General features: G+C 37.0%; 86 protein-coding genes (1 of these 86 running past the window's edge). 36 read left to right on the top strand and 50 right to left on the bottom strand.

The window, feature by feature from the left end:
- From RM573_RS15700 to RM573_RS15620, 17 genes are all read right to left on the bottom strand, one after another.
- Nucleotides 1-339: hypothetical protein (locus RM573_RS15700; protein ID WP_311584150.1), on the bottom strand; the 339-nt coding region annotated here is incomplete at its 3' end.
- Nucleotides 340-453: 114 nt separating this feature from the next.
- Nucleotides 454-870 (bottom strand): hypothetical protein, encoded by a 417-nt coding sequence (locus RM573_RS15695; RefSeq protein ID WP_311584148.1) that lies wholly within the window; start codon nt 868-870, stop codon nt 454-456.
- 130 nt (nt 871-1,000) lie between these two features.
- Nucleotides 1,001-1,468, bottom strand: coding sequence for a hypothetical protein (locus RM573_RS15690; RefSeq protein WP_311584146.1), 468 nt, complete (start codon nt 1,466-1,468; stop codon nt 1,001-1,003).
- 255 nt (nt 1,469-1,723) lie between these two features.
- Complete coding sequence (locus tag RM573_RS15685) at nt 1,724-2,317, bottom strand: hypothetical protein (protein WP_311584144.1); 594 nt, start codon at nt 2,315-2,317, stop codon at nt 1,724-1,726.
- 78 nt (nt 2,318-2,395) lie between these two features.
- Nucleotides 2,396-2,797 (bottom strand): hypothetical protein, encoded by a 402-nt coding sequence (locus RM573_RS15680; protein ID WP_311584143.1) that lies wholly within the window; start codon nt 2,795-2,797, stop codon nt 2,396-2,398.
- A gap of 111 nt (nt 2,798-2,908) precedes the next feature.
- Nucleotides 2,909-3,448 carry a hypothetical protein gene (locus RM573_RS15675; protein WP_311584141.1) on the bottom strand — a complete coding sequence of 180 codons (540 nt, stop codon included), beginning with the start codon at nt 3,446-3,448 and terminating at the stop codon, nt 2,909-2,911.
- Nucleotides 3,449-3,737: 289 nt separating this feature from the next.
- Nucleotides 3,738-5,654: a DUF4365 domain-containing protein gene (locus RM573_RS15670; protein ID WP_311584139.1), complete on the bottom strand. Its 1,917-nt coding sequence runs from the start codon at nt 5,652-5,654 to the stop codon at nt 3,738-3,740.
- A gap of 109 nt (nt 5,655-5,763) precedes the next feature.
- Nucleotides 5,764-7,500, bottom strand: coding sequence for a replication endonuclease (locus tag RM573_RS15665; RefSeq protein ID WP_311584137.1), 1,737 nt, complete (start codon nt 7,498-7,500; stop codon nt 5,764-5,766).
- Nucleotides 7,484-7,762, bottom strand: coding sequence for a hypothetical protein (locus RM573_RS15660; RefSeq protein WP_311584135.1), 279 nt, complete (start codon nt 7,760-7,762; stop codon nt 7,484-7,486). The genes RM573_RS15665 and RM573_RS15660 overlap by 17 nt, the downstream gene beginning before the upstream one ends.
- Nucleotides 7,762-7,962: a helix-turn-helix transcriptional regulator gene (locus RM573_RS15655; RefSeq protein ID WP_311584133.1), complete on the bottom strand. Its 201-nt coding sequence runs from the start codon at nt 7,960-7,962 to the stop codon at nt 7,762-7,764. Before RM573_RS15655 ends, RM573_RS15660 begins: the two co-directional genes overlap by 1 nt.
- A 133-nt stretch (nt 7,963-8,095) precedes the next feature.
- Entirely contained in the window at nt 8,096-8,956 is an 861-nt protein-coding gene (locus RM573_RS15650; protein ID WP_311584131.1) for a hypothetical protein, read from the bottom strand.
- A complete protein-coding gene (locus tag RM573_RS15645) occupies nt 8,943-10,166 on the bottom strand; it encodes a tyrosine-type recombinase/integrase (protein WP_311584129.1) in 1,224 nt (407 codons plus the stop codon). The genes RM573_RS15650 and RM573_RS15645 overlap by 14 nt, the downstream gene beginning before the upstream one ends.
- Nucleotides 10,167-10,547: 381 nt before the next feature.
- The gene (locus RM573_RS15640) at nt 10,548-12,293 is read right to left on the bottom strand and encodes a sugar phosphorylase (protein WP_311584155.1); all 1,746 of its coding nucleotides are present in this window, start codon (nt 12,291-12,293) and stop codon (nt 10,548-10,550) included.
- Nucleotides 12,294-12,331: 38 nt separating this feature from the next.
- Entirely contained in the window at nt 12,332-13,564 is a 1,233-nt protein-coding gene (locus RM573_RS15635; RefSeq protein WP_311584127.1) for a glycosyltransferase family protein, read from the bottom strand.
- Between the two features lie 3 nt (nt 13,565-13,567).
- The gene (locus RM573_RS15630) at nt 13,568-14,422 is read right to left on the bottom strand and encodes an HAD-IIB family hydrolase (protein WP_311584125.1); all 855 of its coding nucleotides are present in this window, start codon (nt 14,420-14,422) and stop codon (nt 13,568-13,570) included.
- Between the two features lie 2 nt (nt 14,423-14,424).
- The gene (locus RM573_RS15625; RefSeq protein WP_311584123.1) at nt 14,425-15,300 is read right to left on the bottom strand and encodes a kinase; all 876 of its coding nucleotides are present in this window, start codon (nt 15,298-15,300) and stop codon (nt 14,425-14,427) included.
- Between the two features lie 323 nt (nt 15,301-15,623).
- Complete coding sequence (locus RM573_RS15620) at nt 15,624-16,034, bottom strand: GFA family protein (RefSeq protein ID WP_311584121.1); 411 nt, start codon at nt 16,032-16,034, stop codon at nt 15,624-15,626.
- Nucleotides 16,035-16,201: 167 nt separating this feature from the next.
- Between RM573_RS15620 and RM573_RS15615 the strand changes: the two genes are divergently transcribed.
- Both RM573_RS15615 and RM573_RS15610 read left to right on the top strand, forming a co-directional pair.
- Entirely contained in the window at nt 16,202-17,464 is a 1,263-nt protein-coding gene (locus tag RM573_RS15615; RefSeq protein WP_311584119.1) for a sensor histidine kinase, read from the top strand.
- Nucleotides 17,465-17,487: 23 nt separating this feature from the next.
- Nucleotides 17,488-18,027 (top strand): response regulator transcription factor, encoded by a 540-nt coding sequence (locus tag RM573_RS15610; RefSeq protein WP_311584117.1) that lies wholly within the window; start codon nt 17,488-17,490, stop codon nt 18,025-18,027.
- A 1-nt stretch (nt 18,028) separates the two neighbouring features.
- Here RM573_RS15610 and RM573_RS15605 read toward each other — a convergent pair whose 3' ends face one another.
- The 3 genes from RM573_RS15605 to RM573_RS15595 are packed head-to-tail and all read right to left on the bottom strand — an operon-like array spanning nt 18,029 to nt 21,082.
- Complete coding sequence (locus RM573_RS15605) at nt 18,029-19,117, bottom strand: type 1 glutamine amidotransferase domain-containing protein (protein ID WP_311584115.1); 1,089 nt, start codon at nt 19,115-19,117, stop codon at nt 18,029-18,031.
- Between the two features lie 58 nt (nt 19,118-19,175).
- Entirely contained in the window at nt 19,176-20,414 is a 1,239-nt protein-coding gene (locus RM573_RS15600; RefSeq protein ID WP_311584113.1) for a sensor histidine kinase, read from the bottom strand.
- Nucleotides 20,411-21,082, bottom strand: a complete 672-nt coding sequence (locus RM573_RS15595) for a response regulator transcription factor (protein ID WP_311584110.1) — start codon at nt 21,080-21,082, stop codon at nt 20,411-20,413. Before RM573_RS15595 ends, RM573_RS15600 begins: the two co-directional genes overlap by 4 nt.
- Nucleotides 21,083-21,251: 169 nt before the next feature.
- Between RM573_RS15595 and prsT the strand changes: the two genes are divergently transcribed.
- On the top strand, nt 21,252-23,999 hold the full coding sequence (gene prsT / locus RM573_RS15590; protein ID WP_311584107.1) for an XrtA/PEP-CTERM system TPR-repeat protein PrsT: 2,748 nt from the start codon (nt 21,252-21,254) through the stop codon (nt 23,997-23,999).
- Nucleotides 24,000-24,095: 96 nt separating this feature from the next.
- On the opposite strand, the gene RM573_RS15585 is transcribed toward prsT, so the two are convergent.
- Nucleotides 24,096-25,061 carry an NAD(P)-dependent oxidoreductase gene (locus tag RM573_RS15585; protein WP_311584104.1) on the bottom strand — a complete coding sequence of 322 codons (966 nt, stop codon included), beginning with the start codon at nt 25,059-25,061 and terminating at the stop codon, nt 24,096-24,098.
- Between the two features lie 62 nt (nt 25,062-25,123).
- The gene (locus tag RM573_RS15580; protein ID WP_311584101.1) at nt 25,124-25,894 is read right to left on the bottom strand and encodes a substrate-binding periplasmic protein; all 771 of its coding nucleotides are present in this window, start codon (nt 25,892-25,894) and stop codon (nt 25,124-25,126) included.
- A gap of 125 nt (nt 25,895-26,019) precedes the next feature.
- On the opposite strand from RM573_RS15580, the gene prmA reads away from it, so the two are divergent.
- The 6 genes from prmA to purD all read left to right on the top strand — a co-directional run bounded on the left by prmA (nt 26,020) and on the right by purD (nt 32,685).
- A complete protein-coding gene (prmA, locus tag RM573_RS15575) occupies nt 26,020-26,901 on the top strand; it encodes a 50S ribosomal protein L11 methyltransferase (protein ID WP_311584099.1) in 882 nt (293 codons plus the stop codon).
- A 206-nt stretch (nt 26,902-27,107) separates the two neighbouring features.
- Nucleotides 27,108-28,073 carry a tRNA dihydrouridine synthase DusB gene (gene dusB, locus RM573_RS15570; protein WP_311584096.1) on the top strand — a complete coding sequence of 322 codons (966 nt, stop codon included), beginning with the start codon at nt 27,108-27,110 and terminating at the stop codon, nt 28,071-28,073.
- A 17-nt stretch (nt 28,074-28,090) separates the two neighbouring features.
- Nucleotides 28,091-28,378, top strand: a complete 288-nt coding sequence (gene fis / locus RM573_RS15565) for a DNA-binding transcriptional regulator Fis (RefSeq protein WP_303449805.1) — start codon at nt 28,091-28,093, stop codon at nt 28,376-28,378.
- Between the two features lie 202 nt (nt 28,379-28,580).
- On the top strand, nt 28,581-30,182 hold the full coding sequence (gene purH / locus RM573_RS15560) for a bifunctional phosphoribosylaminoimidazolecarboxamide formyltransferase/IMP cyclohydrolase (RefSeq protein ID WP_311584091.1): 1,602 nt from the start codon (nt 28,581-28,583) through the stop codon (nt 30,180-30,182).
- A 287-nt stretch (nt 30,183-30,469) separates the two neighbouring features.
- Nucleotides 30,470-31,282 carry a class I SAM-dependent methyltransferase gene (locus RM573_RS15555; RefSeq protein ID WP_311584088.1) on the top strand — a complete coding sequence of 271 codons (813 nt, stop codon included), beginning with the start codon at nt 30,470-30,472 and terminating at the stop codon, nt 31,280-31,282.
- 116 nt (nt 31,283-31,398) lie between these two features.
- Complete coding sequence (gene purD, locus RM573_RS15550; RefSeq protein WP_311584084.1) at nt 31,399-32,685, top strand: phosphoribosylamine--glycine ligase; 1,287 nt, start codon at nt 31,399-31,401, stop codon at nt 32,683-32,685.
- A gap of 77 nt (nt 32,686-32,762) precedes the next feature.
- Here purD and RM573_RS15545 read toward each other — a convergent pair whose 3' ends face one another.
- Entirely contained in the window at nt 32,763-33,668 is a 906-nt protein-coding gene (locus RM573_RS15545) for a TIGR03899 family protein (RefSeq protein WP_311584081.1), read from the bottom strand.
- Nucleotides 33,669-33,954: 286 nt separating this feature from the next.
- On the opposite strand from RM573_RS15545, the gene RM573_RS15540 reads away from it, so the two are divergent.
- A complete protein-coding gene (locus RM573_RS15540; protein ID WP_311584078.1) occupies nt 33,955-36,177 on the top strand; it encodes a bifunctional diguanylate cyclase/phosphodiesterase in 2,223 nt (740 codons plus the stop codon).
- 105 nt (nt 36,178-36,282) lie between these two features.
- Here RM573_RS15540 and RM573_RS15535 read toward each other — a convergent pair whose 3' ends face one another.
- Nucleotides 36,283-37,458: an MFS transporter gene (locus tag RM573_RS15535; protein WP_311584075.1), complete on the bottom strand. Its 1,176-nt coding sequence runs from the start codon at nt 37,456-37,458 to the stop codon at nt 36,283-36,285.
- Between the two features lie 313 nt (nt 37,459-37,771).
- Between RM573_RS15535 and fadB the strand changes: the two genes are divergently transcribed.
- Together fadB and fadA are read left to right on the top strand one after the other, a co-directional pair.
- Nucleotides 37,772-39,931: a fatty acid oxidation complex subunit alpha FadB gene (gene fadB, locus RM573_RS15530; protein ID WP_311584072.1), complete on the top strand. Its 2,160-nt coding sequence runs from the start codon at nt 37,772-37,774 to the stop codon at nt 39,929-39,931.
- 9 nt (nt 39,932-39,940) lie between these two features.
- Complete coding sequence (fadA, locus tag RM573_RS15525; RefSeq protein WP_311584068.1) at nt 39,941-41,104, top strand: acetyl-CoA C-acyltransferase FadA; 1,164 nt, start codon at nt 39,941-39,943, stop codon at nt 41,102-41,104.
- A 104-nt stretch (nt 41,105-41,208) separates the two neighbouring features.
- Here fadA and RM573_RS15520 read toward each other — a convergent pair whose 3' ends face one another.
- Nucleotides 41,209-43,128, bottom strand: coding sequence for a DNA topoisomerase III (locus RM573_RS15520; RefSeq protein WP_311584065.1), 1,920 nt, complete (start codon nt 43,126-43,128; stop codon nt 41,209-41,211).
- A 190-nt stretch (nt 43,129-43,318) separates the two neighbouring features.
- On the opposite strand from RM573_RS15520, the gene RM573_RS15515 reads away from it, so the two are divergent.
- Nucleotides 43,319-46,018, top strand: a complete 2,700-nt coding sequence (locus RM573_RS15515) for a M14 family metallopeptidase (protein WP_311584061.1) — start codon at nt 43,319-43,321, stop codon at nt 46,016-46,018.
- Nucleotides 46,019-46,580: 562 nt separating this feature from the next.
- The gene (locus tag RM573_RS15510; protein ID WP_311584058.1) at nt 46,581-47,525 is read left to right on the top strand and encodes a hypothetical protein; all 945 of its coding nucleotides are present in this window, start codon (nt 46,581-46,583) and stop codon (nt 47,523-47,525) included.
- Nucleotides 47,526-48,516: 991 nt separating this feature from the next.
- On the opposite strand, the gene RM573_RS15505 is transcribed toward RM573_RS15510, so the two are convergent.
- The 6 genes from RM573_RS15505 to RM573_RS15480 form a co-directional block, all read right to left on the bottom strand.
- Nucleotides 48,517-49,056, bottom strand: a complete 540-nt coding sequence (locus tag RM573_RS15505; RefSeq protein ID WP_311584055.1) for a GNAT family N-acetyltransferase — start codon at nt 49,054-49,056, stop codon at nt 48,517-48,519.
- A gap of 309 nt (nt 49,057-49,365) precedes the next feature.
- Complete coding sequence (locus RM573_RS15500; RefSeq protein ID WP_311584052.1) at nt 49,366-50,286, bottom strand: manganese-dependent inorganic pyrophosphatase; 921 nt, start codon at nt 50,284-50,286, stop codon at nt 49,366-49,368.
- Between the two features lie 155 nt (nt 50,287-50,441).
- On the bottom strand, nt 50,442-51,458 hold the full coding sequence (gene cydB / locus RM573_RS15495) for a cytochrome d ubiquinol oxidase subunit II (protein WP_311584050.1): 1,017 nt from the start codon (nt 51,456-51,458) through the stop codon (nt 50,442-50,444).
- Nucleotides 51,455-52,864, bottom strand: a complete 1,410-nt coding sequence (locus RM573_RS15490) for a cytochrome ubiquinol oxidase subunit I (RefSeq protein WP_311584047.1) — start codon at nt 52,862-52,864, stop codon at nt 51,455-51,457. The genes cydB and RM573_RS15490 overlap by 4 nt, the downstream gene beginning before the upstream one ends.
- A 15-nt stretch (nt 52,865-52,879) precedes the next feature.
- On the bottom strand, nt 52,880-53,422 hold the full coding sequence (locus RM573_RS15485) for a GbsR/MarR family transcriptional regulator (RefSeq protein ID WP_311584045.1): 543 nt from the start codon (nt 53,420-53,422) through the stop codon (nt 52,880-52,882).
- Nucleotides 53,423-53,660: 238 nt separating this feature from the next.
- Nucleotides 53,661-54,629: a class 1 fructose-bisphosphatase gene (locus tag RM573_RS15480; RefSeq protein WP_311584043.1), complete on the bottom strand. Its 969-nt coding sequence runs from the start codon at nt 54,627-54,629 to the stop codon at nt 53,661-53,663.
- Between the two features lie 276 nt (nt 54,630-54,905).
- Between RM573_RS15480 and RM573_RS15475 the strand changes: the two genes are divergently transcribed.
- Nucleotides 54,906-57,332 (top strand): zinc-dependent metalloprotease, encoded by a 2,427-nt coding sequence (locus RM573_RS15475; protein WP_311584040.1) that lies wholly within the window; start codon nt 54,906-54,908, stop codon nt 57,330-57,332.
- 182 nt (nt 57,333-57,514) lie between these two features.
- Here RM573_RS15475 and RM573_RS15470 read toward each other — a convergent pair whose 3' ends face one another.
- The gene (locus RM573_RS15470; protein ID WP_311584038.1) at nt 57,515-57,676 is read right to left on the bottom strand and encodes a hypothetical protein; all 162 of its coding nucleotides are present in this window, start codon (nt 57,674-57,676) and stop codon (nt 57,515-57,517) included.
- 154 nt (nt 57,677-57,830) lie between these two features.
- On the opposite strand from RM573_RS15470, the gene RM573_RS15465 reads away from it, so the two are divergent.
- Nucleotides 57,831-59,276 carry an aminotransferase-like domain-containing protein gene (locus RM573_RS15465; RefSeq protein ID WP_311584036.1) on the top strand — a complete coding sequence of 482 codons (1,446 nt, stop codon included), beginning with the start codon at nt 57,831-57,833 and terminating at the stop codon, nt 59,274-59,276.
- On the top strand, nt 59,273-60,472 hold the full coding sequence (locus RM573_RS15460; protein WP_311584034.1) for a multidrug effflux MFS transporter: 1,200 nt from the start codon (nt 59,273-59,275) through the stop codon (nt 60,470-60,472). Before RM573_RS15465 ends, RM573_RS15460 begins: the two co-directional genes overlap by 4 nt.
- 44 nt (nt 60,473-60,516) lie before the next feature.
- On the opposite strand, the gene RM573_RS15455 is transcribed toward RM573_RS15460, so the two are convergent.
- The 6 genes from RM573_RS15455 to aroQ all read right to left on the bottom strand — a co-directional run bounded on the left by RM573_RS15455 (nt 60,517) and on the right by aroQ (nt 63,957).
- Nucleotides 60,517-60,711, bottom strand: a complete 195-nt coding sequence (locus RM573_RS15455) for an oxidoreductase-like domain-containing protein (RefSeq protein WP_311584032.1) — start codon at nt 60,709-60,711, stop codon at nt 60,517-60,519.
- Between the two features lie 12 nt (nt 60,712-60,723).
- Nucleotides 60,724-60,888, bottom strand: a complete 165-nt coding sequence (locus tag RM573_RS15450; protein ID WP_311584030.1) for an oxidoreductase-like domain-containing protein — start codon at nt 60,886-60,888, stop codon at nt 60,724-60,726.
- A gap of 51 nt (nt 60,889-60,939) precedes the next feature.
- Nucleotides 60,940-61,530, bottom strand: a complete 591-nt coding sequence (locus tag RM573_RS15445; protein ID WP_311584028.1) for a hypothetical protein — start codon at nt 61,528-61,530, stop codon at nt 60,940-60,942.
- An 83-nt stretch (nt 61,531-61,613) separates the two neighbouring features.
- Nucleotides 61,614-62,960, bottom strand: coding sequence for an acetyl-CoA carboxylase biotin carboxylase subunit (gene accC / locus RM573_RS15440; protein ID WP_311584026.1), 1,347 nt, complete (start codon nt 62,958-62,960; stop codon nt 61,614-61,616).
- Between the two features lie 24 nt (nt 62,961-62,984).
- Nucleotides 62,985-63,440 (bottom strand): acetyl-CoA carboxylase biotin carboxyl carrier protein, encoded by a 456-nt coding sequence (gene accB, locus RM573_RS15435; protein ID WP_311584024.1) that lies wholly within the window; start codon nt 63,438-63,440, stop codon nt 62,985-62,987.
- A gap of 61 nt (nt 63,441-63,501) precedes the next feature.
- Nucleotides 63,502-63,957, bottom strand: coding sequence for a type II 3-dehydroquinate dehydratase (aroQ, locus tag RM573_RS15430; RefSeq protein ID WP_311584022.1), 456 nt, complete (start codon nt 63,955-63,957; stop codon nt 63,502-63,504).
- A gap of 404 nt (nt 63,958-64,361) precedes the next feature.
- On the opposite strand from aroQ, the gene RM573_RS15425 reads away from it, so the two are divergent.
- From RM573_RS15425 to RM573_RS15415, 3 genes are read left to right on the top strand one after another with little or no spacing between them, the layout of a single operon-like run.
- A complete protein-coding gene (locus RM573_RS15425) occupies nt 64,362-64,712 on the top strand; it encodes a hypothetical protein (protein ID WP_311584020.1) in 351 nt (116 codons plus the stop codon).
- Nucleotides 64,690-65,916 carry a hypothetical protein gene (locus tag RM573_RS15420; protein ID WP_311584018.1) on the top strand — a complete coding sequence of 409 codons (1,227 nt, stop codon included), beginning with the start codon at nt 64,690-64,692 and terminating at the stop codon, nt 65,914-65,916. The genes RM573_RS15425 and RM573_RS15420 overlap by 23 nt, the downstream gene beginning before the upstream one ends.
- A gap of 3 nt (nt 65,917-65,919) precedes the next feature.
- Nucleotides 65,920-68,364: a bifunctional diguanylate cyclase/phosphodiesterase gene (locus tag RM573_RS15415; protein WP_311584016.1), complete on the top strand. Its 2,445-nt coding sequence runs from the start codon at nt 65,920-65,922 to the stop codon at nt 68,362-68,364.
- A 55-nt stretch (nt 68,365-68,419) separates the two neighbouring features.
- Here the strand turns inward: RM573_RS15415 and RM573_RS15410 are convergent, their stop codons facing one another.
- Together RM573_RS15410 and cutA are read right to left on the bottom strand one after the other, a co-directional pair.
- On the bottom strand, nt 68,420-70,240 hold the full coding sequence (locus RM573_RS15410) for a protein-disulfide reductase DsbD (RefSeq protein ID WP_311584014.1): 1,821 nt from the start codon (nt 70,238-70,240) through the stop codon (nt 68,420-68,422).
- Between the two features lie 4 nt (nt 70,241-70,244).
- A complete protein-coding gene (gene cutA / locus RM573_RS15405) occupies nt 70,245-70,556 on the bottom strand; it encodes a divalent-cation tolerance protein CutA (RefSeq protein WP_311584012.1) in 312 nt (103 codons plus the stop codon).
- Between the two features lie 162 nt (nt 70,557-70,718).
- Between cutA and RM573_RS15400 the strand changes: the two genes are divergently transcribed.
- From RM573_RS15400 to groL, 3 genes are all read left to right on the top strand, one after another.
- Nucleotides 70,719-71,228 (top strand): FxsA family protein, encoded by a 510-nt coding sequence (locus tag RM573_RS15400; RefSeq protein WP_311584010.1) that lies wholly within the window; start codon nt 70,719-70,721, stop codon nt 71,226-71,228.
- A gap of 129 nt (nt 71,229-71,357) precedes the next feature.
- Nucleotides 71,358-71,648 (top strand): co-chaperone GroES, encoded by a 291-nt coding sequence (locus RM573_RS15395; RefSeq protein ID WP_311584008.1) that lies wholly within the window; start codon nt 71,358-71,360, stop codon nt 71,646-71,648.
- Nucleotides 71,649-71,798: 150 nt separating this feature from the next.
- Complete coding sequence (gene groL / locus RM573_RS15390; RefSeq protein ID WP_311584006.1) at nt 71,799-73,451, top strand: chaperonin GroEL; 1,653 nt, start codon at nt 71,799-71,801, stop codon at nt 73,449-73,451.
- 428 nt (nt 73,452-73,879) lie between these two features.
- Here the strand turns inward: groL and RM573_RS15385 are convergent, their stop codons facing one another.
- The 4 genes from RM573_RS15385 to RM573_RS15370 form a co-directional block, all read right to left on the bottom strand.
- On the bottom strand, nt 73,880-75,088 hold the full coding sequence (locus RM573_RS15385) for an acetyltransferase domain-containing protein (RefSeq protein WP_311584004.1): 1,209 nt from the start codon (nt 75,086-75,088) through the stop codon (nt 73,880-73,882).
- A gap of 678 nt (nt 75,089-75,766) precedes the next feature.
- On the bottom strand, nt 75,767-76,288 hold the full coding sequence (locus RM573_RS15380; protein WP_311584002.1) for a CC0125/CC1285 family lipoprotein: 522 nt from the start codon (nt 76,286-76,288) through the stop codon (nt 75,767-75,769).
- Nucleotides 76,288-77,085 carry an anti-sigma factor family protein gene (locus RM573_RS15375; RefSeq protein ID WP_311584000.1) on the bottom strand — a complete coding sequence of 266 codons (798 nt, stop codon included), beginning with the start codon at nt 77,083-77,085 and terminating at the stop codon, nt 76,288-76,290. Before RM573_RS15375 ends, RM573_RS15380 begins: the two co-directional genes overlap by 1 nt.
- A complete protein-coding gene (locus RM573_RS15370; protein ID WP_311583998.1) occupies nt 77,082-77,564 on the bottom strand; it encodes an RNA polymerase sigma factor in 483 nt (160 codons plus the stop codon). The genes RM573_RS15375 and RM573_RS15370 overlap by 4 nt, the downstream gene beginning before the upstream one ends.
- 130 nt (nt 77,565-77,694) lie before the next feature.
- Between RM573_RS15370 and RM573_RS15365 the strand changes: the two genes are divergently transcribed.
- On the top strand, nt 77,695-79,080 hold the full coding sequence (locus RM573_RS15365) for a S8 family serine peptidase (protein ID WP_311583995.1): 1,386 nt from the start codon (nt 77,695-77,697) through the stop codon (nt 79,078-79,080).
- 55 nt (nt 79,081-79,135) lie between these two features.
- Here RM573_RS15365 and RM573_RS15360 read toward each other — a convergent pair whose 3' ends face one another.
- Together RM573_RS15360 and RM573_RS15355 are read right to left on the bottom strand one after the other, a co-directional pair.
- Nucleotides 79,136-80,080, bottom strand: a complete 945-nt coding sequence (locus tag RM573_RS15360; protein ID WP_311583993.1) for a hypothetical protein — start codon at nt 80,078-80,080, stop codon at nt 79,136-79,138.
- Between the two features lie 73 nt (nt 80,081-80,153).
- Complete coding sequence (locus RM573_RS15355; protein ID WP_311583991.1) at nt 80,154-80,945, bottom strand: hypothetical protein; 792 nt, start codon at nt 80,943-80,945, stop codon at nt 80,154-80,156.
- A 362-nt stretch (nt 80,946-81,307) separates the two neighbouring features.
- On the opposite strand from RM573_RS15355, the gene RM573_RS15350 reads away from it, so the two are divergent.
- Nucleotides 81,308-82,159, top strand: a complete 852-nt coding sequence (locus tag RM573_RS15350) for a sensor histidine kinase (RefSeq protein WP_311583989.1) — start codon at nt 81,308-81,310, stop codon at nt 82,157-82,159.
- 202 nt (nt 82,160-82,361) lie between these two features.
- On the top strand, nt 82,362-82,844 hold the full coding sequence (locus RM573_RS15345; protein ID WP_311583987.1) for a DUF3016 domain-containing protein: 483 nt from the start codon (nt 82,362-82,364) through the stop codon (nt 82,842-82,844).
- Nucleotides 82,845-82,948: 104 nt separating this feature from the next.
- Here the strand turns inward: RM573_RS15345 and RM573_RS15340 are convergent, their stop codons facing one another.
- Nucleotides 82,949-83,254 (bottom strand): hypothetical protein, encoded by a 306-nt coding sequence (locus RM573_RS15340; protein WP_311583985.1) that lies wholly within the window; start codon nt 83,252-83,254, stop codon nt 82,949-82,951.
- Nucleotides 83,255-83,302: 48 nt separating this feature from the next.
- A complete protein-coding gene (epmB, locus tag RM573_RS15335) occupies nt 83,303-84,319 on the bottom strand; it encodes an EF-P beta-lysylation protein EpmB (RefSeq protein ID WP_311584152.1) in 1,017 nt (338 codons plus the stop codon).
- A gap of 50 nt (nt 84,320-84,369) precedes the next feature.
- Between epmB and efp the strand changes: the two genes are divergently transcribed.
- Nucleotides 84,370-84,939, top strand: a complete 570-nt coding sequence (gene efp, locus RM573_RS15330; RefSeq protein WP_311583983.1) for an elongation factor P — start codon at nt 84,370-84,372, stop codon at nt 84,937-84,939.
- A 170-nt stretch (nt 84,940-85,109) separates the two neighbouring features.
- Here the strand turns inward: efp and RM573_RS15325 are convergent, their stop codons facing one another.
- Together RM573_RS15325 and RM573_RS15320 are read right to left on the bottom strand one after the other, a co-directional pair.
- A complete protein-coding gene (locus RM573_RS15325; RefSeq protein ID WP_311583981.1) occupies nt 85,110-85,424 on the bottom strand; it encodes a DUF4389 domain-containing protein in 315 nt (104 codons plus the stop codon).
- 259 nt (nt 85,425-85,683) lie between these two features.
- Nucleotides 85,684-87,999: a S9 family peptidase gene (locus tag RM573_RS15320; protein ID WP_311583979.1), complete on the bottom strand. Its 2,316-nt coding sequence runs from the start codon at nt 87,997-87,999 to the stop codon at nt 85,684-85,686.
- 189 nt (nt 88,000-88,188) lie between these two features.
- Here RM573_RS15320 and RM573_RS15315 point away from each other — a divergent pair, with 189 nt between their 5' ends.
- From RM573_RS15315 to dnaB, 9 genes are all read left to right on the top strand, one after another.
- Entirely contained in the window at nt 88,189-89,133 is a 945-nt protein-coding gene (locus RM573_RS15315; protein ID WP_311583977.1) for an ABC transporter ATP-binding protein, read from the top strand.
- A gap of 1 nt (nt 89,134) precedes the next feature.
- On the top strand, nt 89,135-89,908 hold the full coding sequence (locus tag RM573_RS15310) for an ABC transporter permease (RefSeq protein WP_311583975.1): 774 nt from the start codon (nt 89,135-89,137) through the stop codon (nt 89,906-89,908).
- A gap of 25 nt (nt 89,909-89,933) precedes the next feature.
- On the top strand, nt 89,934-90,623 hold the full coding sequence (gene trmB / locus RM573_RS15305; protein WP_311583973.1) for a tRNA (guanine(46)-N(7))-methyltransferase TrmB: 690 nt from the start codon (nt 89,934-89,936) through the stop codon (nt 90,621-90,623).
- A gap of 489 nt (nt 90,624-91,112) precedes the next feature.
- Entirely contained in the window at nt 91,113-92,750 is a 1,638-nt protein-coding gene (gene panP / locus RM573_RS15300) for a pyridoxal-dependent aspartate 1-decarboxylase PanP (RefSeq protein WP_311583971.1), read from the top strand.
- Nucleotides 92,751-92,965: 215 nt separating this feature from the next.
- A complete protein-coding gene (locus RM573_RS15295; protein ID WP_311583969.1) occupies nt 92,966-93,115 on the top strand; it encodes a hypothetical protein in 150 nt (49 codons plus the stop codon).
- A gap of 197 nt (nt 93,116-93,312) precedes the next feature.
- On the top strand, nt 93,313-93,888 hold the full coding sequence (locus RM573_RS15290) for an RNA polymerase sigma factor (protein ID WP_311583967.1): 576 nt from the start codon (nt 93,313-93,315) through the stop codon (nt 93,886-93,888).
- Nucleotides 93,885-94,394 (top strand): hypothetical protein, encoded by a 510-nt coding sequence (locus tag RM573_RS15285; protein WP_311583965.1) that lies wholly within the window; start codon nt 93,885-93,887, stop codon nt 94,392-94,394. Before RM573_RS15290 ends, RM573_RS15285 begins: the two co-directional genes overlap by 4 nt.
- A gap of 11 nt (nt 94,395-94,405) precedes the next feature.
- Nucleotides 94,406-95,353, top strand: a complete 948-nt coding sequence (locus tag RM573_RS15280) for a DUF4097 family beta strand repeat-containing protein (RefSeq protein WP_311583963.1) — start codon at nt 94,406-94,408, stop codon at nt 95,351-95,353.
- A 188-nt stretch (nt 95,354-95,541) separates the two neighbouring features.
- Nucleotides 95,542-95,941, top strand: the 5' portion of a protein-coding gene (dnaB, locus tag RM573_RS15275) for a replicative DNA helicase (RefSeq protein ID WP_311583961.1). Its footprint extends 1,022 nt past the window's final position; the window shows 400 of its 1,422 coding nt (coding positions 1-400); the start codon lies at nt 95,542-95,544; the stop codon falls past the right edge of the window.

Below are 95,941 nucleotides of genomic sequence, written 5' to 3'. Positions count from 1 at the left end.
TATACAAGTTGCACGAAACTCTGGTTTATCTTTTTTAATATCTTCATAAAGGTAACCTTCTAGTACTTTATGAATATTGGATGTGGTTTCGCTTTTAACGGGCTGAAGTTGGTCCATAATAACAAGTCTCGTTTGAATAGAGTTACACAATAAGTCTCTTGCTCTACTTAATTCATTTTTGTCTATTAACGAAATAGCTGCTTGCATTTCTTTAGCTCCAGCCCATACCTGACCAATAACAGGAGATGCTGCATTTAAAATGCCACCCAAGAAACCGGCAGTAAGACCTGATAAAAAAATAAAAATAATAAACAATGAGAAAATAATTTTAGATTTCACACAAAGTTCCTTTTTGTATATAACGCCTCATTCAGAGGCAAATAATTGTTGGCTAAAATAGCGACGCAGGAGCAAAAGCCAACGTCCTTATTAATTAGCTTGTTATACGCCATTTCACCCATCCAAAGACTCTGAAACAGCTACCTCAGCCTCAATAATAGCTCGATGCGCCTTTAGACCCATTTTACTAGAGTAAAAGTCTGCTGCAATTTTTAACTCTTCTGCTGTTAATAATGAGAGGAGTTTAGTTTTAAATACAACCTTAGCTGCATTTATATTGATAGGGTCAGTCATCATTTTTGAAGGCATAGACTCGATGAAAATTCTTTTTTGGTTTTCAGGTAAACCACTTAGCGTGTCTGAAAATAGTTTTTCGGGACTGATATTTATTTCACCACCAAATGAGCTCAATATTTCTTCCATTCCAAGAGCAACATAAAGTCGTTCAAACTCAGCGTTTGCATTAAGTTTAGGTGTTGAAGAACATGCGAAAAGCGAAAGTGATATTAATATTAAAAGAGTTTTTTTCATTATCATCCTTAATTTCACACCAAACTATAGTGGCGTATAACGCCCCTATAAGGGGCTTTTTATTAGTTTGCTAAAATTGTGAAGCGAGCGGAACCGAGCAAACTGTAAAAAGTCCCGCTTTATTTTCTTGTTAGGTATTCTGGTTAACAGGCTCAGTATTAATGAACGGTGTTGAAGGGGTTAGCCTAAAAAAGATTACTCGAACACCGATGTCCGATGATTTAATTGTCATATTTATTAACGCTTCACCGTTTTCAAATGAACCTTTAAAAGAAAACTCACCTGTTGTTCCTGATGTATGAGCATTGTAATTGCCAATTTCGAAGTCAGAAATATTCTGAATCTTTCCCATAGTTTTGAATTGGGCCAATATCGTTTTACTTTCTTGAGTATTTATTTGTTCAATAAATTCATTACTCAAACGAGCATATATATCTTCTGTTTCCCAACGTTGGCTAAAGTCAGCCATAAACTGTTGAATAAATGGTTCCTGCTCTTCTTTGAAATCAGATGAACCTGCAGCCAAAAAAATAATTAACACTATGATGAGCATAAAAATACTACCAAGCCACATCATTAACTTTTTAATAAACTCCATACTACGATTTCTCCTTGAATACCTAACAGCTTATTATTATTTAAAACTTGAAATACCTATTAATATCAATGTATTTGCTGTATTTACCAATAACCATGTAGACGTCATGTAGTCTCATGAGATAGAGACTATCAGTTATATTCGTATTACCTATTTTTATATCAAAATTAATGTTACTACAACAAATGCCAAATAGCAGACGTTAGCTAGCATCAAATTAAACTCTCTATTATCAGCCCCGTCTAAATTGGCTTGTTATGCGTAAATACCAAGCAGCTTCCTAAATTCATCTTCCAATTCTGATTTCAGTTTTGATATTTCATTTTTATTAATATCTCTCGCACTCTCCCAAAATTGATGCCGTTCTTTCATTAACTCCCTGTCATATTGATACGTTGAATCATCAATACTGACTGGATGGGTTGTAATATCAAAGAACACACCTCTTGCAGTATCTAATACTGATTCGATTAAGGTGCACAATTTCTTTTCGAAAAATATACGTTTAGGAAGGTAATATTCACGCAATTCATTAAATTGTATTGAAAGTAATTTAACTTTTTCAGTTAATTCGATTTCATAAGAGGGTTGAAATGGCTTTAGAGTAGAATGTAATGCCTCTTCTAAACTTGAAAGTTTTTCATAAAACTCTTTAATTATATTTGCTCGTTCAGAGTGTAGGTTTTGGAACCTAATTGAATTTTCTGACGCTATTCTTTCAAGGTTCTTTTTATAAGACTCAACTCTACCATTGATAAAAGCCTCAATAGCTTTTTTCCCCAAGAAGGAAATTGTAAAGGTAATTGCAGTAGCACCACCTAAAAATTCAATCATTGCTTCCCACTGCACCCGAACTCTCCTTTACGTATAATGCCCTAATAAAGACAAAAAACAGTTGGCTGCTTTTTGTCCTTATTAATTAGCTTGTTATATTTCACGAATAAACTCAATCTCAAAATTATCACCATCCCAAACCTTTAATTTTCCGATCCAGTTTAACTTAGGGGCAAAGGTATTTTTAAGTTTGCTTGCATCTCCACCTTTATCGACAACTTCAGGGTTATTAGTTCTTGCAATGATTGTTCGAACAACAGTTTCTGTTTTAGTTGCTTTGTCGAGGTTAGAAATAAATTCCTTTTGCCCTGCGCCACTCCAACGCGATACTTTATCTATGTATGTCATAGAGGTTTTTCCGTTGAGAGAAGTTTTATGAAAATATTGCTCCCAAAGACTGACAACTAACTCACCATTATTATTAAATGATGATACTGACCAATTTACGTTTTTTTGTTTAGTTTTGAATTTTGAAAATGCTTCTGAAATTAACACCAAACTTTCCTTGAAATATAATATAACGAATTAAGGTTTTTTTATAAGTTGGCTAAAATAACGAACGAAGTGAGAAAAGCCAACTGTAAAAAGTCCCACTTGATTTTCTTGTTAGTTGATTAGTTCACCTAAATGATTTTGATAAATTATTGCGTAGTCCTCAAATGAGTCAATACCACCTTTACTCTCATTTTTAACACCGGAATCAGGGTTGTGAGTGCTATAGCGCCCAACAGTTACAATTAATTCATCATCAATTGTTTTCTGAGTTAAAGAGATATATGCGCCTTGATTTTCTGAGTTTTTAAAAGACATATAAACATCAATGTAAAATTCACCCGAGATCATACGACCTCCTGTTTTAACACCATTTTTTAATTTATTTGAAGTAAAATTAATTGATTGTGATTGTGATAGTGTTTGATGAAGTTTCTCAAGTATAGTGTTAGCAACTGATTCTTTGGCTCCAAAGATTCTTTTTGCAGCCCTCGGAAACCTTAATCTAGTGTTATTTTCAATAGCCTCAACTAAAATCTCTTTATCTTCTTCACTTAAATCTTTTTTATTATTTGCATTGTTATACAAGTTGATCAATTGTTTTTCGCTATATTTGTCTGATTCTATTTTTTGTACTAAATCTTGGATATTCATCTAATCTCCGAAAGTCAACTAACTTGTAGCGCATATGTAGCAACTTAACTTAAATGCTCATTGCTTTATAAAAATCACTTAATTACTAAAAACAGTACATTACTAACATTGAAATTGAAACAAATGAGCAAGAGCTTTTATCTAAGCTATATACTATCTAATGTTGTACGGCTGGAAAAGGCAGAAAAGTAAACCACCTAGAGCCGAGGAGATGATGCTAAAAATCAATTATATATCCTTATAAATGTTAATAGTATAGATTGGAGAATGCAGTATTATCTTACTATAACTAATTAGTAATTTTCATTATATCAACTACTTGATTATTATCTATCATCCGAAATTCTTTTTGATCTACAGGTTCATTAATATCACGAATCACTTCTGATATTAATTCATAAAAAACCTTACGCTCATTTATAGGGTAATCTTGAAATTTCTTGTACAACTCAGCTAAAAACTCTTCATTTTTGTAACTATAGGCAGCTTGAATCATCAAGGGTAAATAACAAATAGGTGTTTTTTTATTAAATCCTAAAGATATTGCATTTACCCACGCTTCTATATCCCAAGTTTGAAGTACTGCACATGACAAATAACATAATTGTGATGCTTCAATGTTATTGTCACAATAAAAGTGCCAACCTAAATTGTACCATGCAAGGCCATATAAATTATCAAGATCTAAGGCTGCTTCAAGGTTTGCTAATCTCTCTTTGCCGTTTAACTCAAAATTTATAATATCCTTCGCTTGTTTTGGTTGTCGTCGTTGCTCAGTTACATTTGAGTTCTCTATTAAAGAATCAAGAAATACATGTTTCAACTGCCATATCGAATCTGGTGAATCTGTATTATCTAAATAATCAATTAAGTGTGTATTTGCCTGTTTATATAGACCAGAATGCATGAGTGCGTCTGCATATAAGGCTTTATCGCTATTTTCATTACCAAGCTTGATAGCGTTTTCATATAACTTCGAAGATAAGAGAAATTTACCTAATTCAAATAAAACCCCTGCGCATTCTCTATGATAATAGTCTCGATTAAGATATGAGGGGTCACATCGTTTAGCTCTTATAAAGTGATGTAATGATTCATTAAATCGACTTCTAGACCTATAATGATTAGCAAGATTATAATGTGCTATACCTAATAAGTTTTCCCAATTTTTGTTTTTATACTTGACCAACGTTTTCTTTAATAGAGATTCGATACTGTCGAATTGTGAACGTCCTGAATTGTCTCTCATCATTCCAATTCCGTGCGTTATTATTTCAATCAAGTTTGTATCTTGATATTCCATATTTTCTAATACGGCATCTATTAATTCATCGAAGTATTGAGTGCATAATATGTGTGGAAGTAATTCCAGTATTAATTTTTCATAACTAAAAAAATATTCTTTGATATCTGAATGTAAAACAATCTTAGCTGCTAACTCTGATGCACCTACCCTTGTTAGAGCAATAGAAATACCTAATGAAGCAGAATTGATTAACTCATAAACAAAATCATTTTCTATTTTATCTAGCTTATGAATTACACAACCAGTTAAACCAGAAAAACTCACAAATAGATCTTTTGAAGAAATAATAATTTGAATTAAAGATTTTGATTTGCTTTTTTCGTATACAAAAAGTGAGGAATATTTCTTAAGCTCTTTTTTTAGTTGGCTTTCTAAAGACCACTTATCAATCTTATTTACCATCTCAGATTGAATTTCAAATGATATAGATATAGGGAAGTTAAATTTTCTTTGCTTAATGTTTTTTATTTTTTCTAAATACCCCTTTAATTGTAATGCATTTTCTTTTGATAATTCATCACTACAATTAATGGTCTTAGTCTTTTGCCCTTTTTTTCTAGGATAAAAATCAACTTCATGTGCCCATTTCACATAAAAAGAGTTCCCTTCAAGTGAGTATCTTGCAATCAAAACAGGTAAATCCAAACTTTTATAATAATCAACTGTTTCAATTTCTAAAGAAACTTTTTTTCTATCACTCTCTTTGGTACTTTCAGTTGCTTTAAGTTGAACCCAAAATACCAAGCCTGTTGAATATCCTCTATGGTCAAAAATTTCAACCTCTACATCAATTCCATAATCTTTATTTTTATCTCGCACAACCCATTCTCTCGGTAGCAACGAACTAAATGCATCTCTAGAAAGATCTTCTAATTGATGCTGTTGAGGTCTAATCGGCATTACAACTATCCATGGTTTTTAATTGAGTTTTAAAAAAATATTTCTACGCAACCTAAATTAACACAAATACAGTTTAACTTTTAACGATCATTTTTAATATTTAGTACAGTTATTTACAGAACTCCAAGTTATCACAAACTACGTTTGCTCTTTCTAAACGCCAACTGAAAAACCTTGTTAATATCATCTGCCCTTGATAGTAAATACCCTTGATAGTTTGAATGATATTTCCGTCATAATGTCCTAGCTTACATTCGCCAGTTTCACTGTTAAATGATGCATCATAAGCGAGCTTTAACGGTTGGTCTTTTCGTCTTGAAAACACTCCACCCATTGCATTAATAAAGTCATCCCATTTACTTTCATCAGCTGCTACTCTTGCTTTTTCTACCACAGAATTTAACGCTAACTTTTGCTTTAAACGTCTTAACTCACGCCAGACAGATACACTTGCCCCACCAATTTGTTGAAACTGACGAATACACCAACATGAAGACCAAGCATCTACTCGTTGTGCTGCTGTTATAGGGTCTTCACCGTAAACACCTTTATCTAATCCTTCACCGTCTATGTTCTTTGATACATACTTTGCGATATAACCTGTAGCACTACCTTTTTTCGGGTCTATTAACTTAAAGTCACAACGGTTCTCTTGAGCACCTTTTTCATCACCATCTTCTTCGAGTGCGTAATGACGAATGATGCTTTGTAAAAGCTCTATATGATGCTTTTCAACGAATAACAGCATATGCCAATGAGGTGTGCCGTCATGTTGTGGCTCAGCAACACGAAACCCATAAGGTTTAATACCTTTCCTATCTAGCTCTGCTCGAATACGTGACCAAACTTTACAAAGGTATTGATTCGCTTGATAAGGTGTAAAACCTTCATATTTGGGGTTACGTTGACCTGATTTCGCAAACGCAGCGTGGTACTTCGAAGGACACGTTATCGTTATAAAAACACCTTGGTGATTATGTGATTTTGAAAGCTCTTCAAAACCTCGCATTCTTACCATTAACTCCGCTTTTCTCACCGTTGGATTAGAAACGTTTAAGTCTGATAGCTCTTTGAGTGAATATTGCTGACCGATATCATTAATAACTGTCATTGAACTGAGCATTTGCTCGTTACGTGTCTTTTGTTGTTTTCTCTTTTTAACTGTTAAATCACTGGCGTAAATTTGTTTATACTTTTGAACTAGGTTTAATTCAATTGCGGCTTGTTCATAAGCTTGATTGAAAATTTTTCGTAATCGTCTATTCCACCAACCTAAATCACACATGCGCTTTATTGTGCCTAATTCCGTTACGCCTTTCCCCGAAGTAATAACCGCCTTAATGCGAAATGTTTCGGCATAATCCGTCAGTATTCGAAGTATTTCGCTTGCATTCGACTCACAAATATCCGTTAACGGGTCAAGGCGCTTCGTTACGTTACGGAATTCTTCGTTATAGGCGCTTTCTTCGTTACGGAAATTTCCGTTAACATTATGATGTAATGCCATTCTTCGACATCTATCCGCGCAATCTTGTGCAATGACTCGTATCTCTTCGTCATCAACCGTTAACGAATGACGAAGCTTTTCAGGTAATAAACCCACAATCATTTTTGTGGTGTTTAAAATATATAAATTACGCTCGCGCCTAGCTTTTAATTTGAATGCCTTATTAAGGATTATTCGCTTAATAACATCAGGCACTTTATTTAATTGTTCAAAGATAAAATTTACATCAGCTCTATCTGCTGCGCACTCATGTCTTTCCTCTGCCAGAAAGGGATAATCTTTAAATACAGAAGCGATTTTATTGAATTTAAGTTCAAGCACATTATTTTGAGCAGTCATTTTTGTACTCCTCAAATACTTTTTTACCTAAATCACTAATGGCATATCGTTTATACTCAAGACCTGTATGTTTAATGGTTTCTTCAGTAATAAATCCTTTAGCTTTTAAGTTTGTAATTGAGCCTAACTTTATAATGGCTCCTTCAAGTCTAGAGGGGAACAACAGACCAAAGCTATTACTCGGTTCAATACACAAATCAGTGGTTAACCCTTGATATAATAGTCTCAAATGAAAATAATTATTAGGAGTGACTGAAGACATTATGCGCATCCTTGACTGGTGGAGTAACAAAGGTTTTCTTCAATATAGTTTTCTATATCTTGCATTCGATAGCGAATAGCTCGTGCACCCACTTTAATAAAAGGAATACGAGCACCTGCCCACCTATCTCTTTCTAGGAATGCTTCACTTACGCATAGAATTTCTGCGGTTTCTTTGGTGTTTAGTAGTTTGATTCTCATCTTTACCTGCTTAGTTGTATGGCGCTTTAAGGCGCCGTATTAAAGTCAGGTATTAATTTATAGAGAGTTTTAATAGATATGAATGACTGTACTAAGCAGAATAATTCTTTTGCTTAGCACAATAACTTTTTGTTTAAATATTGAGCGGAAGTTTATATTTCCCTCTTTCAAATTCTCGAATCCATGTAGAGAACTGTAATGGCTTATCTTGGTTATATGAAAGTAGTAAATGAGGACTTTTTTCTAGGGATAACTCTTCAAATATCTTCTTACCTGCTTGTTTTGGATTAAGGTCACTATAACCTTTAGAATAACGACTAATGACAGCAATTTTTAATGGTTCAGTGATTTTAGCTTTTGCTTTACCTCCTGACTTTGCAATTTTCAGAGTTTTCGATTTGTTATCATAGAAACATTCTGCACGCGCAATGCTATCAATAATCTCTTCTTTGAGTTCATTAATACAATGTTTTTGCGACTGCTGTATCGCATCTAATTCTTTAATAAAGTGCTGTTGTGATATTTGCTGTCCTTTTCTTGAAAAATCATCTTGTTTATATGTTTTAGTCGACAAATACACTATTTCAGCAGATTGCATCAGCGTTAGTGTTCCAAATAGCTCACTCCACTGAATTTTTTTAATGTCCAATGTATCTAATTCAAAATAATCACATAACAAATATAACTCTCTTCCTTGGGTTAACACTACCGACGTTCTTGTCTTTGAATTTTTAAGTAACTTCATTGATAAGCTTTGCAACAAATTTTCGCCAATGTTGAGCATTGAATCTATTGCTTTAGAAAGCAAGATAACATCTTCATTTGAGCGCTTTGATAATATATCTCGTGCTATATGGGTCGCATCACAAACGCCTTCATCAGGAACAAAATCTAATGGTGCAAGTCCCGACTTAACAAAAATATTTTTGCACTTATATTGCTCTTTATGGCTCAATGCGATACTAGCCTCTTTCTTTATCTTATCTTGATACATAATCATCTATTTCTATTTTGCAATTTTCTTTAAAGAAGTCAGTAATACGTTGCATGGGTGCACGTAAACGGTCGTGATTAGCAATAATATAACCTTCGGTCACATCATTACCATTCTTATGATTTACTAGTCGTTTAATGGCATAAGCTGAGATATCTAATGATTCTGCTACCGTAATAAACGTTCTTCGCAAATCATGAAAAGTAAACTTGATACCTGATGATTCGATAAGGTGCTTTATCGCTTTTTCTGGATAAGCAAGATACTGAGCTTTTCGAGAAGAAAAAACATAGTCATTAATTTTGAAGCGTAAGCGATAATTGAGAATGCCAATCAGTACATCCGATAAAGGGAGTGTTAACGGCTCTTTGTTTTTGGTATCGGGAATATAAATAGTACCTTCATCTAAGTCGACATTCTCCCATGTTAAGGTAGCTGCTTCATTTTTTCTAAGTCCAGTAAGCAATAAAAACAATATATAGTCTGCTGCAACATGGTGTGACTCTGCACCTGTATTAAATTTCATTTCTTGAAGCGCTTCATACCAAGGTTCAAATTGTTTAGGTTTAATAACGGTTTGACGTCTTGGCTCTTTTGCCCATGCCTTTATTTGTCCTAAACGCTCAACAGGGTTATGAGGGAATAAGCTTAATCCGCTGTTATCTTCATATTGGTCTTTCGCAAATCGATAGATAGCGCTTATTATTCTCATTGCGGTATTAGCATAAGAAGGGCTATGACTTTTAAGGAGCTTACCGTGACGAGTCGAGATCATATCTTTAGTGATATCGACAAGGCGCTTATTCTTCCAATCCTTTAATTCCCCGTTCAAATACATTTCATATTGAACGTAGGTTTTATCTTTTAAGTAGGATTTAATTTTTCGATAATCTTGCCACACTTGCCAAAGTGTCATTTGCTCAGCCGTGGCTTGTTGCCTTTTGGCGATAGGGTCAATACCTGTGGCAATCTCACCTAAATATTTCAACGCCTCTTTACGCGCCATTTCAACGGTGATTTCAGGGTAACGTCCAAGCGTTATTCGCTTGAGTTTACGATTGATTCGCTTCTCTAAAACAAAGGCTTTACTACCACCTTGAGTGACACGTACGGCAAAGCCTTTTAGCTCAGAATCTCTATAGAAAACTTGTCCTTTTTCAGGAAGTACAAGTTTGTCTACAAAAGACTTGGTTATTTTACATGTAGACATAGTGTAGTCATGCTATATAAAAAACAGGTGAGCTATTTAAAACAAGAAAAGGCAATAAAGTCAATTAAAATAAGGGGTTTATGCGTTATTGTGATTTATTAAAACAGGCTAAAACAACTATAAATAAAACAGCTTATTATGTCGACGTCTCAGTCATATCCGTCTACTTACTTACACTTAAATTACCAGAAAAGTAATAAAATTCAATTTATTAAACGTGAAAATAAATACGAGCTATGTGTGGGCTTAGATATTACTGAGAATTCTCAGTAATATCCAAAGGGTGATAAGCTATTAGCATCAATAAAACAGTGAGCCGATAGTTTAATGACTTAACAGGGCTATTAAGAATTCATCGTAAGATGAAAATCAATGTTAGCTCTACTTATTTGAAATCCATACCGTTTGATAAGGCTCAAGAAGTAGCTCTTCGGTTAAGTCTGTAATTTCAGCTCCACTAATTAACTCTGTCCAAGATTCTGTGATCACTAAATTAAGTTCGCTGAGCGGTAATGCTAAAGGCTTATTTGATATGTTGCTGATGCAAAATATACTTTGTTTTCTGTTTTGACTTTGTCGCCAAAAACCAAATAATTGTAAACCCAAATGTAAAGTAAACTGCGTAGCGTTGGGGTGAAAAGCAGGTTGATTAATTCTGATCTCTAATAATGAACTGAGTGATGACAATACTTTTTTGTGATGTAAGTTATTATCTTCCAGTGCTTGGCTTAGTAACTCTTTATCCCACCTGCGACGATTGATCGAGCGATTATGGTGGGTATGCTCAAGTTTTTTATAATCGTTTTGCGTGCCTAGCATACTATGAATATAAACACCGGGAATGCCTTCAAGTGCGAACATAATGGCGTGTGCACAAACAAAACGTTCAAAATTCCACTGATCTTTACCGGCTGTTGTTCCTTGCATAGCATCATAAAGTGAAATATTCATTTCGTAGGCTTTTTGCTCGCCATTATCAGACGTTCGCCACGATATTTTTCCGCCGAAACCTTCGATAGTTTGAACCAGTGTGCCTAACTCTTCTTCGCTCAGTAAACCTTCTGCGGGCCTTAAACCTATGCCATCGTGAGAAGCAATAAAGTTAAAATACATAGTACCGTCTTGTGAGGGCGGCATGCTCATTAACCAACGTTTTAAATATAAACAACTCCCTGTGAGTAGAGTGTTTAATAATAACGGTGGCAGTGAAAAGTTATAAATGCCGTGTGCTTCGTTGGCATTACCAAAATAAGTTAAATTTTGAGTGTTAGGAATATTGGTTTCGGTAATAATAATGGCATTCGGTTCAGCAGATTCTATTAAACTGCGTAATAATCGAACTATTTCATGGGTTTGTGGCAAATTAATGCTCGGCGTGCCACTTATTTTCCATAAGAAAGCAATGGCATCAAAACGGAATATTTTCACACCCATATCTAAGTATTGTCGGATAATCGTGGTAAAAGCGATTAAAACCTCAGGGTTACGAAAATCAAAATCGACTTGATCGTGACTAAAAGTACACCAAACAAATTTCTTTCCTTTGCCAGTTTCAACTTCTTTCAGTAATGGCGAGGTGCGAGGACGAACTACCGCAGATAAATCTTCATCGGGCAAGGCGGTAAAGAAAAAATCGTGGCCAATCCCTTCACCTTTTATAAAGTTATCAAACCACACGCTGCGACTAGAACAGTGATTGATCACTAAATCAGACATCAAATGATAGTCTTTACTAATGGCTTGAATATCTTGCCATGAGCCAAGTGATTCGTTGACTGAAGAATAATCGATAACCGCAAAACCATCATCAGAACTATAAGGAAAAAAAGGCAAAATGTGCACGCTGTTTATCGTTTTACTAATAGTGTCATCTAAAAACGTTTTCAATGTTTTTAACGGTGCCGTGTCTTTTTCAATAACACTATCACCGTAAGTAATTAAAATGACGTCTTTTTCTGACCAGTGATTAGTAAAGGGTTCAGCAATCGTAAAATCACTTTTTAACCGCATTATGGCGATTAATGAACGTGCAATATCATCAAACGATTGCTCTAGTGTTATATCTTTATAAATAAAACTAAGCTGCTGACTTAATTTTTGTTCAAGAGAATTAACCGGCTCTTGCATCATCAATATTTTCCTTTTACTTCATACATTTTTCATGGTTAAAGAGTTGTTTGGCCAAATTCTTGATTGTCTAACTCAACCGCTTCTTTAAGTTGCGATAAGATATCCGGTATTGCACTTACTACGCGGTTCCATGATGGAATAAAAGGTGTTTCCATTGGCTGTTCTAGGAAAGTGTTTCCTGCTGTAAGTATATTTTCAGCAAACATTTCTACCGCTTTTTCTTCGGTATGAATGTCGAGATTCAGCCCATTCATCATGGCATCGTTACGATAGGTTTCTACATAATCTAAGGCAATACGGAAGTAGGTCGCTTTTAATGTTCTAAATTTTTCCGGGGTAAATGTTTCGCCTTGTGTGGCAAGTTTACGAATGAATGCTTTACTGATATCAATCGACATTTTTGATAAACCACCTGCGGTATTATCTAACGATAGATCTTGATGTTTATGATCGTACGTTGAAGCTATGTCTACTTGGCATAACCTGTTTGGCGAGTAATTACGATACATCTCAGATAATACACCGATCTCTAATCCCCAATCACTAGGGATACGAATATCGCTTAATACATCACGTCTAAATGAAAATTCGCCTGCTAGTGGGTATAAAAAGCTGTCCATGTATTCAAGGTAGTCACAATGGCCAACCGTTTTCTTAAGTGCTTTAATTAACGGAGTCACTAGTAATCGTGAAACACGGCCATTAATTTTTCCGCCGGCGACACGGGCATAAAACCCTTTTGAAAACTCATAATTAAACATAGGGTTAGCAACAGGATATAACAATCTATCAAGCAACTCTCGTTCATACGTTAAAATATCACAATCATGTAAGGCGATAGATTCTGCTTTGCCCGAAGCTAAAATATACCCCATGCAGTACCAGACGTTTCTGCCTTTTCCTAACTCTTTAGGTGCTAAGCCCAAGGCTTGTAATTTTTTATCAATCGCTTGTAGTCTAGGGCCATCATTCCATAAAACACGATGATGTTGTGGTAATTGACCAAAAAAGGATAATGCGTGTTTGTATTGAGCAAGATCTGCTCGGTCTAAACCTATTACGATTTCAGATAAGTATTTGACTTCTTTTATTTTATTAATAATGTCCGGTAAGGCTTTACCTTCTAATTCAGAAAATAACGAAGGTAAAATTAGCCCTAAAGAACGCGTTTTGGAAAAGGTTAATAATTCCTCGGCCATGTCTGCCGGTTCGCGTTGTGCTAAGTTATGTAATGTGGTTACCGTACCGTTTTGATAGAAATCAGCCATGGTTTACCCCTTTTTGGGAAGTTGAGAATTTGAAGATGAAAATAACAGTGCTTGTATTGCTTCGGCCCAGCCTGATGGCCCACACAACTCTGTTTGAATGGTGTGCCTATTTTGTCGATACAAGGTTGGAAAATCATGTACCGGAGATCGAATTTGAACCGCGACTTCTGCTGCCTCTAACATCGCAATATCATTTTCACCATCTCCTAAGGCAATGGTATAAATATTTTCTTGATTATAATGTTCACGATATTGTTCGGTTAACCAAATCAGTGCTTGTCCCTTATCGCAATAGCCACTTAAATGTAAAAATCGGCCACCTTGAACGACGTTGGCGCCATAATCGACTAACTGTTCAATAAATAGTTGTTTACTTTTTTCGTCTCCTAACCAATGAATGGGTTCGCCATATTGACGTTGTTTTGCTTGCGCGGCTTTGTCTGCTGAAAGCCCTGTTAACTTTGTTAATTGCTCAACTGTTAACGTTGAAAAGCCTTGATATAAGTGTTTAAAATCCCCACAAACGGTGTCAAGTAACTCTAACCAATACTTTCTTGATGAAGCAAAAGACTTAACCCAGTAATTGTCAACGCTTGAGGTGTCAGCAGGTTGTGTCGAAAAAGTTGTTTTAGGGATAAAAACAGCCGCGCCATTTTCTATAATAAACGGTGTATCTAGCGCTAATTCAGCTTGTATATTGGCTAATTCAGCTCTCGTTTTACTCGTGTTTAGAATAATAGGGATATCCGCTTTTTTTAGTTTGAAGATAGTGTCGTAGGCATCATTTGCTTGATACGTGTAGTGGTCAAGCAAAGTGCCGTCTAAATCGCTAAATATCAATACTTTCTCAGTGCGCATTGTTACTCCTTAAGACTCAATTGACGAATGTGTCGGTTGTTCTCTAGGTAAAAAATGGCATCGGCTGATTTAGATATTGTATTGCACGCTTGTACACTTAGCCTTTGAAAATATTGAGTAAAATTTAATATCTCTGCGGGAGACATGATTTTTGAATCGGTTAAATTTTCATTTCTCGCTTTTAGTTTTTCTTCTTGTTCTAATCGCCATTTGTATACGCAGTCAAATGAAGGTGCTTGTAAAGATACCCAAAAATCCATTTTTTCATACAAAGGTTCATAGGTGGTTTTGAGTTGTTGATTGACATAAGTTCGCCAAATGCCATGAGTATCATGTTGTAATTCAAGTTCATTGATTGGCGATTTTAATTGTTCATCGGTTTGAGGTTCTACGCCCCAACACCAACCTTCTAGCAAAATAATATCAACCGGTTTGTCGACACGTTGCCAATTTTCTTCTGGATAAGGTTCGTCTGTTGCTTTGTTAAATCGAGGAATTTTAAAGCCCGTTTTTTTCTCACTTAAGTGACTTAATACTTGCTTTAATGCCGTAATATCATGAGTTGCGGGTACGCCGCGTGTTTCTAATAAAGGATGAACTTTGTCTGCAAGGTCTTTGCGCTCTTGACGAGTTAAATAAAAGTCATCTAACGACATCACAATAACATTTAGTTGATAGGTGCTTGTTAAGTATTCTGCAATGTAATCGGTAAACGTTGATTTGCCACTACCTTGGCAGCCATTAATACCAACAAAAAAAGCCCCTTCATTTGCTTTAAATTGCTTAAAAACACGATCCGCGAGTGGTTGGTAATATTCTTCAACCGTTTGTTCAAATTCTACGGGTAAACGGTGTTGCTTTATAAAAGTCTTTAGCATAATTCTCACATCAACAAGTATGATTTAGTTAGATGATTTCAACTATTGTGCCATTTTGACCATTAGCTAGATTTAAGCTTTATCTTGTTGTATTCATTGATATAAAATATATTTATGGTTGGAAGTGTGATGCTTGTTGTTTTAATAACGTTTGCACGATTTATTTATTGTTGCACTAATTTGGTGCGTACCAGTTAGCTAGGGTGCCTCATCAAAACTCAATCAAGCTTAAGGCTGATGAGCAAGATTGCCATAACCGCAAAGTGTCATTTAAAGTTATGGCTAATCGTTGAAAGTTAAACGGTTGATTCGTTGCTAAAGCCTTAGGTCGGATATTGATCAAATTGTGCCGCCGCTTGGCCCGATTCAAACCAAACGGGTTTTTCTTCACAAAAGATATTTGCTTGAGGGGTGATTTTAGGATCACCTTCTAAATAGCCCGCAGGGATCACCAACATACTACCGTCTCGACTTAAATAAGGTACTTGTGAGCCACATTCGGTACAAAAACTGTTACTAAACCGAATGGCATTGGGGAGATCGAATCGTTTGATCAAGGCTTGACCTTGATGCCATTCAATTTTATCAGGTGCAGTAAAGATTAGTGACGCAAAGGCCGAGCCTGTTTTCTTTTGGCAGCGATCACAATAGCATTGATAGAATTTTTGAAAAGGGCCTTCAACTGTACTTTTAACTTTACCGCATAAACAGCTACCTGAAATTTTATTACTCATTTTGATACCTTTTGGCTAATACAAATAAAATGTTTTTAATGATAGTTCTATATAAGTTGATATCACTGGTCACGTCAATCTATTTAAATTTCAAAAGTGCCTTGTAAACTCTGACAAAGAACCTGTAGCAAGATATTCAGATATCGGTATGATATTTAGCAATATTTATGATTCTAATCCTTATGAACTTATTTAACTTCAAATCGATGGCGGTTATTCAACGGCTATTTTTACTGCGCAGCTTAGCGATTATTATTCAAGTAACAACCGTGCTGATTGTTTATTATGTGATGTCATTGCAAATATCACTGATATCATTATTGGGTGTTATTGGTATTGAAAGCCTTTTTCATTTAATTAGTATCTATGTTTTTAGAAATCGGCCGGCGGGTAATTGGGCAATTGTTTGTCAATTATTGGCGGATATCTTTTTTCTTAGTATTTTACTTTCCTTGAGCGGTGGGGCAACTAATGCATTTGTCTCATTATTATTATTGCCAATTATTATCGCTGCGGTCAGTTTGCCTTCTCGTTATTTGTCTATCATTTCACTTTCTGCCATCAGCTCATACAGTCTTTTATTATTCAGAATGCCTGAGCACGCCATGCATCAAATGGACATGAGTAATCATTTTTTTGCGATGTGGGCTAACTTTTTATTATCTGTTGTCGTTGTGACTATTGTCGTGGGAACTATGGCTCGAATTATTACTAATAGAGAGCAAGCCATCGCTAAACAAAGGGAAGAACAACTAAAAAGTGAGCAATTACTTTCGTTAGGTGTTGCATCAGCTCAAGTCACTCACCAATTAGCAACGCCATTGGCCAATATTCAGTTATTGTATGATGAGTTATTAGAAGATCACCCAGAACATCTTGCTGTACAATCGATGCATCATCCTTTGGAGCAGTGCCGTGAGCAATTAGGGTATTTTCGAAGCCTTGCCGCCTCGATTCGCGAAGAGAGTACCGAAATAATTAGTGTTGTTGAATTACTTCGTCAATTAAATGATAGTTTACACTTACATTTTCCTGAGCAAATGGTTGATATTATTCAAACTGAAGAGATAAATGCATCTGTCCAATCTGATGATATGTTGATCGCTGCTTTATTGAATTTAATTCAAAATGCTATTCGTGCGAATAAAGAACACAATGAAAGCAAAATAACCGTAACGATTTATACCAGTGAAAACACGTTGAATATAGAGATCAGAGATTTTGGAGCTGGAATTGAAGCAAACCTCAATAATGATCAAAAAGATTTATTAGGTGAAAAGTTGGTAGAAAGTAGTCATGGTTTTGGCATGGCAGTATTATTATCTAATACGACAATCAACCGTTTAAAAGGCAGCTTGAAATTAGCCAACCATCCAGTAAAAGGCTGTGTTGCCCATGTGAAGTTAGCGTTAGTTTTGCCAGAAAATTAACGGTCATAAAATGAAGATAATCAATGAAATTATTAATTATAGAAGATGATGAAGCGTTTGCTGCAACGCTATTAAGGCGATTAACAAAACAAGGCTTTGAGTGTCAAATGACTCATCAAGCAGATGAAGCGTTACATGTTTGTCATTTATTTCGTCCAGAATATTTAATTTTAGATATGAAGCTTGCTAAAGAAAACGGATTATTATTGATTAAGCCAATTCGGGCATTATTGCCTAATATTCGTATCGTTTTATTAACTGGATTTGCTAGCATCGCCACGGCTGTAGAAGCGATACAAATGGGCGCTGATGATTATTTAGCAAAACCTGTAGACACTAAAATGCTATTAAAAGCATTAAAGGGTAAAGGAGCAAGCGAAGCAAATACCCTTGATTCTTCAAAAATTGAAAATAAACCAATGTCGCCTGAGCGCTTGGAGTGGGAACACATTAACCAAGTCTTAAGCAGTAATAACGGGAATGTCTCTGAAACGGCTCGTCAATTGGGCATGCATCGACGAACCTTACAGCGAAAACTACAAAGAAAGCCCGTAGTGAGTTAGGCTATGACGAGGTTGCCTGTTCTTTTAAGGCGCTCGTTAAACGAACGAGTTCGAGTGCTTCAATAAAGTTAAACTTCATTGCGGCTACTAAACTGTGCATGGCGACAATCATTCTGCCAAATGGTTTTTTTGGAGATTTTTCTATTTCCGCAATGGCGGCATCGTAGCCATATTGCGCATATATTTCTAATAATTCTACACCAAATTCTTCAGGAGATTTTTGTCGCGGCAAAGGCGTATAACCTAACGCTTGAATAATATTTTCTGCGGTACTCCAAATCGACCAAGGGTTCTGGCCTGTGATCAAATTATTATCTTGATGTGTTTGATTTAAATAAGTAAAACCGCCATCAAACTTTGCACCTCGAGCAATTAATTTATCTTCTAAAAGAAACGGGAATACTTCATCAGCATTAGGGATCAAGAATAACTCTTCATCATTGGTAAAGCTGGTAATTGTCTTATTGGCGACTAAATATTCACCAGAATCAAGTTGAACGTTAGCGAAAGCTGCTGGCCCATGACAAATAGCGGCAACCACTTTATTGTTTTGATAAAGTTGTTTAACAATGTTTTGAATCGCTGGGTTGTCAGGAAAGTCAAACATTGCGCCTTTACCACCAACAAAATAAACCGCAAGGTAATCATCTGGGTCAATTTCATCAACACTCTTTGAATGTTTAACTTTGTGTTGGGCGATACTATCATTTAAAAATGCATAATCTATTGCTTTCATATCATCATTATCAATAACGACCGGTGGCTCTCCGCCTTTTACACTAGCAATGTCTACCTCAAAACCATTGACAGTAAACATCCAGTAAGCACGGGAGAGTTCGGTCAGCTCATATCCTGTTTTTTTCCCTGAATTTCCCATGGTATCGGTACTGGTGACTACCGCGAGAATTTTTCCACGTACTTGCGGTAAGCGCTTTTGTAAGTAAGGAATGTCGTTGGCGACACTTTGTTTCAATTGAGCTGCATCAGGAGTTTGAGGTAATAAATTGAAGAACCAAATACTACTACCGACGATGAAAAGTATAAAAACAACTAAAGATATTAACGCTTTTTCAACATTGCTACACACCATTAAAAATGAATTTTTCTCAGATTAATAAAATGCAGGTGAAGATGAAGTAAAGATACCGTTAATTTTTGAGTTTAATAGAAATATAAAAGCACTGGGGCTGTGATTGAATATTCACCGACCAGTTAAAAACTTCTACGATGCGATAAATAAGAAAAAGCCCTTGACCAATGCCTTCGCTATTTTCATTTTTTACGCCGGATTTAAATAAAGATTCAGGTTCATTTACATTTGACAATAACGCGTTACTGAAGGTTAATTCATTGTTTTTAAATTCGATATTCAATAGTTTTTCACTGCTATGTTCAATCGCATTATTTATCAGATTATTCATTAATAATTTAAATAAATGTGGATTTGTTTGAATGAATACCTGCTCATCAATTGCAACATTGATTGACATTTTATGCGCTTCAATCGTTTGGTAATTATTTAAGATAGCCTGTTCAATCATGCTGTTCAGTTCACAACGCTCCATGTTCATTGATGAGGTTCTTGCTAACATGAATAATACATTAATCGTGTTTTCAATATCCTGATTTGCTTTTTTTATATGATTAATATCTTGTTGTGATAATGGTCTTTGTTCGGCTAAAGCGATGGCATTTTTTAATACCGTTAAAGGTGTTCTTAACTCGTGACTGACATCACGGGTAAAATGTTTTTCTCGATTGAGTGCTTGTTGCAGCTTGTTCAAATTCTCTTCAAGTGTTTTTGATAAATAGCCTATTTCAAACGGGTAGTGTGGAAATTGATAGGTTTCTGTTTCTTGTTGCTGCAGTTTTAGTTGATGAGCTAAATCAATCACAGGTTTGACGGTTTGTTTACTGATTTTATAAGCAAAAAACATGGCTAATAATAAGAATAAACAAAATACCCCGGTAAAAACGACACTCAAGTTTTTTGACATATTGGTGACTACTAATAACGGGGTTACATTGGCAAGTAAAATATGTGGTGTGTCTTGATTGAGTGAAATGTAAGTTAAATGGAAATGATTGTCAGTGGCCGTAAATATTTCAGTGGCTTTCGGTGATATTTTTAACCTAGCTTGTACTGTTTCGGGTAATTGATTGTTGTTCGAGTAAAGTCGCATAAACTGATAACTCGGTGAAATAATGGTTGAATTTGCTTGATAATGTTGGCGAATATTTTCTGCTTCGGTGTGCAGTAACTTATCGATCAGTTCATCTTCCACCATGTAAGCCATTAAAATAAGTAAGCCAAAGAATATTAAACTTAACAAAACCGTAAAGCTGCCAAAATAAAAAAATACCCGATGTTTAATACTTGTCATCATGTGATGTCCAACTTAAACCCAATATTTAATATTGTTTTCAGTAAAGGTTTATCAAAGGGCTTATCTAAGAGGGAACGTAAACTGTAAATATGCGATTTTAATGCGTCAGTATTGGGTGGGTTATCGCCCCATATTTTATGCATTAACTCGCTTCGAGACACAGGGGTTGGGTGCTGTTGAGCTAGCACTGATAATATTGTAAAACTGGTTGAAGTAAGTGCTAGCTCTTGATGATTCCGGGTCGCTGTTTGCCTGGTTAAATCAATAAAAAGCTCGCCTAGTTGTAATTGTTTTGGTTTGTGTAACATATTACGTCTTGATAACGCTTGGCAACGTAATGCTAACTCTCGTAAATCAACAGGTTTAGTTAAGTAGTCATCGGCGCCTTTATGAAATCCTAACGATTTATCCTCAAAAGTATCTCGCGCCGTTAACATCAAAATCGGTGGCGTTATAGTTGCCTGATTCTTAATGCGTTCACAGAGAGTTAAGCCGTCAATATCAGGTAAATTTAAATCTAATATGATCACATCATAAATATCTTCAAGGGCCAGTTTTTCGCCTAATTTACCTTTATGCGCGTGATCAACTACCCAGTGTTGAAGTGCTAAAAACTCAACGAGCTGTTTGGCGATAGTATTGTTATCTTCGATTAAAAGTATTTTCAAATGTGTACGCGTCTTATCAAGGTAATGAATTAATTTTATCTTAGTTAAAGTGAAGATAAGGTGAAGATTTACAGAGTATTACATGTATCCATAATTATGGTAAAGTTGAAAGCACTTATGTTTAAATTACGATTTGCTTATTTAAATTTAGCGATGAAAAAAGGAACTTATGAAACATTTAATTTATATAATAATTGTTGGCTTGCTATTTTCCTGTAGCAAACAATCAAGTGAAGATCACATGGTTGCGGCGAAAAAGAGTATCGCATCTGAAGATTATAAAGCAGCGGTTATTGAGCTAAAAAATGCCGTTAAAGCTTCACCAACATTAGCAGAAGCAAGATTTTTACTGGGTAAGATGCATCTAAAAAATCTAGATTATCAAAGCGCGGAAAAAGAATTAAATAAAGCGTTGGAATTAAACTATCCTGTAAACGAAGTACTTCCCTTATTGTCGCAAGCTTACCAAAAAACACGTTCTGATGTCGCTTTAATTGGACTTTCACATCAAGAAAATGGTCTGACACCAGAGGAGCAAGCAGAGATTGCTTTTTATAAAATCCAGGCGATGTTTCGCTTAGACCAATCAGAGAAAGCTCAAGCGCTTATTGATGAAGTGCAAAAAACTGATACAGACTCGGTTTTTAAAACGTTAGCCTTAGTTTACTCATTATTGATTGATGAGAAAATTGATGCTGCAAAAATGCAATTAGAAACTATTATCGAGAATGAACCAAAGCAAGCTGATGCCCTGAAGTTACTGGCATTAATTGCGTTGAAAAATGGTGAACAATCATTAGCTGCTGACACATATGGCTCTTATTTAACGTATTACCCTAATGATTTAGAAATAGCGTTTATTAATGCTCGCTTGTTAGTGGAATTGAATCGTACGAAAGAAGCGGAACCAATAATAGATAAATTGCTAGCAATTAATGAAGATAACGGTTTGTTAAATCAATTAAAAGGTATCGCAAGATTTAACGAAAAGGATAATGAAAAAGCATTATTTCATACAGAAAAAGCAATTAGCAAAATGCCATCGGACCCCGCTTTAAGGTTATTAGCAGCCTATAGTGCCTATCGTTTAAAAAATTATGAAATCACTCATCAACATTTATCAATTATTGCTGAAGAATTACCCCCTAATCATGAAGCATTAAGGTTATTAGCCGTCAGTCAATTGCACTTAGGCTTTACTAAAGAAGCAGGCGAAACCGTTAACTCTCTAGAAGAGTTATCAGAGAAAGATAACTCGTTAGTCTCGAGTGTTGGTCTTGCACTGGTAAATAGTGGTGAAGTGAAACAAGCGAGAAATATTCTGAGCAAATCAACTGAGTTAGGGGCAGAAACAGCTGAAGACCTGACTCGTTTAGGGTTATTGAAGCTTTCATTAAATGATGTGGAAGGGATCACGAATTTAGAAACTGCTTTAGATAAAAAACCAGACCAAGAAATCACTCGTAATACTTTAGCAACCGCCTATTTAACTACTCAACAGTTTGATAAAGCAATGACATTGGCTAAACGCTGGAAATCTGCCGATAAACAAGATGAGCAAGCGTATTTATTAGCGGCGAGTGTTTATTTTAAACAAGAAAAGTTTGATCTTGCTAAAGCTGAATATCAGCAAATATTATCATTCAACCCAAAACATGCTGGTGCCAGGCTCGCTTTGGTTGATTTAGCTGCCCGAGAAAAAGACTTTTCAACGGCGAAACGTGAACTAGATACTGTTTTGGCGTCAGAGCCGTCAAATGTTTCTGCTTTAGTGAAGCTGTATCAGTATGAATCTGATCAAGGCGATTCTAGTAAAGCGGTCAATATTATTGAGCAACAAAACCGTGAATTTCCTGAGAATAAAGCTGTGCAATTGTTGCTCGCGAAAGTGTATTTACAAGAAAATATGGCTGAAAAGACCGTTGATTTATTACGTGATTTTGATGAAAAAAATGCGCCTAAAATATATTGGCAAACGTTAGGTCAAGCCTACTTTAAGTTGAAAGACTTTAAAAAAGTTCAAAATCACTATCAAGCTTGGCTAGAAAAAGCGCCTTCTGATCGTGATGCGATTTTGAGTAATTTATTATTGTTAGATAACCAACGTAAATATGAACAAGCGTTAAGTTTGAGTACTCAATATGTTGAAAATTTTCCAAATGATACTGAAATAGCCTTACTCAATATACATTTCTTGCTAATTTCGGGAGATTTTACTTCAGCAAATGCCCAATTAGCGTTAATTCCGGAACCAGCGAAAGCACTACCATTTACCAAAGGGTTGCTTGGGCAATTACAACTAAATCAAAAGCAATATAGTCAAGCATTGGAGAACTTAAACGCAGCCTATAAAGCTCAACCAACTCCTCGCAATGTTAATTTAGTTTATTTTTGTTTAGTTAATTCAGGACAAAAAGAGCAAGGGTATAACTTTTTACAACAACATGTTGAAAACAATACCAATGATGTTGCAAGTTTAATGCATTTAGCACAATTACAAATTGCTAAAGATACTGCCGCGGCTATCAAAAGTTATGAACGGGTGCTCTCGATCACCGATGATAATTTTATTGCTTTGAATAATTTAGCTTATTTTTATTTAGAAGCTAATCAGTTAGACAAAGCGCAACAACACGCGGAAAAAGCACTCGCATTAAAGTCTAATATGGCTGATGTGTTAGACACGGTTGGCCGTATTCATTTAGCGAAAAAAGAATATGAGCCTGCGGTGAAATATTTAACGAAAGCCGTTTCCGAAAATGGGGATAATGAAGAAATTTATTTAAATTATGTTGAAGCGTTATTGTTAAGTAATAATAAAGTGCTTGCGCAAAGAAAAATAAACCAAAAAACCTTTAAAGAGCCAAACTCAATGAAACGAGTGGCAGAGCTAAAGAAAAACTATCAGCTTGATTAACAAAGGTCCGCTTTGCGAAATGAGTTGTTAATTTGAAACCAGCAAAAAAGACCATCGAATTATCTTTGCGATGGTCTTTTGGTTTCAGCGGGTTATTTATATGCCACTGACTAATTCTTTTGTACTGATTTTACTTAACGCTAGGGCAGAATTATGGGGTAAGACATGATGTTCTGCTAAAAGATAGATAACTTTATTGCCTGACTCCGCAAGCTCTATCGCATGTTGATAATTTATCAGCATGGTCGAAGGAACACTTTGTGGAAATTTGTCGGCATCCCGTCGAATGTATTCAATTAAATCGACATTGACTTTTTCATCATAAAAAACGGCATCCGCAAATTGCATTTCTCGATGAGCCGCTAAAGTAAGTTTATCAGGATCACCATCTAAGGTATGAATAAAGGTTATTTCCCCCTGTGGCGGTGGTACTTCTTCATTCAAACTTAGAATAAGCTGTTGCTCTGCTTGCTGTTCGTTACCTTGTAATATGGCATTGCCAATTGCACCACGTAATGTCACTTCCCAAAACGAACGACGATTTCGTATACCTTTGATTCTCGCTTTTACGTGGTCTCTGAATTTCAAGGAAAAATCAGCAAGTTTGCCGTAGCCAGCCGGTAATGTTTTTTCTATTTGTTCGCGTAGCATTCTTAATAAAATTGGCGCACTTCCTGAGCTCGACATGGCAATGATGATTGGCGAACGATCAATAATCGCTGGCGTTATATAACTACAAAGCTCTGGCTGATCAACTACATTGACAAGTATTTTAAGGTTACTGGCTTCTTGAGATATCGCTTGATTAATTGAGGTATTATCCGTTGCGGCAATCACTAAATTAAAGCGAGATAGCAAACCTTGTTGATAGTTGTGGTTTAGCCATTGCAGATCATTTGTCTTAATTAAACGGTCAACACTTGGGCTAAGTTGTTCACTCATAATGGTGATATTTGAAGTAGTCTTTAACAGTAATTCTATTTTACGTGCAGCGACATCTCCTCCACCAATGATAATTGCTTCGATTTTATCTGACGTTAAAAATACAGGAAAATAATTCATACTATGGGGTGAACTTTTAATTAGTTTAAGTTTGGGTCGAAAATAGCTTAATTAAAGCCTCATCATGATTGTGGAGAATTTAACTGCCATTTTGTCATTATTTGATGATAACGACCATCAGCTTTTATCGCATCAAAACTGGCTTTTACTTTATTAATAACTGTTTTGTCGGTAGCTAAATGAGCGGCTAAATAAAGATCTGAAGCGAAGTCATTAATTTCGTACACGAGTGCCACTTTAGCAGGGTCAAAAGAGGCTCCCAGTATTTCATGTCGCCAGATAATACTGTTGGTAAATACTAAATCTGTTTTACCAGTATAAAGCTGGCTCCAAAGGGCCGGATATTTATTACTGACATAAAGGTTTTTTTTATGAGTAAAGCCTTTATTTAAAAGGTAATTTTCTGCTAAATCGTGTCTAATTGCTCCAACAACATATTGTTTGGCTTGTTCTATACTGCTGACTTGAATATTTGAATTGGCCTTTAACGCAGCGAAATACGATTTTATGGTAAATAATTTTCCGATCCAGATGAACTTTTCTTCCCGTTCATCACTTCTAAGCATGGAAAAAATAAAGGTATTGGGTTTTTTAGTCGCCTGTTCATAACTTCTAGCCCAAGGATAAATAGAGATTTTTGCATCGATACCTGAATCTGCAATGATTAACTTTACAAGCTCAATTAGCGCGCCCGTTGGCGGTTGCTTTCCGCCATCAATTTGAAGTGGCGGGAGATCTTCAGTAACAAACTGAACTCTTTGATTGGCGTAAATGCCGAAAGCAGAGGAAGTAATAGTTAACAATACAATAATTGTTAATATACGTAATAACACAATATTGTTTTCCTTCACTCCATTATTTAATCCTTTTATATTGTCTCGCGATAAGCCAAATAGCAATCAATTTTTATAACGATAAGTGATAAACTGTCGCTAATATTAATGAGTAGAGTAAAAAAATGCCTTGGATACAGCTTCGATTAAGTGCAGATGAAGAAACCGCTGAGAAATATAGTGATTGGTTAATGGCATGTGGTGCTCAAGCAGTCACTTTTATTGATGCCAAAGACACCCCTATTTATGAACCGTTACCTGGCGACGAAGTCGTTTATTGGTCAAATACAGTGGTAATGGGGTTATATGATGCCAGTAGTGACATGGATAAAGCCATTGCTTACCTACAAAGCATTCATCCTGACAAACAAGCCATGCGTTATAAACTTGAACAGTTAGAAGATAAAGACTGGGAACGTGAATGGATGGATAATTTTCATCCGATGAAATTTGGTCAACGCTTATGGATTTGTCCTAGCTGGCGTGATGTGCCTGAGCCTGATGCCATTAATGTGATGTTAGATCCTGGTTTAGCTTTTGGAACGGGTACGCATCCAACCACCGCCTTATGTTTAACATGGTTAGATGGACTGGATCTTACGGATAAAACCGTCGTCGATTTTGGTTGTGGTTCAGGCATTTTATCCTTAGCGGCATTGAAACTTGGCGCTAAAAAAGTGGTTGGCATTGATATTGACCCACAAGCGCTGCAAGCCAGTCGAGAAAATGCTAAGCGAAATAACGTTGAAGATAGACTGGAATTATATTTGCCTGAAGATCAGCCTCATTTTAAAGCAGATGTTGTTGTCGCCAATATTTTAGCAGGGCCGTTGCGCGAATTAGCCCCAACAATTATTGAATTTGTAGGTGATAAAGGACTGTTGGCACTTTCAGGTGTTTTAGAAGAACAGGCTCAAGAATTACAACAAATTTATGGTCAATGGTGTGAAATGGATCCTGTTGCGGTTCAAGAAGAATGGGTGAGACTGTCAGGAAGAAGAAAGTAAAACGAAAACCGTCAAAATTTTTTTGTAAATCGTGTGCAGATTTTGTTAACTATTTGTACAAAATCTGCACACATCAATAGTTTGCAAAATGTCAATATTAAAATGATGAAAAAAAGTCATTTTTGTTCAATTTATATGCTTTGCAATCTGAAAAAAAACGCGTAAACTTAGCGCCCTTTTGAAAGGTAGCTCAAAAAAACAACAGCGTGAAGATAGGTTCATATTCTTTAGCGAGTAATACAATGCTCGCACCCATGGCAGGAATCACTGACCAACCGTTTCGACAATTATGTTGTCAAATGGGGGCAGGGCTTGCAGTATCAGAAATGGTGTCTGCTAACCCTAAAGTTTGGAAAACTGAAAAATCTAAACGACGTTTAATTCATGGAAATGAAGCTGGCATTTGTTCTGTGCAAATCGCGGGTTCTGATCCACAAGAGTTAGCTTTTGCTGCACAAGTTAATGTTGATAATGGTGCTCAAATCATTGATATCAATATGGGTTGTCCAGCAAAAAAGGTAAATAAAAAATTAGCGGGTTCAGCGTTATTGAAAGAGCCTATTTTAGTCGAACAGATTATTAAAGCTGTTGTGAATGAAGTAGCTGTGCCAGTCACGTTAAAGATTCGCACCGGATGGTGTGACAATACCCGCAATGGTATCGAAATAGCAAAAATTGCTGAACATAATGGTATTCAATCCTTAGCTGTTCATGGTCGTACTCGCAACGACTTTTATAAAGGAGAAGCTGAGTACGACACCATTAAAGCAATTAAAAAAGCTGTTTCAATTCCTGTGGTAGCCAATGGTGATATCACCAGTGCTATAAAAGCATCACAAGTGCTTGATTACACAGGGGCTGATGCCATTATGATTGGTCGAGGAGCTCAAGGGCGTCCATGGATTTTCAGAGAAATTAATCATTTTTTTGAAACAGGCCAACTATTAGATCCACCCTCATTGGAAGAGATACGCTCAATCATGATTGAGCATGTAAATGGATTACACAAGTTTTATGGTGACTTTATGGGTGTAAGATTTGCCCGTAAGCACGTTTCTTGGTACATGCAAACGCTTGACCCAGAAAAACAGTTTCGTTCTATTTTTAATGCCTTAGAGTCTGAGCAAGAACAACTCGAAGCATTAACTAGATATTTTGATAATTTAATTTAAGAAAGAGTCTGAACTTTATGTTTGAACAAAATATTTCATCTCCATTCGTTACCGGTAACATGCAAACTCAAGCAGAGGCATCACCTTTACGCAGCCAAGCTAAAATTGCTATTAGCAACTACTTATCTCAATTAAATGGTAATGATGTTGACGATATGTATGACCTTGTACTTTCAGAAATTGAAGCGCCAATGCTTGAAGAAGTGATGAAGTATACTCGCGGTAACCAAACTCGCGCAGCTAATTTACTAGGTATCAACCGTGGTACTTTACGTAAGAAGCTTAAAAAATACGGTATGAACTAAAAACTCGCAGGTTAGCCTGCATTGAAAAAGCACCTTAGGGTGCTTTTTTACTTATTGATAGTTGAAGATGTTAGCGCATACGAAAACTTTCACTAAACTGTACAAAGATCATCACGGACGAAATACCATTTTAGGTATAAATGCCAAGGACATATGTCAAAGGCCAGACTAATAACTCATTTTAAAGGTAAATGAAAAAGCAATGGATACTCCACGCCCAATCAAACGCGCACTTTTAAGTGTATCTGACAAAACTGGTATTGTAGATTTCGCTCGTCAACTCGCTCAAAAAGGCGTTGATATTTTATCAACCGGTGGTACCGCTAAACTATTAGCAGATAACGGCATAAAAGTGACGGAAGTTTCAGAGCACACAGGTCATCCAGAAATTATGGACGGTCGTGTAAAAACATTACATCCAAAAATCCATGGTGGCATTTTAGCCCGTCGTGGCACAGATGAAGGTGTGATGGCTGAAAATAACATTGATGCAATTGATATGGTTGTAGTGAATTTATACCCATTTGCAAACACAGTAGCAAAAGCAGGCTGTTCTTTAGAAGATGCGGTTGAAAACATTGATATTGGTGGTCCAACTATGGTTCGAGCAGCAGCAAAAAATCATAAAGATGTCACTATCATAGTAAATGCTGCTGATTATGATCGTGTTATTGCTGAAATGAATAATAATGACGACTCATTAACCTATAAAACTCGTTTTGATTTAGCGATTGCAGCTTATGAACACACGGCTTCATACGATGGCATGATCGCTAACTATTTTGGTCAAATGTTATCGGCACATGGCGAAGAAGCGAGTGAAGTAAATTTCGAAGAAAAAAATAAATTCCCTCGTACCTTCAATAGTCAGTTTATTAAAACGCAAGATTTACGCTACGGTGAAAACTCGCATCAAGATGCGGCTTTTTATGTTGAAGCAAATCCTGAAGAAGCATCTGTGTCTACGGCGAAACAAGTACAAGGTAAAGCACTTTCTTACAACAACATCGCTGACACCGATGCAGCATTAGAGTGTGTGAAAGAATTTGATGAAGCGGCCTGTGTTATTGTTAAACATGCCAACCCTTGTGGTGTTGCTATTGGTGATAATATTTTAGCAGCTTATGAGCAAGCCTTTAAAACTGATCCTACTTCAGCATTTGGTGGCATTATTGCTTTTAACCGAGAATTAGACGCCGATACTGCCGAAGCTATTGTTTCACGTCAATTTGTTGAAGTGATCATTGCTCCAAGCATTTCTGAAGCGGCGGCTCAAATTGTTGCAGCTAAGCCGAATGTTCGTTTACTTGAGTGTGGCCAATGGACTACGCAAACAACGGGATTAGATTATAAACGCGTAAATGGCGGTTTATTAGTACAAGATCGAGACCAAGGAAAAGTAGCCGCAAGCGATTTAAAAGTGGTGACTAAACGTCAACCAACAGAAGATGAAATGCGCGACTTACAATTTTGTTGGAAAGTTGCTAAATACGTGAAATCGAACGCGATTGTTTATGTAAAAAATAGCATGACAATAGGTGTAGGTGCCGGGCAAATGAGCCGTGTTTATTCTGCTAAAGTTGCGGGCATTAAAGCCGCAGATGAAAACTTAGAAGTGGCTGGTTCTGTAATGGCGTCTGACGCTTTCTTCCCATTCCGTGATGGCCTAGATGCTGCTGCTGAAGCAGGTATTACCGCGGTGATTCAACCAGGTGGTTCAATGCGTGATGACGAAGTAATCGCCGCTGCAGACGAACATAACATAGCAATGGTGTTCACCGGAATGCGTCACTTCCGTCACTAATTTTCAGCTGTTGTCGTTAAATAGAACTACTTTCATTGTTGAAAGTGCTCACCTAGTAAACTAGGCTCCGCGCTTCCGCCTTGAAATTAGTTCTATTAACTTAAACAGCTAATAAATTAGAAATACAGCAAAGATGGTTAAGCTAAATAAACAAAAGTACACACTTTGTTTGCGGTGAAGAAATTATTTTTGTCGACGAGTGAATGAATATCATTCTGTTCTTGTTCTTATAATCTGTTATAAATAGTTTAGTCATTTATTCACATTAATCATTTATGGAAGATCACATGAAAACAATAAAAACCTTTATCGCCGCATCACTTGTTAGTTTATCAATGGCATCAGTTAGTTATGTTCAAGCTGGCAGTGATAAATTAGCCCACGCTATTGCTGGTGAGCATCGCTCTGCAGAAAACAAAGCACGTGATCAATATCGTCACCCTAAAGAAACTCTAGAATTCTTAGGCTTTCAGCCAACTATGACCGTGGTTGAAATTACCCCCGGTGGTGGTTGGTATACTGAAATTTTGGCTCCCGCATTGAAAGGTACTGGCAAATTAATTGGCGCGCACTACCCAGATACAGGTGAAGACAATTATTACAGTAACTCTCGAAAACGATTAGAAAAGAAACTGGCTAGTAATGATGTGTTTAGCGAAGTGGAATTGTCGAATTTTGTTCCGAAAAAAGCCAGTGAGTTAGCGCCTGCTGCAACAGCAGATATGGTATTAACTTTCCGTAATTTACATAACTGGGGTGAAGAGGGCGTTCAACAAGTTTTTATTGATGCTTTTAAGGCGCTAAAACCTGGTGGTATCTTAGGTGTGGTTGAGCACCGTTTACCAGAAGGCGTTGCTGCTAACGATATGAATCGTGGTTATGTTTCTGTAGAAACTACTATTGCACAAGCAAAAGCGGCTGGTTTTGATCTTGCAGGTTCAAGTGAAGTTAATGCTAATCCGAAAGATAAAGCCAGTTACGAAAAAGGTGTGTGGACTTTACCACCAAGTCTTGCGTTAGGTGACAAAGATAAAGAAAAGTATTTAGCCATCGGTGAAAGTGACCGTATGACATTAAAATTTGTTAAAAGTGCTAAATAACTCATTTTAAAATAATAGTGCAACTAATAATTAGCACTCATAAATAATGGCTCAATATTTTAAAGCGAATAAAATGTTGGGCCAGTTTTTTACATCAATTTTAGGAAAATAGTTAAATGAATGTTTTGGTAATTGGTAGTGGTGGTCGTGAACATGCATTGGCATGGAAAGCTGCACAATCTTCTCAAGTCGAAAAAGTGTTTGTTGCTCCAGGAAATGCGGGTACTGCAACTGAGAGTAAATTAGAGAATGTTGCAATATCAGTAGGTGACATACCTGCCTTAGTTGAATTTGCTAAAACTCAAAACATTACCTTAACAATTGTTGGTCCAGAACAACCGCTAGTCGATGGTGTTGTTGATGCGTTTCAAGCACAAGGGTTAACTATTTTTGGTCCTAGTGCTAAAGCGGCTCAGCTTGAAGGATCTAAGGCATTCACTAAAGATTTTCTTGCAAGAAATAATATCCCTACAGGTTGGTACCAAAATTTCACTGAAATAGAACCTGCGTTAGCATATGTGCGCGAAAAAGGTGCGCCAATTGTAATTAAGGCTGATGGTTTAGCGGCAGGTAAAGGTGTAATTGTCGCCATGACCTTAACAGAAGCTGAAGATGCGATTAAAGATATGTTAGCGGGCAACGCTTTTGGTGATGCTGGACATCGTGTTGTTATCGAAGAATTTTTAGCGGGTGAAGAAGCAAGCTTTATTGTCATGGTTGACGGAACAAATGTCCTTGCGATGGCCACTAGCCAAGATCATAAACGTGCTTTCAATAATGATGAAGGTCCAAATACTGGCGGTATGGGAGCTTATTCTCCAGCGCCTGTTGTTACGCCAGAAATTCATCAACGTATTATGAATGAAGTGATATATCCGACCGTTGAAGGTATGGCAAAAGAAGAGGCTCCTTATACCGGCTTTTTATACGCAGGTTTGATGATTGATGCTGACGGCACACCAAAAGTGATTGAGTATAATTGCCGATTTGGTGATCCAGAAACACAGCCAATTATGATGCGTTTGAAAACCGATATCGTTGAACTTTGTTTATCTGCTTGTAAAGGCGAATTAGACAAAGCGACGATAGATTTTGATCCTCGTCCTGCCGTTGGTGTTGTATTAGCGGCTGGCGGATACCCAGGTAGTTATGCGAAAGGTAAAGTGATCAGTGGTTTAGACACTAATGTAAAAGAAGATAGAAAAACCTTCCATGCCGGTACCGCAAATGACAAGGGTGAAGTAGTTACGGCAGGTGGCCGAGTACTTTGTGCCACGGCATTAGGACAAACTGTCACTGAAGCACAAAAAGCTGCTTATGAATTATTGCATGAGATTAGCTGGGAAGACGTGCAATTTAGAACGGATATTGCTTACCGTGCAATCGCTCGTGAGCAAAGTTAACCATTAAACTAGCATCACTTTAAGTTGAAGAGTTTGATTAAAAATCCGATGTATATGCATCGGATTTTTTATGCAGTTTAATAATTGACTTGAAACAAGCTGGAAGTTTCTTGTTTTAAAAGGTGCAGATATTTTTTCTCTGGATTGTCAGCAATCAATTGAGCTAATTCAGTACCGATTGGCGTAAACTTATAAAAAGTTAGTAAGCTATTATTTTTATTTGCTTTTAGCGATAAATTTATGCCGTTGAAGACAAATGAAATATTCTCACCAGCAGCAATAGGAGCTGTTTCTGTTTCTTGAATAAAAATAAGGTGATTATCTGCCAAAGTGAGTAGCTCTGCATATGAAAGACCAAATGGACTTAAATTTATTCTGTGCTCTCTATCTTTACTAAAAAAATTAAATAATCCAGGCGTTTGAGAAGCGCCTGAAATAATACGCATACTTTTATTTGATTGATCTTTTATTGCAATCGCACACGCTTTAGCGAGCAATTTAGCTTCGTTAATACTCATTGTTTTGAATGCTTGTAACGATTTAAGCGAAAAACTACCCGGCGATGATATTTCACCGGCTAAAATTTTTGCCCATAAATCTTGCATAGTTTTATTGCTAACATCTTCGGCCAAATTAATAAAATTATTAAACCAATCTTGATCGGCTCGGTCGGCGACTTCTTCATCCGAGCAATATTGAATAGCTCGTTGAATAATATGTTCGAGGTTTTGCTGTTTTCTTAAATGTGTGATGCGCTCTCGTTTTTTAGATCTTTCTTCTATTGGAGGTTGCTTTTCAAGCGGAAGTAAAGCGCCATCAATGACAAATTGTTTAGCTAATCCCATCAGTTGCATTTGCGTAGAAGGGTTAGCAGCACTTTGAGTCTGACTTTTCGTGTTCTTTTCAGGTGCGGTTATCACTGACTTTTCATTTTCTACTGACAGGGTGATTGGGCTAGCGGTTGAAGTTTTGCTGACTTTCATTCTAACGTCCTAAGGTACGCCAATAGTACATTTATTATTTTAGTATCACTTTGATTATTTAATTTGTCTATCACTAAAAATTTTTATAGGCAATTATCGATAATTCACCTAATATTTACTTGTTAGTGTGAAACACTGAAAAATTAATCATTAATTATGAATGATTTGTTGAATATTCTGTCACTCACTTTTATTATGTTAATATGGGTCTTGGAACCAAGAATAAAAAAACTAGTTAAAAGTCACTGAAATTAAAATGGTTTAATTGCCATTTCTTGAGGATTATATGCAGGCTTCTGAGGAAACTAACGACGATTTTTTGTTTATCGATGATAGTGATGAAGATGAAATACTAGAGAACTCAACAAGCAATACTTGGAAAGTATTAATTGTTGATGATGATCCCGAAATACACTCGGTCACTCAGCTTGCGTTGTCAGACCTAGTCGTTTTAGGTCAACGTTTAGAATATATTCATGCCTACTCAGGTAAAGATGCTTGTCAACAAATTGAACAACATGATGATATTGTCTTAGTTTTATTAGATGTTGTCATGGAAACTGATGATGCAGGATTAAATGTAGTTAAACACATTCGTGAAACGTTATCCCGTCAAGATATTCGTATTGTGTTACGCACCGGTCAGCCGGGCTATGCGCCAGAAGAAAGTGTCATTAAAGATTATGATATTAATGATTACAAAACGAAAACTGAATTAACCCGCCGAAAATTAGTTACTACTGTTTACGCTGCTATTCGCTCTTATCAACAAATTGAAACCGTCACGCAAAACCGCATAGGTCTTGAAAAAATCATAGGCGCGGCAGCCGACTTGTTAGAATTACATTCCGTTAAAGAATACGCAGATGGCGTGTTATCACAACTACAATTATTAAGTGATAGTGAGTTTAGTGTATTTTGCGCTAGAGGGCAGGGGATAGTTGATGGTGCTGATGATTTAAGCTTATATATTTTAGGTCATCAAGGTTTGTCTGCAGATAAAACAAAACAGAAATTAGATGCACTGAATAATAATTTCGCTCAAAAGCAGATCACGAGCTGTTTCCAGCAGAAACAACATTTATTTACTGATGAAAATATTAGTTTATATCTCTCAAGTGGTGGTTTTAGAGCGGTTATATATATTGAGTTAAATAGCCCTGTTAATGATATTGATAAGCAATTGATCGAAGTATTTCTGACAAATATTTCAATCGGGTATGAAAATGTACACTTATTCCAAAAGCTTAGAGACGCGGCTTATAAAGATTGGTTAACTGATTTACCCAATCGATTAGAATTTGTTAATTTACTAGATGACTTTGCGCAAAGTAATGAGCAAGATTTAGTTGCTGGTTTAATCGATATTAATCATTTTAGTGATATTAATGATGGCTTAGGGCAAGACTTAGGTAATCAACTCTTATTAGCTGTCACCGAACGAATGAAAGCTATGGGGGGGAATTGTCAATTTGCCCGAGTTGGCGCTGATGTTTTTGGTATTATTGGACCTGCTGATTGTCTCACCCCTGAAAATTTAAATAATTTATTTAAACAAGCCTTTTCTGCCGGTGAGCAATACTTACCCATCAATGCTTGTTTTGGTTTATGCCATAAAGATGATGCAGGCTCACGTGGCGTGAAAGTGTTAAATCAAATCAATATTGCATTAAATTTAGCTAAGAAGAGTAATCAAGAGCATTTTGTTTATTATAAACAAGAAATGGAAGATAAAACGTTATGGCGATTAGGTATGATCCGTCAGTTACGTACAGATTTTGCAGAAAACCGTTTAGAGCTTTGGTATCAACCACAATTAAACCTCAACTCTGGCAAAGTGATTGGCGCCGAAGCACTTTTACGCTGGCGAACTGCCGATGGACAGTTTATTTCTCCAGCCGTCTTTATTCCTTTAGCGGAATATTCTGGGCTTATTATTGAAATCGGTGATTGGGTAATCAAACAAGCTTGTAAGCAAATTAAAAGTTTAGAAAAACAATCATTTAATGACGTTAGTATTTCAGTAAACGTTTCAATTCCTCAATTTAAACGTGAAAATTTTGTAAGCAGTATTATTGATGCAATAAAGCATTATCAAGTCAATCCAAGTAAGTTAGAGCTTGAAATTACAGAAAACATTTTGATGGATGAACCTCAGATTGTTATTGATGCATTAAATCAAGTAAAAGCTGAAGGTATTAGTATCGCTTTAGATGATTTTGGTACCGGGTACTCATCTTTAAGCTATTTACAGAAACTCCCGTTAGATCGCTTAAAAGTTGATCGCTCATTTGTTATCGACATTGCAAAACCAGGTCAATCAATTATCGCTGACACTATTATTAATCTTGGCAAACAAATGGACTTAAAAGTCATTGCTGAGGGGATAGAAGATAAAGATCAGGAAGCACATTTGAAATCTCAAGCTTGCGATGAAGTACAAGGTTTCTTTTACGCTAAACCTATGCCTGCTGATGAGTTCTTGGCGTTTTTAAAGAATAACTCTTAATGATTCCTAACAAAATGTAATGGGCTTAACACATAGCAAACCCAATAAAAGTTGTGTCGTTTTTCTAAAAAATGACACAACTTTTTTTTCGGCATTTTTGGCGCATTAACTTTCTTGAAATTTAAGTTCAATGCCCTGTTTTGGTGTTGTTGGAATTAAATGCGCTAAACATAACGAACAAAAAGCAAAGCCAGCGCCGACATAAAATACCCAAGAAGAGTTAATAATCCATACCATGCCTAATAAAGCTGGAATTACTACTGCAGCAATATGGTTAATAGAAAAACTCACACCAGCACTTGAAGCAATATCTTCAGGTTTAGCAATTTTTTGAAAATAGGTTTTAATCGCAATGGCTAATGCGAAAAACAAATGGTCAATAACATAGAGGACGGCTGCGACAGTGGAGTTTTCAACTAAGCCATAAGCGATAAACAGTGTGATCAAGCCAATGTACTCAAATTTTAAAATTCGTCGTTCACCAATAATTCCAATTAATTTGCCAATTCGAGCGGCAAACAGCCAATTGAAAATATAATTTATTAGAAATAAAGCACTAATATCAGCCACGCTATATCCAAATTTTTCAACCATTAAAAAGCCAGCGAAAACAACAAATATTTGTCTGCGTGCACCACTGAAAAATGTTAAAGCGTAAAATAACCAATATCGCTTTCTTAGGATCAGTTTTTTATCTTGTTCAACATGAACAGGGAACTGTTTAAAAGTCAGGGCTAAGAATAAGGTAAATATTATCGCGATACCGCCAAATAAAGTGTAGGTGGCTTGATATGACCACGTAAATTTTTCCATTAATAGCCAAATACTGCTAAAAGCTAATAGAGATGCCGCAGACTTTGCCGATAACATTCTTCCCATGAAATGCGCAGTATTGTCTTTATTTATCCATTGCAGAGTTAAGGATTGATTAACGGTTTCAAAGTAATGAAACCCTACCGACATAATAACTGTAGTGATATATAAGCCGTAGACACTTGGAAAATAACCTGTAGCAGCAACGCCAAAGGCGGTAATAAATAGCGAAATAATTGCCAATTTTTGTTCTTTTACAAAAAGTAAGAGATAAATAACCGTAAAAGCTAAAAAGCCAGGTACCTCACGTAAACTTTGTAAGATACCGATTTCTTTCCCAGTGAAATGTGCTTTTTCTATAACAAAGTTATTAAGTAGTGCCATCCAAACAGAGAAAACGAGCGGCATAATAAATGCCATGGCAAGCAAAAGGTTTTCGGGGCGTTGGGTGATCTTAGATAAATTCATATCAATCTTGAGAGAAAAATAAAATATATTTTACGGTAAATCACCAGTATTACCTATTTATATTGTTGTTTATTTGTACTCGAATTTCATTATATCTAATACAGTTAATATATTTATTTCTATTAATCAGTTAGTTGTATAAAAAAGGTTGATTATAATTTCTATAACATAATATTTTTTCATACGTATATTTAAAACGCTTGTTTAAATTTATTGCTTTTAGTTTTCTTTCAAGGCACACTCAATCGACTATTATTAAAAGCACAACTATTAACCCCTAATTTTACGTTAATGAAAAGTGAGGAGACTAGGCATGTTATTTCAAGGCAAAAGCCTTTCTGCCGAGTTATTGGACAATGGCGTTGTTGAATTTAAATTTGACGCTGAAGGTTCGGTAAACAAATTCGATCAGGCTACATTTGAAGAATATAAAGCGGTTATTGCAGCGATTAACAACTGCGATGAAGCAAAAGGGGTATTAATTACCTCGGGTAAAGCTAACTTTATTGTTGGTGCAGACATCACAGAATTTTTAGAAATTTTCAAGAAGCCCGAAAATGAACTTATTCCTTGGATAAAACAAGGTTCTGATGTTTTTGATGCTTTTGAAGATATTGAACTACCAAAAGTCGTGGCGTTAAATGGTTTTGCGTTAGGTGGTGGTTGTGAATTTTCTTTAGCGTGTGAATATCGTATTGCCGATACAACATGTTCTATTGGTTTACCAGAAGTCAAACTTGGGTTAATGCCTGGCTTTGGTGGCACCGTTCGTTTACCGCGCCTTATTGGCGCTGACAACGCCATAGAGTGGATGTCGACAGGTAAAGCGCATAAAGCTGAACAGGCTTTAGCGGCAGGTGTTTTAGATGCCGTTGTTGCACCTGAAAATTTACGTGAAGCTGCTTTAACTACCTTACAACAAGCGATTGATGGCAAGTTAGATTGGCGCGCCAAACGTCTACCAAAATTAGAGCCTTTAAAGTTATCGCCAACTGAAACTGTGATGACTTTTACTACTTGCAAAGGCATGATCGCAGCAAAAGCAGGCAAACATTACCCTGCACCTATGACAACCGTGAAAACGATAGAAGCTGCGGCTGGATTAGGTCGAGAAGGTGCAATGGCACTAGAAAACCAAGGATTTGCAGCTTTAGCGAAAACGGATGCCGCGACCGCGCAAATTGGATTGTTCCTTGCGGACCAAGTGGTTAAAGGTAAAGCCAAAAAGGCTGGTAAATTAGCAACGAAATCCGTTGAACGTGCTGCTGTGTTAGGTGCCGGTATTATGGGCGGCGGTATTGCTTATCAATCAGCATATAAAGGCACGCCGATTGTCATGAAAGATATTAACAATCAAGCGCTTGATTTAGGGTTAACAACGGCTGCAGGTATTTTATCAAAGCTTGCTGATCGTGGTCGCATTAATGCTAAGAAAATGGCAGGCGTGTTAAACAATATTACCCCAACGCTTAGTTACGACAGCGTGAAAGACGTTGATATTGTCGTTGAGGCGGTTGTTGAAAATCCGAAAGTAAAAGCGGCAGTATTAGCTGAAGTTGAAACATATGTTGCCGAAGATGCAGTTATTACCTCAAACACTTCAACTATTTCGATCGATTTACTTGCCGAGAGTGTAAAGCGCAAAGATAAGTTTTGTGGCATGCATTTTTTCAATCCAGTCAATAAAATGCCTTTAGTTGAAATTATTCGTGGCAAAGTAACATCCGATGAAACAATCGCTACTGTGGTTGCATATGCAGCTAAAATGGGTAAATCACCTATCGTTGTAAATGATTGTCCTGGTTTTTATATCAATCGAGTACTATTTCCATATTTTGCCGGTTTTAGTCAGTTAGTGCTTGAAGGCGCTGACTTTACTGCAGTTGATAAAGTGATGGAAAAACAGTTTGGTTGGCCAATGGGTCCAGCATACTTGTTAGATGTTGTAGGAATTGACACGGCGGATCATTGTACAGGTGTTATGTCGGCTGGTTTCCCAACACGTATGGCAAAAATTGATAACGACCCTGTTAGCGCTTTATACAATGCTAATCGTTTAGGACAGAAAAATGGTGGTGGTTTCTTTGATTACGGTAAAGACAAACGTGGCAAGCCAACAAAAGTTGCTGCCCAAGCTGCATATGATTTGTTTAAAGTTGACTCAAAAGAGTTTACTGCCGATGAGATTATTGCTCGCTTAATGGTCCCTATGGTGAACGAAGTGGTTCGATGTTTAGAAGAAGGTGTTGTTGATACCGCCGCCGAAGCTGACATGGGCTTAATTTACGGCTTGGGATTCCCACCATTTAGAGGCGGACCAATTCGTTACTTAGAAACCGTTGGTTTAACTAACTTTATCGAAATGGCAGATAAATTTGCCCACTTAGGTGAAATTTATCAAGTTACAGAGGGTATGCGAGATATGGCAGCCTCAGGTAAATCTTATTTCACTACTGACGTTAAAACAGCTTAGGAGACCATCATGAAAGAAGTCGTAATTGTCGATTGTATTCGTACACCAATGGGGCGCTCTAAAGCGGGTGTTTTTCGTAACGTACGTGCTGAAGGGTTATCTGCACACTTAATGCAACAGCTATTAGTGAGAAACCCAAATTTAGATCCAGCATTAATTGAAGATATTATTTGGGGAAATGTTAAGCAAACGAAAGAACAAGGCTTTAACATTGCTCGTAATGCTCAATTATTAACAAGTATTCCCAAGTCTGTCGGTGCCGTTACTGTGAACCGTTTATGTGGTTCATCGATGCAAGCATTACATGATGCCACAACGAATATTATGGCGGGTCAAGGCGATGTTTTCATTGTTGGCGGTGTTGAACATATGGGCCATGTTCCTATGATGTATGACGTGGATTTTGATCCGGCGTTAAGTAAATACATCTCTCGTGCTGCGGGAAACATGGGTTTAACTGCTGAGTTACTCGGTAAACAACATGGTATTACCCGTGAACAGCAAGATGCTTTTGCTGCTCGTTCACATCAACGTGCTCACCAAGCTACACTTGATGGTCGTTGGGCGAATGAAATTGTCGCAACTCAAGGTCATGATGCCATGGGCGCGTTAACTCTTGTTGAACATGATGAAGTGATTCGTCCTGAAACTACGGTAGAAACCTTAGCAGGCTTACGCCCCGTGTTTGATCCTGTTAATGGCACAGTTACCGCTGGTACTTCATCAGCATTATCTGATGGTGCATCTGCAATGTTAGTGATGTCAGCGGATAGAGCAAAAGAGCTTGGTTTAACACCGCGCGCTAAAATTCGCGGTATGGGGGTTGCTGGTTGCGATCCTTCAACCATGGGCTTTGGTCCAGTGCCAGCCACGAAAAAAGCGTTAAAACGAGCAGGTTTAACACTGGCGGATATCGAATTAGCTGAGTTTAATGAAGCCTTTGCTGCACAAGCGTTATCTTGTGTTCGCGCGTTAGGTTTAGAAGACAGAGCTGATGATATGATCAACCTAAACGGCGGCGCTATTGCCTTAGGTCACCCATTAGGTTGTTCTGGCTCTCGTATCACAGGTACGTTGTTGAACTTGATGGAAGGCCAAGATGTTAATATTGGTTTAGCAACTATGTGTATTGGCTTAGGCCAAGGTATCGCAACGGTTATTGAGAGAGTTTAGTATTTCTAAATTTTACACCTAATTGTTTTTTAAAGCTCACTGCGGTGAGCTTTTTTGTTTGCTTAAAATTGAACGGTTAGCGTGTTGATGAATTCAAACTAACTTTAGACAGCATTTTTCTTCCGCCTACGTTTCTTCATATAAGCAGGCTTTTGGCTTGATTTGATCCCTTTTAAAGAGGTGGGTAAATGGCTAGATGCAATCGTAACTAAATCATGTATTGTTTCGGATAAAGGCTGCATAAAGTTTTGATAAGTTGATTTTTTTTCACTGATGTTATTTAGCATAGCTTCCCATTGAGCGGTCATATCGGGGGTTGTACATTGCTCAGGTAATGCATTAATTAGTCCTTTGCCTGCATCTGTTGCATGAATTAGTTTTCCCTGTCGCTTTAAGAATCCTCGCTTAAATAATAATTCGATAATGTTAGCCCGCGTTGCTTCCGTTCCCAAACCATCAGTTTCTTTTAATATCGATTTAAGCTGTTTATCGGTAACAAAACGGCTGATGCCGGTCATAGCGGCTAATAATGTCGCATCAGTGAAGGCCTTAGGTGCTTGGGTCATTTTTTTCAACAAGTTACCTTGTTGGCAATGTAAAATGTCCCCTTTGTTTATCTCAGGTAAATATTGTACCGCATCAGCTTCATTGTTTTTATTTTCCTTTTTATACAAACACTTCCAGCCAATTTGCTTCGGGACATTTGCACTCGCTGTGAATAAGCCGCCGGCAATATCTAGGTCAACTTTCGTATGGTTATATAAATAAGCTGGATAGAATTGAGCAAGATATTGTCTGGTGATCAGTTGATAAACGTTCTTTTCAAAACTGTTTAAGGTGATGTTTTGTGACGGCTTTTCTGTAGGTATAATCGCGTGATGAGCTGTTATTTTTTTGCTATTCCAAGCCTTACTTTTTAATACCGAGTTGGCATTAATAGCGGCCTCGCTCAAGGGGCCATCTAATTGCGATAAATGTTTTAAAATAGTCGTTGCTTGTTGGTGCTGTTCGGCTGGTAAATATCGACAATCGGATCTAGGGTAAGTGATCAATTTATGTTTTTCATACAGAGTTTGGCAAACGTCTAACACCAATTTTGCATTCATTGAATATTGCGTCGCGGCGGCAATTTGCAGAGCAGAAAGGTTAAAAGGCAAAGGTGGTGGTTGCTGTTTTTGTTCTTTTTTAACCGTGCTAACCTTCGCTGGTTGATTTGTAATACGCTGGATAACGTTTTCAGCGAGGCTTTTTACTAGCACACGGCCTTCATCGTCCATATAAGGCTGGCAAGCTGCACTCGGTTGCCATGTAGCGATAAAGCTTTCGCTATTTTTTGTCTGAATATCTGCGGTTACTTGATAGTAAGGTTTGGCAACAAACTGGTTAATTTCATCATCTCTGTTGACCACTAAACCTAAAATAGGGGTTTGTACTCTACCGACCGACAACACGCCTTGATAACCTACTTTGCCGCCTTGAATGGTGTAAGCGCGGGTTAAATTGATACCGTATAGCCAATCGGCTCTACTTCTTGCTAAAGCAGACACGGATAAAGGCATAAATGCAGTATTGGATTGCAATTGTTGTAGCGCTCGCTGAACGGCCGAACGATTTAAATCACTGATTAATAACCGTTGAGTTCGCTTTTTTTTATCTTCATCAACATTTAGGTAATCGATAACTTCATCAATTAATAATTGTCCTTCCCTGTCTGGATCTCCCGCATGGATCAATTGGTCGGCTTGTTTGACTAATTTTCGGATGACGCTAAGCTGACTTTTCGTTTTATATTTGGGTTTCAGTTGCCATTTATCGGGAACAATCGGCAAGTGATCTAATTGCCACCTTTTATACTTGTCGTCATAATTATCAGGATCGGCTTGCTCTAAAATATGCCCAATACACCATGAAACGACATCACCATTGCCCACTTCGATAAACCCCTGATGTTTTTTATGAGGTTTTGGGAGTGCATCGGCAATTGCACGACCTAAACTGGGTTTTTCAGCAAGATAAAGCTTCATGAAATCGTTAAACTTTGACAAATAAGCATAGTGTAATTTAATACTGGTTATATATCCAGTTGGTTGGGTTTTTTAATAAAAAATAAGGGTCATTTATAACGACTTTATCCGTTTGTCAGTTTTAGTGTTGATAAAATACAAACTTAACGATAGGTTAGTGGCATCTTTTTTTCTTCGGACTTTTTATCACATGATATTCAAATATTTATCATTTATTTGCTCAGTACTGATTACTTTGCTTATTTCTGTAAATTCGTTTGCTAACTCAGCTTCAAGCAAAATGTGGCCAGGTAGCGAATACCGCGATTCTATCCCTACTTTTGAGAAAGTACTGGGCTACGAGGTGGGAGATCGCATTACGAATTACTCTGATATGCTGCGATATTTTGAAGCATTAGCAAGCGCTGAACCGACAAAAATAAAGCTGCTTGAATATGGTCGAACGTGGGAAGGACGAAAGCTAATATATGTGGCGATAGGTAACGCTAACAATATTGCAAACCTTGATGACTTTGCCAATAAAATGCAGCAGTTGTCAGACCCTCGAAAAACCGATAAAAAAACAGCGAAAAAACTAATTACTCAATTACCTGCTTCAGTATGGCTAGGCTATGGTGTTCATGGTAACGAAATAAGTAGTACAGATGCGGCAATGATGATGGCCTATCATTTATTGGCGGCACCTGATGAACCTACCAATCAAAAGATTTTAGCCAATACCTTAGTGTTTATTGATCCTCTACAAAACCCCGATGGGCGTACTCGCTTTACCAGTCGTTACTATTCAACGGTTGGTATGCAACACAGTGACGATCGTTTAAGTGCCGAACACAATGAGCCATGGCCAAGTGGTCGTTCCAATCATTACTTGTTTGATATGAACCGAGACTGGTTAGCCATCACACAACCTGAAACAGCCGGTAGAATTAAAACAATCAATAAATACCGTCCATTAGTGGTGATTGATTTGCATGAGATGGGCGGTGATCAAAGTTATTACTTTTCACCTTCCGCTCAACCGTTTAATCCTCATATGACCAAAACGCAAATAGATAATATTGCTATTGTCGGTCGCAATAACGGTAAACACTTTGACCGTTTAGGTTTTGACTTTTTCACCCGTGAAATATTTGATGCTTTTTACCCTGGTTATGGCGATAGTTGGCCAACCTTTTATGGTGCGTCGGCCTCAACCTATGAAGTTTCTTCATCAAGAGGTGAATTATATAAAAAGAAAACCGGTGAAGTTTTAACGTATTTTAATACCGTGCACCGTCATTTTGTGGCTTCTGTATCAACGGCTGAAGCAGTATCAGAAAATCATCAAAAGTTATTAAATGATTATTACGATTATCAAGTAAATGCAATTGCTGCAGGTAAAGATAAAAAAGAGCGTATTTATATTTTACCTAATCAACGTAATAAAGCAGGTACTCATCGCCTAGCTACGTTAATGGCACAACATGACGTTGAAGTGCATCGAGCGAAAAAAGCATTTAAAAGTTGTGGGAAAACCTACCAAGCGGGTGCTTACTTTATTGATTCAGCACAACCGAAAGGACGCTTTGTCACAACAACCTTTAGTAAACAAGTCGATATGGACAGTAAGTTCATAAAGGAGCAAGAGCGTCGTCGTAGTCGAAAACTACATGATGAAATATACGATACAACAGGTTGGTCATTACCGTTAATGTTTGATGTTGATGTCGAGCATTGCAATAAAGCGATAAAAGTAACGACTGAATTTGTGAAAGCTGATGATCACCTTGTTGGCCATGTATCAAATATTGATGCAACTGTTGGCTTCGTCGTTGAGTGGGGTGACATGGCGGCAGGTCGTTTTTTAACGGCAGCATTATTACAGGGTATTTCTGTTAAAAGTGCCGATAAAGCCTTTGTTTTAGATAATAAGCATCATTTCTCTGCAGGTTCATTGATCATTGAAAAGCGTGCTAATGACGACGGCTTGGCGAGCAAAGTAGAGCAAATCGCTGCTCAAACGGGTGCAAAAGTTATTGGCGTAAATACCAGTTGGGTTACCGAAGGGCCTAGTTTTGGTAGTGGCAATACTGTCAATATGATCGCACCTAAAATAGCGATGGCATGGGATGAGCCGGTAAGCTCACTGAGTGCGGGAAATTCACGATTTGTTATCGAACGACAATTTAATTATCCCGTAACAGCAATCCGTACGCCTATGCTTAAAAGGGCTGATTTATCGAATTATCAAGTACTTATTTTACCGTCGGGCAATTATATGGATGCGCTAGGTAAAAGTGGTGCTGATAATATCAAGCAATGGGTAAAACGCGGTGGAGTGTTAATTACCTTTGGTAGAGCGACTAAGTATGCCGCAGATCAAGCCATTGGTTTACTAGCAGTGAAAAGAGAAAGGGCCTTTAAAGCTAAGGCAGATAAAAAGAAGCCTGCTAAAGAGTCTGCCAAAGACTCAGAAATAGCTGGCCAGTTATTTACATCAAAAGAAAGTTTGATCAAGGCTAGCGAAAATACAAAAGAAAAACCCGATTTTGTCGCAGGCGTATTAGCCAATATTGAAGTCGATCAAGAGCATTGGTTAACGGCTGGCGTAAATCAAAATTTAACGGCAATTGCCTACGGGAACGACATATATACGCCAATTAAACTCGCCTCAGGAAAGAACGTTGCCTGGTTTAGCAGTGCTGATAATGTGTTAGCCAGTGGTTACCTTTGGGAAGAAAATAAAAAACAACTAGCATACAAACCTTACTTGATTCACCAACCTATGGCTAAAGGCATGGTCATTAGTTTCACGCAAGAACCGACGACAAGAGCTTATCTTGATGGTTTAAATGTTATGTTATTAAACACCATATTTAGGTCAGCGGCACATGCCTTACCATTACGGTGATAAAGCAATAATTAGTTAATTAATCAAGCCAGCATTCGCTGGCTTTTTATTTTTGGAAGTGAGCACAAACTAGTTGTTAGTTATCTGATAATACGCGACACCACATTCAAATAACGGGTCAACTTTCCAATATTCATTGTTATCTTTTTAATTTAACTAAGAAAAACATGGGTTTAATGAGTTTCTGTCAAGCCGCTAGTTTGTCAACTTCAGAGGGGAAATGCTTTAATTAGGCTAGTTATTGTCACGTGTGTTTGTCTTGATTTAAGTGGGAATATCAAACTAGAGGTCAAGTGAAATGTAAAAGTTTTATATTTCAATTACTTATATGGCTTTTGATCGAGTTAGGGTAATTACAAAATTCAGTCGTAACATTGTGGATTTAATCCTAAGAATTTGACTAAATAACTATTTATACATAAAGTAAATTTGCTTAGGTGAAAGATTCCTAGCTTAGATATGTTATTTGAAAAGGAGCTTCCACTAAATAACAAGAACGATAAATAATAAATTTTATTTCCGTTGCTTAATCTAAAATTTCATAAAATTAGGGAAAATACATATGAATATAAACATAATATTAATTTTTTTACTAGTAAATATCTTATTCTCAATAACTAGCCAAGCTAAAAGTTATGAAGGGTTACTTCCAAATGACTTTCTTCTGAAAGGAATTGCTGAAAATCAGGTTGAATTATTAATAGAACTTAATGAAAACACAAAATTTTCAGATGTAATCTATTGTGACAACTATGTTATTAGTTCTCTTGAATGTATTGCAAGTAAAAAAGACAAGAAAGCTAATTTCTTGTTAGATTTAAAGCTAAAGCAAGTTTTTACTATTTCTAATAATGGAAAAGGAATTAGTAATGCAAATCCTATTCAAAAAATATTTGGTTATAAATTAATTCAATTACTTAACAATACATCAATGAATGAAGATACACTTAGAAATCTTAAACTCTCCCCAGAAAATAATTATATTCAAGTTCCGATCATTGTTAATAGTTCAGGTACGCCTGATTATTGCTCAGGTGTACCTGAGGTTTTTCCTAGTTCATGCTCTGTACATGATAGTTGCTATGAATCCGGGACATCAAAGGGTGTTTGCGATGATGGATTTCTTGAAAATATGTTAGTTGAAGCACAATTTTTATCTGGTGAGGATCAGGAAGTGTACTCAGCTTTGTTTATTGCAAGAGCAGCTTACTATCATGGAGTAACACATTTGGATAAAGCATTTATTAATTTCTGCTTAGCTACACCTGGCGATTTTCCTGAATGTACATCTTTGTTAGCTGATTTTCTTAAAGATAATTTGCAAAAGACAAGTGAAACCGAAGGAGGGGTTTTTACAGGGAGTATGTCTGATGGAAATATGGGGGGACTTCAGACAGGAGGTTATGGTGGACACTATATTCATTATACTTGTGAATTATGGCAGTTTCCTGACGGTAATGGGGGGCATTATGTTTTGGAACGTAATTGCATTTTAACTTACCCTTAAAAAACTTTAAGTTTATATATTTTACGCTTAGTGACATAAAAACTAAGTGTAAAATATAAAATTTATAATAACGCCCTGTGGGTATAAGAGAAAGAAACATGCATGAAATATTAACGTATTGCCTACATTACTTTATCAAAATATTTATGATTAGTCTTATTGGTTTTTCAATATGGTATTTGCCTAATATATATTATTTAGGAAACAAATTAACTTTGGGTAATTATATTCAATTATGGGAGCATTTTAATTTATATGTAGGTTTGCTAATTTTTGCAGGAGCATTTTATTCTTTTATCAATAAGTTAAACTTTGTACAAGTTCTTCTAGGTACTATGATAGGCCAAATTGTATTTTTATACATCTATGCTGAAGATAATAAATTCACCGGCTTGAATTATATTTTTTGCACTTTATATACTTCTTTTACCTTTTTAGCATATTACTTTTTTACATTTATACCTCCAATCTTAAAACGAATCTATTTTAAAGTTCGACAATGAAATATTTAGAAGTTTGAATCAAAGAGATCGCAACTTATGTTCAATACTCTTTTTTATTAACATTAGGTTCAGTACCAATCATTAATAACAAGCTTGTGTAAACCTATATTTCTGCTATTTCAATAATTAGATCAATATCCTTATTCTCGGCTAGTTTTAAGAAAGACATGAAAGCCAAAGTCACCATTCTTCAGCGTAGAAAATAACTATGTTTAAAAATTAAGTGAGAGTCACACCTTTAGCTGATTTTATTTTTGAATTGATTAGCTTAACCTGACCTCGGCTTTACAAATATTTCTCTGGCAGCTACTTTCCGTACTTCTACGTTAAATTTACTTGCAATAGGCCAGCTATTGACGCGAAATTTTCCTTGAATTAAGAATAACTATCAAGCTAGAGACTTAGTGAAATGATTTTTTCGTATATTTCAACCGATTAAATATCTCTTAAATCGAGTTCAGGTTAGCATAAGTTTTTAACAAGGAAAACTAATGGTTAGTTATCTGATAATACGAGACATCACATTCAAATAACGGGTCAATATGTCGATATGTTTTTAAGTAAGACATACCAATATTTTTCATAACACCGATTGAGCCTAAATTACCTTCATCGGCTATGGCACTAAAAGCGCGATAATTTTTATTTGTTGCCAAAGTGTTTTTGATGTGTAGAGCGGCTTCACTCGCGTAGCCCTTGCCCCATGACGATTGAAAAAATCGCCAACCGAGTTCAAGGTTGTCAAACTCAGGGTTATCAGAAAAAAAGTACATGGGCCTTACAAGTACCCAGCCAATATATTCATTGCTATCTTTGATCGATACTTGCCACAATCCCCAGCCTTTATCTGCATTTCGATAAGCCAGCATACGAGGAATAAACACGTCATTTATTTTTTCTCGCGAGGATATTTCGCCATTACTGATGTACTTCATTACAAGTGGGTCTTGGTCGAGCTGAAACAAAAGTTCAGCATCATGCTCGTCCATTAATCGATAGGTTAAACGAGGAGAGTGTTCAATGTTCATATAAGTCCCTGTATTTTTTAATTCTTACTGACTTAATATAACACGCTAACAATTTTGAAATACACCTGCGGCTTGTCGTACATACACGAAATTATGCTCCTGCAATTTCAACATACCGTAATTCAATGAGCATGGATGCACTAATGCCTTGAAAGGCAGGATGCCTAAGAGAGGCCTGAACATTGTCGTTTATTGCCATCCTTGGCACCACGACATACCGTTCATCCTGAACATAAAAAGCTCTGTAACGTTATTTGTCACAGAGCTTTATCTACATTTCTATTGTATTACGTTAAAACGATTGAGCCTCTACGCTAAAGATTCTTGTAACGGTGGTACAACTTGTTTTTTACGAGATAACACGCCATCTAACCATACTTTGCCATCAACGGTTGCTTTGCCATAAGCTTTTTCCGTTAAATCAGCATTGTCACTGACGACTAACATTTCAGAGCCTTCTTTCATGATGTCAGTTAACAGTAAAATCACACTGTGACGATTACCTTCTGCTTTTAAAGCGGCAATATCAGCTTCAAGGTCGGCTTTCATCTCGTCAAAAATAGCTAAGTCAATCACTTCAAGTTGACCAATACCAATGAGCTTGCCGTTCATATCGAAATCTTTAAAATCTCGAAGCACTAAGTCACGAACCGGCGTGCCTTCAACAGCTGACTTCACTTTAAACATTTCCATGCCGACTGCTTGTGGGTCGTCGATACCGGCAATTTCTGCTAATGCTTCAACACATTTTATATCGGCCGTGGTACAGGTTGGTGATTTAAAAACAACAGTGTCAGATAAAATCGCACACATCATAGCACCAGCGATATTTTTAGGAATTTCAACGTTATGAAAGTCATACATCATTTTAATAATGGTATTGGTACAACCGACTGGGCGAACCCATATTTCTAAGGGAGTAGAAGTAGTAATGTCACCTAATTTATGATGATCAATTATGCCTAAAATAGTCGCGTCATCAATGTCATCAGGACCTTGGGTACGTTCTGAGTGATCAACAATATATAAGCTTTCACCGGCATAGCTCATTTTTAATTCTGGCTGTTCAAAACCAAACTTATCTAAAATAAATAAGGTTTCAGGTGAAAGTTCACCTAAACGTGCAGGTACTGTTTCTTCACCTAACGTTGTTTTTAGGTATGAAAGGGCAATAGCTGAACAAATTGAATCTGAGTCAGGGATTTTGTGTCCGACAACATAATTAGGCATGGTAAATCTCTCTTTCTTAATTTGCCGCTATTCTAGCAAAAACTTATCGAGAAGGTAAAAATTTACCAGCTGTTTTTATGCTTTTTTCGTTTAATGTATAAACCACTTATTACTGAGTTGATGCTTCACGGGATTATTTAACCCAGTAAATTCAATTAATAATTCAACTTAGTGGTTTTACCCCAAAACACTCGATAAGAAAAAATGGTGTAAGCTATGATAGTTGGTAACACGACAACGGCACCAACGAAAATAAACATTAAAGAATTACGGGCACTTGCCGCTTCCCATATGGTTATTTTTTGCCAAACGATATAGGGATAAAAACTATAGGCTAAGCCTATAAAACATAAAATAAAAATTAACGTGGCACAGAAAAAAGGATACCAACAACCGACATCATTTTTCATCGGCACTTTTGTTAAATAAATATGGACAGTGCCAAATAAACAAGCAAATAACACCGTAATTGGCACCATGATTAATATTTGCGGAAACGTTAACCATTTATCCATAATCGTTTGATTAAACGTCAGGTTAGTGACACAAACCGCAAAAATACCAATCGCCATTAATAAATTACATTTTTTCGCCCAAGCTGCTGCTCTAATTTGCAACTCTCCCTCTGTTCGCATGACTAGCCATGCTGCGCCGATAAAACAATAGCCTGCAGTAACACAAATACTGGCGAGCACAGAGAAACTATAACCAAATAGCGTGTCTTCAAAACCCGTTACATAACGACCCAACATATAGCCTTGGCTTAACGTGGCAAGTAATGATCCTGCTTTGAAGGTTAAGTCCCATTTTGTTTTATTTTTGCTTGGTGCTTTAGTGCGAAAATCAAAAGAAATACCGCGTAAAATCAGACCAACTAACATGAGAGAAGTAGGTAGATATAACGCTTGTAATATAATTGAGTGGGCACTTGGAAAAGCAATTAACAACAGGCCTATCGCCATTACCAGCCAAGTTTCATTAGCGTCCCAAAATGGTCCGATAGAATATATCATCGTATCGCGATGCGTTTGGTTATTTTGTAGCGGGGTATCTCTTGGTAGTAATACACCAACGCCTAAATCGTATCCGTCTAAAATGGCATACACTAAAAACGATAATGCCATTAACCCTAAAAATACCGCTGGTAACCAATCATTTTCTGGCATTATCATAAGGCACTCCCGGTTGATTCTTTAGTAGGCGCTTCCAGTAATTTTTCGTTTTGCATGTCTGAAAGTGTTAAATCTTTTTGTTCTAAATTAATTGCTCGATGTGCCATAACAAACAAAGTGCTGATATAAGCAAAAAGTACAAATGCATACACTAATGCATAGATGGTTAATGAAACGGCAATATTTTCTGGAGGTGTTGTGGTAACTGCATCTCGCGTTCGGAGTAAACCGCTGACTAAATAAGGTTGTCGACCAATTTCGGTAACATACCATCCCGCAATAGTGGCTACCCAACCTGAAAAAGTCATCGCTATGGTGCTTTTTAATAACCAAGCAGGAAATTGTTTTTTATAGATAAAAAAGTAACAACCCAACCACGAAGCAAGTAGCATCATTAAACCAACGGCTATCATAATACGAAAGCTGAAAAACACGGGAGCAACAGGTGGGTGCTCTCCTTTAAACTCATTTAGTCCTTTTACTTCGCCATAGATATCATGAGTTAAAATTAAACTCGCTAAATTGGGGATAGCAATTTCAAAATGATTCTCACGGGCTTTTTCATCCGGAATGGCAAATAATACTAAAGGTAACCCTTGTTCTGTTTGCCAAGCTCCTTCCATGGCAGCAATTTTGGCCGGTTGATGTTTTAACGTATTTAGCCCGTGTAAATCGCCAACAAAAATCTGTAAGGGTATGGTGATAGCCGCTACGAAAATTGCAAATTTAAGGGCCACTTTCGCGGAAGGTTTATGGTCACCTTTATAAATACGATAGGCAGAAATTCCAGCAACAAAAAAGGCAGCAGTAAGTCCCGAAGCTAAAAGCATATGCGTAACTCGGTAAGGCATAGAGGGATTAAATATAACTTCTAGCCAACTGGTAACATAAGCAACGCCGTCAATCATTTCATAACCCTGTGGGGTTTGCATCCAAGAGTCGAGTGCGAGAATCCAAAAGGCTGACATCGTCGTGCCAATAGCAACAAGTAACGTGGCAAACGTATGCACACGCGCAGACACTCGTTCACTCCCAAATAACATGATGGATAAAAACGAAGCTTCTAAAAAGAAAGCCGTTAATACTTCATAACCGAGTAATGGTCCTGCAATATTGCCAACCGTTTCCATGTAACCTGGCCAATTTGTGCCAAATTGAAACGACATTGTGATACCGGTAACCACACCAATGGCAAACGTTAGCGCAAAAATACGGACCCAAAAACGATAAATACGTTGCCATGTTTCATCTTGAGTTTGGTTATAACGTACTTTAAAAAATAACAACATCCAACATAAGGCTATGTTGATAGTCGGGAAAAGAATATGAAAACTAATATTTAATGCAAACTGAATGCGTGACAGCATAAAGCTTAATTCATTTGGATCCGCAGCAACATCTAACATGGCGGTAGCACTCCGTTATTTACTTAAAAATCTTTCTTTGGCATCTAAAATTTTACCAACCCCTGAGCCCAGCTTAAGTAGCGTGGATAATTTATCTGAAGACATGTTTTGCAGCTCTGTGCTCCAAATTGTGACCATTTCCATTAAGTCATGCATGTCTTGTACACGTTGTTGAGTGTACTTATCTGCTTCGTTGGCGGGATCTTGTAACAGCGCATCCCTGAAGGTTGATAACGTTGGGTCTAATTCGCGCTTCCTTCTTTCAATAATTAAGGTGCGTGCTATTTCCCAAATATCTTTTGGTGCTGAAAAATACTCTTTGCGATCGCCTGGAATGTGTTGCAGCTTAATTAAATTCCAAGATTTTAATTCTTTAATTCCCATGCTGACATTAGAGCGAGAAATTAATAACGCATCGCTAATTTGATCTGCATTTAGTGGTTGCTCTGTTAATACAATTAATGCATACATTTGACCTAAAGTGCGATTTAGTCCCCAGCGAGAACCCATTTCACCAAAATGAGAAATAAGTGATTGTTGCATTGGTGTGACGGTCATGTGCTATCTCCCAAAAATAACCTTTAGTTATTTTTGAATTTTCAGTAATTTCTGAAAATTGTAAACCTTTATTGATTTATGTCAATTAAATAACGTTTTTTTTAACAGAATATCGATAGTTTTGCTGACATTTTAAGGAAAATTAGCCGAGCAGTTTTTAGATTTTTTGAAAGAGAGTAGTGAACTAAACCTGTCTGCATCATAAGTTAGCAAGTGCAGACAGGTTTATTTAAAAAATTTATTGGTAATAAGCTAAACAGGCTTCAACTTCATTTTTAGAGCCCATGATAACTTCTACGCGTTGATGAATACTTTCGGGTTCAATATCCATAATGCGTTGTTTCGAAGTCATAGCTAAACCACCCGCTTGTTCAATAAGGTAACTCATTGGGTTCGCTTCATACATTAACCGTAATTTATACGGTTGCTCTGGATTTTTACTGTCGGCAGGGTAGGTAAATATCCCACCTCGTTGCAATACTCGATGAATATCCCCCACCATTGCTGCTATCCAGCGCATGTTAAAGTTTTTGCCGCGCGGCCCAGTATCTCCGGCTAATAAATCATTAATGTAATTTTGCATAGGGGCTTGCCAAAAACGTTGATTAGACATATTCACAGCAAACTCTTTGGTGTCTTGTGGCACTTGCACATTGCGTTCAACTAGTAAGAAACCGCCATGGGTTCTGTCTAACACATAAAAATGCGTGCCTTTACCTGTTGTCATGACTAACATGGTTGACGGACCGTATAATACATAACCGGCACACACTTGTTTATGACCTGCTTGTTTAAATTGCTCTGGATCATCAGCAGCCATGCCTGGAATTGCTTCATGAATTGAGAAAATAGTCCCAATTAATGAATTAATATCGATGTTTGAACTACCATCTAATGGATCAAATGAAACGAGAAACTTACCATCTTCATCACCGGCAACTGAATTATCTTCTTCTTCAGAAGATATTGCTTTAACAAATCCAGACTCCAACAATATATCTTTAATTAATTCATTGGCGACAACGTCAAGTTTTTTTTGTACTTCGCCTTGAATATTTTCATCTAAGGTTGAACCCAATAAACCGCCTAAGTGCGCTTGGCTTACACGAAAGGAAATTTCTTTTGTCGCCGCTAATATGGTTTTTATTAGGGAAATTAAATCTAATGAGACATTATCTTCACGTAAAGCTGGGGCAAGTCGTTGCATTGTTTTACCTAATTTTAAGATTTTTACTCGTTATTGAGTAAATTGTATATTATATTTATTTGGCTTTATTGAACCTTTACTGTTCATGTAAAGCAGGTGCGTTAAATCGTCAGATGCGAAAAACTAATTTCTTAAATGGTATATAACCGAAAATTACCTATTTTCATTTTGACGTTCATCTTAATTATAACAATAAATTGCCGGTTAATCAGTAGCCATTTTCTCTAATTACCGGTGAAAAATTTCTCTGTATCGCGCAATTGAAAAGGAAAATATATGAAATTGCTCAAAAATATTCTTTTATTACTCACCTGCAGTATTTTTTCGCTGCACGCGTCAACTAGCTTTGGTGATTTTATAAAAGGAAAAACCTTACAAGAAGGCTATTTTTCTTTTTATTTAGATGATGAAGCAGGCAAAGTTTACTTAGCCATTGATAAATTTGATCAAGCGTTTCTTTTTCAAAGCTCAATGCCTCATGGTATTGGCTCAAATGATATTGGCCTTGATCGTGGTCAATTAGGTGATACACGTTTAGTGCAATTTGAACGAGTTGGCAATAAAGTGTTTCTTCGTCAAAAAAATACTTATTATCGAGCAAACAGTCAAAATGTTTTAGAAAAAAAAGCAGTTAATGAAGCGTTTGCCAGCTCAATTATTTGGGGGTTTAAGGTTGAAACTACTTCTAAAGACAAAGCGGTGGTTTTAATTGATTACACCCCTTTTTTACTTTCAGATATTCATAATATTTCGGATACCTTAAAAAGACGTAAAGAAGGCAATTTTAAGATAGACGCTAGCCGCAGTGGTTTGTATAAAAAACGTATAAAAGCATTTCCCAAAAATACCGAGTTAGAGGCAACCGTTACTTATAAAGGCAGCGGTGCTGGTAAATACTTACGCACGGTAACCCCTGAAAATAGTGCGATTACCGTAAATCTTCATCATTCATTAATTAAATTACCGGATGATAATTATCAAACGCGTGCTTTTCATCCGTTCAGTGGATTTTGGTCACACTCTTACGCTGACTATGCGAGTGCTATTGATCAACCATTAATTAAACGCGTGATCCCTCGTCATCGATTAACGAAAAAAAATCCTGCGGCGAAAGTCAGCGAAGCCGTTGAACCGATTATTTATTATTTAGATGCTGGCGTACCAGAGCCGGTTAAAAGTGCATTGTTAGACGGAGCTCGTTGGTGGAATCAAGCATATGAAGCGATAGGTTATAAAGATGCTTTTCAAGTGAAAATGTTACCTGCTGATGCTGACCCAATGGATGTGCGTTACAACGTGATTCAATGGGTACACAGGGCTACACGAGGGTGGTCATATGGTTCATCGGTTATTGATCCTCGTACTGGTGAAATCATGAAAGGTCATGTAACTTTAGGCTCTTTAAGAGTCAGACAAGACTATTTGATTGCTCTTGGTTTAACTTCACCTTTTGACACTGCAGAAACTGATACTTCTGCGATGAAAGAAATGGCATTAGCGAGAATTCGTCAATTATCGGCTCATGAGGTGGGTCATACGTTGGGTATCGCTCATAACTTTGCCGCGAGTACGAATGATCGCGCATCTGTGATGGATTATCCGCATCCGTTTATTACTCTCAACAATGGTGAAATTGATTTATCAAAGGCTTACGATGATAAAATTGGTGTGTGGGATAAACATGTTATCGCGTATGGCTACAGTGATTTAACCGAAGAAAATGAATCAAATTTTTTAGCGAGTACGATTAAGTCTGCTCAAGAAAAAGGTTTGCTATATGTGTCTGATGCTGATGCACGCCCACATTCTGGTGCTCATAACACCGGACATTTATGGGACAACGGTAAAAATGCCAGCCAAGAATTATTAAGAATGTTGGCGGTAAGAGAAAAAGCTCTTGCTGATTTTGGTGTTAATAGTATTCCTGTAGGGACACCGTTGTCTGAAATAGAGCCGGTATTAGTGCCAATCTATAATTTTCATCGTTTTCAGGTTGAAGCTACCGCTAAATTGATTGCTGGGGTGGATTATAGTTATCAAGTGCGTGAAGAAAATCAAAACGTTGAATTAGCTACCGTTGACGGTAAAACGCAAACAGCAGCATTGAATGCCTTACTGACTACTCTTTCACCCGACGTGCTCACTTTACCTGAGCATATAATTAAGTTAATTCCACCCAAAGCATATGGTTACTATCGAGATCGTGAAAGCTTTATCAGTAATACAGGCTTAACTTTTGACCCGGTATCTGCTGCTGAAGCCAGTGCAAAACATACCTTAACATTACTATTAAACGCGGGACGTTTAGCACGATTACAACAGCAATCGATGTTAAATACTGATGTTTTTTCAATCGCAGAATTATTCGATAAACTGATAAAATCTACGATAAAAAGTAAGCCTGAAAAAGCTTTGAAAGTACTGACCCAACAACGTGTTAATCAGCAAGTGGTTGAGCATTTACTAGCATTATGGCATCAAAAGGGATTAGTGAGCGAAGTAAGATCTGAAGTGTTTTATAGCTTGACTCAATTAAAGCGTTGGTTGAAAGAAAATCAAAAATCGAGAAAATATAAAGCGATGGCTGCACAGTTTTCATTACTAGAAAATCAAATTGAATATAGTTTAGGTCAAGGTAAATTAATGACACCTAAATCAACGATTAAAATGCCGCCGGGTTCACCAATTGGCAGTGTTTATTAATGTGCAAGGCTATTAAAATTGTTAAAAATGAACCGTTAACCTAACTGTTCATTTGTTGCAGAAAAAACGGCTTGAAGAGGAAGGAATCGACAAGCCGTAGTGCAATATCACTTAAAGGTAAATAAGTGGTTTGCAAAAAAGATAGAAGTCACTAGTTTCATTATTCAAAACAACTAACTAAGTTAGCGTTGACAACATTTCTCAGTTTGATCTTTAACTAATCTAGCTATTCGAAGCGAGTTTAATGGTGCTTCAACCGCAGCAAGACTTTCATAAATATTGCTGTTAAAACTTGCACTAAACCATTGTTTGAACCACGAATGTATTGATTTGATTAAACGCATATAAACTCCTTGGTTTTGATCTCAAAAATGTCATGAGATATGAATGATTGATGGACAGTTTAAGGAAAATTTGATGTAATAACATACACAAAAAAATAGAAATGATACCTATACAGTTTGTAATTCAAGTTTAGGTTTTGGAAACGGCGTTATCATGCGATTACTCGATAAATCATCTTCAGAATTTTTATATCAGCAAGTGATCGATTTTATCGATCGACAAGTTGAAAGTGGCGCACTACGAGCAGGAGATAAGCTGCCTAGTTTACGCAAGCTCAGTCGACAATTTGACATAAGCGTGCCAACTGTCAAGCAAGCTTATATTGAGCTTGAACGACAAGGTTGTATTTCGGCTCGTCCACAATCTGGTTATTATCTTAAAGCCAAACAAGCTAGAACTTTATTACCTATGCGAGCTAAATGGGCTTGTTGCCAACCGGTTGAAGTATCGTGTCGAAGTTTAATAGAACAAGTATATGACGCCGTTCATTTACCAGACACAGTTGCGTTAGGAATATCCAACCCTGTTAATGCTCATCCACCAGATAAGGCTTTGGCGCGATTAATGCGTTCTGTGTTAAGTCGAGTGGCGGAAAAAGCCGTGAGTTATGGCCCGATTAATGGTGATGCAAAACTGCGCTTAACGTTAGCCTTACGGTATCAAGAATTAGGTGTTGATGTGAATCATCAGGACATGGTGATCACGAGCGGTGCTCAAGAAGCGCTATCCATTGCCTTACAATGTGTGGCGAAAAGAGGCGATATAATTGCTGTTGAGTCTCCCTGTTTTTTTGGTTTAATTGAGCTGATTGAGAGTTTAGGGATGAAAGCGCTAGAAGTTTACACCTGCACCGAAGAAGGTGTGTGTGTTAATGAATTAGCTAAGGTACTCGATCAGCATAAGGTAACGGCTTGCTTATTTTCAACGGCGATTAATAACCCGTTGGGATCTTTGATGACTAACGAACAACGTCAGGCACTAGTCAAACTGTTAGAGTCGCGAGATATTCCACTGATTGAAGATGATGTTTACAGCGATATTTATTTTACTGAAACAAGACCTGTACCCGCTCAATTATATTCTGAAAAAGGCTTGGTGATGACGTGTTCTTCTTTTTCGAAAACTGCTGCTCCTGGTTATCGGATTGGTTGGTTGATCCCAGGTAAATTTGAAGAAACAGCTAAAAGAATTAAACGTGCTCAATCTTGTTCTACGGCTATGCTACAACAATGGACATTAACGGATTATTTATTAAGTGGCGAATATGATCGTCATTTACAGGTGTTGAGGAAAACCTTACGTTACAACCTAGAGCGAATGAGAGAACTTGTCGCGGAACATTTTCCTCATGAAGTGTGTATTTCAAAACCGCAAGGAGGAAGTGTTTTGTGGATACGTTGTCGTTCTCATGTTAATACCAGTAAGATTTTTTCTAAAGCGATTGAGCAAGGGGTAAGTTTTGCTCCGGGAGAAATATTTTCTCCTTCTGGCCAATATAAAAATTATATGCGATTAAGTTTTGGTATTAAGTGGAGTGAAAAAATAGATCACGCGGTGGCAACCTTAGGTAGCCTTGTTTCTGAGTATTCGAAAAAATGATGACAACTTCTGAGCAAACTAATCACCAAGTTTCGTTAAAGCTATTATTACCATTATTAGCTTCAATCATTGCTGTTTCACCTTTAGCCATTGATATGTATTTACCGGCAATGCCTATTATTGCCGCGCAATTATCTACTGATATGTCGTCTGTTCAAAATAGCTTAAGCATTTATTTGTTAGGTTATGCATTAGGGTTATTATTTTTTGGCCCATTGGCAGACAAATATCGCCGACGAACATTAGTCATCATAGGCATTTCAGGCTTTACACTCGTCAGTTTTGCGATTCCTTTTGTAACATCAATTGAACACTTTTTAACTTTAAGATTTGCGCAAGCGTTTATAAGTAGCGCAGCCACGGTTGTTGTGCCAGGAACAATAAAAGAACGTTATGGTAATAATACGGCCAAAGGCTTTTCTTATGTTTCTATGATAATGATGGTTGCACCTATGATAGCCCCGAGTATTGGCAGTGTATTGTTATTACATAGTTGGCAAGCAATTTTCACGGTTTTGGGCATATATAGCTTGTTAATTTTATGTCTGGCTTATCGCTTTTTACCGGAAAGAAAACAAGTTGTCGAAGTAAAAAGGGTGAGTTTTTTAGCACGATATAAAATTGTTTTCGGTCATAAAAAATCGCAATTAGATTTATTGAGCTCTATGGCTATTTCTTTAGCTTTTTTTGCTTTTATTACCGCAATTCCTTTTGTGTATTTAACTGTTTTTAAGGTGTCTGAATTTGCCTTTAGTTTTTTATTTGGCATTAACGTCATGACTTTGATGACGGCACATTTTATTAACACTCGTTTAGTGACTAGAAAGGGTTCAAGAAAAATGCAATCGTACGGTTTAGTGGTTGCTTTATTAGCTTCCAGTGGATTAGTTATTGCGCAGTATTTTCAGTTACCCCTTATTTATACAGTGGCGGTTTTGTTACCTTTGATGGGTAGTATTTCAATGATTGCCGTCAATACAGATGCCTTGATATTATTAGGGTTTAATCGAGAATCAGGCACAGCCACGGCGGTTATTGGCACATTAAGGTTTGGTATCGGCTCACTTGCTGGGCCAATTCTTGCGTATTTTTATGATGGCAGTGCATTGCCTTTTGCACTGTTAATGTGGTGTTCGGTTATTGTGGTTTTGTTATGCCAACTTCCACATTGGGTGAATACAAATTTAAAAAATTAACGACGAGGGAGAGTCTCGTTATTTAACCTACTTAAAAAGAAGGTTTATCGGTAAGTAGTCTCTTTACTTTGTTTTGAAAAGAGGGGGGATTGTCGGGAATCTTCCCGATTTTCTGTTTGTTGTTGCCACTGCGTTAAGTCAGCATAATATTGATCCCATACGCAAGGAGAACATGATCCGCCGCCACAGCAATCATCATCAGCAGGCGGCACAGGTTTAGTGTTTAAAGGATTATTCATGTTCATTTAACATTAATCATCATCTTTTTGATTTGCTGCTTTTTCTTGCAGTTCAACTTGTTGTAAACGCCATTTTTTACGTTCTGCATAGTAAAGATCCCACACACAAGGGGTACAAGCTCTATCGCAACATTCACCTTCGGCTGGTGGTTGTGGTTTTTCTAATAATTCAGACATAGGATGAATTAGCTCTTAAAGTTTTTCGTCAAGATGTTTAAATAGTCTCGATTAATCGTGGTATCCCCATGGAGCATCAGGTGTTTTAATGGGTTTTGTTAAGTCAAAATCTACGCGGAACTCTCTACCTTGCCTAATTAAACGATAAGTGAATTTCTCCGGATAGATATACATCTGCCAAGTATTGCCTATCGATTGTGGAATTCCACCGCGAACAAATGTTTCTTTAGAGTATTGGTCCGCTGGAAAAGATTGTACTTGTGGCCAACCTGCGTCAACTGTATGGCCACCGTACATAGTTAATTCATCGTTACTGCCATCTTTGTGTCGATGATCGTGCTTTAGAGATAATCCTGAGCCGGTTTTTGTAATAATCCAGGTTCTCGAAGCATCTTCACCAACATGAAATGGAATCTGTAGGGTGTTATCGCTACAACTTCTAACATGCATAATTAGTTGTTTGTTAGCAAACCCATCACCTTTGGCATTATCTACAGTAACTGTTCCCGCATATGCCTTACCACAATGCTGTTTGATGTTATTGAAAAACTGCTCATGACTATCAATTGATACTAAAGGCGCATCAGCTTGGGCATTTAATGAATATAGAATAATAAATATTGCAGTTATTAGTTTGTGCATGAATTGGTCACCTGTAATAAATTCACAGATAGTTTAAACAAAAAAGCCTGCATAAGCAGGCTTTTTATCAGCGAGAAGAAGGATTATTCGTTTTCAGAAAGTTTCTTTTCTAAATAATGGATATTTGCACCGCCATTGACAAACCCTTGATCATTTAAAATATCTTGATGTAAGGCAATGTTGGTTTTAATACCGTCAATCACTAATTCATTTAATGCATTGCGCATCCGAGCAATGGCCACATCACGGTTATCACCGTAGGTAATAAGCTTACCGATCATCGAATCATAATGTGGTGGTACTGAATAATCTGCATAAATATGAGAGTCCCAACGCACACCCATTCCCCCCGGAGGATGAAAGCGGGTGATTTTACCCGGTGAAGGAATAAAAGTACGTGGATCTTCAGCATTAATACGACATTCAATTGAATGCCCTGCAATTTTTATATCTTCTTGGGTATAAGATAACGGCTGACCAGCAGCAACACGTAATTGCTCTTTAATTAAATCAACACCGGTGATCATTTCGGTAACGGGGTGTTCAACTTGAATACGGGTATTCATTTCAATGAAATAGAACTCGCCGTTTTCATACAAAAATTCAAACGTACCAGCACCGCGATAGTTAATATCAATACACGCTTTACAGCATCGTTCACCAATTTTAGCGCGCATTTCCGGAGTAATGCCTGGCGCTGGTGCTTCTTCAACTACCTTTTGATGACGACGTTGCATAGAACAATCTCGCTCACCTAAGTGAATAGCGCCGCCTTGCCCATCGGCAATAATTTGAATTTCAACATGACGTGGGTTTTCAAGGAATTTTTCCATGTAAACCATATCATTTTTGAAAATTGTGCCGGCTTCTCTCTTGGTTAAAGCGATTGCTTCTAGCAACTCTTCTTCACTGCGAACAACACGCATACCACGACCACCGCCGCCGCCAGCTGCTTTTACAATGACCGGATAACCAATACGTTTACCGTGCGCAATATTCAATGCGTCATCATCAGTTAACGGCCCGTCAGAACCAGGAACACATGGTACCCCAGCTTCTTTCATGGCTTTGATCGCGGCAACTTTATCACCCATAATACGGATGCTTTCGGCTTTTGGGCCGATAAAAGCAAAGCCTGATTTTTCCACTTGCTCAGCAAAGTCAGCATTTTCCGCTAAAAAGCCATAACCAGGATGAATTGCAACGGCATTTGTGACTTCAGCTGCTGTAATAATGGCCGGTATATTTAAGTAACTATCAGGTGCTGGTGCTTTACCAATACAAATGGTTTCATCTGCTAATAAAACATGTTTGAGGTTTTTGTCTGCTGTCGAATGAACAGCAACAGTTTTAATACCTAGCTCTTTACAAGCACGCAGTATTCTCAACGCAATTTCGCCTCTATTGGCGATAAGTACTTTATCTAACATGGAATTACCCTTCTTTTAGTGGGCTTATTCAATGATGAATAGCGGTTGGTCGAATTCAATAGCATCTTCGTTATTGGCTAATATCTCTTTAATTACGCCAGATTTATCCGCTTCAATTTGATTCATCATTTTCATTGCTTCTAAAATACATAATGTATCGCCAGCATTAACGTGTTGACCAACTTCAACAAAAGCCGGTGCATCAGGTGAAGCAGAAGCATAGAAAGTACCAACCATTGGAGATCGAACAATATGACCTGATAATGCTGCTGGAGCTGCAGGTTCAGCCGATGGAGTTGCTGGTGCCGGTGCTGGAGCAGCACTTGCTACTGGTGCAGCTTGTTGAACCATTGGTGCAGCTTGCATTACTGTGCCACCACGACTAATTCTTACTGATTCTTCACCTTCAGAAATTTCTAGTTCGTTGATCCCTGATTCTTCAACTAGTTCTATTAATTTTTTTATTTTACGAATATCCATGAGATTACCTTTTTAACTGTTTATATATTGTGTAAGTTTATAATTGATATTTTTACATCAATTATGACAAATTCTTGGTTAAGTACTGATGCGCGCTTGTTAAAGCATAGCCATAACCTATAGGGCCTAAACCACAAATCACGCCTTGTGCAACATCCGATAAATACGAATGTTGTCTAAAATTTTCTCTGGCATGCACGTTAGATAAATGCACTTCAATAAAAGGGATATTTACTGATAACAAGGCATCTCTTAATGCAACACTGGTGTGGGTGAAAGCCGCAGGGTTGATAATAATAAAATCTACCACTTGAAATGCTTTATGTATTTCATCAATCATTTCGAATTCAGCATTTGATTGGAAATGAGTAAGTTCAATGTCAAGATTATTAGCACGCAGCACTAAATCGTTTATTATCTCATCAAGAGACAATGAGCCATATATTTCAGGTTCACGCTTGCCTAACATATTTAAATTCGGGCCATTTAACACTAAAACTTTAAACTTTGTTGTCATTTTCTGAGAAATACCTAATAAAAGCCATTATTGTGTTTATCATCACATAAAAAACGTTGCGATGGAATTCTTTATGATTAATTCAACAAATTAAATCAATTTTTCGATTATTATAGTGTTTTCGACGAATTTAGCAGCAAAATACTGGTCTAATCTCTTTTGTTGTAAAAGCTGGCAAGATAAAGTTTTGTTATTTAATTAGTTTTAGCTAAACTTATAATTGATTACTGAGTTTCTAATTGCTGATTTTTTAGGGACTTAGCAAGTTTACAGTATGAAGTTTATTCCATACTGTTCATTATTGTTTTGGATTAATTGATAGGGATATCGTCATCAACCGTATTCTTTCTTTGTGCTTGATAGTGTTAAGTATCACAATTGCATCGCCCAGTAAGGCGATGCATGTGATTACTCATGCTTCTGTAAATGTAGACACAATGACCACAGCCCAACTTAGACGTATTTATTCAATACGACAAATACGTTGGGCAAATAATACCCCCATTGTTGTTTTCGTTTTACCAAGCCAGCATGTCATTCATAAAAACTTTTCAAAAAATATATTAAATATATTCCCATATAAGCTTGATCGGATTTGGAATAAGTTAACGTTTTCAGGATTAGGCGTAGCACCAACGGTGGTTCAATCTCAAGATGCATTACTTAAAGCTGTTAGCAATACCCCTGGGGCAATTGGATATGTTGATGATTTCAATAAGGAAGCAGATGTAAATGTTATTAAAATTTCAATATAGCAGTTATTTTAAAGCTAAAACGCGATTTATCATGGCTTTCATTACCTTGTTTTTCGTTGCTCAAGCTCTTGGGCAAAACAATAATAATGAAGCATGGCAAGTGCATGGTTTCATCGCACAAGGTTTAATCGATGTTGACGGCAGTACTTTTGTTAATAATGACGGGGATGTTTCCGCCGAGTTAACAGAAATAGGCATCAATGGTTCATATCAACTCAACGATTATTTTAGGGTGACGGGCCAAGCTGTTTATTTAGATGGTGGAAATCGTTATGTTGAAGGAGCAAGGATTGATTATGCTCTGCTAGATTTTGCTGTCTTTCAAGATGAACATTGGTTAGTGAATCTATACTTGGGCCGATTCAAAAATAACAACTTTTTGTATTCAAGCACACGCGATGTTCCTCATGCTAGACCAAGCATTATTCTGCCACAGGCTAAATATTTTGATGGCTTTCGAGACATCGCCATGGGGAGTGATGGCTTTTCTGCTAAGGTGGCTTATAGCTCTAATAACTATGGAGATTTTGATTTATATTTTAACTATGGTTCATCGTCGTTAGATACTAAAGATGTCAAATTACTTTTGGGTGACTTAGTGAAAGGCAAAGGCAAACAGAGATTTGATGCCCAAGCAAGTCTTTATTGGCAACCGCTTTTTTCTCCATGGCAGTTTGGTTTTTCAGTGCTTGATTCTGATTTTTATTATGAGCGAGCGAATACTGACTTTTATGCCGATGGCCTATTTAGTTTCCAGCAATTAGCCGGTAATTTTCTTTATGAAGGGGAAAAGTGGGAATTTAGTGGCGAAATTACCCAATCAAAATTTACTCAAAGGGGATTTTATTTTGAGGATTATCGAAGAGGCGCTACAGGCTTAGGGGCATATATTCAATCAAGATTTCAATATAATAATCAATTGTCATTATTAGCGAGAGTTGAAAAATTTTATGCCGATAAAAAAGATAAAAATGGTAGTCAATTGGAGAAAAATTCAGGGGGAGCAATTCCAAGTTACTTTGCCTATCAAAATGATATCACTATTGGAGGATCTTATCTGTTAGCAGACAATATGAGGATTAATGTAGAGCACCATTGGGTTGAGGGTACGTCACGATTAACGCCAGTTATTTCGCCAAATAAGGAATTAAATAATCAGCGTAGGTGGAGTATGTGGGCCGTTCAATTTATGTATTGGTTTTAATGAATGAAAAAGTTATTTGTTAGTGTTCCTGCCAAACTATTGATTCTAGTCGTTAGTGCTTTATTGATTCTTAGTGCGGGTATATCACTGTTATCAATTTCACGTTTAAATAATGAATTTAAGCAATTTCAAGTTGAAAAAGTTAAACAAAGTAAAAGCCAGCTTGCATTACATACTGGTATTGCTCGCGAAAAATTAACGCTTTGGATCGAATCGTTTAGCGATGTTGTCCAATTAAATAATGAAAGTAATTTAGTAAGCTTGTCTACGGCATTAGCCAGGCAAGTTGATGCGTTGCAGCTCAACCATAATGTTGAAAATGTTTGGTTGATCGATAATCAAAATCAACTGCTATTTAGTACGGTTCAATTAACCGAATATGCACAAAATACCGCTTTAAAAGTGCTATCAGAACAAGAGCCTTTTCATCAATTATATTGTGCAAAGCATTGTGAACAACTTATTGCCGTCCCGATACTTAATCGGCAAGGTGACTTAGCGGTTATTGTGATGACAATGTCACTGGTAGATGTTATTTATTCGATAAACCAAGCATTAAACAGTGAAATTGCGGTTGTCAGTTTTAATAAACAAAACAAAGTGTTAGTTTCAGATGCCGAATTTTTATCAACGTCAAATGTTGGATTGATGCAAGGGCTCATCGATAATATCGGCAAAAACGTATACGTTGATGAAGTGAAAGAGCTAGGGTTTCAAGTCGATATTCATAGTAATAGTTATTTAATGAATTTAATGATGTTAGCTGAGACAAATAAAAAACAATTTTATTTGTCGTTAGTTGATGATGTTACCTCGATAAAAGATGAATATAAACAATATCGATTTCAGTTTTTATTATCCTCATCGTTAATCTTTATCACTTTAGCTATCTTGGTTTACCTGGTTGCTAACCCTTTTACCAATAGAATTCTTACATTATCCAATGCGTTACCACTTCTCGCGAAAAAAGAATTTGAACAATTTCGAAAAATTCGATTAAAACGACGCCGATTATTAGTAGACGAACTAGATATTGTTGCTGATTCAGCTACCGAATTAAGTTATGAATTAGAGCAACTGAACATTGAAATAGAGCAAAAAACTAAAGAGCTCGAAAATATTGCCATGTATGACTTGCTAACCGGGTTACCTAATCGAAATATGCTTAATTATCAGATTAGAAAAGCCGTGGCGAATATTTCTCGTTATAAACAAGGTGTGGCAATCTTGTTTCTCGATTTAGATGACTTTAAAAAAGTAAATGACAGTCATGGTCACAGTGAAGGCGATAAATTATTAATTGAAGCAGCAAATCGTGTTCGCTTAAGCATAAGAAATGTTGATTTAGCGTGTCGTTTTGGCGGGGATGAATTCGTTATTGTATTAAACAATGTTACCTCAGCTGAAGAAGCAGAGCCCATTGCTCAAGAAATATTAGAACGCTTTAAGAAACCAATCAAAATTAAATCGAGTATCTTTTATGTCTCTACCAGCATTGGTATTGCCTTTAGTGATGATGAAACCATTAAAGCAGAGCAATTGGTGAGTCAGGCTGATATCGCCATGTACGAAGCTAAAGATAATGGTGGCGACCAATTCCATATTTATCATCAAGATATGTATCAACGAGTTGCGCATCGAGTCATGATGGAGTCGGAAGTTCGCCAAGCATTAGCGAAAGGTCAATTTAGTTTAAGTTTACAACCGCAAATTGTTGCTAAGAGTAAGCAGTTATATGGTTTTGAAGCTTTGTTACGTTGGAAACACCCTGAGAAAGGCATGATCTCACCGGATGATTTTATTCCAATTTTGGAAAACTCTGAGCATATGGTTGAGCTAGGTTATTGGATTATTCGTCGTTGCTTTGAGCACTGCCAAGAATTGCGGAATTTAGGCTTAAATGAAGTGCGTATTGCCATTAACTTATCCGCAGGCCAGTTTATAGATGTTAATTTACCTAGTTTTCTTCGTGCTCTTTTAGCTGAGTTTAATTTACCTGCTAAATGTTTCGAGTTAGAGCTGACCGAACAAACGTTAGTTAAAGATATTGATCGAGCAATAGAAATGATGAATGCACTAAAAGAGATCGGCTTTAGTTTTGCTATCGATGACTTTGGTACCGGTTATTCATCCTTAGCTTACATCAAAAAAATGCCAGTTGATGTCATTAAAATAGATAAAAGCTTTATCTTTGGTATGTTAGAGAATCATGCCGATTATCAAATTATTATATCAACGATCGCCATGGTGAAAAATTTGGGCTTAAAAGTGGTTGCCGAAGGGGTTGAAACTGGTGCTCAATTGAGAAGCTTAGCGGAAAATGATTGTGATATTATCCAAGGATATTATTTCTCTAAACCGATACCTGAAGCTGAATTATTTGATTTTATAAAAAGCCAAATTAGTGATGGTTATTGGAAAACAACGGCTCAAGTCGTGTTTGACTAAACGACTTTGAGCCTTATTTTGATGTCTTTAACGTTAGATTAGAAAACCTTACAAGCTAAAAAATGGCCTTTACATGTGCGGCAAAGGGTTCAGCAGACATAAAACCTGTGACGCGTTTCGTGGTTAGTTCTTTACCTTGCAAATCAAAGAATAATATTGATGGTAATCCAAATACTTCAAAGTGTCCCATAAATTCAACATTTTCTTCACTGCCCATATCGGTCAAATCTATTTGTATCATTACGGTATTCATTAGCGCTTTTTGAACTGCTGGATCCGGAAAAGTGTATTCTTCAAACTCTTTACAAGCAATACACCAGTCTGCATAAAGGTCAACCATAACTGTTTTCCCTTGAGTATTTGCTAAGCTAATTTGCTCTTGGAGTTCATTTAATGACGCTACTTTAATAAAGGTATTTTCCGAATGTGTGACGACAGAATTTACCGGTTCCGGATGAATTAAATGATAGGCTTTTTGAGCGCCATAAAACATCATTAGAAAAATGATTAAACTTCTTACGCCAAAAGCAAAGTTAGTTTTGGTATCTCTATTCACCACATAAAAATAAGTAGCACTAGCTAATATTAAACTTACCCATAATATTTGAGTGAATATTGCAGGAATAAAACGCTCTAATAAGAAAATAGGTACGGCTAACAATAGCAAACCAAAGATATTTTTGATGACATTCATCCAGCCACCCGCTTTAGGGAGAATTTTTCCGCCGGAACTGCCTAAAATTAATAACGGCAACCCCATGCCTAAACTTAATGCGTATAACGCAGACGCACCTAAGGCAATATCACCCGATTGAGAAATATATAACAGTGCTCCTGTTAAAGGCGCAGTAGTACATGGTGAGGCAACTAAACCTGAAATTGCGCCCATCATTAACACTCCCCAATATGAACCGCCTTTTTGGCCATTGCTGATATTGTTGAGTTTGTTCTGCCAACTACTTGGCAGTGCAAGATTAAATAAACCAAACATGGATAATGCTAAAAAGATAAATAATATACTTAAAGCTATTAATACATAAGGATGTTGAAACATGGCTTGAAATTTTGCCCCAGCAAGTGCAACAACAATGCCTAATGCGGTATAGGTAAGCGCCATGCCTTGTACATAAAAGAAAGATAAACTAAAGGCTTTTTTCGTCGATAATTTATCTTTCTGGCCAACAATGATCCCAGTCAAAATAGGATACATAGGGAATACACAGGGGGTAAAAGACAATAATAATCCGCCAGCAAAAAAAGCGATTAATGTCAGCCAAACATTGTTACCTGCTAACATTGCCGCTAGCTCATGTTGCTCACTAACATCATTATCAACGTCAGCGACATTATTTGAGCTAGTCGATTCGGTGGTCGGTTGAGCAAGTGCTGATAATACAGCTGAATTATTTGTGCTGATTTTACTTAAGCTAATCGTTTTGGTTATGGGTGGAAAACATAAGCCTTTCTCAGCACAACCTTGATATCGTATGTGTAATAAACCATCCGAGGCAACTGAAATTAATGGCACAGCAAAGGCTAACGAGCCTTTATAAATTTGTTGTTTACCAAAAAATTCATCTTCATGGTCAATGCCTATGGGCAAAACAACCTCAGCAAGCTCACTGTTTTCAGCGGTGAATTTAAATTGTTGCTTGTATAAGTAGTAACCTTCAGCTATCTCGAACGTGACCGCAACTTGGCTATTATTTTGGTCAAAATTAAATACAAAGGCTTGCTCTGGCTTTAAAAACTCATCTTCGTTACTAAACAGTGAGGAGGATGTGTCAAAAATTGATTGTTGTGCAAAAGTAACGAAACTTACTTGGGTGGAAAAAAATAGCGCGAACAAGAATAAAGCACGTGATAATTGTTTCATAATGTTAATTCAATGATTCTTTGATCCAGTTTAAATAATGCGTATCACCTTGCTGGATGTTCAAAGCGACAACTTCAGGAGTATCATAAGGATGTAAGCGTTTGATTTCACGGCTTACAATATCAAATTTGACACTCTCGGTTTTAATCAATAATTGTATTTCTTCGCTATGTTCAATAACGTTTTGCCAACGATAAATAGACATAACATTGGGAATGATATTGATACAAGCCGCTAATTTATGTTGCACTAAATGTGTCGCTATTTCTTTTGCTGACGTCATTGTAGGGCAGGTACAAAGCACAACCTGATACATTAATGATGTTTCCTTAACTTAAGCTTAAATAAACAATCTAACTTGCTATTTTTGCTATTGAATCAACAAGCAGATTAAATTGCAATGACTCTGCTGAAGCTTCATGCTTGAAAAAGACCTGAACAACCCCATATTTGTTTCATCTATTAAAAGAGAAATTTTATGTTTAGAGTTTTATTTTTACTTTTTATCATTGTTCCAATCATTGAAATTATGGTGCTTATAAATGTTGGCGCTATCTTAGGGGCTTGGCCAACCATTGCAATTGTCATTATCACGGCATGGCTTGGCGCTAAAAATGTCAAACAACAAGGCATAGCAACTTTACAGTCCGTGCAAACTAAAATGGCTCAAGGTGAAATGCCATCGGATGAAATAGTTGCCGGGCTTTTATTATTAGTGGCTGGTGTTTTACTGGTGACGCCAGGTTTTGTGACTGACTTTTTCGGGTTATCTTTACTGGTGCCCCAAATACGGAAGGCATTGATTAACTCGGTGCAACAGCATTTAAAAACCAATATATCTTCTTCTAGTGCAGGTTTTAGTGTGCATTCTCAGCACTTTAATCATTCGGACTTTAACCAGAATGATTTTGGACAAAACCCTGCTGATTTACATAATGAGTCGCATCAAGGAAAAACCATTGATGGTGAGTTTGAACGTAAAGATTAAAAAAATATGATTTAGGGCTTGTGAAGTATTAAATAAGCCCCATCTTATTTTCACAGGTATTTACAAACCAATTTTTTAATAACCCTAATTTAAACCTTTAAGTTAAGTAACATCTCGGAGAGAAAATAAATGAGCATTCGTCCATTACATGATCGCGTAATCATTAAGCGTAAAGAAGTAGAGTCAAAATCTGCTGGCGGTATTGTATTAACAGGTAGTGCTGCAGAAAAGTCAACGCGCGGTGAAGTTGTAGCTGTAGGTAACGGCCGTATTTTAGAAAACGGCGAAGTACGTGCATTAGACGTTAAAGTTGGCGATCAAGTAATCTTCAATGAAGGTTATGGCGTTAAAACAGAAAAAATTGACGGCGAAGACGTATTAATTCTTAGCGAAGCTGATATTTTAGCAATCGTAGAATAATTAATCACTTAGCTTGTCGCTATTTAAGCCTTATAGCGGCATCAAAAGTGCTCACTTACTTTCGTAAGCTCCGCGCTTTTTCTTTGCTCTATAGCTAACTAGTTTAAAGCAAAGCATTAATGAATATTTTGAATATAGGAATTTAAGACAATGGCAAAAGACGTATTATTTGGTAACGACGCACGTGTTAAAATGCTGAAAGGCGTTAACGTATTAGCTGATGCAGTAAAAGTAACTTTAGGCCCTAAAGGTCGTAACGTAGTATTAGATAAATCATTTGGTGGCCCAACTATCACTAAAGATGGTGTGTCAGTAGCGAAAGAAATCGAATTAGAAGATAAATTCGAAAACATGGGCGCTCAAATGGTGAAAGAAGTTGCTTCTAAAGCCAATGATGAAGCTGGTGACGGTACAACAACAGCAACAGTTTTAGCACAAGCAATTGTTAATGAAGGTTTAAAATCAATTGCAGCGGGTATGAACCCAATGGATCTTAAACGCGGGATCGACAAAGCAGTTATTGCTGCTGTTGAAGCGCTTAAAGGTGCTTCTCAAGAATGTGCAGACAACAAAGCTATCGAACAAGTAGGTACTATTTCTGCTAACTCTGATGAAACCGTTGGCCAAATCATTGCTACAGCAATGGATAAAGTAGGCACTGAAGGTGTTATTACCGTTGAAGAAGGTCAAGCATTAACTGACGAATTAGACGTTGTTGAAGGTATGCAGTTTGACCGTGGTTATTTATCACCATATTTCATCAATAACCAAGAAAGCGGCAGTGTTGAATTAGAAAACCCATTTATTTTATTAGTCGATAAAAAAGTTTCTAATATCCGTGAACTATTAACAACGCTTGAAGGTGTTGCTAAAGCCGGTAAACCATTATTAATTATTGCTGAAGATGTTGAAGGCGAAGCGTTGGCAACATTAGTTGTAAACAACATGCGTGGTATTGTGAAAGTAGCAGCGGTTAAAGCGCCTGGTTTTGGTGATCGCCGTAAAGCAATGTTACAAGACATTGCAACATTAACCGCAGGTACCGTAATTTCCGAAGAAATCGGCATGGAGCTTGAAAAAGCAACATTAGAAGATTTAGGTCAAGCGAAACGTGTTGTTATCTCTAAGGACAACACCACGATTATTGACGGTATTGGTGAAGAAGCAGACATTCAAGCTCGTGTTGCTCAAATTCGTGGTCAAATTGAAGAGTCATCTTCAGATTACGACAAAGAAAAATTACAAGAGCGTTTAGCGAAATTAGCGGGCGGTGTTGCCGTTATCAAAATTGGTGCCGCTACCGAAGTTGAAATGAAAGAGAAAAAAGCACGTGTTGAAGATGCATTACATGCGACACGCGCAGCCGTTGAAGAAGGTGTTGTTGCTGGTGGTGGTGTTGCATTAGTTCGCGCAGCTGACGCAATTAAAGACCTTGAAGGTGCTAACGAAGACCAAACTCACGGTATCAACGTTGCAATTCGTGCGATGGAAGCGCCTTTACGTCAAATCGTGAACAACTGTGGTGACGAAGCTTCAGTAGTGTTAAATGCAGTACGTAATGGCGAAGGTAACTACGGTTACAATGCCGGTAACAGCGAATACGGCGATATGTTAGAAATGGGTATCTTAGACCCAACTAAAGTAACTCGTTCAGCGTTACAATTTGCCGCGTCGGTTGCTGGCTTAATGTTAACAACAGAAGCGATGATCACAGACGCGCCGGTTAAAGATGGTGGTGCAGCTCCTGCAATGCCTGATATGGGCGGCATGGGCGGAATGGGCGGCATGGGCGGCATGATGTAATTTATGCTTGTTTAAATTGCCTTTTTCATCGTTGCTTTATCACTCGTTTAAGAAACACTAAACGTCATTATAAAGCGCCTTGAACTAAACAATTTACCCTGCACCTAAATAAGTCCAATCCCTTATTAAATAAAAGCCCGAATATCACTATTCGGGCTTTTTATTAGCTGTTTATCAATATCTAATAATACTTTTGTTATTGAGCAATTGTGGCAACATAAAAACTGTCTCTTAGTCGAATCTAATGCCTTCTTTGATACGTAACCGGACGATTTAAATTTTCAATCTGACTATTTTTCAATAACTTAGTAGTACATTGAAGATTTAATTTATGCTATCAGATAAAAAAGCGCGAGAATACTCCTTTAACGTTTTGTCGCATAAAGCTCACTTTGTGCGCACAGATATCGAAAATTAAACCATTTCATCTAGAGATAACTTAACCACCAGTCTTTTCGTTGAGCCTTTATCTCTGCAACCCATTTACAAAGAGGGTAGAGTGTAATAATAACCAGTGCCCAAATCACATAAACCCACTCCAAACTTACTCCATAACCTTTAGGAAAAAAGAAAAAGAATACTAACAGCTCACTGCTGTCAAACCCTTGAATATTTCCCAGAATGAAACTATAAAGACGGATTAAACAATAATGAGCCAGGTAAAAAGCAAAAGGTACTCGACCAAACATCACCAAGGTATCTTTAAGCCAACCTGTCATTCGATCAGCATAGCCACATAAGATTGCCATAGGCCCCAAGGTTATAAGTAGAAAAAGCAGACTGGGTGGATATTTAGTTACGTTCATAAAGTCGAATATTGTTGCAACTAGGCCAATCTCCGACAATTTCCAGGAGTTTGCATCACCATATAGCCCTGATAATCTCAAGGCAATGAAAGCAAGGATCATTATTAGGCCATATTTTATTAGTATGGGATCCCGAGTTTCAGGTTTTTTCTCAAAAATAAAGGCAGTGCCGTAACCCAATAACATAACACCTATCCAAGAGAGTAGCGGGTAGACAAACGCAATATGAAGAGGACCGGCTTTAATGGAAGATTGAACATGAAGTCCATACCAAACAGGATTAGTACCGGAAAACAAATTTCCTGCTGGCCAAATTGTATCAAGTGCATTGTGGCCAAGCAGTATAATTGCAGCAATGATTAGACAAGTCTTTGCCCCTAAATACTGGAATCCTGCTAGAACTATCATAGAAGCACCAATTGCCCAGATGACCTGTAGTGCAATTAATGTAGAGCCGCCAAACTGCAATATTCCTTGAAAAGGAGACATGGTATAGAGAGAAGAAATAAAGACTACTTCCACAAAAATTAGCCAGATCCCTCTTTTTACTAGAAATGCAGCCAAATCATGCTTAGATTTACGAGTCGCCATTAAACCAACAGAAGTGCCGGCTAGAAACACAAAAACAGGTGCGCAAAAATGCGTGATCCAACGTGTAAAGTAAATACTGGCTGGAATATCAGGTTGAGACATAGGATCTTGAATCATGTTAATCATGAAAAAATCACGAACATGATCGATTGCCATAATAATAATAACCAGTCCTCGTAACATATCAATATTGGTGAGGCGGTAAGATCTGAAATCTTGTGAAACAGAGAAATTTTTCATCCGTTATTTTCCCTTTATCGTATTATTTTTCCATTTAAAATAATGTACTGAGTTTATAGGATTTAATTAAATATAGCACCATATCTCATTTCAATACGAAAATGCCCCTTTACTTATCAAGCATCTTACTTCACCAAGTTTCAACTGTTTAACAAGGCAATTAATTTATGGGGGTATCAAGGGTGGAATCTCATTTCGTGTTATTTATTTTTTGATTGGTTAATCAAAACTATCACGCTATTGTCTTGTCTTAATTATGCGTTATGAGCGCCCATTGCACTCAACTGAATAAGCTCGCTTTAAATTTAGCAAAGCAGATTTATTTTCGAAATTTCACGCATTATTAAGATACAATGCAGTAGGGTGAATAACCATCTGTAAATGCAACACAAGATCGTGAAATGACATCATAGTGAACCATGCATCGGCCATATAAAGAAGCGAAAAAATGTAGTAGCTTTGACCTGAACTTTTAATTTCGAAAAGTCTCAGCAAAATAAACTGTGTCGCTTCAACCTTTAATTGTTAGCCGGTAAGTTAAAGGTATACAAGCCCAAATATTGTTTATTGGGCTTGTTAGATTATTGTCCTGCCATTTTTAAAGTTATATGTGGTTGCCATTAACTTTCAAGAGGTGGATTAAAATCAGTCTCGTGTGAACTGGGATAATACTCAAAGTTAAGCATCACTGGATATTTGATATTTTAGTCGTAAGTTCTCGCTTAACTGGCGCGCATCAAAACTGTCTTTTTCATCAGGGCGAACCCCTTTTCCTAATTTTATTTCCATGATGCTTTCAATATCTTCTTGGGGTTTATCATTAATCGATAAGCCAACACTAGTATTATGACTAGGTGTTTTACTACAAGTTAATAAACCACATTGAGTCGATGTTTGATAATGTCGTTGCAGTGAAAGTGATGAATTAATTTTTTTACGATCAACATACACCTCACGATGTGTGATCACAAACCAATCATAGCCCTGGTTTAACGTAAGCTCGGCTGAACGTAGCAAAGTGTAGTCAATTACTTTTAATTTATTGTTACTACGTGAAGTAAAGTGTACACGTATCACATTGTCATTAAGCACACTTTCTTGATAGCCATAGCCAGTATGGTTCACTGGTTTATATTCATGAACTGAACTACAACCGGTAACGCTTAGTAATATGATTAAACTCGTTAGTAACTTTTTCATTATTTATTCTCCTCACGCCAGTTTTGTTTTATCACTTGCTTTTCAGCATCAATTGTTAAGAAATCTCCAACAGCATTTTTATCAATATATTCCCTAAGCATATTTTGAGTGGTTGCCGTTTGATATTGCTGTGTGGTTGATTTATTTTGGTATAAAGTTAATGTGGGTTGCCATTGTTCATTTACTCGACACGCTAAGCTTTGCTGAGACTTTTCCGCTCCCTCAATGGTATATTTGCGACAAAAATCACCCTGAGCATTTTCAAAGGTTAAGGCTACACTAAAGGTTTCACCTGTGGGTAATGTTTTAGAAGCGCCACTTGTTTGTACTTCTAACAAGGCAGCAATCTCTTGCCAGTGTGCATTCTCATTAGGAGTGAGCACAAATAACGCACTAGCAAAAACACACATAGCGGTGAAACTTGCGGCAATGGCATAATGTTCTTTTATTGCCTGTTTCGAGCGTCGCCATAATGACAAACTCACCACATTGTTACTGTCTTTTAAATTGCTGTTAGAGCCGGTAGAAAACTCTTTTGCCTTTTCAATAGTCTCATGATCGGCATTGGCTTCAGGTAATGCCTCAAGTAACTGTGTAATGCTCGCAGGTAGCGGTTGTTGATTTATTTGCTCATATTGCTGGGCAATCACGCTGTCTACCATAGCTAAACGACTGAGTTGCTCAGCAAGTTGTTCATTTTCTTGTATGGCTTGACGAATTTCTTCCATCTGCGCTTCAGGTAATTCTGCATCAAGAAATGCCGATAATATTTCATCGTTGTAAGGTAAGTTTTTCATGATTCAACTCCTTGAAAAGGTAAACATTGACTTAAGCTCGATCTAGCTCTCGCCAGTCGACTCATCACAGTGCCAATTGGGATACTTAGTGTTTCTGATACCTCTTTATACGACATGCCTTGAATGGCAACGAGCGATAAAATGGAGCGTTGATCTGTGGGTAATACTGACATTGCTTGATTAACCTCTCTTACACGAAGTTTTTGTGTTTGCTCTTGTTCACCTTGAACCGCTTGCTCGTGTAGTTCAGGTGACTGTGTTGCCGCTTGCCTAACTTGACGAGAACGGTATTCATCAATCCATAAATTTCGACAAACACGGAACATCCATTTCGTTAATTCAACGTCTTCTGGCACACCTTTGGTTAATATACGTTCAATGGTGTTTTGTAATAGATCATCTGCATCATGATGATTGCCCGTTAATGAATAAGCAAAACGGCGGATCATCGGAATCAATGCAATAATTTCATTCTTCATGTTTTTATCTCCTCTATAATGAGTAGACGATTCAAGATATGATTTATTCCATTCTTTTTAAAATAAAGGGAATTTTTGTCTTTCTTATACGTTATTTAGTTAAGATTCGTTTCATTATAAAAGGTTTGGTATGTGTGTATTAAAGAAAAACCGGTTAATTAAAATCAAATATGTCGCAGTACGCGCAGCGCTTATTTTAATACTGCCAACAACGGCCGCTAAAACACTCGCACAAGTTCAAAACACCAACATTAAAATACCACAAAGTATTGAGCAGAATGTGATTGATAAGGTCAATGTACCACTAAATAATTCACTTAACAGCATCAGACAAAAAATTGAACGTCAGCAAGCAGAAAAACGTCGCATCACCGCTGAAAAATTAAAAACATTACAGCCCGCTACTCATCTAGCATCGGTGTTACCAATAATATCTCAACAAAAAAAGTTACTATTTAAAGACGTCGCTGTTGAAAACAATTGGCGTGCTATTGAGCAGCAATGGTTATTGACGGTTAAACAAGATGAACTCACGCAATTAAAAGCGTTTATCGCTAAGCATGATATGCGACTAGTTGCACTAAAACTATTACCGAATCTGCAATTAATTATCGTCAATATTCATGTTGCTCAACATCGTAATTCCTTTGACACTATGTTCAAATTAATCCCAAAAATATGGCAAGAAAATTTAACTAGAAATTATGTTTATGCCAGCCAATTTACAGCGAATAATCATCCTGATAACCATAACGCTAATTCAATAAAGTCTAACGCTATTTGCCAAAACCCGTTACGTATTGGGGTAGTTGACACCGCCATTGATCTTAACCACGTAGCTTTTAAACAAAGTAAAGTGATCGAAAAAAGCTTTATTGATAATACTCTCACGCCTCCAAAAGCCCATGGAACAGCAGTGTCTGCCTTATTAGTAAGTAGCGCACCAGAACTTCCAGCTTTATTGCCAAACGCGACCCTTTATTCGGCACAAGCATTTTATGCACAAAATGACTACGCCCAAGCTGCGAGTTTATACCATTTAGTCAGTGCATTAGATTGGTTAGTTGAGAATCAGGTAGATGCGATTAATTTAAGTTTAGCTGGCCCCAATACACCTTTACTTGCTCAAATTATTAACAAGATGAGCGAGAAAAATATCATCATGGTTGCCGCAGTAGGCAACGAAGGCCCGAATGCGCCGCCAATGTACCCCGCAGCTTATGACAATGTTATTGGCGTTACGGCCATAGACAATCAAGATAAGCATTATCGCTGGGCAAATAGAGGGGATTATGTTGGTTTTTCAGCCCTAGGTGTCTCGGTGAAAACTGCGAGAGCTGGCGGTAGTTTTTCTCATGAAACAGGCACATCAATAGCTACACCATTTGTGACAGCTTTCGCAGCTTGTGCTAAGAAAAAAACGAAAAATTATTTAGATGCTTTACAAAGTCAGGCGATAGATTTAGGAGAGCAAGGCCGAGACAATATCTTCGGTTTTGGTAAATTGAGTCGGTAGCCTTGTCTTACTCCTAGTGTATTATCGATTAGCGTAAATTATTGCTCAGTGGATATTAAAAACGCGCTTTAAGTTTTACGCTGGTGACACTTTCATGATAATTAAGCGCAGCATTATTAGATTGATATTTTCCTAATTCAAACTCACTATCTAACGACCAGATGTTGTTGAGGTTAATTAGCCATGAAAAATTTGCCACTTGGCTATTGTCTTTACGTGTGTTGTTGGTCGTATAGTCTTGCGGTTGTTCTAATGTTGGGTTTTGTGTTAGTGACTCACTCGAAGAGTAATGTTTTTTATCATAGCGCAAGGCTAGCTGTAGTTGTTGATTAAAATCATAAGCGGTAAATTTATGTGACGCTAAGGCTTGAAAGCGTAACCCTTGATAGCTAAATTGATTATCTTTCGCTTTTTCATTCGATATGTTGCCAGTGAATGATAAAAAGCTGTTAAATTGATTAAAAAAGATAAAGCTTGAAATTGAGCTGGCAATATTTTGGGCGTTTCTGGTCGGTTGATTCGTTAACTTTTTGTTTTGCAACTCACCAGAGACTCTGATTAAATATTTATTATTATATAATTTAGACCCGTAAATACTGGATTGATTAAGTGATAAAAAATCACGTTTATCAAGCTTTGCATCAATATAATAATGATTTGCCCCTATAGTGTAATCAGCAAATTTATAACTTATATCGGTATTCAGTCGGTTTAAAATGAGATCATACTCATGGTATTGCTGATAACGCGTTTGCTGGTGCGAAACCCCTCCTTTTACCGTGAAGTTTTCAGTCGCTTGCCAAGTCAGTTTAACTGCGCCTTCAAATGTTAACGCACTATCAGCATTTGTGCTTACATCATCAACTTCAGCCACGGTTAATTTACTGTCATGTTTAACTCCGCTACTGATAATAATCTCATGCTCTAAGGTGTCAGCTTGGCCAAATACGGGTAAGGTAATTGAAAATAGCGCACTAACAACAGATGGGTAAAGTTTCATATAAACCTCGAAAATAAATATGTTTGGAATAAAAATGCGCATAATTAAATTATGCGCATAACTTGTTGGCTGGTTAGAAGTTTGTTAATGCCGTTGCATTTAGTGCCGTGTCAATTGAGCTTTCAACGGCAGCATCAACAGAGTTAGTCACTTCATTATTGATACTTTGAGCAACACTCTCATTAATGCTGCTTTGTACACTTTGTTCGCTAGCGGCGAGTAAACTGGTTGAAAGATCTTGTGCAATAACATCGTCAACAATAGCGGCTGTTGACAGTTCTGCTGCTGATTGAATGTTTTGCGTAATCGAAGTATTTAGTGCCGTGTCCATCGACTCTTCGCCTATAGCCGATACGGATGACATCACTGAATTTGTCACCTCAGAAGTGGCATCGGTATTGTTAGCAATTGTCAATGCAAGGGTATTACTTGTTTCACCTACTATGACAGCACTCTTCGCAATCAAGGATGTCGATGAAGTTGCCAACGCACTCACTGAATTTTCAGTGGCACCTGCGGTTACCGACGAGCCATTTTCAACGGCATTGTTTGTGTTACTTGCCAAACTACTACCTTCTTGTTGGGGATTGTCTTCTTCAAGGACCGCCTCTTCTTCAGTGTCGGGTACTTGCTCAGCCACCGTGTCACCGTTTGTTTCTGTACGAAACGCGAAACTAGCGGAAGCACTCGATGATGAATTAAATGAAGCGTTCGATTCCGATGGTTGTGACGAATGTGTTGCTTGCGTTGATTGAGATGCTTGAACCGACGTTTCTTTGTTAAACGTAAATTCAGTTGCTGCCGAACTTACTGTTGCAGTTAAAGCACAGGTAATAAATAAAGCCGTTTTAGTTAGTTTAATCATGATCATTTCCTTCATGTTTTTGGTTAATTCATAAAGGTAACGGTTGAGGCATTGACTTTATTCCATAAAAATTAAAATATTTTGCAATTATTGTAATTAGGCTAAATGCTAAGCGGAGTTTTGGCAGAGGTTTTATGGGTATTTATGAGTGGTGATGCTCCTACAATGCCAGATATTGGCGAAATGATGTAGCAAATTGTTATATTACCGCTATATCCTATCGCCAAATAAACGAAAGCCCGAATAACAATATTCGGGCTTTTTTAATACCTCAAAACACTCAACTGAATTCAGTATGGTGAAAGGAGAAATGTGTTTAACACGCATTCAAATAAGAAAATGCAGGGCAAAAAACAAAGCCCATGTCGATTGGATTGATTACGTTATTAGCAATAGCTTTGTTTTTTGGCCTTGCCAGAAGTTTAATTAAAAAAGTCTTGAATCCATTAAAAGAACTGGCCGAGATGGCCAAGAGCCTTGATGAAAATAAACCTGAATTGTCTTTTGCCGTGATGGAAGACAAAACTGAAATAGGCACAGTGGCAAATACTTTACATCAGACCATGGCTCGTATTCATCAATATCATCAACGAGAAAAGCAATTTTTACAAAATGCGAGTCATGAATTGCGCACCCCAATAGCCGTTGTTGCTTCGGCATTAGATATTATCGATTTAAGAACGCAAAACGGCACTCAACAAATTGCGGATCAAATTACTCATATAAAACGTGCCAATGAAAATATGAAAGAGTTAACTGAAGCGCTTTTATTACTTAGTCGGAAAAATGAAAAAGACTATCCCATCGAACTTGTTGATTTAAATGCCATTGTGACTAGCATGGTAAAAACGCATCAATATTTAATAGAGGATAAGTTTATCGAGGTCAGTATCATCAATGATGAAAACTGCTCGCATCAACTACCATTGACGTTATGTCAAATTGTCTTGAGTAATCTTATTCGAAACGCTTTTGAACATACCTTAAGTGGTATAGTGCGAATTCAGATTGTTGATGCATCTGTGATCATTTCCAATTCAATTGAAAGCCACGTTGTTATCGAAGAAAAGCAGTTAGAACGGGGGATTACTCGTGGCGATGGCTATGGTATTGGTTTAAGTATTGTCAGCAAAATCGTCAGACGACAACATTGGCAACTTCATTACGCGCAAACGTCAGATGGTTGCAATCAGGTCACTGTTACGTTCAAATAAATTCTCTGTTTAAACGTTATGTTAAACCATTCAAAAAGAGAGTTTCTGCGATTGTAACTTTTGGATATAATTAAACTACACTTAAAAGTGACTTTTTTATGAAATTGATGGTCTATTAAATATACATAATAAGCTTATTGATATCTGTACAATGGTTTATGTAAACCATGTTTAAACTAACGAAAAGTTAAAGGAGAGTCTGATGAAAAAGCTAAGTGTGACTTTACTCGCGGTATCGTCAATGTTGTTAACGTTTGTTTCTTCTGCGGCAACCAGTGAAGTTAAGTGGACTAATTCAGATAAATATCGAGATGTTCATGCGGGTGACGGCCATCGTGCTAAATTTAAAGCGCGTGTTTTTGCTAATTTTGAAGAGCATTTTTCTGGATTAGCGGAAAAGTTACCGGAAGGTCAAACACTGTTAATTGATGTTAAAGATGTTGATTTAGCCGGCGATGTGCATCAAAACATGCAGCGCATTCGAGTGATAAAAGAAATATTTTTCCCACGTATCGAGTTTTCATATCAGGTGCTTGATGGCAATAAAAACGTGCTGACATCTGGGGATGTTAATCTTAAAGACATGAATTTTATGATGGGATCAAATCTTCGTTATAATCGCGATAGTTTAGGTTATGAAAAGAAAATGTTAGATGAATGGTTTGAAAAAACACTCTTACAATAAATCTGAATGCTCGACCTAGTTAAGGTCATTCATATGCCAAATAAAAGCCGAAAATTATTTCGGCTTTTTTATAGGCGGCTGTCTTGTTCTGAAATACTAAAGTATCAAGCTGTGTAGCTTTGTTCAAAATTTCCTAGCACTGTAAAAAGTTGCTCAATTTTTTTCACCATAGCTATTAACGTGGCTTGATCAGATGTTTTTTGCCAAAATACTAAGTCGTTAGCTACTTCTTCCACGTAAGGTTGAAAGGTATTTGCTGAGCATTTAAAACCAGCATCTTTAGTAAAAATGGCTTCAAAACCTGCTTGGTTCTTCTCACGTAAATCACTTAACGTAGCATCGGCTGCCAATGATTTTTTTAAGATGATAGAAACATTTTCTACCAATTGTTGACTAACTGTTGCACTCATAATGTTTAAACTTACCTAAAATATTAACAGACAATTCTAATCGGTCTATTATGCCAAACTGAACGGTGTTTTGTTAGCTTCACCTGCAATTTCTCTGACAACTTTTGGCATTAAAAATCCTGGTAAAGTAGCCATCATTTGTTTCACGATGTTTTTTGCTGAGCTGTCATCGGTATCAAAATGTGCAACACCTTGTACTTTGTCAAATAAATGCAAATAGTATGGAGTAATGCCGTTATCAAATAATGTTTCGCTTAATTGACATAAAATATCGGCATTATCATTAACCGCTTTCAGTAAAACACTTTGATTTAACAAAGGAATTCGAGCTTCGCGTAATGGCTCTATGGCTTTTATTACTTGCTGATCAACTTCATTTTTATGATTAATGTGAAAGACAAAGGTGGCTTTTAATCGAGTATTTGCCAGTAAATTGACTAAAGTTTGCGTGATCCTTTGAGGGATCACTATCGCCATACGGGTATGAATACGTAAACGTTTAATGTGTGGTATATTTTCAAGTTGCTGAATTAACCACGCTAAATGCTCATCGCTTGCCATTAAAGGGTCACCACCACTAAAAATCACTTCATTAATTGCATTGTGTTGCGCAATATAAGTAAGCGCTTCTTGCCAGCGTTGTTTATTAGGGCTGTTATCTTGATAAGGAAAATGACGACGAAAACAGTAACGGCAATTAATAGCGCAACCTGCTTTGACTATCATTAATACCCTATGTTTATATTTGTGTAATAAACCTTCGGCAACTGAGTCGTGTTCTTCCAAAGGGTCGGTTGTAAAACCGTCAGTAGTAATAAATTCATGTGATAACGGCATCACTTGTTTTAACAAAGGGTCGTTTATATCGCCTTTTTTCATTCTAGCGATAAAAGGACGAGGCACTCTAACCGGAAATAATTGCCTCGCATTAAAGTGCGCTCGGTATTTTTCCGGACTAATATTGAGTGCTTCGAGTAGCTTTTCTGGATCAGTTACCACATTTGATAATTCTTTTTGCCAAGAAGTGTGCAAATTATCGTGAATTTGAGGTATTATTTGCGGCATTTCTATTTTCAACATTTAACTCTCTGCGTTAATAAAAAGAGAACACTCTTATGGCGAACTACAGTACTAATCAGTTCAAAAACGGTCTTAAACTTATGATCGATGGCGAACCATGCAATATTTTAGATAACGAAATTGTAAAACCGGGTAAAGGCCAAGCGTTTAACCGTGTAAAAATCCGTAAACTTATTTCAGGCAAAGTGCTTGAAAAAACATTTAAATCTGGCGATTCATGTGAAGGCGCTGATGTTATGGATTCTGAACTTGGTTATTTATATGCCGATGGCGAATTTTGGCATTTTATGAATAATGACACCTTTGAGCAAGTGGCAGCTGATGAAAAAGCGGTTGGCGATAATGAAAAGTGGTTAGTAGAAGGTGATCTTTGTACGATTACTTTCTGGAATGGTAATCCAATTTCGGTAGATCCACCTAACTTCGTTGAAATTGAAATTACTGAAACAGATCCTGGTTTGAAAGGTGACACGGCTGGTACCGGTGGTAAACCTGCAACTTTAGCAACAGGCGCGGTAATTCGTGTTCCATTATTTGTGCAAATTGGTGAAGTGGTAAAAGTTGATACACGTACCGGTGAGTATGTATCGCGCGCCAGCAAATAAAATTTTTACTGGCTAAAAGCTTTGATAACTACGTTATTGTTGCACTCGCATAAGAAACACTATGCTTCGATTACAATGCCTTGTTTTAAAAGTTTTTTTCTGCGTAAAAACTGTTAAGAATTTATATTGGAAAGCTCTCTGAATAGTGAGCTTTTTTGTTTCAGGATTGATTAACTTCTTGACGAATACTTATACGTAGATTTATCTTCTGGCCAGCCGCTTAAAGGGAACGGGTAGGTGTCAGAGTTAGCGGTAAGAAAATCGTTTATTTGGTAAATATAGTTATTTAAGCTTTGACCTAACACTTTTAGCCCAGAGTTAGCTTTTCTGGTCAGTAATAAAGAGAAAAATTGAAATATAGCAATTAGCGTGATCATAAATCGTGCAAAGCCACCAATAAACCCGAATAGGATCATAAATAGGCCGCGCATCCATACACTCGTATTTTGCCAGTTTTTAGTTGGGGTCGAATTTAAATCTCGCATCTATTACCTCTGTTCATATTTTCGCGTTTTATCAATACTCTGCAAAATCAAAACCAATTATTTTTATTATAATTTTCAGTGAATTACAGTTTTTCTGTTTGCTAAGTAATGTTAAATGAACTAAATCTCAGCACATTTGACCATTTTTTACTTTATTGTTTGTACGTGCAACTATCGATAAATAACCTTCCGAATGCGCGTTAAATAATAAAAAAACCTGCATTTGCAGGCTTTCGATAATAGTTATTAACATCAATAATTATTGCACTTTTTTATTCATTAAGTAGCGATCAAAATATTCAGTCTGTAAACTTTTTAAATGAAGGGTTGTGCCTTCTCCTTCCCATAAACCGTGACTGCGGTTAGGGTAAGACATAAACTGAAATTGCTTATTATGTTTCACCAACTCATTAATTAATCGCTCAGAGCCTTGGTAGTGAACATTGTCATCGCCAGTACCGTGCACTAACAATAGGTTACCCTGTAAGTTTTTCGCATGGGTAATCGGTGAACCTTGTTTATAGCCTTCTTCATTATCGGCTAAAATGCCAGAGTAACGCTCTTGATAAATAGTGTCGTATAAACGCTGATCAGGTACGGGTGCTAATGAAATACCGACATGGTATTGCTCTGGGTAGCGGAACATCATATTTAATGTCATTGAGCCACCACCTGAATGTCCCCAAATGCCAACTCGGTTGGTATCTATATAATTCCATCGTTTTGCCATCGCTTTTAAGGCGTCAGATTGGTCACGTGAAGATAATACGCCTACTGCGCCATACACTTGTTTACGCCATTCTCTGCCTTTAGGGGCACGAGTACCGCGATTGTCGATAGAAGCAACAATATAGCCTTGCTCGGTTAGCATTTGATCCCAAAGGTATGAGTTACCACGCCATCTGTCTTGTACTGTTTGCCCCCATGCTTCACCGTAAACGTAAAAAATAATCGGGTATTTTTTACTGGCATCAAAGTTTGCAGGGCGCATAATGTAACCATCAAGAGTTAACCCATCTTGTGCTTGAACCTGAAAGAACTCGTGGTCGGGTTGCTCTAAAGACGCTAACTTATCAATAAGCTTTTTGTTATCCATCAACATGTGTTTTTCTTGATGACCTTCAAGCTTAACTAATCGTTTTTGTGTTGGTTGCGTAAAAGAAGAATAAGAATGAATCGCCCATTGACCATCATCAGACATTTGATAACTATTGTTGCCTGCAAACGATTCAGGGGTAATTTGTTGATTAACGATACTGGCGTCTAGTTTACTTCTAAATAAATAACGTTGGCCGATATTTTTAGGGGATGCAATGTAATATAACCAACCACCGTCTTCATCAACCGCTTGTAAACTAACGGTATCAAACTCGCCTGGCGTTAAATCAAGCTTAGTGTTGCCATCGCGTGATATGCTGTAAAAATGTCTCCAACCTGAGGCCTCACTGGTCCAGATGAAATTTTTACCATTGTTTATCCATTTAGCGTCAGTAATGCCATCTAAGAAATGCTCATCTTTTTCCGTGTAAATTTTATTGACTTTTCCGGTTGCGGCATTTGCGAGATAAAGCGCGTTTCGGTCTTGTTTACGGTTAAGGTGCTGAACTAACACTTCTTCACTATTACCAGACCAATTCATGCGTGGGATATACATTTCACGTGAGTTGTTGGGCAGGTTAACCCAAGTGGTTTTCTGGTTGGATAAATCGATAATACCGACATTGGCTAAAGCGTTCGTTTCGCCTACTTTAGGGTAAGGAAATGACACAATAGTTGGATACAGTTCATCGGTATTGTTGATCATGTAAAAATCTTTACTACCACTGGTATCAAGCTGCCAGTATGCAATTTTTTCGCCATTAGGACTCCAACGGAAACCATCACGAATACCAAATTCTTCTTCATATACCCAGTCAAATAAACCGTTAATAATACCGTTACCCGCATCATGCGTTAATTGGGTGATTTTAGTAGAGGTTAGATTTTCTAGATAAATATTATTATCAACCACGTACGCTACTTTAGACGCATCAGGAGAAAATTTAGCAAACATCAAAGAGCTTGCTTTTACGTTTTCGCCGCCAAGTTGTGTGAGCGCGTTGCTCGTTAGATTTAACACCCAGTAATCGCCACGACTGTTCGAACGCCAGACTTTTTTACTATTGGTATAAATAAGTAATTTTTTTCTATCATCAGACCAAATGTAATTATCAATTGATAATGGTTGTTCTGCGCCTTCAGGCGTTAATTGCTCGGCACTCACTAATATTTTGCGCGCTAATGTTTCTGGATCGTATACAACAATGTCTTTTCCGATACTGTGATTTTTGCCATCTTCATCCGTTTTTGTTGTTGCTGACTTTTCAATGGCTGTATAGCCACTCCCATCAGCTAACCAACGAATTCTCCCAATTCTGTCTGAGCTAAATTCTCTATCTTTATAAATGCGTTCTAGCGTTAACGGGTTTGTTAAAGTCGTTTGCTGATTGTTATGTTTATCTGTACTTTGACAAGCGGCTAATGCTGTGAACATTACGGCTCCAACAAACCACAGTTTTACTGTTGTACGTTGCATAGTGTATTTCCTTTTTTGAATGGCGACACTTTAAATTGTATACAATATGTTGGCAATACTTTTTACTATAAAAAATATCCGAATTTTTCGTGTTTTTGTAAAGATAATTTATCGTTTTTCATTGAAAATTCTATTTTATCCCCCATTAAAAGAAGATTAATTCGCTCACTTGGCTTAATGGTTATAGATATGCAAAATGCGTTAGATATTTCTGGTTTGAAAAAAGTATATAAAGGCGGTTTTCAGGCCTTAAAAGGAATAGATTTAACGGTAAAACAAGGTGATTTTTTTGCCTTGTTAGGACCCAATGGTGCTGGTAAGTCAACTACCATCGGTGTTATTACTTCGTTAGTGAATAAAACAGCAGGCCAAGTAAAAGTGTTTGGTCACGATATTGATCAAGCACTTGAAGATGCAAAAAGTTATATTGGTTTAGTACCTCAGGAATTTAATTTTAATCAATTTGAATCTTTAATTAGAATTTTGGTGAATCAAGCTGGTTATTATGGCGTTGAAAGAAGTGTTGCTCATGAAAGAGCTGAGAAATACTTAAAACAATTAGACTTGTGGGAAAAGCGTAACGACGCTGCCAGAATGCTTTCAGGCGGTATGAAACGACGTTTGATGATCGCCCGCGCATTAATGCATGAACCAAAAATGCTGATCCTTGATGAGCCTACTGCTGGAGTTGATATTGAGCTACGTCGCTCAATGTGGGATTTTTTACGTGAGCTCAACAAGCAAGGAATTACTATTATATTAACCACGCATTACTTAGAAGAAGCTGAAATGTTATGTCGTAATATCGCGATAATTGATTCAGGTATTATTGTTGAAAACACTGATATGAAATCATTATTAGCCAAGTTGGATGTAGAAACTATCGTGCTTGACTTAAGTGTCGGTGGTGCAGAGCCAACACTGAACGGATTTTGTTATCGAATTATTGATGATCACACCATCGAAGTGGATGTAAAAAAATCACAGCGAATTAATGATGTTTTTAGCCAACTCACCGAGCAAGATATCAATGTATTAAGTTTACGTAATAAAAGTAATCGTCTTGAAGAATTATTTGTCAGTATCATAGGTACAGGTGCCAATAGCGAAAAACAAACACAAGGAGCGCAATAATATGTCGTCCGCAAGAAATATGATCGCGCTAAAAAGTATTTTACATAAAGAAGTTCACCGCTTTATGCGCATTTGGGTGCAAACCTTAGTTCCGCCTGCAATCACTATCAGTTTATATTTTGTGATTTTTGGCGAGTTAATCGGCTCTCGTATCGGTCAGATGGGCGGTTTTGACTATATGTCATTTATTGTCCCAGGTTTGATCATGATGAGTGTTATTACCAACTCATACTCTAATGTGGCTTCTTCGTTTTTTAGCGCTAAATGGCAACGAAACGTCGAAGAAATGTTAGTTGCACCAGTTCCAAACTGGGTAATTGTTGCAGGTTACGTTGGCGGAGGTATGTGTCGTGGCATCTTAGTAGGCTGTATTGTCACGCTTATTTCATTATTATTTACGGAAATTCAAGTTCATAATATTTGGATCATCATAGTTACGGTTGCGCTAACGTCAGCGACATTTGCCTTAGGCGGTTTAATCAATGCTATTTTTGCAGGAAGTTTCGATGATATTTCAATCATACCTACTTTTATATTAACGCCACTTACCTATTTAGGCGGGGTGTTTTATTCTATCACCTTGTTACCTGAATTTTGGCAAGGTGTTTCTCAAATTAACCCCATTGTTTATATGGTCAATGCTTTTAGATATGGTTTTCTTGGGATTTCAGATGTCAGTTTAGTGGCTGCTTTTTCAGTATTAGCCGCGTTTATTATTACCCTTTTTGTTATTGCTATGACGTTAATAACGAAAGGTATTGGTTTAAGAAGTTAATCACTTCAGTAATTAAGAATATATTGTGACAGTTAACAACAAGCCATTAGGTGATTCAAAAGAGATTGTAACTAACCAGCCAGGAATACACGAAAAACTGGCTGAAATAGTACAAAAGCATTTGGCACACCCATCGAAAAAACCTTTTCAAGCACATACCGTAGAAGCATTTGAGTTAGCTCATCGTCGCGTGTTAGCGCACCAAGGTGAAATTATCTTAGACTCTTGCTGTGGTGTAGGTCAAAGTACGCGATTGTTGGCCAAAAAAAATCCGCAAGCGTTAGTTATTGGTGTTGATAAGTCTGCTCATCGAATTGAACGGAATGACGAAGAATTAAGAACTTCAACCGATACCCATGAAGTTGATAATTTCATTTTAGTACGTGCCGATTTAAATGATTTTTATCGATTAGTTAAACAAGCGAAATGGCCTGTATCACAACACTATATTCTCTATCCGAATCCTTGGCCGAAAGCTAAACATGTTCAACGTCGTTGGCATGGCAGTGCTGTATTTCCCGAAATAATCGCTATTGGTAAAGAAATCATTTTAAGAAGTAATTGGCGATTATATTTAGAAGAGTTTCAGTTCTCTGCTGATATAACAGGAAGATCCGGTACCATCAGTCAAGTTAATGATGAGCAACCTTTAACCCCGTTTGAGGCTAAATATCAATTAAGCGGACAAGTGTGTTGGCAGTTATCTATTAAGTAAGCGGTACTTTACCAGCCTGTTTTAAGCAGGCTGATTGCTGCAATAAAGATATCCTTTAAAAATCTACCACTGTTTAATTCTTAGAATATTTCATGACGAAAAATGCTAATAAATAGTGGTTATTTTCACTAAAAAATAGTTATAAATTTCAATCTATAATTCTTCCTTTCGCTTATTATATTTTTAAAATTCAATTAAAACATGTGGTTATGATTTTGGCTTGTAATTTGAATAGTGGTTTGTAAGTTCAATTAAAGGAAGATTAAAAATGACTTATAATATTAAAAAAAATGTATTAATGATGGCCTTAAGCAGTTTAGCAATCGTAGAGTTAGGTTTTGTATATTTGGCGACATTAGTTGCATAAATACTATAAAAGACCAACGCATCGATGAAAATACAAGACATTTGACGTAAATTTTATTAAAGTGCCGCACTTATAACATCATTATCGCTTGCATTAATTCAAGCTTTGAACAGTGAATAAGTATGACGGGTAGCAAAAGAAAAGCTCAGGCGACTCAAGAGTCTTTGCATCGAATTTTTACCATTCCGGAAGCGCCAAATTCTACATTAGGGCGTATAGAGAAAGAGATCTCAGAAAACTTAGCCGGTTTTCTTGGTAATCATATTGCGGCAAAAGAACAATTGTTATCTGAAATAGAGAAGGATTTTGATTGTTCAAAAATACCGGAACAACCAACGTTTGTTTCCGATCACATGCATCACTTATTAGATAAGTTAGTGTCGCAATCTGTTCATACTTCCAGCCCTAGTTTTATTGGTCATATGACCTCTGCCTTACCTTATTTTATACTTCCACTATCAAAATTAATGGTCGGCTTAAATCAAAACCTCGTTAAAATTGAAACCTCAAAAGCATTTACGCCTTTAGAGCGTCAAGTGTTAGGAATGCTGCATCGCTTAGTGTATCAAAACGATGATAACTTTTATGATACATGGATGCATAGCGCCAATCATTCGTTAGGGGCTTTTTGTTCTGGTGGTACAGTCGCTAACATAACAGCGCTTTGGGTTGCTCGGAATAACTTACTCGGACCTGATGGAACATTTAAAGGTGTTGCTCGAGAAGGAATCTTTCAGGCACTCAAACATTATCAATATGAAGGCCTCGCTATTTTAGTGTCGAGCCGTGGCCATTACTCATTAAAAAAATCCGCAGATATCTTAGGGTTAGGGCAAGATAGTGTCATAGCTATTTCTACCGATGAGCATAATAAAATTGATTGCCAAAAACTTAAAGAAAAATGCCAAGCACTTGCCGCAAAAAACATACGTGTACTTAGTATTGTTGGTGTTGCAGGGACTACAGAGACGGGAAATATTGACCCATTAACTGAAATGGCGAAGATTGCTCAACAGTATGATTGTCACTTCCATGTTGATGCAGCATGGGGCGGAGCAACGTTACTCTCAGAGAAATATCGTCCGTTGTTACAAGGCATTGAACTGGCTGACTCTGTTACCATTGATGCGCATAAACAAATGTATGTTCCTATGGGAGCTGGGTTGGTTGTCTTTAAAAATCCGGCATCGGTGGCATCCATTGAACATCATGCAGAATATATTTTACGGAAAGGCTCAAAAGATTTAGGCTCTCATACGCTAGAAGGCTCACGGCCAGGAATGGCAATGTTAGTTTATGCTAGCTTACATGTGATCAGTCGTCCCGGTTATGAATTATTAATCAATCAAAGTATTGATAAAGCGAATTATTTTGCTGATATTATTGAGCAACACCCAGATTTTGAATTGATCACAAAACCAGAATTATGTTTATTAACCTACCGATATAATCCTAAAGTGGTACAAACGTTTTTAACGCAAGCGGATGATGATGCCCAAGATCTGGCAAATAGCATATTGGATAAGCTCACCAAATTTATTCAAAAACGACAACGAGAAAACGGTAAATCTTTTGTTTCTCGTACTCGTATCGAAGTTCAAAAGTATCGCGGCCGCAAAACGCTAGTTTTTCGTGTGGTTCTTGCTAATCCATTGACATCTAGAGAAATTTTAGAGGATGTATTGATTGAGCAAAACGAACTTGCAAAAGAAAGCCACACTTTCTTACCAAAACTGATCAGTCTATCTACTTCACGATAACGATATTTTAATCGTTTATTCTGAAAAATTTTATAAGGATTTATATATCGGTGTGATATCGATTAATCTTCTGATTTTTAGGATATTTTAACCTTCCGATTAGCGCTTGAAATGAAACTTTTCATTTCTTTTCGTAACATAAATCTTTCGATGTGCTTTCATTATGAAAGTGGTTGTGTAATAATTCAGTTGTGGTTACATTTTTCGGGAGTCGTATGATGCATATTGGAGAGAGTACAATGCCAGAAATCATTGAAGAAAATAAAACTGAAGAGTTATCAATTGAGCAGCAACTATTAGCCGCGCAAAAAGAAATTGATGATCTAAAAATTCAAATTATGTGGTTAGAACGCCCTTACGAATAAGTTCTCAACCCAACGTACGAAAACCGAAAGCTGTATGGCTTTCGGTTTTTTTATGCGTGCATGACCTTGAATGTACGAAAAAGCAGGGTATTATTCTTGATATTCTTACTTAATAAAAAATATTTACATCTATTTAAACCCTATACCTGCATACTGCATCTAAGTTAATAGTTATCAATATTTTTGAGAAACATTGTTTGGATAAGTCTAAAGTCATCGATGCAAAAGAGTTGTTCGTTGCTGATCATGAGAATGAATTAATCACTCGTGCTCAACAAGGTGATCAACAAGCTTTTCATCAGTTATATGAAACCTATCACCGTCGAATTTTTGCGTTGTGTTGGCGTATGCTTGCCGATAAAGATAGTGCTGAAGATGTTTGCCAAGAGGTGTTTGTACAACTTTGGCAAAAAATTGGTAATTTTCGTGGCGATAGTAAGTTTTCTACGTGGTTACATAGCGTTGCAACTAATATTGTTTTGGGTCACTTACGAAAACAAAAAAACTGGTTACAACGTATTTTTAGCATTGAAGAGCAAACCGTCACAGAAGCCAGTGTTGAGTTAATCGACGCTACTGTTTCGTCAGCTTTAGATGTAAAAATTCAACAATTGCCTGAACGAGCACGGTTAGTTTTTGTGTTATTTGCCGTTGAAGGTTACCGACATGAAGAAATTGCCAAAATGTTAAATATGGCAGTGGGTTCGAGTAAGTCACAATATCATCGAGCAAGAAATTTATTAAGAGAATCATTAAGTGAGCAGTTAGTATGAAAAAGCCTATTTCAGAAGCAACACTTGACGAGCAAGTGGAACAATTATCCAAAGAAATGTCACCTAAACGTGATCTGTGGCAGGGCATTGAAAAAGCTATAGCGGTGTCGCCTCGATTACCAAATGAAACATACCCGCAAAAAACTAAAAGGGTGCATTTAGCGTGGGCAGCTTCTGTAGTTGCTGCTGTACTGTTAACTTGGTTTTCGTTTAGTCCTCAAATGACAACATCACATGAGAACCTTGATTTAGCCAGTGTGATGCAAAAAAACTTCGAGCAACAAAAAACCTTGATGTTAACAAGTTTTGGTCAACCAGAATTAACACAACTATCTCCAGAAATGCAGCAGCAGCTTTTAGAGTTATCATCTGCAAGAGCAGCAATTTCTAAAGCATTAGAAAATGATCCCAACAATAGCGAATTATTAAATTTACTACGTTGGACTCAAAAACAAGAGTTAGAGCTGCTTAATCAGCTTTACAGTCCTCAATGGCAAACTATTTAGTAGGAAGAATTATGCGAATTATTATTAACTTGTGTGTTATCGCGTTAACCGCATTATCGTTACCAAGCGTTGCTGGGGAAAGCATTGATAAGAGCCTGTCGGTCGATGGGGCAACGAATATCAGTGTTGAAAATCTAAGAGGCAAAGTAAAAATTCTTGCATGGGATAAAAGTACCGTTGCGGTCACGGGTGAAATTGATGATAAAGCGGAACGATTCATTTTTGAAAAAGACGGTGCTTTTATCAAAGTGAAAACCGTGATGCCTCATCATATGAAAAGCAGTTGGCATGAACAAGGTTCAAACTTAACCATTCACGTCCCGAAACACTTACGTTTGGATTTTCAAGGTGTCTCAACTGATGTCATTGTGGAAGGGTTAACAAAAAGTACCGAGGTAAAATCTGTTAGCGGGAATATTCAAGTGAATTCCTTGTCAGAGCTTATCGAAATAACCTCAGTGAGCGGAGATATAACGAGCGAAAACTTATCTGGAAAAATTGATCTTTCATCAGTTAGTGGTGATATTTACGACAAAGCTTCTAAAGGGCGCATCAGTTTGAAAGCCGTAAGCGGTCATTTAAAAACACGCACCCAAGCGAATGAAGTTTTTGTGAATACCGTTTCTGGTGAAATTGACATAATGATGGGTGACGTTGATGAGTTAGTTATTTCAACAGTAAGTGGTGATGTAGATGGCGAATTATCATTAAATACCAACGGCTTAATAAAAATGTCGAGCGTTAGTGGAGATATTAATTTAGGTTTTACTAATGATGTACAGGCAAGTTTTAGAATGAAATCGAACGCTGGCGGCGATCTTGTTAATAAAATTACCCAAGATAAAGCAAAACACGCTAAGTATGGACCTAGTTCTAAACTTTATTTTGCGACCGGAAATGGCAAAGCATCCGTAAAGGCCAGTACTGTAAGCGGGCGCCTTAAAGTTTATAAAAAATAGTCTGTAAATAGAATGTATTTTAACACTCAGACTAGCCATTTAGTGACTAGTCTGAATGTTGCACCTTTTAGCAATATTCATCAAACCAGCTTTACTTAACCTTCATTCCTAATACATAATAAGGACTTTCATAATCCTTAGAATATTGCGGTGTATCCGTTAGTTTGATTTGGTAAACAGGTATTAAAATGGCCGACCGTAAGCCCTTCAATTTTTCAAAAGATAAAAAAAGCTTTACTCATGATGCACAAGTCGAAGAGTTAAAAGTGCCTCCTCATTCTCTTGAAGCAGAACAATCTGTTTTAGGGGGATTATTACTTGATAATGAAGCGTGGGATCGCGTTGGCGAAAAGGTGGTTGCTCAAGATTTTTATAGCCGATCTCATCGGATTGTCTATGAAACGATTGGCGCGTTAATTGAATTGGGTGAGCCAGTTGATTTAATCACTTTGTCTGAAGCCTTAGAAAATGATCAAAAATTAGAAGATGCAGGTGGTTTTGTTTATCTTGCTGAAATGATGAAAAACACGCCGAGTGCTGCCAATATTACGGCCTATGCTGATATTGTTCGAGAACGTGCAGTAACGC

This window comes from Thalassotalea castellviae, from assembly GCF_031846185.1.
Taxonomy (GTDB): Bacteria; Pseudomonadota; Gammaproteobacteria; order Enterobacterales; family Alteromonadaceae; genus Thalassotalea_H; species Thalassotalea_H castellviae.
The sequence above is the reverse complement of the archived record's forward strand: the minus strand, read 5'-3'. Positions and strand labels throughout refer to the sequence as shown.

Coding starts and splice junctions, on each gene's coding strand:
- RM573_RS15695 (WP_311584148.1), bottom strand. CDS start 870: ATGAAAAAAACTCTTTTAATATTAATATCACTTTCGCTTTTCGCATGT.
- RM573_RS15690 (WP_311584146.1), bottom strand. CDS start 1,468: ATGGAGTTTATTAAAAAGTTAATGATGTGGCTTGGTAGTATTTTTATG.
- RM573_RS15675 (WP_311584141.1), bottom strand. CDS start 3,448: ATGAATATCCAAGATTTAGTACAAAAAATAGAATCAGACAAATATAGC.
- RM573_RS15670 (WP_311584139.1), bottom strand. CDS start 5,654: ATGCCGATTAGACCTCAACAGCATCAATTAGAAGATCTTTCTAGAGAT.
- RM573_RS15665 (WP_311584137.1), bottom strand. CDS start 7,500: ATGACTGCTCAAAATAATGTGCTTGAACTTAAATTCAATAAAATCGCT.
- RM573_RS15660 (WP_311584135.1), bottom strand. CDS start 7,762: ATGTCTTCAGTCACTCCTAATAATTATTTTCATTTGAGACTATTATAT.
- RM573_RS15655 (WP_311584133.1), bottom strand. CDS start 7,962: ATGAGAATCAAACTACTAAACACCAAAGAAACCGCAGAAATTCTATGC.
- RM573_RS15650 (WP_311584131.1), bottom strand. CDS start 8,956: ATGTATCAAGATAAGATAAAGAAAGAGGCTAGTATCGCATTGAGCCAT.
- RM573_RS15645 (WP_311584129.1), bottom strand. CDS start 10,166: ATGTCTACATGTAAAATAACCAAGTCTTTTGTAGACAAACTTGTACTT.
- RM573_RS15640 (WP_311584155.1), bottom strand. CDS start 12,293: ATGCAAGAGCCGGTTAATTCTCTTGAACAAAAATTAAGTCAGCAGCTT.
- RM573_RS15635 (WP_311584127.1), bottom strand. CDS start 13,564: ATGGCTGATTTCTATCAAAACGGTACGGTAACCACATTACATAACTTA.
- RM573_RS15630 (WP_311584125.1), bottom strand. CDS start 14,422: ATGCGCACTGAGAAAGTATTGATATTTAGCGATTTAGACGGCACTTTG.
- RM573_RS15625 (WP_311584123.1), bottom strand. CDS start 15,300: ATGCTAAAGACTTTTATAAAGCAACACCGTTTACCCGTAGAATTTGAA.
- RM573_RS15620 (WP_311584121.1), bottom strand. CDS start 16,034: ATGAGTAATAAAATTTCAGGTAGCTGTTTATGCGGTAAAGTTAAAAGT.
- RM573_RS15615 (WP_311584119.1), top strand. CDS start 16,202: ATGATTCTAATCCTTATGAACTTATTTAACTTCAAATCGATGGCGGTT.
- RM573_RS15610 (WP_311584117.1), top strand. CDS start 17,488: ATGAAATTATTAATTATAGAAGATGATGAAGCGTTTGCTGCAACGCTA.
- RM573_RS15605 (WP_311584115.1), bottom strand. CDS start 19,117: ATGGTGTGTAGCAATGTTGAAAAAGCGTTAATATCTTTAGTTGTTTTT.
- RM573_RS15600 (WP_311584113.1), bottom strand. CDS start 20,414: ATGATGACAAGTATTAAACATCGGGTATTTTTTTATTTTGGCAGCTTT.
- prsT (WP_311584107.1), top strand. CDS start 21,252: ATGAAACATTTAATTTATATAATAATTGTTGGCTTGCTATTTTCCTGT.
- RM573_RS15585 (WP_311584104.1), bottom strand. CDS start 25,061: ATGAATTATTTTCCTGTATTTTTAACGTCAGATAAAATCGAAGCAATT.
- prmA (WP_311584099.1), top strand. CDS start 26,020: ATGCCTTGGATACAGCTTCGATTAAGTGCAGATGAAGAAACCGCTGAG.
- fis (WP_303449805.1), top strand. CDS start 28,091: ATGTTTGAACAAAATATTTCATCTCCATTCGTTACCGGTAACATGCAA.
- purH (WP_311584091.1), top strand. CDS start 28,581: ATGGATACTCCACGCCCAATCAAACGCGCACTTTTAAGTGTATCTGAC.
- RM573_RS15555 (WP_311584088.1), top strand. CDS start 30,470: ATGAAAACAATAAAAACCTTTATCGCCGCATCACTTGTTAGTTTATCA.
- purD (WP_311584084.1), top strand. CDS start 31,399: ATGAATGTTTTGGTAATTGGTAGTGGTGGTCGTGAACATGCATTGGCA.
- RM573_RS15545 (WP_311584081.1), bottom strand. CDS start 33,668: ATGAAAGTCAGCAAAACTTCAACCGCTAGCCCAATCACCCTGTCAGTA.
- RM573_RS15540 (WP_311584078.1), top strand. CDS start 33,955: ATGCAGGCTTCTGAGGAAACTAACGACGATTTTTTGTTTATCGATGAT.
- RM573_RS15535 (WP_311584075.1), bottom strand. CDS start 37,458: ATGAATTTATCTAAGATCACCCAACGCCCCGAAAACCTTTTGCTTGCC.
- fadB (WP_311584072.1), top strand. CDS start 37,772: ATGTTATTTCAAGGCAAAAGCCTTTCTGCCGAGTTATTGGACAATGGC.
- fadA (WP_311584068.1), top strand. CDS start 39,941: ATGAAAGAAGTCGTAATTGTCGATTGTATTCGTACACCAATGGGGCGC.
- RM573_RS15520 (WP_311584065.1), bottom strand. CDS start 43,128: ATGAAGCTTTATCTTGCTGAAAAACCCAGTTTAGGTCGTGCAATTGCC.
- RM573_RS15515 (WP_311584061.1), top strand. CDS start 43,319: ATGATATTCAAATATTTATCATTTATTTGCTCAGTACTGATTACTTTG.
- RM573_RS15510 (WP_311584058.1), top strand. CDS start 46,581: ATGAATATAAACATAATATTAATTTTTTTACTAGTAAATATCTTATTC.
- RM573_RS15505 (WP_311584055.1), bottom strand. CDS start 49,056: ATGAACATTGAACACTCTCCTCGTTTAACCTATCGATTAATGGACGAG.
- RM573_RS15500 (WP_311584052.1), bottom strand. CDS start 50,286: ATGCCTAATTATGTTGTCGGACACAAAATCCCTGACTCAGATTCAATT.
- cydB (WP_311584050.1), bottom strand. CDS start 51,458: ATGATAATGCCAGAAAATGATTGGTTACCAGCGGTATTTTTAGGGTTA.
- RM573_RS15490 (WP_311584047.1), bottom strand. CDS start 52,864: ATGTTAGATGTTGCTGCGGATCCAAATGAATTAAGCTTTATGCTGTCA.
- RM573_RS15485 (WP_311584045.1), bottom strand. CDS start 53,422: ATGACCGTCACACCAATGCAACAATCACTTATTTCTCATTTTGGTGAA.
- RM573_RS15480 (WP_311584043.1), bottom strand. CDS start 54,629: ATGCAACGACTTGCCCCAGCTTTACGTGAAGATAATGTCTCATTAGAT.
- RM573_RS15475 (WP_311584040.1), top strand. CDS start 54,906: ATGAAATTGCTCAAAAATATTCTTTTATTACTCACCTGCAGTATTTTT.
- RM573_RS15470 (WP_311584038.1), bottom strand. CDS start 57,676: ATGCGTTTAATCAAATCAATACATTCGTGGTTCAAACAATGGTTTAGT.
- RM573_RS15465 (WP_311584036.1), top strand. CDS start 57,831: ATGCGATTACTCGATAAATCATCTTCAGAATTTTTATATCAGCAAGTG.
- RM573_RS15460 (WP_311584034.1), top strand. CDS start 59,273: ATGATGACAACTTCTGAGCAAACTAATCACCAAGTTTCGTTAAAGCTA.
- RM573_RS15455 (WP_311584032.1), bottom strand. CDS start 60,711: ATGAATAATCCTTTAAACACTAAACCTGTGCCGCCTGCTGATGATGAT.
- RM573_RS15450 (WP_311584030.1), bottom strand. CDS start 60,888: ATGTCTGAATTATTAGAAAAACCACAACCACCAGCCGAAGGTGAATGT.
- RM573_RS15445 (WP_311584028.1), bottom strand. CDS start 61,530: ATGCACAAACTAATAACTGCAATATTTATTATTCTATATTCATTAAAT.
- accC (WP_311584026.1), bottom strand. CDS start 62,960: ATGTTAGATAAAGTACTTATCGCCAATAGAGGCGAAATTGCGTTGAGA.
- accB (WP_311584024.1), bottom strand. CDS start 63,440: ATGGATATTCGTAAAATAAAAAAATTAATAGAACTAGTTGAAGAATCA.
- aroQ (WP_311584022.1), bottom strand. CDS start 63,957: ATGACAACAAAGTTTAAAGTTTTAGTGTTAAATGGCCCGAATTTAAAT.
- RM573_RS15420 (WP_311584018.1), top strand. CDS start 64,690: ATGTTATTAAAATTTCAATATAGCAGTTATTTTAAAGCTAAAACGCGA.
- RM573_RS15415 (WP_311584016.1), top strand. CDS start 65,920: ATGAAAAAGTTATTTGTTAGTGTTCCTGCCAAACTATTGATTCTAGTC.
- RM573_RS15410 (WP_311584014.1), bottom strand. CDS start 70,240: ATGAAACAATTATCACGTGCTTTATTCTTGTTCGCGCTATTTTTTTCC.
- cutA (WP_311584012.1), bottom strand. CDS start 70,556: ATGTATCAGGTTGTGCTTTGTACCTGCCCTACAATGACGTCAGCAAAA.
- RM573_RS15400 (WP_311584010.1), top strand. CDS start 70,719: ATGTTTAGAGTTTTATTTTTACTTTTTATCATTGTTCCAATCATTGAA.
- RM573_RS15395 (WP_311584008.1), top strand. CDS start 71,358: ATGAGCATTCGTCCATTACATGATCGCGTAATCATTAAGCGTAAAGAA.
- groL (WP_311584006.1), top strand. CDS start 71,799: ATGGCAAAAGACGTATTATTTGGTAACGACGCACGTGTTAAAATGCTG.
- RM573_RS15385 (WP_311584004.1), bottom strand. CDS start 75,088: ATGAAAAATTTCTCTGTTTCACAAGATTTCAGATCTTACCGCCTCACC.
- RM573_RS15380 (WP_311584002.1), bottom strand. CDS start 76,288: ATGAAAAAGTTACTAACGAGTTTAATCATATTACTAAGCGTTACCGGT.
- RM573_RS15375 (WP_311584000.1), bottom strand. CDS start 77,085: ATGAAAAACTTACCTTACAACGATGAAATATTATCGGCATTTCTTGAT.
- RM573_RS15370 (WP_311583998.1), bottom strand. CDS start 77,564: ATGAAGAATGAAATTATTGCATTGATTCCGATGATCCGCCGTTTTGCT.
- RM573_RS15365 (WP_311583995.1), top strand. CDS start 77,695: ATGTGTGTATTAAAGAAAAACCGGTTAATTAAAATCAAATATGTCGCA.
- RM573_RS15360 (WP_311583993.1), bottom strand. CDS start 80,080: ATGAAACTTTACCCATCTGTTGTTAGTGCGCTATTTTCAATTACCTTA.
- RM573_RS15355 (WP_311583991.1), bottom strand. CDS start 80,945: ATGATTAAACTAACTAAAACGGCTTTATTTATTACCTGTGCTTTAACT.
- RM573_RS15350 (WP_311583989.1), top strand. CDS start 81,308: ATGTCGATTGGATTGATTACGTTATTAGCAATAGCTTTGTTTTTTGGC.
- RM573_RS15345 (WP_311583987.1), top strand. CDS start 82,362: ATGAAAAAGCTAAGTGTGACTTTACTCGCGGTATCGTCAATGTTGTTA.
- RM573_RS15340 (WP_311583985.1), bottom strand. CDS start 83,254: ATGAGTGCAACAGTTAGTCAACAATTGGTAGAAAATGTTTCTATCATC.
- epmB (WP_311584152.1), bottom strand. CDS start 84,319: ATGCCGCAAATAATACCTCAAATTCACGATAATTTGCACACTTCTTGG.
- efp (WP_311583983.1), top strand. CDS start 84,370: ATGGCGAACTACAGTACTAATCAGTTCAAAAACGGTCTTAAACTTATG.
- RM573_RS15325 (WP_311583981.1), bottom strand. CDS start 85,424: ATGCGAGATTTAAATTCGACCCCAACTAAAAACTGGCAAAATACGAGT.
- RM573_RS15320 (WP_311583979.1), bottom strand. CDS start 87,999: ATGCAACGTACAACAGTAAAACTGTGGTTTGTTGGAGCCGTAATGTTC.
- RM573_RS15315 (WP_311583977.1), top strand. CDS start 88,189: ATGCAAAATGCGTTAGATATTTCTGGTTTGAAAAAAGTATATAAAGGC.
- RM573_RS15310 (WP_311583975.1), top strand. CDS start 89,135: ATGTCGTCCGCAAGAAATATGATCGCGCTAAAAAGTATTTTACATAAA.
- panP (WP_311583971.1), top strand. CDS start 91,113: ATGACGGGTAGCAAAAGAAAAGCTCAGGCGACTCAAGAGTCTTTGCAT.
- RM573_RS15295 (WP_311583969.1), top strand. CDS start 92,966: ATGATGCATATTGGAGAGAGTACAATGCCAGAAATCATTGAAGAAAAT.
- RM573_RS15285 (WP_311583965.1), top strand. CDS start 93,885: ATGAAAAAGCCTATTTCAGAAGCAACACTTGACGAGCAAGTGGAACAA.
- RM573_RS15280 (WP_311583963.1), top strand. CDS start 94,406: ATGCGAATTATTATTAACTTGTGTGTTATCGCGTTAACCGCATTATCG.